Origin of the sequence: Bacillus mojavensis, from assembly GCF_012648005.1 — a bacterium.
Classification (GTDB): Bacteria; Bacillota; Bacilli; order Bacillales; family Bacillaceae; genus Bacillus; species Bacillus mojavensis.
Window position 1 is genome coordinate 2,949,023 of record NZ_CP051464.1, and the last position, 115,343, is coordinate 3,064,365.

Annotated in this window: 102 protein-coding genes, 22 tRNA genes, 3 rRNA genes, 2 pseudogenes and 2 riboswitches (1 of these 131 cut by a window edge); of the genes and pseudogenes, 36 read left to right on the forward strand and 93 right to left on the reverse strand. The window is 44.0% G+C overall.

The features are described 5' to 3' along the window. The first annotated feature begins 64 nt into the window (after nt 1-64). The gene (locus HC660_RS15440) at nt 65-532 is read left to right on the forward strand and encodes a TspO/MBR family protein (RefSeq protein WP_168748600.1); all 468 of its coding nucleotides are present in this window, start codon (nt 65-67) and stop codon (nt 530-532) included. Nucleotides 533-562: 30 nt separating this feature from the next. On the opposite strand, the gene glgP is transcribed toward HC660_RS15440, so the two are convergent. The 29 genes from glgP to HC660_RS15585 form a co-directional block, all read right to left on the reverse strand. Then, entirely contained in the window at nt 563-2,959 is a 2,397-nt protein-coding gene (gene glgP, locus HC660_RS15445) for a glycogen phosphorylase GlgP (protein ID WP_168748601.1), read from the reverse strand. After that, nucleotides 2,946-4,400 carry a glycogen synthase GlgA gene (gene glgA / locus HC660_RS15450; RefSeq protein WP_168748602.1) on the reverse strand — a complete coding sequence of 485 codons (1,455 nt, stop codon included), beginning with the start codon at nt 4,398-4,400 and terminating at the stop codon, nt 2,946-2,948. Before glgA ends, glgP begins: the two co-directional genes overlap by 14 nt. Next, entirely contained in the window at nt 4,397-5,428 is a 1,032-nt protein-coding gene (glgD, locus tag HC660_RS15455) for a glucose-1-phosphate adenylyltransferase subunit GlgD (protein WP_010331611.1), read from the reverse strand. The genes glgA and glgD overlap by 4 nt, the downstream gene beginning before the upstream one ends. 24 nt (nt 5,429-5,452) lie before the next feature. Continuing rightward, nucleotides 5,453-6,595 carry a glucose-1-phosphate adenylyltransferase gene (locus HC660_RS15460; protein WP_168748603.1) on the reverse strand — a complete coding sequence of 381 codons (1,143 nt, stop codon included), beginning with the start codon at nt 6,593-6,595 and terminating at the stop codon, nt 5,453-5,455. Further along, nucleotides 6,595-8,475 carry a 1,4-alpha-glucan branching enzyme gene (glgB, locus tag HC660_RS15465; RefSeq protein WP_168748604.1) on the reverse strand — a complete coding sequence of 627 codons (1,881 nt, stop codon included), beginning with the start codon at nt 8,473-8,475 and terminating at the stop codon, nt 6,595-6,597. The genes HC660_RS15460 and glgB overlap by 1 nt, the downstream gene beginning before the upstream one ends. Nucleotides 8,476-8,713: 238 nt before the next feature. Beyond that, nucleotides 8,714-8,785: transfer RNA gene (locus HC660_RS15470), tRNA-Glu, on the reverse strand. A 4-nt stretch (nt 8,786-8,789) separates the two neighbouring features. Then, nucleotides 8,790-8,880 (reverse strand) — tRNA-Ser (locus HC660_RS15475). A 3-nt stretch (nt 8,881-8,883) separates the two neighbouring features. Beyond that, nucleotides 8,884-8,958 (reverse strand) — tRNA-Asn (locus HC660_RS15480). Nucleotides 8,959-8,975: 17 nt separating this feature from the next. Further along, nucleotides 8,976-9,052: transfer RNA gene (locus tag HC660_RS15485), tRNA-Ile, on the reverse strand. Between the two features lie 15 nt (nt 9,053-9,067). Next, nucleotides 9,068-9,141 (reverse strand) — tRNA-Gly (locus tag HC660_RS15490). A gap of 9 nt (nt 9,142-9,150) precedes the next feature. Then, a tRNA-His gene (locus HC660_RS15495) sits at nt 9,151-9,226 on the reverse strand. 19 nt (nt 9,227-9,245) lie between these two features. Beyond that, a tRNA-Phe gene (locus tag HC660_RS15500) sits at nt 9,246-9,321 on the reverse strand. 12 nt (nt 9,322-9,333) lie between these two features. Then, nucleotides 9,334-9,410 (reverse strand) — tRNA-Asp (locus tag HC660_RS15505). Nucleotides 9,411-9,469: 59 nt separating this feature from the next. Beyond that, nucleotides 9,470-9,546: transfer RNA gene (locus HC660_RS15510), tRNA-Met, on the reverse strand. 23 nt (nt 9,547-9,569) lie between these two features. After that, nucleotides 9,570-9,662 (reverse strand) — tRNA-Ser (locus tag HC660_RS15515). A 6-nt stretch (nt 9,663-9,668) separates the two neighbouring features. Beyond that, nucleotides 9,669-9,745 (reverse strand) — tRNA-Ile (locus HC660_RS15520). A 2-nt stretch (nt 9,746-9,747) separates the two neighbouring features. After that, nucleotides 9,748-9,824: transfer RNA gene (locus HC660_RS15525), tRNA-Met, on the reverse strand. Nucleotides 9,825-9,845: 21 nt separating this feature from the next. Beyond that, a tRNA-Ala gene (locus HC660_RS15530) sits at nt 9,846-9,918 on the reverse strand. A gap of 5 nt (nt 9,919-9,923) precedes the next feature. After that, nucleotides 9,924-10,000: transfer RNA gene (locus HC660_RS15535), tRNA-Pro, on the reverse strand. 15 nt (nt 10,001-10,015) lie between these two features. Further along, nucleotides 10,016-10,092: transfer RNA gene (locus tag HC660_RS15540), tRNA-Arg, on the reverse strand. A 9-nt stretch (nt 10,093-10,101) separates the two neighbouring features. Further along, a tRNA-Leu gene (locus tag HC660_RS15545) sits at nt 10,102-10,187 on the reverse strand. Between the two features lie 14 nt (nt 10,188-10,201). Next, nucleotides 10,202-10,276, reverse strand: a tRNA-Gly gene (locus HC660_RS15550). A 5-nt stretch (nt 10,277-10,281) separates the two neighbouring features. Next, nucleotides 10,282-10,368, reverse strand: a tRNA-Leu gene (locus tag HC660_RS15555). A 10-nt stretch (nt 10,369-10,378) separates the two neighbouring features. Then, nucleotides 10,379-10,454: transfer RNA gene (locus tag HC660_RS15560), tRNA-Lys, on the reverse strand. Between the two features lie 37 nt (nt 10,455-10,491). Continuing rightward, nucleotides 10,492-10,567 (reverse strand) — tRNA-Thr (locus HC660_RS15565). A 31-nt stretch (nt 10,568-10,598) separates the two neighbouring features. After that, a tRNA-Val gene (locus HC660_RS15570) sits at nt 10,599-10,674 on the reverse strand. A gap of 22 nt (nt 10,675-10,696) precedes the next feature. Then, nucleotides 10,697-10,812: ribosomal RNA gene (rrf, locus tag HC660_RS15575) — 5S ribosomal RNA — on the reverse strand. A 53-nt stretch (nt 10,813-10,865) separates the two neighbouring features. Continuing rightward, nucleotides 10,866-13,793 (reverse strand): 23S ribosomal RNA (locus HC660_RS15580). A gap of 169 nt (nt 13,794-13,962) precedes the next feature. Beyond that, nucleotides 13,963-15,512: ribosomal RNA gene (locus HC660_RS15585) — 16S ribosomal RNA — on the reverse strand. The 16S, 23S and 5S rRNA genes sit together here with 21 tRNA genes alongside, the layout of an rRNA operon. Before the next feature lie 409 nt (nt 15,513-15,921). Beyond that, nucleotides 15,922-16,023, forward strand: a riboswitch (TPP riboswitch). Nucleotides 16,024-16,122: 99 nt separating this feature from the next. Here HC660_RS15585 and thiT point away from each other — a divergent pair. After that, a complete protein-coding gene (gene thiT / locus HC660_RS15590; protein ID WP_168748605.1) occupies nt 16,123-16,701 on the forward strand; it encodes an energy-coupled thiamine transporter ThiT in 579 nt (192 codons plus the stop codon). 40 nt (nt 16,702-16,741) lie between these two features. On the opposite strand, the gene HC660_RS15595 is transcribed toward thiT, so the two are convergent. Genes HC660_RS15595 through HC660_RS15605 form a run of 3 tightly spaced genes read right to left on the reverse strand, consistent with a single transcriptional unit; the run spans nt 16,742 to nt 19,365 of the window. Next, nucleotides 16,742-17,266 carry a GNAT family N-acetyltransferase gene (locus HC660_RS15595; protein ID WP_168748606.1) on the reverse strand — a complete coding sequence of 175 codons (525 nt, stop codon included), beginning with the start codon at nt 17,264-17,266 and terminating at the stop codon, nt 16,742-16,744. A 26-nt stretch (nt 17,267-17,292) separates the two neighbouring features. Further along, nucleotides 17,293-18,822 carry a flotillin lipid rafts scaffold protein FloT gene (gene floT / locus HC660_RS15600; protein WP_010331616.1) on the reverse strand — a complete coding sequence of 510 codons (1,530 nt, stop codon included), beginning with the start codon at nt 18,820-18,822 and terminating at the stop codon, nt 17,293-17,295. 18 nt (nt 18,823-18,840) lie between these two features. Further along, nucleotides 18,841-19,365, reverse strand: coding sequence for an NfeD family membrane protein (locus HC660_RS15605; RefSeq protein WP_168748607.1), 525 nt, complete (start codon nt 19,363-19,365; stop codon nt 18,841-18,843). Nucleotides 19,366-19,532: 167 nt separating this feature from the next. Here HC660_RS15605 and HC660_RS15610 point away from each other — a divergent pair, with 167 nt between their 5' ends. Beyond that, nucleotides 19,533-20,021: a DinB family protein gene (locus tag HC660_RS15610; RefSeq protein ID WP_168748608.1), complete on the forward strand. Its 489-nt coding sequence runs from the start codon at nt 19,533-19,535 to the stop codon at nt 20,019-20,021. A gap of 5 nt (nt 20,022-20,026) precedes the next feature. Here the strand turns inward: HC660_RS15610 and HC660_RS15615 are convergent, their stop codons facing one another. The 3 genes from HC660_RS15615 to betB form a co-directional block, all read right to left on the reverse strand. Next, nucleotides 20,027-20,605, reverse strand: coding sequence for an MOSC domain-containing protein (locus tag HC660_RS15615; protein WP_010331619.1), 579 nt, complete (start codon nt 20,603-20,605; stop codon nt 20,027-20,029). Between the two features lie 89 nt (nt 20,606-20,694). Continuing rightward, on the reverse strand, nt 20,695-21,903 hold the full coding sequence (gbsB, locus tag HC660_RS15620) for a choline dehydrogenase (RefSeq protein ID WP_010331620.1): 1,209 nt from the start codon (nt 21,901-21,903) through the stop codon (nt 20,695-20,697). A 16-nt stretch (nt 21,904-21,919) separates the two neighbouring features. Next, the gene (betB, locus tag HC660_RS15625; protein WP_168748609.1) at nt 21,920-23,392 is read right to left on the reverse strand and encodes a betaine-aldehyde dehydrogenase; all 1,473 of its coding nucleotides are present in this window, start codon (nt 23,390-23,392) and stop codon (nt 21,920-21,922) included. 200 nt (nt 23,393-23,592) lie between these two features. Between betB and cudC the strand changes: the two genes are divergently transcribed. The 4 genes from cudC (at nt 23,593) to ktrB (ending at nt 27,279) form a co-directional block, all read left to right on the forward strand. Then, a complete protein-coding gene (gene cudC, locus HC660_RS15630) occupies nt 23,593-24,135 on the forward strand; it encodes a transcriptional regulator GbsR (RefSeq protein ID WP_010331622.1) in 543 nt (180 codons plus the stop codon). Nucleotides 24,136-24,343: 208 nt separating this feature from the next. After that, nucleotides 24,344-24,889, forward strand: a complete 546-nt coding sequence (bslA, locus tag HC660_RS15635) for a biofilm surface layer hydrophobin BslA (protein WP_010331624.1) — start codon at nt 24,344-24,346, stop codon at nt 24,887-24,889. Nucleotides 24,890-25,045: 156 nt separating this feature from the next. Beyond that, a riboswitch (cyclic di-AMP (ydaO/yuaA leader) is annotated at nt 25,046-25,195 on the forward strand. 71 nt (nt 25,196-25,266) lie between these two features. After that, on the forward strand, nt 25,267-25,935 hold the full coding sequence (ktrA, locus tag HC660_RS15640; protein ID WP_010331625.1) for a potassium uptake protein KtrA: 669 nt from the start codon (nt 25,267-25,269) through the stop codon (nt 25,933-25,935). 6 nt (nt 25,936-25,941) lie between these two features. Continuing rightward, nucleotides 25,942-27,279, forward strand: coding sequence for a Ktr system potassium transporter KtrB (gene ktrB, locus HC660_RS15645; protein WP_168748610.1), 1,338 nt, complete (start codon nt 25,942-25,944; stop codon nt 27,277-27,279). 36 nt (nt 27,280-27,315) lie between these two features. Here ktrB and HC660_RS15650 read toward each other — a convergent pair whose 3' ends face one another. The 3 genes from HC660_RS15650 to HC660_RS15660 all read right to left on the reverse strand — a co-directional run bounded on the left by HC660_RS15650 (nt 27,316) and on the right by HC660_RS15660 (nt 30,247). After that, complete coding sequence (locus HC660_RS15650; RefSeq protein WP_010331626.1) at nt 27,316-27,579, reverse strand: YiaA/YiaB family inner membrane protein; 264 nt, start codon at nt 27,577-27,579, stop codon at nt 27,316-27,318. A 107-nt stretch (nt 27,580-27,686) separates the two neighbouring features. Beyond that, the gene (locus tag HC660_RS15655) at nt 27,687-28,535 is read right to left on the reverse strand and encodes an exo-glucosaminidase LytG (protein WP_010331627.1); all 849 of its coding nucleotides are present in this window, start codon (nt 28,533-28,535) and stop codon (nt 27,687-27,689) included. A gap of 149 nt (nt 28,536-28,684) precedes the next feature. Then, nucleotides 28,685-30,247, reverse strand: a complete 1,563-nt coding sequence (locus HC660_RS15660) for an MFS transporter (RefSeq protein WP_168748611.1) — start codon at nt 30,245-30,247, stop codon at nt 28,685-28,687. 530 nt (nt 30,248-30,777) lie between these two features. On the opposite strand from HC660_RS15660, the gene HC660_RS15665 reads away from it, so the two are divergent. Next, entirely contained in the window at nt 30,778-31,263 is a 486-nt protein-coding gene (locus tag HC660_RS15665) for a cysteine dioxygenase (protein WP_168748612.1), read from the forward strand. Between the two features lie 231 nt (nt 31,264-31,494). Here HC660_RS15665 and HC660_RS15670 read toward each other — a convergent pair. The 3 genes from HC660_RS15670 to HC660_RS15680 all read right to left on the reverse strand — a co-directional run bounded on the left by HC660_RS15670 (nt 31,495) and on the right by HC660_RS15680 (nt 33,763). After that, nucleotides 31,495-31,567: transfer RNA gene (locus HC660_RS15670), tRNA-Ala, on the reverse strand. 107 nt (nt 31,568-31,674) lie between these two features. Further along, nucleotides 31,675-32,505: an undecaprenyl-diphosphate phosphatase gene (locus HC660_RS15675; RefSeq protein ID WP_010331630.1), complete on the reverse strand. Its 831-nt coding sequence runs from the start codon at nt 32,503-32,505 to the stop codon at nt 31,675-31,677. A gap of 91 nt (nt 32,506-32,596) precedes the next feature. After that, complete coding sequence (locus tag HC660_RS15680; protein WP_010331631.1) at nt 32,597-33,763, reverse strand: AI-2E family transporter; 1,167 nt, start codon at nt 33,761-33,763, stop codon at nt 32,597-32,599. A 181-nt stretch (nt 33,764-33,944) separates the two neighbouring features. Here HC660_RS15680 and HC660_RS15685 point away from each other — a divergent pair, with 181 nt between their 5' ends. Then, nucleotides 33,945-34,931 (forward strand): scyllo-inositol 2-dehydrogenase, encoded by a 987-nt coding sequence (locus HC660_RS15685; protein ID WP_168748613.1) that lies wholly within the window; start codon nt 33,945-33,947, stop codon nt 34,929-34,931. 39 nt (nt 34,932-34,970) lie between these two features. On the opposite strand, the gene rhaA is transcribed toward HC660_RS15685, so the two are convergent. From rhaA to HC660_RS15730, 10 genes and pseudogenes are all read right to left on the reverse strand, one after another. Then, nucleotides 34,971-36,245, reverse strand: a complete 1,275-nt coding sequence (rhaA, locus tag HC660_RS15690) for an L-rhamnose isomerase (RefSeq protein WP_168748614.1) — start codon at nt 36,243-36,245, stop codon at nt 34,971-34,973. 15 nt (nt 36,246-36,260) lie between these two features. After that, a complete protein-coding gene (gene rhaM, locus HC660_RS15695) occupies nt 36,261-36,575 on the reverse strand; it encodes an L-rhamnose mutarotase (RefSeq protein WP_168748615.1) in 315 nt (104 codons plus the stop codon). Between the two features lie 15 nt (nt 36,576-36,590). Next, a complete protein-coding gene (gene rhaB / locus HC660_RS15700; RefSeq protein WP_168748616.1) occupies nt 36,591-38,048 on the reverse strand; it encodes a rhamnulokinase in 1,458 nt (485 codons plus the stop codon). After that, nucleotides 38,045-38,830: a DeoR/GlpR family DNA-binding transcription regulator gene (locus HC660_RS15705; RefSeq protein WP_168748617.1), complete on the reverse strand. Its 786-nt coding sequence runs from the start codon at nt 38,828-38,830 to the stop codon at nt 38,045-38,047. The genes rhaB and HC660_RS15705 overlap by 4 nt, the downstream gene beginning before the upstream one ends. 57 nt (nt 38,831-38,887) lie before the next feature. Then, a complete protein-coding gene (locus HC660_RS15710) occupies nt 38,888-40,957 on the reverse strand; it encodes a bifunctional aldolase/short-chain dehydrogenase (protein ID WP_168748618.1) in 2,070 nt (689 codons plus the stop codon). Nucleotides 40,958-41,099: 142 nt separating this feature from the next. Beyond that, a complete protein-coding gene (locus tag HC660_RS15715) occupies nt 41,100-43,088 on the reverse strand; it encodes a methyl-accepting chemotaxis protein (protein WP_168748619.1) in 1,989 nt (662 codons plus the stop codon). 112 nt (nt 43,089-43,200) lie between these two features. Continuing rightward, nucleotides 43,201-44,151: a methyl-accepting chemotaxis protein gene (locus HC660_RS21385; protein WP_369810968.1), complete on the reverse strand. Its 951-nt coding sequence runs from the start codon at nt 44,149-44,151 to the stop codon at nt 43,201-43,203. Further along, nucleotides 44,146-45,186: pseudogene (locus HC660_RS21390) on the reverse strand (cache domain-containing protein); the annotation flags it as partial. The pseudogene HC660_RS21390 and the gene HC660_RS21385, both read right to left, overlap by 6 nt. A gap of 126 nt (nt 45,187-45,312) precedes the next feature. Next, the gene (locus HC660_RS15725) at nt 45,313-47,301 is read right to left on the reverse strand and encodes a methyl-accepting chemotaxis protein (protein WP_168748620.1); all 1,989 of its coding nucleotides are present in this window, start codon (nt 47,299-47,301) and stop codon (nt 45,313-45,315) included. A 174-nt stretch (nt 47,302-47,475) separates the two neighbouring features. Further along, nucleotides 47,476-49,464, reverse strand: a complete 1,989-nt coding sequence (locus tag HC660_RS15730; protein ID WP_168748621.1) for a HAMP domain-containing methyl-accepting chemotaxis protein — start codon at nt 49,462-49,464, stop codon at nt 47,476-47,478. Between the two features lie 159 nt (nt 49,465-49,623). Here HC660_RS15730 and HC660_RS15735 point away from each other — a divergent pair, with 159 nt between their 5' ends. Continuing rightward, the gene (locus HC660_RS15735) at nt 49,624-50,361 is read left to right on the forward strand and encodes a protein-glutamine gamma-glutamyltransferase (RefSeq protein WP_010331642.1); all 738 of its coding nucleotides are present in this window, start codon (nt 49,624-49,626) and stop codon (nt 50,359-50,361) included. 12 nt (nt 50,362-50,373) lie between these two features. Here the strand turns inward: HC660_RS15735 and HC660_RS15740 are convergent, their stop codons facing one another. The 7 genes from HC660_RS15740 to HC660_RS15770 form a co-directional block, all read right to left on the reverse strand. Further along, the gene (locus HC660_RS15740) at nt 50,374-50,628 is read right to left on the reverse strand and encodes a protein YuzH (RefSeq protein WP_168748622.1); all 255 of its coding nucleotides are present in this window, start codon (nt 50,626-50,628) and stop codon (nt 50,374-50,376) included. A gap of 24 nt (nt 50,629-50,652) precedes the next feature. Continuing rightward, complete coding sequence (locus tag HC660_RS15745; protein WP_168748623.1) at nt 50,653-51,684, reverse strand: nitronate monooxygenase; 1,032 nt, start codon at nt 51,682-51,684, stop codon at nt 50,653-50,655. 14 nt (nt 51,685-51,698) lie between these two features. After that, nucleotides 51,699-52,097 (reverse strand): secondary thiamine-phosphate synthase enzyme YjbQ, encoded by a 399-nt coding sequence (locus HC660_RS15750; protein WP_168748624.1) that lies wholly within the window; start codon nt 52,095-52,097, stop codon nt 51,699-51,701. A gap of 117 nt (nt 52,098-52,214) precedes the next feature. Then, entirely contained in the window at nt 52,215-53,879 is a 1,665-nt protein-coding gene (locus HC660_RS15755; protein WP_168748625.1) for a glycoside hydrolase family 13 protein, read from the reverse strand. A gap of 179 nt (nt 53,880-54,058) precedes the next feature. After that, nucleotides 54,059-55,348 (reverse strand): hemolysin family protein, encoded by a 1,290-nt coding sequence (locus HC660_RS15760; protein WP_168748626.1) that lies wholly within the window; start codon nt 55,346-55,348, stop codon nt 54,059-54,061. Between the two features lie 43 nt (nt 55,349-55,391). Then, nucleotides 55,392-56,069 (reverse strand): zinc metallopeptidase, encoded by a 678-nt coding sequence (locus HC660_RS15765; RefSeq protein WP_010331648.1) that lies wholly within the window; start codon nt 56,067-56,069, stop codon nt 55,392-55,394. Between the two features lie 44 nt (nt 56,070-56,113). After that, nucleotides 56,114-56,377 carry a YuzI family membrane protein gene (locus HC660_RS15770; protein WP_123373899.1) on the reverse strand — a complete coding sequence of 88 codons (264 nt, stop codon included), beginning with the start codon at nt 56,375-56,377 and terminating at the stop codon, nt 56,114-56,116. A gap of 132 nt (nt 56,378-56,509) precedes the next feature. Here HC660_RS15770 and HC660_RS15775 point away from each other — a divergent pair, with 132 nt between their 5' ends. Then, nucleotides 56,510-56,764, forward strand: a complete 255-nt coding sequence (locus HC660_RS15775; RefSeq protein ID WP_168748627.1) for a protein mistic — start codon at nt 56,510-56,512, stop codon at nt 56,762-56,764. Then, nucleotides 56,761-57,747: a potassium channel protein KbfO gene (locus HC660_RS15780; RefSeq protein ID WP_168748628.1), complete on the forward strand. Its 987-nt coding sequence runs from the start codon at nt 56,761-56,763 to the stop codon at nt 57,745-57,747. Before HC660_RS15775 ends, HC660_RS15780 begins: the two co-directional genes overlap by 4 nt. Here the strand turns inward: HC660_RS15780 and HC660_RS15785 are convergent. The 5 genes from HC660_RS15785 to HC660_RS15805 form a co-directional block, all read right to left on the reverse strand. After that, entirely contained in the window at nt 57,744-58,148 is a 405-nt protein-coding gene (locus HC660_RS15785; protein WP_101864151.1) for a YugN-like family protein, read from the reverse strand. The two genes, HC660_RS15780 and HC660_RS15785, sit on opposite strands and share 4 nt — an antisense overlap. Before the next feature lie 60 nt (nt 58,149-58,208). Further along, a complete protein-coding gene (locus HC660_RS15790; protein WP_050549462.1) occupies nt 58,209-58,580 on the reverse strand; it encodes a hypothetical protein in 372 nt (123 codons plus the stop codon). Between the two features lie 58 nt (nt 58,581-58,638). Further along, nucleotides 58,639-59,991, reverse strand: coding sequence for a glucose-6-phosphate isomerase (locus HC660_RS15795; protein ID WP_010331654.1), 1,353 nt, complete (start codon nt 59,989-59,991; stop codon nt 58,639-58,641). 111 nt (nt 59,992-60,102) lie between these two features. Then, the gene (locus tag HC660_RS15800) at nt 60,103-61,275 is read right to left on the reverse strand and encodes an iron-containing alcohol dehydrogenase (protein ID WP_168748629.1); all 1,173 of its coding nucleotides are present in this window, start codon (nt 61,273-61,275) and stop codon (nt 60,103-60,105) included. A 101-nt stretch (nt 61,276-61,376) separates the two neighbouring features. After that, nucleotides 61,377-62,540 carry an iron-containing alcohol dehydrogenase gene (locus tag HC660_RS15805; RefSeq protein ID WP_168748630.1) on the reverse strand — a complete coding sequence of 388 codons (1,164 nt, stop codon included), beginning with the start codon at nt 62,538-62,540 and terminating at the stop codon, nt 61,377-61,379. A gap of 239 nt (nt 62,541-62,779) precedes the next feature. On the opposite strand from HC660_RS15805, the gene HC660_RS15810 reads away from it, so the two are divergent. Next, nucleotides 62,780-63,016 carry a DUF378 domain-containing protein gene (locus HC660_RS15810; protein WP_010331657.1) on the forward strand — a complete coding sequence of 79 codons (237 nt, stop codon included), beginning with the start codon at nt 62,780-62,782 and terminating at the stop codon, nt 63,014-63,016. Between the two features lie 45 nt (nt 63,017-63,061). On the opposite strand, the gene yugI is transcribed toward HC660_RS15810, so the two are convergent. From yugI to HC660_RS15825, 3 genes are all read right to left on the reverse strand, one after another. Beyond that, nucleotides 63,062-63,454, reverse strand: coding sequence for a S1 domain-containing post-transcriptional regulator GSP13 (gene yugI, locus HC660_RS15815; protein WP_010331658.1), 393 nt, complete (start codon nt 63,452-63,454; stop codon nt 63,062-63,064). 200 nt (nt 63,455-63,654) lie between these two features. Beyond that, nucleotides 63,655-64,815, reverse strand: a complete 1,161-nt coding sequence (locus HC660_RS15820; protein ID WP_168748631.1) for an aminotransferase — start codon at nt 64,813-64,815, stop codon at nt 63,655-63,657. Beyond that, a complete protein-coding gene (locus HC660_RS15825; RefSeq protein WP_010331660.1) occupies nt 64,816-65,316 on the reverse strand; it encodes an Lrp/AsnC family transcriptional regulator in 501 nt (166 codons plus the stop codon). It lies immediately after the preceding gene. A 150-nt stretch (nt 65,317-65,466) separates the two neighbouring features. Between HC660_RS15825 and HC660_RS15830 the strand changes: the two genes are divergently transcribed. Next, entirely contained in the window at nt 65,467-66,291 is an 825-nt protein-coding gene (locus HC660_RS15830) for an alpha/beta fold hydrolase (RefSeq protein WP_010331661.1), read from the forward strand. A 25-nt stretch (nt 66,292-66,316) separates the two neighbouring features. Here HC660_RS15830 and HC660_RS15835 read toward each other — a convergent pair whose 3' ends face one another. Next, a complete protein-coding gene (locus tag HC660_RS15835; RefSeq protein ID WP_010331662.1) occupies nt 66,317-66,577 on the reverse strand; it encodes a YugE family protein in 261 nt (86 codons plus the stop codon). An 88-nt stretch (nt 66,578-66,665) separates the two neighbouring features. Here HC660_RS15835 and HC660_RS15840 point away from each other — a divergent pair, with 88 nt between their 5' ends. The 3 genes from HC660_RS15840 to kapB all read left to right on the forward strand — a co-directional run bounded on the left by HC660_RS15840 (nt 66,666) and on the right by kapB (nt 69,673). Further along, nucleotides 66,666-67,829 (forward strand): MalY/PatB family protein, encoded by a 1,164-nt coding sequence (locus tag HC660_RS15840; protein ID WP_168748632.1) that lies wholly within the window; start codon nt 66,666-66,668, stop codon nt 67,827-67,829. A gap of 125 nt (nt 67,830-67,954) precedes the next feature. After that, nucleotides 67,955-69,241 (forward strand): ATP-binding protein, encoded by a 1,287-nt coding sequence (locus tag HC660_RS15845; protein WP_010331664.1) that lies wholly within the window; start codon nt 67,955-67,957, stop codon nt 69,239-69,241. Nucleotides 69,242-69,286: 45 nt separating this feature from the next. Then, nucleotides 69,287-69,673: a kinase-associated lipoprotein KapB gene (gene kapB, locus HC660_RS15850; protein WP_168748633.1), complete on the forward strand. Its 387-nt coding sequence runs from the start codon at nt 69,287-69,289 to the stop codon at nt 69,671-69,673. 26 nt (nt 69,674-69,699) lie between these two features. On the opposite strand, the gene kapD is transcribed toward kapB, so the two are convergent. Together kapD and HC660_RS15860 are read right to left on the reverse strand one after the other, a co-directional pair. Further along, the gene (gene kapD / locus HC660_RS15855) at nt 69,700-70,317 is read right to left on the reverse strand and encodes a 3'-5' exonuclease KapD (RefSeq protein ID WP_010331666.1); all 618 of its coding nucleotides are present in this window, start codon (nt 70,315-70,317) and stop codon (nt 69,700-69,702) included. Nucleotides 70,318-70,394: 77 nt separating this feature from the next. Further along, the gene (locus tag HC660_RS15860; protein ID WP_168749494.1) at nt 70,395-70,598 is read right to left on the reverse strand and encodes a hypothetical protein; all 204 of its coding nucleotides are present in this window, start codon (nt 70,596-70,598) and stop codon (nt 70,395-70,397) included. Between HC660_RS15860 and HC660_RS15865 the strand changes: the two genes are divergently transcribed. From HC660_RS15865 to HC660_RS15875, 3 genes are all read left to right on the forward strand, one after another. Then, the gene (locus HC660_RS15865; protein WP_425321668.1) at nt 70,501-71,709 is read left to right on the forward strand and encodes a multidrug efflux MFS transporter; all 1,209 of its coding nucleotides are present in this window, start codon (nt 70,501-70,503) and stop codon (nt 71,707-71,709) included. The genes HC660_RS15860 and HC660_RS15865 overlap by 98 nt on opposite strands. A 92-nt stretch (nt 71,710-71,801) precedes the next feature. Continuing rightward, on the forward strand, nt 71,802-73,676 hold the full coding sequence (locus HC660_RS15870; protein WP_168748634.1) for a transglycosylase domain-containing protein: 1,875 nt from the start codon (nt 71,802-71,804) through the stop codon (nt 73,674-73,676). 18 nt (nt 73,677-73,694) lie between these two features. Further along, nucleotides 73,695-74,108 (forward strand): thiol-disulfide oxidoreductase DCC family protein, encoded by a 414-nt coding sequence (locus tag HC660_RS15875; protein WP_010331671.1) that lies wholly within the window; start codon nt 73,695-73,697, stop codon nt 74,106-74,108. 17 nt (nt 74,109-74,125) lie between these two features. On the opposite strand, the gene HC660_RS15880 is transcribed toward HC660_RS15875, so the two are convergent. Continuing rightward, nucleotides 74,126-74,683 (reverse strand): YufK family protein, encoded by a 558-nt coding sequence (locus HC660_RS15880; protein WP_010331673.1) that lies wholly within the window; start codon nt 74,681-74,683, stop codon nt 74,126-74,128. 177 nt (nt 74,684-74,860) lie between these two features. Here HC660_RS15880 and maeL point away from each other — a divergent pair, with 177 nt between their 5' ends. The 7 genes from maeL to maeN all read left to right on the forward strand — a co-directional run bounded on the left by maeL (nt 74,861) and on the right by maeN (nt 83,871). After that, a complete protein-coding gene (gene maeL, locus HC660_RS15885) occupies nt 74,861-76,462 on the forward strand; it encodes a malate sensor histidine kinase MalK (RefSeq protein ID WP_029441167.1) in 1,602 nt (533 codons plus the stop codon). Beyond that, on the forward strand, nt 76,455-77,162 hold the full coding sequence (gene maeM / locus HC660_RS15890) for a two-component system response regulator MaeM (protein ID WP_168748635.1): 708 nt from the start codon (nt 76,455-76,457) through the stop codon (nt 77,160-77,162). The genes maeL and maeM overlap by 8 nt, the downstream gene beginning before the upstream one ends. Nucleotides 77,163-77,631: 469 nt before the next feature. Next, nucleotides 77,632-78,711: a guanosine ABC transporter substrate-binding protein NupN gene (nupN, locus tag HC660_RS15895; protein ID WP_168748636.1), complete on the forward strand. Its 1,080-nt coding sequence runs from the start codon at nt 77,632-77,634 to the stop codon at nt 78,709-78,711. 130 nt (nt 78,712-78,841) lie between these two features. Continuing rightward, nucleotides 78,842-80,374 (forward strand): ABC transporter ATP-binding protein, encoded by a 1,533-nt coding sequence (locus HC660_RS15900; protein ID WP_168748637.1) that lies wholly within the window; start codon nt 78,842-78,844, stop codon nt 80,372-80,374. Then, nucleotides 80,367-81,413: an ABC transporter permease gene (locus tag HC660_RS15905; RefSeq protein WP_168748638.1), complete on the forward strand. Its 1,047-nt coding sequence runs from the start codon at nt 80,367-80,369 to the stop codon at nt 81,411-81,413. The genes HC660_RS15900 and HC660_RS15905 overlap by 8 nt, the downstream gene beginning before the upstream one ends. Beyond that, a complete protein-coding gene (gene nupQ / locus HC660_RS15910; protein WP_168748639.1) occupies nt 81,414-82,373 on the forward strand; it encodes a guanosine ABC transporter permease NupQ in 960 nt (319 codons plus the stop codon). It abuts the gene before it with no gap. Between the two features lie 151 nt (nt 82,374-82,524). Then, on the forward strand, nt 82,525-83,871 hold the full coding sequence (maeN, locus tag HC660_RS15915) for a sodium/malate symporter MaeN (RefSeq protein ID WP_024122670.1): 1,347 nt from the start codon (nt 82,525-82,527) through the stop codon (nt 83,869-83,871). A gap of 36 nt (nt 83,872-83,907) precedes the next feature. Here the strand turns inward: maeN and HC660_RS15920 are convergent, their stop codons facing one another. Next, nucleotides 83,908-84,123 (reverse strand): hypothetical protein, encoded by a 216-nt coding sequence (locus tag HC660_RS15920; protein ID WP_010331681.1) that lies wholly within the window; start codon nt 84,121-84,123, stop codon nt 83,908-83,910. Between the two features lie 233 nt (nt 84,124-84,356). Here HC660_RS15920 and HC660_RS15925 point away from each other — a divergent pair, with 233 nt between their 5' ends. From HC660_RS15925 to mnhG, 7 genes are read left to right on the forward strand one after another with little or no spacing between them, the layout of a single operon-like run. Further along, entirely contained in the window at nt 84,357-86,762 is a 2,406-nt protein-coding gene (locus tag HC660_RS15925; protein ID WP_168748640.1) for a Na+/H+ antiporter subunit A, read from the forward strand. Then, nucleotides 86,755-87,186, forward strand: a complete 432-nt coding sequence (locus HC660_RS15930; RefSeq protein WP_024122673.1) for a Na(+)/H(+) antiporter subunit B — start codon at nt 86,755-86,757, stop codon at nt 87,184-87,186. The genes HC660_RS15925 and HC660_RS15930 overlap by 8 nt, the downstream gene beginning before the upstream one ends. Continuing rightward, nucleotides 87,186-87,527, forward strand: a complete 342-nt coding sequence (locus HC660_RS15935) for a Na(+)/H(+) antiporter subunit C (protein WP_010331684.1) — start codon at nt 87,186-87,188, stop codon at nt 87,525-87,527. Before HC660_RS15930 ends, HC660_RS15935 begins: the two co-directional genes overlap by 1 nt. Continuing rightward, complete coding sequence (locus HC660_RS15940; protein ID WP_168748641.1) at nt 87,520-89,001, forward strand: Na+/H+ antiporter subunit D; 1,482 nt, start codon at nt 87,520-87,522, stop codon at nt 88,999-89,001. Before HC660_RS15935 ends, HC660_RS15940 begins: the two co-directional genes overlap by 8 nt. A 5-nt stretch (nt 89,002-89,006) precedes the next feature. After that, nucleotides 89,007-89,483 (forward strand): Na+/H+ antiporter subunit E, encoded by a 477-nt coding sequence (locus HC660_RS15945; protein WP_010331686.1) that lies wholly within the window; start codon nt 89,007-89,009, stop codon nt 89,481-89,483. Further along, nucleotides 89,483-89,767: a Na(+)/H(+) antiporter subunit F1 gene (locus HC660_RS15950; RefSeq protein WP_024122677.1), complete on the forward strand. Its 285-nt coding sequence runs from the start codon at nt 89,483-89,485 to the stop codon at nt 89,765-89,767. The genes HC660_RS15945 and HC660_RS15950 overlap by 1 nt, the downstream gene beginning before the upstream one ends. Further along, a complete protein-coding gene (mnhG, locus tag HC660_RS15955) occupies nt 89,751-90,125 on the forward strand; it encodes a monovalent cation/H(+) antiporter subunit G (RefSeq protein WP_010331688.1) in 375 nt (124 codons plus the stop codon). The genes HC660_RS15950 and mnhG overlap by 17 nt, the downstream gene beginning before the upstream one ends. A 38-nt stretch (nt 90,126-90,163) precedes the next feature. On the opposite strand, the gene HC660_RS15960 is transcribed toward mnhG, so the two are convergent. The 6 genes and pseudogenes from HC660_RS15960 to degQ form a co-directional block, all read right to left on the reverse strand. Continuing rightward, nucleotides 90,164-90,544: a hotdog fold thioesterase gene (locus HC660_RS15960; RefSeq protein ID WP_106022011.1), complete on the reverse strand. Its 381-nt coding sequence runs from the start codon at nt 90,542-90,544 to the stop codon at nt 90,164-90,166. 17 nt (nt 90,545-90,561) lie between these two features. Beyond that, nucleotides 90,562-91,206 carry a two-component system response regulator ComA gene (gene comA / locus HC660_RS15965; RefSeq protein WP_168748642.1) on the reverse strand — a complete coding sequence of 215 codons (645 nt, stop codon included), beginning with the start codon at nt 91,204-91,206 and terminating at the stop codon, nt 90,562-90,564. 80 nt (nt 91,207-91,286) lie between these two features. Next, nucleotides 91,287-93,601, reverse strand: a pseudogene (gene comP / locus HC660_RS15970) (two-component system sensor histidine kinase ComP). A 15-nt stretch (nt 93,602-93,616) separates the two neighbouring features. Then, nucleotides 93,617-93,784: a competence pheromone ComX gene (locus HC660_RS15975; protein ID WP_044158946.1), complete on the reverse strand. Its 168-nt coding sequence runs from the start codon at nt 93,782-93,784 to the stop codon at nt 93,617-93,619. Continuing rightward, nucleotides 93,768-94,670, reverse strand: coding sequence for a ComX modifying tryptophan prenyltransferase ComQ (locus HC660_RS15980; protein ID WP_168749496.1), 903 nt, complete (start codon nt 94,668-94,670; stop codon nt 93,768-93,770). Before HC660_RS15980 ends, HC660_RS15975 begins: the two co-directional genes overlap by 17 nt. 184 nt (nt 94,671-94,854) lie before the next feature. Next, on the reverse strand, nt 94,855-94,995 hold the full coding sequence (degQ, locus tag HC660_RS15985) for a degradation enzyme regulation protein DegQ (protein WP_010331694.1): 141 nt from the start codon (nt 94,993-94,995) through the stop codon (nt 94,855-94,857). 460 nt (nt 94,996-95,455) lie between these two features. Here degQ and HC660_RS15990 point away from each other — a divergent pair, with 460 nt between their 5' ends. Next, nucleotides 95,456-95,824 carry a YuzC family spore coat inner layer protein gene (locus HC660_RS15990; RefSeq protein ID WP_010331695.1) on the forward strand — a complete coding sequence of 123 codons (369 nt, stop codon included), beginning with the start codon at nt 95,456-95,458 and terminating at the stop codon, nt 95,822-95,824. Here HC660_RS15990 and HC660_RS15995 read toward each other — a convergent pair. The 16 genes from HC660_RS15995 to HC660_RS16070 all read right to left on the reverse strand — a co-directional run bounded on the left by HC660_RS15995 (nt 95,800) and on the right by HC660_RS16070 (nt 113,921). Next, the gene (locus tag HC660_RS15995) at nt 95,800-97,029 is read right to left on the reverse strand and encodes a cyclic di-GMP phosphodiesterase (protein WP_168748643.1); all 1,230 of its coding nucleotides are present in this window, start codon (nt 97,027-97,029) and stop codon (nt 95,800-95,802) included. The genes HC660_RS15990 and HC660_RS15995 overlap by 25 nt on opposite strands. A 135-nt stretch (nt 97,030-97,164) precedes the next feature. After that, entirely contained in the window at nt 97,165-98,634 is a 1,470-nt protein-coding gene (locus HC660_RS16000; protein WP_010331697.1) for a nicotinate phosphoribosyltransferase, read from the reverse strand. Nucleotides 98,635-98,649: 15 nt separating this feature from the next. Next, nucleotides 98,650-99,201: a cysteine hydrolase family protein gene (locus HC660_RS16005; protein ID WP_168748644.1), complete on the reverse strand. Its 552-nt coding sequence runs from the start codon at nt 99,199-99,201 to the stop codon at nt 98,650-98,652. 96 nt (nt 99,202-99,297) lie between these two features. Then, complete coding sequence (locus HC660_RS16010) at nt 99,298-99,696, reverse strand: YueI family protein (RefSeq protein WP_168748645.1); 399 nt, start codon at nt 99,694-99,696, stop codon at nt 99,298-99,300. A gap of 70 nt (nt 99,697-99,766) precedes the next feature. Then, a complete protein-coding gene (locus tag HC660_RS16015) occupies nt 99,767-100,015 on the reverse strand; it encodes a YueH family protein (protein WP_010331700.1) in 249 nt (82 codons plus the stop codon). A 73-nt stretch (nt 100,016-100,088) separates the two neighbouring features. Beyond that, nucleotides 100,089-100,310, reverse strand: coding sequence for a spore germination protein (locus HC660_RS16020; RefSeq protein WP_010331701.1), 222 nt, complete (start codon nt 100,308-100,310; stop codon nt 100,089-100,091). A 59-nt stretch (nt 100,311-100,369) separates the two neighbouring features. Beyond that, nucleotides 100,370-101,479 (reverse strand): AI-2E family transporter, encoded by a 1,110-nt coding sequence (locus tag HC660_RS16025; RefSeq protein ID WP_010331702.1) that lies wholly within the window; start codon nt 101,477-101,479, stop codon nt 100,370-100,372. Nucleotides 101,480-101,738: 259 nt separating this feature from the next. Continuing rightward, complete coding sequence (locus HC660_RS16030; RefSeq protein WP_010331703.1) at nt 101,739-101,975, reverse strand: YuzF family protein; 237 nt, start codon at nt 101,973-101,975, stop codon at nt 101,739-101,741. 176 nt (nt 101,976-102,151) lie between these two features. Next, nucleotides 102,152-102,682 (reverse strand): HD domain-containing protein, encoded by a 531-nt coding sequence (locus HC660_RS16035; protein ID WP_010331704.1) that lies wholly within the window; start codon nt 102,680-102,682, stop codon nt 102,152-102,154. Between the two features lie 197 nt (nt 102,683-102,879). Next, nucleotides 102,880-103,611, reverse strand: a complete 732-nt coding sequence (locus HC660_RS16040; protein WP_010331705.1) for a (S)-benzoin forming benzil reductase — start codon at nt 103,609-103,611, stop codon at nt 102,880-102,882. Nucleotides 103,612-103,674: 63 nt separating this feature from the next. Then, nucleotides 103,675-104,127, reverse strand: a complete 453-nt coding sequence (gene essA / locus HC660_RS16045) for a type VII secretion protein EssA (protein WP_010331706.1) — start codon at nt 104,125-104,127, stop codon at nt 103,675-103,677. A 31-nt stretch (nt 104,128-104,158) separates the two neighbouring features. Continuing rightward, nucleotides 104,159-107,404, reverse strand: a complete 3,246-nt coding sequence (esaA, locus tag HC660_RS16050; RefSeq protein WP_168748646.1) for a type VII secretion protein EsaA — start codon at nt 107,402-107,404, stop codon at nt 104,159-104,161. Further along, the gene (gene essC, locus HC660_RS16055) at nt 107,401-111,888 is read right to left on the reverse strand and encodes a type VII secretion protein EssC (protein ID WP_168748647.1); all 4,488 of its coding nucleotides are present in this window, start codon (nt 111,886-111,888) and stop codon (nt 107,401-107,403) included. The genes esaA and essC overlap by 4 nt, the downstream gene beginning before the upstream one ends. 60 nt (nt 111,889-111,948) lie before the next feature. Beyond that, the gene (essB, locus tag HC660_RS16060) at nt 111,949-113,304 is read right to left on the reverse strand and encodes a type VII secretion protein EssB (protein ID WP_168748648.1); all 1,356 of its coding nucleotides are present in this window, start codon (nt 113,302-113,304) and stop codon (nt 111,949-111,951) included. 14 nt (nt 113,305-113,318) lie between these two features. After that, a complete protein-coding gene (yukD, locus tag HC660_RS16065) occupies nt 113,319-113,558 on the reverse strand; it encodes an ESX secretion system protein YukD (protein WP_010331710.1) in 240 nt (79 codons plus the stop codon). 69 nt (nt 113,559-113,627) lie between these two features. Further along, nucleotides 113,628-113,921, reverse strand: a complete 294-nt coding sequence (locus tag HC660_RS16070; protein ID WP_003220661.1) for a WXG100 family type VII secretion target — start codon at nt 113,919-113,921, stop codon at nt 113,628-113,630. Nucleotides 113,922-114,439: 518 nt separating this feature from the next. Here HC660_RS16070 and HC660_RS16075 point away from each other — a divergent pair. Beyond that, a protein-coding gene (locus HC660_RS16075; RefSeq protein ID WP_168749498.1) for a sporulation transcriptional activator AdeR crosses the window boundary here: on the forward strand, nt 114,440-115,343 show its 5' portion. Its footprint extends 320 nt past the window's final position; the window shows 904 of its 1,224 coding nt (coding positions 1-904); its start codon is at nt 114,440-114,442; the stop codon falls past the right edge of the window.

The following is a 115,343-nucleotide window of genomic DNA, read 5'->3' on the forward strand; positions in this document are numbered from 1 at the left end:
GGGGGTGATCTATCCAAGATAAAGGAAAAGTACATGTAAAATAAATACATACCGGAGGAAACACATGAAAAAGATGATCGGCGCAATCGTGGTTTTTATCCTTACATACGCGCTGTTTTCAGCCGCAGACTATCTATTTCCTATCGACCAAAATTGGTATCATTCACTGAAAAAGCCAGACTGGACGCCAAGCGGGCCAACGATCGGCATCATCTGGGCCATCCTGTTTGCACTGATTTCTCTTTCAGCTGCCATTGTTTATGCCAAAAGGTCATTTAGACAAGCGAAAAGCTTTTGGCTGGCGTTTTTGATCAATTATGTGCTGAATCAGGCATTCAGTTATTTTCAGTTTACGCAAAAGAATCTCCTTGCCGCATCCATTGACTGCCTGCTTGTCACGATAACAGCGCTGGTTGTGATCATCATTGCAAAAGTATACAGCAGGGCCGCAAGCTGGCTTCTTGTGCCTTATTTTTTATGGAGTGCCTTTGCAACAGTCTTATCCTTTACGATCTATTCAATGAATCTTTGAACAAAAAAAGCCGCTCAAATAGCGGCTTTTTTACACCATCGGCTTAATTTTCCAAATGTGTTTCGCATATTCATGAATCGTCCGGTCGCTTGAAAAATAGCCTGAATGGGCAATGTTTAAGATTGAACGCTCTGACCATTTTCGCCGATCTTGATAATCAGCTTGAACACGCTCCTGAGCATCCGCGTATGAGCTGAAATCCTTCAATACAAAATACTCGTCATTATGCGGCAGCAGCGAATCATAAATGGATTCAAATTCATCAGGTTCACCTTCAAAAAAGCCGTTGATCAGCTGATCGGCAACCTGCCTGATTCTGCGGTCATGCTGATAATATTCCCTTGATCTGTAGCCTCCGTTTTCCTGGTAGGAAAGAACGTCATCCGCCTTCAAACCAAATGTGTAAACACAATCAGCTCCGACGCGTTGCAGAATTTCAATATTCGCCCCGTCATGTGTGCCGATTGTCAGCGCGCCATTCATCATAAACTTCATATTTCCTGTACCGGACGCTTCCTTGCTTGCAGTCGAGATTTGTTCACTTACATCTGATGCCGGAAAAATCTGCTCCGCCATAGAAACCCTGTAATTTTCTAAAAAAACGACCTTGAGCAGCTGCCTCACCGCCGGATCATAATTTACCTTCTCCGCAACGGAATGAATCAGTTTAATGATTTTCTTCGCGTAATGATAGCTTGGTGAAGCCTTTGCTCCGAAAATAAAGGTTTGCGGATAAATTGAAAATCCCGAATCCTCCTTCAGGCGGTTATACAAATACATAATATGAAGAACATTCAGCAGCTGCCGTTTATACGCATGAAGCCGTTTTACCTGCACGTCAAATATGCTGTCCGGATTCACTGCCACTCCGGCCGTGCAAAAAATCAGATCAGCAAGCTCTTGCTTTTTTCTGCTTTTGTTATTTTGGAACTGCTCAATAAAAGCGGGGTCAGTAGCGTACGGTTCGAGCTGAATCAGGGATTCCGGATGTTTTATCCATTCATTGCCTATCGCATCTGTTATCATGGCGGACAAGCCGGGGTTGGCTTTTAACAGCCAGCGTCTATGGGCAATTCCATTTGTTTTATTGTTAAACCGATTCGGAAACATCAAATGAAAATTACGCATTTCCCGTTCCTTTAATATGTCGGAATGAATTTTGGCAACTCCGTTGACACTGTAGCTTCCCACTATTGCGAGGTGAGCCATTTTGACAACTCCGTGCGCCGTAATCGCCATATCCTCTATCCTTTTCCAATCACCGGGATACTTCTCCCAAACCGCTCTGCAAAACCTCTCATTAATCTCTTCAATAATCATATACATTCGCGGGAGCAACGGCTTAAATAAATGAATCGGCCATTTTTCAAGCGCTTCTGACAGTGTCGTATGATTCGTATAGGAAATTGTATGTACCGTGATATGCCAGGCATCTTCCCAATTCATGTTCTCTTCATCAAGCAAAATCCGCATCAGCTCTGGCACAGCAAGTGCAGGATGGGTGTCATTAATATGAATGCTTACTTTTTTATGCAGGCTATATAATGATTGATTCGTTTTGCGATAATTGTTCACTATGCTTTTTAAACTGGCACACACTAAAAAGTACTGCTGCTTCAGCCGTAATATCTTACCCTCGTCATGCGTGTCATCAGGGTACAAAAATTCAGATACAGCTTCTGTTTCCCGTTTATAAGACAAAATATTGCCGCCATGATAATGCGCATAAGGCTCGGCGTTCCAAAGTCTTAACGTGTTGACTGTGCCCGTATCATATCCGATGATCGGGATATCGTAAGGAACGGCGGTAATAATTGTTGCTTGTTCATGACGAAAATGCAGACGGCCGTTTTTTTCAGTCATATGCACCTCGCCCCAAAACGGCACGTCAACCGCCTGATCAGCATTTCTTACTTCCCATACATTTCCGTTTTTCAGCCATTGCTCAGGCAGCTCAACTTGATGCCCGTCAACAATCTTTTGTTCAAATAAGCCATGCTTATACCGAATACCCATCCCATGCCCAGGCAAATTTAACGAAGCCAGAGAATCTAAGAAGCAAGCAGCCAATCGCCCGAGACCGCCATTCCCCAACCCCGCGTCGCTCTCCATATAAAGGATCTCGTCTAGACTGATGCCGATCTCTTTCAGACCCGCTTCCACTACATCCCGAATACCGAGATTCATTAAATTCTGTTCAAGGAGCTGCCCGAGAAGAAATTCAATCGACAAATAATATGTCTGCTTTCCGGAATTGGACCTGCTTCTTTCATTTGTCTGAATCCAATCAGCGCTGATGTACTCTCTGATCATATTGCCTAAGGTTTTATATTGATCAAGCTTGGAAGATTCTTGAAAGCTTTTCCCGCACGTCATTTCCAGACGCTTTAAAAATAAGGCTGCAAAGCGTTCTTTACTCGAGAACATCCCGTCCACTCCTTGTCACATGCTCGAAAATGCGCTGATATTGTTTTGCTGATTGTTTCCAGCTGTAATCTGTATTCATTGCAGTTTTCATGATGCTCTTCCATACATCCTTTTGGCGATAAAACGACAGCGCCCTCTCGATCGTAAATTTCAGATCATGAGCATTAAAGGCTGAGAACGTAAAACCGTTGCCTGTTCCCTCTTCCTCCCGGTAGGAACGGACTGTATCATAAAGCCCGCCCGTTTCTCTGACAATCGGAATAGTGCCATATTGAAGCGCAATCATCTGCCCCAGACCGCACGGCTCAAATTTCGACGGCATCAAAAACAAATCTGAGCCCGCATAAATCTGATGGGCGAGCGGTTCATCAAACCCAATATACGCCCTGCATTTATCGTGAAATGCAAATTCAATGTACCGGAAGTAGTCCTCAAATTCCCGTTCCCCCGTACCTAGCACAATCAGCTGTATGTCTCTCTCCTCCAGCAGCTCGTGCATCATTCTCTTAACTAGATCAAGCCCCTTCTGTTTGGTCAGCCTTGTTACCATACTGATCAGCGGAATATCTTTTCGTACCGGAAGGCCCATCCGCTGCTGGAGCTTCGTTTTATTTTCTTCCTTTAAATCAAGATGTTCAGGATCGTAATGCACTTCAATATACGGATTGCTCTCTGTCTGATAGAAAGAGTCGTCAATACCGTTTAAGATCCCTGTTAAATCCTTTTCCCTATACTGCAAAACTGGCTCAAGCTGCTCGCCGTAATAAGGCGTTAAGATTTCATTTCTATAAGTCGGGCTCACCGTTGTTACATGATCAGCAGCAATAATCCCCGCTTTCATAAAATTAACAAATCCATTGCATTCTAATCTTTCATAATGAAAATGACTCATGTCCAGCCCGAGCAAGTCATGTGTCACCTCAGGCGGGAAAACACCTTGAAACTGCAAGTTATGGATCGTGAGCACACTTTTCATCTGCTCATAAAAGGGGTGCTTGCTGTATTCCTCTTTCAACAAGTAATTGACCATAGCTGTATGCCAGTCATGAGTATGAATGATATGAGCTTGAAAATTTACTGCTTCTGCCGCTTCCAGCACAGCTCTTGAAAAATAAGCAAACCGCTCCCCGTCGTCAAAATGCCCGTAAAGGGAGTCTCTTGAAAAATAATATTTATTGTCAATAAAATAATAATTCACACCATCTTCAGCCAAATGTTCAATTCCGCAATATTGCTGACGCCAGCCAACAGCAACTGTACATTCAGCTGTTTTCTTCATACGTTTTTGCCAGGCTTCAGGGATTTGACTGTATTTCGGCATGATCACCGCTACGTCGTTCCCAAGACGAGAAAGCACTTTGGGCAGCGCGCCGGCCACATCGGCCAAGCCTCCTGATTTTACAAACGGGGTACATTCTGAGACAGCAAATAACACTTTCAAGAATTCATCAGCTCTCCTTGCACCAATCCTTTTTTTAATACGAGCGGCTGCTCCTCCGTTCCCGAGACTTCAGTTGCATTGCCGATTTTGACATCCTTATCAGCAATCACCTGCTCCAGCAAACAATTCTCACCAATCTGCGTTTTTTGCATAATAATGCAATTTTTCAGCTTCGTGCCTTTCCCAACATGCACCGCCCTGAACAAGATGCAGTTTTCGACCTCTCCCTCAAGCACACAGCCGTTTGCCACTAAAGAATTTCTAACGGTATTGTACTTCCCGTATTTTGTTGGGGGCTCATCCTTCACTTTTGTATAAATCGGCTGCTGTGGCAAAAACACCTGCTGCCAAAAACGCGGCTGAATAAGCTCCATGCTATGGGTATAATACTTTTCTACAGAATCAATAACGGCCGCATACCCCGAATATTCGTATGGGCAAATGGTCAATGCGGAAGCTTCTTTTTCAACAACCTCCTGAATGGTTCTATATCCTTTTTCAACATGTCCATAGATCAATTCTTTCAAGAGTTTAGAAGACATGATATAGATTTGCAGCGACTGACCGTCCTGAAAGACCTCGGTAATGTCACAGCCCACCTCCTGATGTCTTTTTAACACATATTGAAATTGAATGTTGCATACAGTATGGCTGTTGGTGATGATGGCATATTGCTGTGTACTTCTATGAAAGTAATCGAGATGATCAGAAAACTGGCGGAATGAACCGAATTCATCATACTCATCATGCAAATGCGGTGACGGGAAAAAAAAGAGGCCGTCCTTTTTTCGGTGCAAATCCCATTCCTTCCCGGCTCCAAGATGATCCATAAGAGACCGGTAGCGATACTTCGGAAAAATCGCTACACTCCTAATATTCGCATTCACCATATTGGACAGCATAAAATCTATCAAACGGTACCTGCCAGCAAAAGGAATCGCACCAAGTGACCGCTGCGCGGTTAAATCCTGAAGAGAATGCTTATATGTGGTTTCATCTATAACACCTAACATTTGATTATTGATCAACTGATTCTGCCTCCTCTTCAGTCATTAAATCAATTCTTTCTCTACAAATTCCTCCGATACAAGCAGCACCTCCTGAATGTCTGTTTCAGATTTAATCATAGCGCCATCTGGAAGCACCAATCCCTTAGGCACGATGGCATTCTCAATCACGACATGCTCACCGATTGTCACATCCGGCATAATCACTGAACGCTTGACCGTTGCGTGCTTACCGACGGTGACCCCTTGAAAAAGAACGGAGTGAGACACATTCCCATAAACAACACACCCCTCATTCACAAGTGAGTCATGAACCTGCGCCTCAGGCGAAATAAATTGCGGAGGCTGATTCGGATTGACAGAGTAAATCTTCCAATTGCGTTCAAACAGCCCCAGTTCAGACTGGTCTTTCAGCAAATCCATATTGGCCTCCCATAAGCTCTGCACCGTTCCGACATCCTTCCAATATCCTTTAAACGGATAAGCGGAAAGCTTCTTTTTCTCCTCCAAAAGAAGAGGAATGATATCTTTGCCGAAGTCATGGCTTGAATACGGATTCCGGTCATCCATCTCAAGATATTGCTTCAAGAGGGGCCAATTGAAAATATAAATACCCATGGATGCCAAATTGCTCTTTGGGAATTTAGGCTTTTCATCAAAATGTGTGATGACCCCGTCTTCATTTGCTTTCATGATGCCGAATCGGCTTGCTTCTTCCCATCCCACTTCAATCACGGAGATGGTCACATCCGCTTTCTTTTCAATATGAAAATCAAGCATTTTGCCGTAGTCCATTTTATAAATGTGATCGCCTGATAAGATCAGCACATACTCGGGATCATATTGGTTCAGGTAATTAAGATTTTCATAAATTGCGCTTGCCGTCCCTTTATACCATTTCACTTCGGATGACTCAGCATAAGGAGGCAATACTGTAACGCCCCCATTGTGCCTGTCAAGGTCCCATGCACTGCCAATGCCAATATAGGAATTCAGCTCCAATGGCTGATATTGCGTTAAGATGCCTACTGTGTCTATGCCTGAATTCGAGCAGTTGCTGAGCGTAAAATCAATAATCCGGTATTTCCCCCCAAAAGATACGGCCGGTTTTGCCATATTTTTTGTTAATCCGCTGAGACGGCTGCCCTTCCCGCCGGCAAGGAGCATAGCCACACATTGTTTTTTCATTATTTTATCTCTCCTCTTTTTTTCACCGCCCGCATTATCGAAATGCCATAAGGGGGGATTGTCATCGTGATATAGTACGGTTTTTGATGAACAGCTCCAGATTTGGCTGCTAACGGCTTTTTATTCAATTGACCTGAGCCCCCATATTTTTCATTGTCACTGTTCAACACTTCGATATATTGGGTAAGAAAGGGAACGCCTACATCGTATTGATGATAGACCGAGGGGGTAAAATTACATAAGATGATAAGCGCCTCACCGTGCCGTCTGCCGTACCGAATAAAAGAGAAAATTGATTGCTCCTCATTGTGGACATCAATCCATTCAAATGATTGAGCACGATGGTCATTTTCATAAAGGATTTTGCTTTTTTGATAAAAGCGGAGAAGATCTTGAGTAAAAACACTTGCTTTCTGATGCATGGGGAAGGTGTTCAAAAACCAATCAAGCTGTTCTGTATCTTTCCATTCATCGAATTGAGCAAATTCCGAACCCATAAAAATGAGTTTTTTACCGGGATGAGCGGTCATATAACCGAGTAAAAGCCGATATTGGGCAAATTTCTGCCAATAGTCGCCAGGCATCTTATGAAGAAGCGATTTTTTCCCATACACGACTTCATCATGAGAAAATGGCAATACAAAATGTTCACTAAACGCATAAAGCAAGGAAAAAGACACAAGCTGATGGCAGTCCCGCCTTTGTTCAAAAGGCGTCTCCATGTATCTCAGCACATCATTCATCCAGCCCATGTTCCATTTAAAATGAAAGCCAAGCCCCCCTTCCTCAACAGAACCTGTTACTTGAGGCCATTCGGTGGAATCTTCCGCTATCATCATGACATGCGGATATGCCTCCCGCATTGTTTGATTCAGCTTCTTTAAAAATGCAACTGCATAGGGATTCATATGACGTTCAGCCTGATTTGGCCAATACAGCATATTGGCCACGGCATCGACCCTAAAACCATCTATATGATAGAATTCCGCCCAGTACAACGCATTAGAAATTAAAAAACTTTGAACTTCCGGTTTTCCTAAATCAAAGTTAGCGGTGCCCCACAGCCAGTTCTCCCGGTCACGCTCTTCTTGATATTCGTAAAGAGGCGCTCCATCAAACATATAAAGCCCATGCGAATCTTTACAAAAATGTCCGGGGACCCAATCAAGTATGACGCCGATGTTTGCCTGATGGCATTCATCCACAAACCTCATCAAATCATGAGGCGTGCCAAATCGGCTTGTCGGGCTGTAATACCCCGTTGCTTGATAACCCCAAGAGCGATCATAAGGATGTTCATAAACGGGCAGCAGCTCGATATGGGTAAACCCCTGCTCTTTGATATAAGGAATAAGAGACTGGCCTAATTCTTCATAGGAGTAAAGCGTGCCATCGGAATGCTTCTTCCATGAACCAAGGTGAAGCTCATAAATAAAAACCGGCTTTTCATATATCGTTTTATCTTTCTGCTTCTTTTGCCACTTTTGATCATGCCAGCTGTACCCTGCAAGATCGTAAGTAAGAGACGCCGTATTCGGTCTCACTTCTGAATAAAAAGCATACGGGTCTGCCTTCAGCATAGTCTTTCCGCTATTTGTCACGATTTCATACTTATATCGTTCCTTTTCTTTCAAACCTGGAACAAATAATGTCCAAATGCCGTTATCATTAACTTTTTGCATCACATGAAGCTCACCTGACCAACTGTTAAAATCCCCAGCCACTCGAACTTCTGACGCATGAGGCGCCCACACACAAAACTCATACCCGGTTTGGCCATTCAGCTCGCGATAATGCGAGCCAAACAGCTGATAGCTTTTAAACAGACTGCCTTCGTGAAAAAGATAAACATCATGTGCTGTTGGGCTGGCAGCGGCCATGTAATCATCCTTTCTGACATCATAGTTTTCATTTATATTATTTATTCGGAGAAATAAAAAAAGCCCTTTCTAGAAAGCGCTTATATTTATTGACATAAAACTTCATTTTCTGAAGAAAAACAAGAGATATGGAGTTTTTTGTTGTAAATCTGATATAAAAATAAAAAACAAAATCAGATGTATATTATATCGTTTTAGGAAAATAAAAAAACCTTGCAGGATATGCAAGGTTTCAGGATGACCCGTACGGGATTCGAACCCGTGTTACCGCCGTGAAAGGGCGGTGTCTTAACCGCTTGACCAACGGGCCGTCATGGCGGAGAAGGAGGGATTTGAACCCTCGCGCCGCTTACACGACCTACACCCTTAGCAGGGGCGCCTCTTCAGCCACTTGAGTACTTCTCCATATGGCTCCACAGGCAGGATTCGAACCTGCGACCGATCGGTTAACAGCCGATAGCTCTACCACTGAGCTACTGTGGAATGTAAATGTCATGGTATGGTGGGCCTGAATGGACTCGAACCATCGACCTCACGCTTATCAGGCGTGCGCTCTAACCAGCTGAGCTACAGGCCCATGACGATATAGAAATGGAGCGGGTGATGGGAATCGAACCCACGACATCAGCTTGGAAGGCTGAGGTTTTACCACTAAACTACACCCGCGATTTTATTTGGGGCGATTGATGGGAATCGAACCCACGAATGCCAGAGCCACAATCTGGTGCGTTAACCACTTCGCCACAACCGCCAAAATATATATTTGTAAATGGTGGCTCGGGACGGAATCGAACCGCCGACACACGGATTTTCAGTCCGTTGCTCTACCAACTGAGCTACCGAGCCTTATGATTTAAATGGCGGTCCGGACGGGACTCGAACCCGCGACCTCCTGCGTGACAGGCAGGCATTCTAACCAACTGAACTACCGGACCATTTTGATTTTAATTGGTTGCACCCTTCGGGCGCTCCTTATTTAAAAGGATATATTTTTTGGTTGCGGGGGCAGGATTTGAACCTGCGACCTTCGGGTTATGAGCCCGACGAGCTACCGAACTGCTCCACCCCGCGATGATAAAATGTAAGGATATATATGGCGGAGGAAGAGGGATTCGAACCCCCGCGGGCTTTGACACCCCTGTCGGTTTTCAAGACCGATCCCTTCAGCCAGACTTGGGTATTCCTCCGTATTGTGGTGGACCTTGTAGGACTCGAACCTACGACCGGACGGTTATGAGCCGTCTGCTCTAACCAACTGAGCTAAAGGTCCTTTGGTAGCGGCGGAGGGGATCGAACCCCCGACCTCACGGGTATGAACCGTACGCTCTAGCCAGCTGAGCTACACCGCCAAATCATATATTGAAACCAAGTGGAGCCTAGCGGGATCGAACCGCTGACCTCCTGCGTGCAAAGCAGGCGCTCTCCCAGCTGAGCTAAGGCCCCAAGAATGGTCGGGAAGACAGGATTCGAACCTGCGACCCCATGGTCCCAAACCATGTGCTCTACCAAGCTGAGCTACTTCCCGATTTCATGTAAATCATGGCGCGCCCGAGAGGAGTCGAACCCCTAACCTTTTGATCCGTAGTCAAACGCTCTATCCAATTGAGCTACGGGCGCAAATGATAATGCCGAGGGCCGGACTTGAACCGGCACGGTAGTCACCTACCGCAGGATTTTAAGTCCTGTGTGTCTGCCAATTCCACCACCCCGGCGTGGATGGTATAGTTGGAGCGGAAGACGGGATTCGAACCCGCGACCCCCACCTTGGCAAGGTGGTGTTCTACCACTGAACTACTTCCGCAGAAATGGTGCGGATGAAGGGACTTGAACCCCCACGTCTGTAAAGACACTAGAGCCTGATTCTAGCGCGTCTGCCAATTCCGCCACATCCGCAACATATAAATGGTGAGCCATGAAGGACTCGAACCTTCGACCCTCTGATTAAAAGTCAGATGCTCTACCAACTGAGCTAATGGCTCTTCTTACAAGAGACTTGAATATTATATCATATAAAAGTGGTGCCGGCAAGAGGACTTGAACCCCCAACCTACTGATTACAAGTCAGTTGCTCTACCAATTGAGCTACACCGGCTCATATGTAAACATATTATGTATAGTAAATATGGTGGAGGATGACGGGCTCGAACCGCCGACCCTCTGCTTGTAAGGCAGATGCTCTCCCAGCTGAGCTAATCCTCCATAATTGCACTAACGTGCAATTGCTTGGCGGCGTCCTACTCTCACAGGGGGAAACCCCCGACTACCATCGGCGCTGAAGAGCTTAACTTCCGTGTTCGGCATGGGAACGGGTGTGACCTCTTCGCTATCGCCACCAAACAATTGAGAGTGTTCTCTCAAAACTAGATAACAGGTGTGACATCATTAGAAATTGGGTTAAGTCCTCGATCGATTAGTATCTGTCAGCTCCATGTGTCGCCACACTTCCACCTCAGACCTATCAACCTGATCATCTTTCAGGGATCTTACTTCCTTGCGGAATGGGAAATCTCATCTTGAGGGGGGCTTCATGCTTAGATGCTTTCAGCACTTATCCCGTCCGCACATAGCTACCCAGCGATGCCCTTGGCAGAACAACTGGTACACCAGCGGTGCGTCCATCCCGGTCCTCTCGTACTAAGGACAGCTCCTCTCAAATTTCCTGCGCCCGCGACGGATAGGGACCGAACTGTCTCACGACGTTCTGAACCCAGCTCGCGTACCGCTTTAATGGGCGAACAGCCCAACCCTTGGGACCGACTACAGCCCCAGGATGCGATGAGCCGACATCGAGGTGCCAAACCTCCCCGTCGATGTGGACTCTTGGGGGAGATAAGCCTGTTATCCCCGGGGTAGCTTTTATCCGTTGAGCGATGGCCCTTCCATGCGGAACCACCGGATCACTAAGCCCGACTTTCGTCCCTGCTCGACTTGTAGGTCTCGCAGTCAAGCTCCCTTGTGCCTTTACACTCTGCGAATGATTTCCAACCATTCTGAGGGAACCTTTGGGCGCCTCCGTTACCTTTTAGGAGGCGACCGCCCCAGTCAAACTGCCCACCTGACACTGTCTCCCCGCCCGATAAGGGCGGCGGGTTAGAAGGTCAATACAGCCAGGGTAGTATCCCACCGATGCCTCCACCGAATCTGGCGCTCCGGTTTCCAAGGCTCCTACCTATCCTGTACAAGCTGTACCAACATTCAATATCAGGCTGCAGTAAAGCTCCACGGGGTCTTTCCGTCCTGTCGCGGGTAACCTGCATCTTCACAGGTACTATAATTTCACCGAGTCTCTCGTTGAGACAGTGCCCAGATCGTTGCGCCTTTCGTGCGGGTCGGAACTTACCCGACAAGGAATTTCGCTACCTTAGGACCGTTATAGTTACGGCCGCCGTTTACTGGGGCTTCAATTCGCACCTTCGCTTACGCTAAGCGCTCCTCTTAACCTTCCAGCACCGGGCAGGCGTCAGCCCCTATACTTCGCCTTACGGCTTCGCAGAGACCTGTGTTTTTGCTAAACAGTCGCCTGGGCCTATTCACTGCGGCTCTCTCGGGCTTGCACCCTAACAGAGCACCCCTTCTCCCGAAGTTACGGGGTCATTTTGCCGAGTTCCTTAACGAGAGTTCTCTCGATCACCTTAGGATTCTCTCCTCGCCTACCTGTGTCGGTTTGCGGTACGGGCACCTCTCACCTCGCTAGAGGCTTTTCTTGGCAGTGTGGAATCAGGAACTTCGCTACTAAATTTCGCTCGCCATCACAGCTCAGCCTTATGGGAAACGGATTTGCCTATTTCCCAGCCTAACTGCTTGGACGCGGATATCCAATACCGCGCTTACCCTATCCTCCTGCGTCCCCCCATTGCTCAAATGGTGAGGAGGTGGTACAGGAATATCAACCTGTTGTCCATCGCCTACGCCTTTCGGCCTCGGCTTAGGTCCCGACTAACCCTGAGCGGACGAGCCTTCCTCAGGAAACCTTAGGCATTCGGTGGAGGGGATTCTCACCCCTCTTTCGCTACTCATACCGGCATTCTCACTTCTAAGCGCTCCACCAGTCCTTCCGGTCTGGCTTCACAGCCCTTAGAACGCTCTCCTACCACTGTTCGAAGAACAGTCCGCAGCTTCGGTGATACGTTTAGCCCCGGTACATTTTCGGCGCAGAGTCACTCGACCAGTGAGCTATTACGCACTCTTTAAATGGTGGCTGCTTCTAAGCCAACATCCTGGTTGTCTAAGCAACTCCACATCCTTTTCCACTTAACGTATACTTTGGGACCTTAGCTGGCGGTCTGGGCTGTTTCCCTTTCGACTACGGATCTTATCACTCGCAGTCTGACTCCCAAGGATAAGTCATTGGCATTCGGAGTTTGACTGAATTCGGTAACCCGGTAGGGGCCCCTAGTCCAATCAGTGCTCTACCTCCAAGACTCTTACCTTGAGGCTAGCCCTAAAGCTATTTCGGAGAGAACCAGCTATCTCCAGGTTCGATTGGCATTTCACCCCTACCCACACCTCATCCCCGCACTTTTCAACGTGCGTGGGTTCGGGCCTCCATTCAGTGTTACCTGAACTTCACCCTGGACATGGGTAGATCACCTGGTTTCGGGTCTACGACCACGTACTCATGCGCCCTATTCAGACTCGCTTTCGCTGCGGCTCCGCATCTTCTGCTTAACCTTGCACGGGATCGTAACTCGCCGGTTCATTCTACAAAAGGCACGCCATCACCCGTTAACGGGCTCTGACTACTTGTAGGCACACGGTTTCAGGATCTCTTTCACTCCCCTTCCGGGGTGCTTTTCACCTTTCCCTCACGGTACTGGTTCACTATCGGTCACTAGGGAGTATTTAGCCTTGGGAGATGGTCCTCCCGGATTCCGACGGAATTTCACGTGTTCCGCCGTACTCAGGATCCACTCTGGAGAGAACGAAGTTTTGACTACAGGGCTGTTACCTTCTATGGCGGGCCTTTCCAGACCTCTTCATCTACCTCGTTCCTTTGTAACTCCGTATAGAGTGTCCTACAACCCCAAGAGGCAAGCCTCTTGGTTTGGGCTAATCCCGTTTCGCTCGCCGCTACTCAGGGAATCGCATTTGCTTTCTCTTCCTCCGGGTACTTAGATGTTTCAGTTCCCCGGGTCTGCCTTCTCATATCCTATGAATTCAGATATGGATACCACTCCATTACGAGTGGTGGGTTTCCCCATTCGGAAATCTCCGGATCAAAGCTTGCTTACAGCTCCCCGAAGCATATCGGTGTTCGTCCCGTCCTTCATCGGCTCCTAGTGCCAAGGCATCCACCGTGCGCCCTTTCTAACTTAACCGTTAAAAAGAATCACTATGTGATATCTTGTGTTACTAATTGAATGTGATGTCTACTGTTATCTAGTTTTCAAAGAACACGTTTCGAAGGAATGATCCTTCAAAACTAAACAAGACAGGGAACGTTCTGTTTATAAGACCCAAGGTCTTATCTTCCGTAAATATCCTTAGAAAGGAGGTGATCCAGCCGCACCTTCCGATACGGCTACCTTGTTACGACTTCACCCCAATCATCTGTCCCACCTTCGGCGGCTGGCTCCATAAAGGTTACCTCACCGACTTCGGGTGTTACAAACTCTCGTGGTGTGACGGGCGGTGTGTACAAGGCCCGGGAACGTATTCACCGCGGCATGCTGATCCGCGATTACTAGCGATTCCAGCTTCACGCAGTCGAGTTGCAGACTGCGATCCGAACTGAGAACAGATTTGTGGGATTGGCTTAACCTCGCGGTTTTGCTGCCCTTTGTTCTGTCCATTGTAGCACGTGTGTAGCCCAGGTCATAAGGGGCATGATGATTTGACGTCATCCCCACCTTCCTCCGGTTTGTCACCGGCAGTCACCTTAGAGTGCCCAACTGAATGCTGGCAACTAAGATCAAGGGTTGCGCTCGTTGCGGGACTTAACCCAACATCTCACGACACGAGCTGACGACAACCATGCACCACCTGTCACTCTGCCCCCGAAGGGGACGTCCTATCTCTAGGATTGTCAGAGGATGTCAAGACCTGGTAAGGTTCTTCGCGTTGCTTCGAATTAAACCACATGCTCCACCGCTTGTGCGGGCCCCCGTCAATTCCTTTGAGTTTCAGTCTTGCGACCGTACTCCCCAGGCGGAGTGCTTAATGCGTTAGCTGCAGCACTAAGGGGCGGAAACCCCCTAACACTTAGCACTCATCGTTTACGGCGTGGACTACCAGGGTATCTAATCCTGTTCGCTCCCCACGCTTTCGCTCCTCAGCGTCAGTTACAGACCAGAGAGTCGCCTTCGCCACTGGTGTTCCTCCACATCTCTACGCATTTCACCGCTACACGTGGAATTCCACTCTCCTCTTCTGCACTCAAGTTCCCCAGTTTCCAATGACCCTCCCCGGTTGAGCCGGGGGCTTTCACATCAGACTTAAGGAACCGCCTGCGAGCCCTTTACGCCCAATAATTCCGGACAACGCTTGCCACCTACGTATTACCGCGGCTGCTGGCACGTAGTTAGCCGTGGCTTTCTGGTTAGGTACCGTCAAGGTACCGCCCTATTTGAACGGTACTTGTTCTTCCCTAACAACAGAGCTTTACGATCCGAAAACCTTCATCACTCACGCGGCGTTGCTCCGTCAGACTTTCGTCCATTGCGGAAGATTCCCTACTGCTGCCTCCCGTAGGAGTCTGGGCCGTGTCTCAGTCCCAGTGTGGCCGATCACCCTCTCAGGTCGGCTACGCATCGTTGCCTTGGTGAGCCGTTACCTCACCAACTAGCTAATGCGCCGCGGGTCCATCTGTAAGTGGTAGCCGAAGCCACCTTTTATGTTTGAACCATGCGGTTCAAACAAGCATCCGGTATTAGCCCCGGTTTCCCGGAGTTATCCCAGTCTTACAGGCAGGTTACCCACGTGTTACTCACCCGTCCGCCGCTAACATCAGGGAGCAAGCTCCCATCTGTTCGCTCGACTTGCATGTATTAGGCACGCCGCCAGCGTTCGTCCTGAGCCAGGATCAAACTCTCCGATAAAGTAGTTTGACTGACTACGCACATCGTTGTGCGATTTATTTAAAACTTGAATTAACAGGTACGTTTTGTCTTGTTTAGTTTTCAAAGATCATCACCACTCTCGATGAAGCAGCTTTATTAATATAACATTCAGCTCTCTGATTGTCAACAACTTTTTTTCAAAGTGTTTTGAGGCTTCTTGTTTTGTCTGCTGTTCATCAGCGACGTTTAATAATATAACACCTATAATTATTTATTGCAATAGTTTTTTTAAAAAAATCTATAAAATAATAAAACTGTAATCTTTTTTAATTCTATCTAACTTGTAATGCTTTTTAAAACATATATCTATTAATGAATATTTGCCACAGGCAATATCATCTTGTTGTTTTAACCTTTTTCTTGTATAGTAGAAACGAACTAAATATCCGATAACCACAAGGGGAGCATAAAAGCTGAGAGTGAGCGGTTCCGTTCTGACCCTTTGAACCTGTTAGTTAACGCTGGCGTAGGGATGTGGCAAAGTCAAATGAATTGCAGATTGTAAAGCAGTGCGTGGAACTTTCCTATCCTTCCGCGTGCTGCTTTTTTGTTGTCCTTTTGGATTGTCTATCAATGGAAGGGGATTTTTATGGCTCAACCAAGACAACTGGTTCGTCTTATTGAAATTGCAATCATGACTGCTGCTGCTGTCATTTTAGACATCGTTTCCGGAATGTTCCTCCGTATGCCTCAAGGAGGATCGGTATCCATCATGATGATTCCGATTTTTTTGATTTCATTTCGCTGGGGAGTTAAAGCAGGTCTTACCACCGGTCTATTGACAGGTCTTGTTCAAATTGCGATTGGAAATCTATTTCTTCAGCACCCTGTTCAGCTATTGCTTGATTACATTGCAGCGTTCGCCGCTGTTGGAATAAGCGGCTTTTTCGCTTCCGCTGTCCGCAAATCAGCTTTATCAAAAGCAAAAGGAAAATTGATTGTATCAGTGATTTGCGCAGTTTTTATCGGCAGTTTTCTGCGTTATGCTGCACATGTGATTTCAGGGGCGGTATTTTTCGGCAGCTTTGCACCAAAAGGAACGCCGGTATGGATTTACTCATTAACTTATAATGCTACTTATATGGTTCCATCATTCATCATCTGTGCGATTGTCCTTTGTTTATTGTTCATGACAGCTCCGCGCTTGCTGAAAACTGAAAAAGCTTAATCTAACAACCCCCAGCGGCCGTTCCGCTGGGGGTTGTTTTCTATCTTCTGTTAAGCAGATTTTTTAATGAAGCAAGATCCGGCCAAGCGAATCCTATTTCTTTCAAACTTTCTCCTGCGATTTCAAACCTATCCTGGGCTGCTCTTTCAGGTGAAAACGACTGATAAAATGTAATCGAAGGATTCTCTTCTACGACCCAAACAAACATGCTCGTAAAGCCATGATCAAGCAAAAAATCTGCTCCCTTTGTCAAAAGTGCTCTGCCTGCACCTTGCCGCTGTTTTTCTTCTAAAAGGTAAATGGCATATAACTCACCGTCATAGCCTTTCTGCTCTGTACGAATAGGACCAAAAGATGCAAAGCCGAATACTGAACCTTTATCATCTTCTGCCACAAAAACCCCCTTTAATGAACGGGTTTTCCATTTGGCTTCAAAATCGTTGTAGTTTAAACCATTTAAGTATTCAGCCGAGACAATGCCGCTGTATGTTGTCATCCAGCTGTCAACGTGCACTTTTGCGATGGCCTTTATATCATCTATTCGTGCTTCTCTTATAGTCACCATTCATTCTCTATTCCTTTCCGCAATGGTTATTCAGATTTTTGAACAGGTTTTGTTTCTTTTAATTCATTTGTCAGTTCGTTGATGCTCTGTTTGATGTTGCCTTTTCCTGAAAAGTTCTCAATCATTTCCTTTACGTCGATTCCCGAAGACGCTTTTAAGCTTTCTTGTAAGCTGGACATTAAGTTTGTCGCATAGCTTGTGACTTTGTTGGCGCCGCTTGAATCACCGCTGCCTCCTGTATCAACGACGGTGATCTTATCAATATTTGAAAGCGGTGCTGATACCTGTTTCGCGTATTCCGGAAGCATTTTGACAATCATATCGAAAATTGCAGCCTGACCGTACTGCTCAAAGGCAGCAGCAATTTTTTCTTTCGCTTCCGCTTCAGCAAGACCTTTTAAGCGAATAACCTCGGCCTCTGTCTCACCTTTTGCTTTTTCCGCTTCTGCTTTTGCAAGACCGTCAATTCTGACCCTTTCAGCTTCAGCCTTCGCCATCGCTTCTATGCTGTATTTCTTGGCATCGGCTTGGGCTAGCTGTTTGGCTTTTTCAGCAGCGGCAGATTGCTCAACTGAATAGCGGTCTGCATCCGCTTTTTTCTTTACTTCAGAATCATACTGGCGTTCACGGCGAAGTATTTCTTTTTCTTCTAATTCAATTTGTTTTTGCCGCTCTATAATCTTGACCTGCATTTCCTGCTCTGTGACCTGCTGGCGTGCTTTAGCTGTTTCCAAATCGTATGCCTGGTCAGCGTTGGCTTTTGCTGTATCTTGATCTCGCCGGTATTCAGCCATTTTAAGCTGATTGATTTTTTCAGCTTCCGCAATTTCCGTCGCTCGTTCAAGCTCTGATTTTTTGGCTTCTTTATCGGCTTCCGCCCGCTTAATTCTTGTTTCTTTATCAGCCTCTGCGGTTGCAATGTCAGCATCACGTTTTACCTGCGCAATTCTAGGTTTACCTAGTGATTCAAGATAGCCGTTTTTATCACGGACATCTTTAATGGTAAAGGAGACAATCACAAGGCCCATCTTAGCGAGATCCTGTGAAGCGACACGCTGCACTTCTTGGGAGAATTTTTCGCGGTTTTTATAAATTTCTTCTACTGTCATAGACCCGAGAATGGAGCGAAGGTGGCCCTCCAGTACTTCACGCGCCTCCTGCTCTCGGTCTTCTTTTGACTTTCCTAAAAATTGTTCGGCTGCTGTGGCGATTTCTCCGATCGATCCGCCGATTTTAATAATTGCAGTTCCGTCCGCCATTACAGGCACACCTTGCTCTGTATAAACTTCAGGAGTCGATACATCGAGTTTGCTTGATAACAGACTTAACGGCTCAGCCTGCTGAAAAACCGGAAGAACAAAGGTTCCTCCTCCGCGAACAATCTTCAGGCGGTTGCCTCCCTCATCAACATGAACATTTTTATTTCCAAGATAGCTTCCTGTAACAATTAACGCTTCATCAGGCCCTGCCGTACGATATTTTGTAATAAATACCGCTATAAGTGCAATGAGTAAAAAGAATACAACTCCGATGACGATGATAATCGGCATTGTCATATGACATTCCTCCTTGTTTTATAAAGGTTCATGCGGAGTGACTGAAAGAACTCCGTTTTTGACATCCACAACTAAGACGACTGTTCCGTAACTGATCTGTTCATTTTCAAAGCTGATCGCCGATTTTGAGATCGTACCGCCTATCCCTTCAATCAGCACTTCTCCAAATCCATCAACAGGAATAGCGGTTATGACTTTTCCGAGTCTTCCTCTAAGATCATCTTCCCGATAAGTCAATGATTCTTCTGCCGATGATAAAGGGACAAGCACAAATAAATGGAGCAATATCACCAGCAGCACTGAAAGAAGACAGGATAATAGAGCAATAATCAGGCTGGAGAGGGGGATAACTGTTTCGCCTATATATCCAGATGCGGAGAAAAATGTGAAAAATGAGAGCACCAATGTCGGGTTTAAAAATGGAATACCTTCTAACAGCCCTTCAAACACATCTCCGAAAAATAAAAATAGCAGCGTAAGGCTTCCGGCTATGATAAGGGTGTAAAGGTAAATCGTTTGGACAGGAACACCGTATAACTCCAATTTTCTCATCCTTTCTAAGCTGCTACTTTAACCGACGGCCGTCGTTACCTTTTATACGAGACACACAAGGAAAGGTTTCAAAATGTTTCGATAAATGCTCCCGACACAGTGCTTTATACATGATAAATGCCCTTATATATGGTAATGTTTTTTCAGGAGGAGATATGATGAGTATCTTTAATGAAGCCAGATTAGAAACATGGAATGAAGTCAAAGGACTTTCCGATGAAAAGCTGAATCAAAAGCCTTCTTCTGATGAATGGAGTATACGGGAAGTTCTTGATCATTTGAAGAAAATTGATATGACCGCCCAAAACATGCTGAAAGAACGAGTAAAGGAAGCGCCTATTAAGGAAATTGGGGAAAAACCGCTTACGGCTGCACAGGATAGAAGCAATAAACGGAAAGCGCCCGCCCATCTTGAACCAGATCATGATTTTATTTCAGGCAGCCAAATGAAACGGGAGCTTGATGTTGTAAGGGAGCAGTTAACAGCTGTTATTGCATCTCTTAAAGAAGAAGATTTCGAAAGAGTATTGCCGCATCCCTTGTTTCAAGAGCTGACCGTCAGACAATGGATCGATTTTATCGGCCATCATGAAAAACGCCACCTTAGCCAGATCAAAGAAATTAAACAAAAAGCAGAAAGAGTCTGATTTAATCAGACTCTTTCTGCTTTTTGTTTAATGTTCCGCTGATAGGAATGAACGATTATTTCGTCACCTGCATACACGGCACCGGGTCTCTCGACAATACATACAATACCTCTTATCCCCAACGCATGGCGGACAAAAGCCGGTGCAAGCTTTGGCTTGTCCGGATAATAAGACTGGATGACTTCACCCGGCTGGATACACGGATCATTTTCTCCCTCACACAGTAAAGCGGCGCCGCTCGGAAATATAAGCCGGCTTCCTTCTTTTAATGTTGTGAAATCAGGTATACCGCTGATTGCAACATTTGCACCGAGCCATTCTGGAAAAATACTCGGGACACCCATTTTCAAAGCAATTTCGTCACATTCTTCTGTTGAAACAATTGAGATTTGCCTGCGATTAAAAATCTCTGTTCCTCTTGAAAACATCGGCTCTCGGGCCCCAGCTTTTTTTGTCAGGCCGAAATGCAAGTCGCCGGGAATGCCGCCATAATCAAAATCGAGCTTGTCCATTTGTTTTGTTACAAAGCTTTCTGTATCTGCAACATATAAGCCTTCCGTTTTTGCAGTCATGCGTTTCCACATAAGCTTGCACCGTCCTTTGTCTTTAGGATTGTCACTTATGTTCAATTATCCAAAAAAATCCCGCTCTGTAAAGGAGCGGGATTATCGCATTATACAGTTTTTGGCGTAAGATTAAAGCAGCGTTTGTAGATCCAGTTATATGCTTTCTCATTTAAATCTCTAGGATTTCCGAAGGTTTGCGGATCTTTCATTGCTTCTTTTGACAAGCGCTCGATCATGTCAGGTGATACCCCTTGTTCTTCTAAAGTCGGTACTTCTAACTCTTTCACAAGATCGTACATCCAGTTGACAGATGCTTTTGCAGCTTCTTCTGTTGTCATCTGGCTTGTATCAATACCGAACGCTTTTGCGATGCGGGCAAATTTCTCCGGATAGCCCTTCCAGTTGTATTCCATAACAGGGCCCATCATTGCCGCCACACATTGTCCGTGAGCGACCGGGATAATACCGCCGAGTGTTTGGCTCATGGCGTGGGCAGCACCCGCTGATTCACTGCCGTAAGAAAGACCGGCAAGCATAGCAGCCTGTGCCATTCCGTATCTAGCTTCGAGATCTTCTCCGTCAGCAAATGCTCTCTTAATGTAGTGAGCGGCATATTCAATCGCCATCAAAGCCACTGCGTCTGTAATCGGCTGCGCAAATTTCATTGTGTAGCACTCAATGGCGTGAGCGAGAGCATCAATCCCCGTCATCGCTGTTACGTGCGGCGGCATTGAGACGTGAAGCTCTGGGTCAATCACAGTCAAATGCGCGGCAATCAGCGGACCGCCTGTGTTAAATTTGAATTCTCTTTCTTCATCTGTAATAACCGCCCATTGCGTTACCTCTGAGCCTGTTCCAGCGGTTGTCGGAATTGTCGTAAGCGGAGGAATGCGGTTTTCCAGCGGTTTCTTTCCTTCAGCTGCTTCATAATCAAGTACGCTTCCCTCGTGAGTCGCTTCTACTCCAATGGCCTTCGCTGTGTCCATGGAGCTTCCGCCTCCGACTGCCACCAAGCCGTTGCAGTTCTCTTTTTTGTACAGCTCGGAACCTTCATTTACAAGCCGTACAGGAGGGTTTGGCTCAACTTTATTAAAGAGCACCACTTCAATGCCTGCCTCTTTTAATGACTCGATCACAGGATCTACAACGCCCGCTTTATAAATTCCCGGGTCTGTAACAAGCAATGCTTTTGAAACCCCCAGTCCAGCTACTTCTTTTCCTGCGTGATTGATGGCGCCAATTCCGTGCTTAATCACAGTCGGAATTTCAAATGTGTGAAATTTATGCATGCTTTCTACTTTCATATTTAATGTCATAATCAATCTCCCCCTTTTATGAATTGAACCAATTAACCGCTGCCGGTTTTGTGTTGCGATATACATGTTTGACTTCTGTATACTCTTCAAGCCCTATTTTTCCAAGTTCCCGTCCGAATCCGGATTGCTTATAGCCGCCCCATGGCGCCTGTGCAAAGTACGGATGGAAATCGTTAATCCAGACCGTCCCCATTCTCAAACGGGCTGCTACACGTTCGCACTTTTCAATATCTTTCGACCATACAGCTCCGGCCAATCCGTAAATCGTATCATTCGCCAGTGAGATTACTTCTTCTTCAGAACTGAATGTCTCGACTGTTAATACTGGCCCGAATACTTCTTCCTGAACAATTCTCATGTCAGATGTACAGTTTGAGAAAATGGTAGGTTCATAGAAAAAACCATTTTGAAGTGCTGGATCTTCCGGACGTTTGCCGCCAGTCTCCAATTTTGCACCTTCTTGCAGTCCGATCTCTACATATTTTTCAACCTTTGCTCTGTGCTCCGCGGAAATGAGCGGACCGCTTTCTGTCTCTTCGTGAAAACCGTTTCCGAGTTTAATGCGTTTCGCCCGTTTGACAAGCTCTGCTAAAAATTGATCATGAATGTCTTCTTCTACAAGCAATCGGGACCCGGCGGAGCATACTTGGCCGGCGTGGAAAAATACAGCGTTTAGCGCCTGATCAACCGCGACTTCCAGGTCTGCGTCTTTGAAAACGATATTTGGATTTTTCCCTCCAAGCTCAAGCGCGATTTTTTTGACGTTGCCGCTTGCCGCCCGCATGATTTTTTTGCCTGTTTCAATTCCGCCTGTAAACGAAATTAAGTCAACGTCTTTGTTTACAGCAAGCTCATCACCCACTGTGGCGCCCGGTCCCAACACAAGGTTTGCGACACCTTTTGGAACTCCGGCTTCCTCCATCAGCTTAAAGACTTTCATTGTCGTCAGCGGTGTGATCTCACTCGGCTTCATGACAATTGTATTGCCTGCCGCTAAAGCCGGGGCGATTTTCCAGCTTGCTTGCAGAAGCGGATAATTCCACGGCGTGATTTGTCCGCATACGCCAATTGGCTCCCTGATGATTTTGCTTTCTGAATCAGGGATTGGAGATGAGATGATCTCTCCTCCATCTTTATCTGCCAGACCAGCATAATACTGAAAAACATTGGCGATATCGTCCATATCGGCTTTGCTTTCCTCAAGTGTTTTTCCCGTATCAAGGGATTCGAGCTCGGCCAGCTCGTCTAGATCGCGTCTGATTAATTCCGCAATTTTCAGAACTATTTTTCCGCGTTCAAGCCCTGAAAGAGAAGGCCATTCTCCTGTGTCAAAAGCTTTTCGTGCGGCAGCAATTGCTTTAACGGCATCCTCACGTCCGCCCTCGCTAACTGTTGCAATTTCTTCTTGATTAAATGGATTAATAATACTGCGGACCTGCCCTTTTTCGGCACTGATCCATTCACCGTCAATGTATAATGTTTGACTCATCTAAGTCCTCCTTGACGAAAATAAAGTTTGTTAAATAAAAATTTAATGTTTTTAACAACCTTAATCTAACATATGGTTTTTAAACTGTCAAAGCCCTAATTGTGATTTTTCGTTTTGACTTTTCTCTAGGTTTCGTTAAGATAAAGAACATAAAGAAATGACTTAACGAATTTAATTTTCTAAAGGAAAAGAGGGTCAGTATGGATGAAAATCCAGAATTTGCAGCTATAGAACAGGCACGGGATCTTGTTATTGACTCCATTGCTGAAACAATGGATCTTTACGGAATTACCCGAAGTGTCGGGATATTATATGGAACGATGTACATGCGGGACGAGATGACGCTTGACGAAATGCGGGAGGAGCTGCAAATGAGCAAGCCCAGTATGAGTACAGGTGTCAAAAAGCTGCAGGATTTAAATGTCGTGAAAAAGACATTTCACCGAGGCATCCGCAAGCACACATTTGTAGCCGAAAAAGATTTCTTTAAATTTTTCACAAATTTCTTTCCGCCAAAATGGGAACGGGAAGTTCAGGTGAATGTATCAGCAATTGAGGAGGCTCAGGCTGATTTACAAGAGGTATTGCAAAAGGAAACGCTCAGTGAGGAAATGAAGAATGAAGCGCAGCGTTTATACGAGCAGCTGGAAAGTTCTAAAGCCTACTACGATTGGCTGAAACGTCTTGCTGAATCAGTGCAGAGCGGAGAGATTTTTAAATTTATACCAATTGAAACAAAATAATTAAGAAACGTCTGGAAAACCGGACGTTTTTTTGTTTTTTCACTTTAATTACTACAAATTTTAAAAATACAGGAAAAACACCCCATTTACTTCCATTTTATTTGATGGTAATTTTATGTAGGTAAAATTTGTATTTGGCCTTTAAGAGGAGGTGGAAAAGCAGAGGCAGGCCTTTAATCTTTATCACTTATTAGGGGGAATTTTTGTTATGAAACGCAAGTTATTATCTTCTTTAGCTATCAGTGTATTAAGTCTCGGTTTACTCGTTTCTGCACCTTCAGCTTCATTTGCAGCTGAATCTAAGTCATCTTCTGCTCATACTGAGTCTACGATGAGAACTCAATCATCAGCTTCATTGTTTGCAACAATTACAGGAACGAGCAAAACAGAATGGTCTTTCTCTGATATCGAATTGACATACCGTCCAAACACGCTTCTCAGCCTTGGCGTAATGGAATTTACATTGCCAAGCGGATTTACAGCAAATACAAAAGATACGATGAACGGAAATGCATTGCGCGAAACACAAATCCTCAATAACGGTAAAACAGTAAGAGTACCTCTGGCTCTTGATTTATTAGGCGCTGGTGAATTTAAGTTAAAACTGAATAACAAAACACTTCCTGCCGCTGGTACATATACTTTCCGTGCAGAAAACAAATCACTGAGCATCGGAAATAAATTTTACGCGGAAGCCAGCATCGATGTGGCTAAGCGCAGCACACCTCCGACTCAGCCATGCGGCTGTAAGTAATCCCAGAGGGCCGGCTTTGTGCCGGTCTTTTTTACGTTTATTGACTTCTTTCTCCCGCTTTTCCCTCTATTTCCAGCTATCTTTTCACTTGTTTTAAATTTAAATTGACAAACACTAGAAACAGGAGTAAATTCTTGAGTGTTCAATTTCATAAAGTCTCTTTTACCGCTTAATCAAAAACGAACGGGGAAACCAATGATTGGCTGTTTCACAAAACGGCCTTGGGGTGAATCTTACTTAGTAAGAAGGGGTACTCTGAATCCCTAATCCGACAGCTAACCTCGTAGGCGTATACAGAGAGGAGGTCTATTGTGACCATTCTTTGTAATGGTCTTTTTTACTTCAAAACGCTAATTTTATTAAGGGAGTCTTGAACATTGGGAAGAATAAAAAACAAGCAATTTGCCGTAATCGGGCTTGGACGGTTCGGGGGAAGCATTTGCAAAGAGCTTCACAGAATGGGCCATGAGGTCCTTGCCATTGATATTAATGAAGAAAAGGTCAATGCCTTCGCTTCCTACGCAACCCATGCGGTCATTGCCAATGCCACTGAAGAAAACGAATTGCTTTCACTGGGAATTCGTAATTTCGAATATGTCGTTGTTGCTATTGGGGCGAATATTCAAGCGAGCACACTGACCACTTTGCTATTGAAAGAGCTTCACATTCCAAATATTTGGGTGAAGGCTCAAAATTATTATCACCATAAGGTGCTGGAAAAAATCGGCGCCGACCGCATTATTCATCCGGAAAAGGATATGGGCGTTAAAATCGCACAAAGTCTCTCTGATGAAAATGTCTTGAATTATATCGACTTATCCGATGATTACAGTATTGTTGAGCTGCTGGCAACACGAAAACTGAATTCCAAATCCATTCATGATCTGAATGTTAGAGCGAAATACGGATGTACCATCCTGGCAATTAAACATAATGGAGATGTTCGCCTTTCTCCTGCACCGGAAGAGATGATTTACGAACAAGACTGCCTGGTGATGATGGGTCATAAAAAGGATATTAAACGCTTCGAAAACGAAGGGATGTAGACAAAGGTGAGACTTCATAAGGAAACTGTAATCAAGTGGGTTCGTTTTTCTCCCCCGCAAGTGCTTGCGATTGGTTTTTTTCTTACTATTATTATCGGCTCTCTTTTGTTAAAGCTCCCGATTTCTACTGCGAAGCCGTTGTCATGGATAGATGCTCTTTTTACAGCGGCTTCTGCCACAACTGTTACCGGGCTTGCAGTTGTTGACACGGGGACAGAATTTACGGTGTTCGGGCAAACTGTCATCATGGGTCTGATTCAAGTCGGCGGGCTTGGCTTTATGACATTTGCTGTTCTGATCGTCATGATTTTAGGAAAAAAAATCGGATTGAAAGAACGAATGCTGGTCCGGGAGGCCTTAAACCAGCCGACAATCGGCGGCGTGATAGGCCTTGTCAAAGTCCTGTTTCTGTTTTCAATCAGTATCGAATTGATCGCCGCACTGATCTTATCCATCCGGCTTGTGCCCCAGTATGGCTGGGCGTCGGGATTGTTTGCCAGTCTGTTTCACGCGATATCCGCTTTTAACAATGCCGGTTTTTCTTTGTGGCCGGATAATTTAATGAGCTACGTTGGTGATCCTACAGTCAACCTTGTCATTACTTTCTTATTTATCACAGGGGGAATCGGGTTTACGGTGCTTTTTGACATCCTGAAAAATCGGCGTTTCAAAGCCTTTTCATTACATACGAAACTGATGCTTGCGGGAACGTTCATTTTAAATATTGCTGCTACGCTGATCATCTTTATTTTAGAGTACAGCAACCCCGGCACGCTTGGTTCCTTGCATTTACCAGATAAACTGTGGGCTTCGTATTTTCAGGCAGTGACGCCGAGAACCGCGGGCTTCAACTCTGTGGACTTTGGCAGCATGAGAGAAGGCACCATTGTATTTGTCCTGTTGTTGATGTTTATTGGAGCAGGAAGCGCCTCAACGGCGAGCGGTATTAAGCTGACTACTTTCATTGTGATTTTAATGTCTGTCATCGCTTATTTAAGAGGGCAGAAAGAAACAGTTATTTTCCGCCGTACCATAAAATATCCGATCATCGTTAAGGCCTTAGCAGTCAGTGTTATCAGCTTGTTCATCGTCTTTATAGGCATTTTTGTCCTGACCATTACAGAACAAGCGCCGTTTATCCAGATTGTTTTTGAAACCTTTTCCGCCTTCGGAACGGTCGGACTGACAATGGGGCTGACTCCCGAACTGACAACAGCGGGGAAATGCATCATTATTGCGATTATGTTCATCGGAAGAATCGGTCCGTTGACGTTTGTTTTTTCATTTGCGAAAACAGAAAAATCAAATATTCGTTACCCTGACGGCGAGGTGTTTACTGGGTGATGTTAAAAAAATCCGGCATATTACATGCCGGATTTTTTATGATTCAATATGAGATTGATTTTGTCTTTTTTCCTGCTCCGCGATGATATCATTATCTTCCGCGTTATCACGCGTCACTTTTTGTGTAAGGATCGCGCCGACCGCAACAAGGATCATCACTGCAATGTAGTAGCCTTTTTCATTGAGTTCGAGATTATCAGCGTTATAGAGTCCAATACAAAACAAAAATACTCCCGCAAAAAAAGTGAAATAAGCTAATACAGTAAAGGCAACCGTGTTTCTCCGTCTATATTTCTGCACCTTTGTTCCCTCCTGAAGCATAGTTATTAAGTGATAACTTCCGTGGAATATTATACCTCAAATTCCCCTGAATGGAACAAAAAAATAAAAATACCAGGAAAAACGGCTCAGGTTGCTTCCTTTATTTCAACAGCTGAGTCATCAATCCAGCCGACCAGTTTATTATTGACTTGGAATTGGTACCATACGGACTGGCCTTTCTGTTTTTTAGATACAACTTTTATATCTTTACCAACGTAAGATTGCGCAGAGGTCAGCTTAATGGATTGTTCATCAGTAGAAGGCTTAGACCATACATCTTGAACGGCGCTGTCTTTGATGGCCCCTTTTAAATCCACAGCTTTCAGAGATGGATTCACCTCATCGTATTTATCTAAATCATACTTTTCCACAATGGCACTGATTTTGCCAGCATAGTCCGGGTCTGTGGCATAACCTGATGTTTGAAGAGCGCCTGCCGCTTCTTTATAATCCTCAGCTTCAAGCACCGGCTTATACTTCTTTTTATTCCACGATGTGCCTTGGACAAATAATTTGGCGTGATCATCCATTGATTCAAAAAACGTGCTGTATTTGCGGAATTTCGCGCGGATCGTTTTTCTTTCCCCTTTTTCAAATTCATCTGTTTCCATGGTGACGTGATGTCCTTTATAATTTCCTTTTACACCAAACAGGTTGTTGGCTTTAGAGGCAAGCTCGCTGTTTCCCCAGTCAGATTCGAGTATGGCCTGAGCAATCGTTATGCTGGGAAGAACATGATATTTTTCATATAAAATTTGAGCATGTCCGGAAAGGCTGTCAATAAATACTTGCTGTTCATCAATTTCTTCCGGTTCTTTGGCTGTTTCAATTGGCTTTGAAAGAGTTGTCGCTAAAACAAACAAGGCTAGCGGAATCGATACAACGAAAAATAGAGAGATCAAGAGTCTACGTTTTTTCAGTTTTTTACGGGCCATGAAAACCTTCCTTCGATTTAAAAGATTACGAGTGTAAAGTATCTACCTTTAAGAATTTTACTTGTACTTCTAATATTTTTCAATTCTTTAGGGATAAAGTTTGAGAGAGAGTACACAAAAAGCCTTTCCCATCAAGGGAAAGGCAGTGATCAAGTATCTATTTTTGAAAGACCGTGCTGTTTAAAATGTCTGAGCGCATCACGATATTCTTGATCATGTATGACTTTATGAGATTTTACGGCAGCCTTTGTCAATCCATGTGCGGAAACAGCTGGTTTTTCCGGAGCTGGTTTTCCTTTATCATGAGGCTTATGAGCCAGCTTGTGTCCCATACCTGTGGCGTTCATACAAAACGATAAACAAACGAGCAGCACGCTCAGGATAAAAGAAATCAAAAAGAGATCATGATAGGCAGTCATCATCGCATCCTGCATTGATCCATTTTGTCTGGCAGCATCCTTTTTCGTGAAATAGCCGATCAGGATAGGCACACCCATATAGATAAACAATCTTAAAAACTGAACAGCTGTCATTCTTTTGACCAAATCAGGAAGCGGGCCGCCCATAGCGGCTCCCATTAGTCCTGCTGCGACCGTCAGACCGGTTCCTGCTGCCAGCATAATGAACAGCGCCGCAAACACATAGAGAGATGATTGATACTGCATATGAAGCCATTGAACATTCACAAAAACGAGAATGAGAGAACCTATAATCCCCAGTATCCCTGGTCCGACTTTATCATATAACAGAGCACTCGCAATAGCCGCGATGGCCACTCCGATCAATAGAGTCATGTTTAAAAGAATGAGATGATCTCGGGAAATATCATACATTTGACGAAGCAAGCCTTGAAAAGCTGCCAGGCTGACAGCTACCGTAATCGTTCCTGCCGCTATGATAAATAAACCGAGCACAGGTTTAGGCAGCAGCATCTGTTTAATAGAGATGAAAGGGTTTTTTACCTTATATTCTACAAATAACAGTATGATGAGCAAACATAAAGCAACCCCAAAACCAGCCCGTACATAACCTGATGACAAGCCCCATTTTTGCAGAATAATAAATGTAAACGCTGAGGCTGCGGCCACACATACAGATAAAATGATTCCTGCTCTGTCGAGTGATGACTGTTCCTTTTCTACTACCCCATGATGCTCATCATAGAGAAAGAAATAACTCACTGCGATGCCGATCAAAGACAGTGTGCCAAAGGTAAAAAACAGCCATCTCCAGTGGCCGTAGCTCAACGCGATCGTTCCTAAAATCGAACCGATAATAACAGAGCCATAGAACCCGCCGATAAGCACCAGTAATGCGTAATTCCGGCGTTCAATCGGAAATGACAGAACAAGCATCGGAATCATAATCATCAGCATGACACCTGTAGCCGCTCCCTGTAAAAAGCGTCCTGCCGCCATCCATGCAATATCGCTTGAAAATGCGAAGAGCAGTGAGCCAAGTATAAAAACGGGTAATGAAGCCAGATAGATCGGACGGGCGCCGAATTTTTTCCTTAGCAGCGGCCCTGCCGGAACTAATAAAGCGAAGGCCATATTGCCGATCAATATTGGATTTACTGATGTGAAGGCACTTGTTCCAACCGTCTTCTGAACAAGGCCTTGAACTGACGACAATGCCGTGTTAGACATCAATCCCGGCCCGACCGCTAAAACAGCGAGCAAAGAAATCACCCAATAGTGTTTTGTCTTCATGTTGTCATTCCTTCCTGTATGAATACATAAGAACACTTCTTTTTTTGAATACAAAAGAAGCTAATAGATTTTGGAATGCCATTAGCTTTTATTCTGGTTCTCTCCCCATCACGGGAAATGATATGATTTTATGATAATATGTGAAAAAATGAGCATATACTCAAACATTATTCCAAATCGATTGTGTTTTGTCAATGGCGCATATTTCAAGCACAAAACAAAAGCCTGAACACCTTTTGCACGGTATCGTGACTTATGAGTCCCTGCTTGCTCCCTCAAGCGATTCAAAGTAGGCCGTTTTAAAAGTTCACCGGAAAATCCTTCCAGTCTTCGTCTTAGGTCATGACGGCACCTTTCAATTCACTGTTTTTATCAAAATTCCAACTAATAAACTCGAATAAGATGGACCGCACAATTTTCTTTGTTCACTAGGCGTTTGCCGCCTCTAAATTGCATATGGGTAAATACCATGAACTAATCTGCGAAATACCAATGCTAGTCAATTTAAATGATCCGGGAGGTAAAAACGAATGGAACTGTATGAGTATATCGAAGAAATGTTTAGCGGCTTAAAAAATCCGTCGGTTAAAGATTTGGCAGCTTCTTTAAAACAAATTCCAAACGCGTCAGAATTAAGTCAACGATATATAAAGGAGCCAGACCAGTACGCTTACGGCCGAAATGCCATTTATAGAAACAATCAATTAGAAATGATCTTGATTCACATTCCCCCAAACAAGGAGACAGCAGTCCACGATCATGGCCAATCCATTGGTTGTGCAATGGTGTTAGAAGGAAAACTTCTCAATTCTATTTATCGCTCAACCGGCGATCATGCAGAACTCTCCAATTCATATTTTGTCCACAAAGGAGAATGTCTTATTTCAACGAAAGGGTTAATTCACAAAATGTCCAATCCTACTTCCGAACGGATGGTGTCTCTTCATGTGTACTCACCCCCTTTGGAAGACATGACGGTCTTTAAAGAACAAAGTGGTGTATTGGAAAATTCATGATTTACAGGTGAACTGCTTTACTTGATTAGTTGTTATCAGTCATTTTTCAAAACAAACCCAGGAGCCTAACGAAGGAAATACCTGACTTTATCGTTAGAGATGTATACGCCCCTTATATACTAAAAATGAAATGCTTCTGGGGATATTTGAATTTGGATCAACAGAAGAGTTCAGAATGAAACCTTTCCATTAAAAACAAAAAAACCCTTATAGAATAAGGGTTTACAGGTATGGAGCCAAGGGGGCTCGAACCCCTGACCTCTACGCTGCCAGCGTAGCGCTCTCCCAGCTGAGCTATGGCCCCGTATGTAACGTCATGTTTATTATAGATGATTTTTTTTTGAAAAACAAGCTGTTCCTTTCTAATTGACAGAAAAAAATAAGGCCCTTTCCAGAGCCTTATTTTTCGATTCACATCATAAACAAAAGCAAAATGACGCCGAGAATGATTCGGTAGATTGCAAACGGAACAAGTTTGATTTTGTTAATCAGTCTTAGGAAGAAACGGACCACAAACAGCGCGACAACAAAGGCACAGATAAAGCCGACGATAAAAAATGGCATCAAATCTGAGCTTAAGCTGTCCCAATGCTTCACTAGGCTTAAGGTGCTGGCTCCCATCATAATCGGCATTGCCATAATAAATGTGAAATCGGCTGCCGCACGGTGATTCAATCCGAGAATAACGCCGCCGGAAATGGTTGAACCGGAGCGTGAGAAACCCGGCCAAAGGGCAAGACATTGGAATAAACCGACACCGATTGCCTGCTTATATGAAATACGGTCTAGGGTGTCTGTCGTTTCTTTCCGTTTATTAATCCAATCGGCCGCAAGCATTAAAACTGCCCCGGCAATGAGGCCGATGGCCACGGTGCGGACTGAAAATAAATATTCATCAATATAATCCTCAAACAAAAAGCCGAGAACCGCGGCCGGCACAAGCCCTACTGCGATTTGGGCAATGCTTAACTTGTGACCATGCTCTTGGTCACTCGTGATATTTTTTTTCAAGCCAAGCAAATTTAAAATCCTGTCTTTAAACACGATGGCAACCGCTAAAATAGAGCCAAGTTGAATGACAACTTTAAATGAGTTGGCAGCTTCCTCAGACATGAGACTGCCTGATTTAAGCCAGATATCGTCCACTATAATCATATGTCCTGTCGAAGAAACCGGCGCGTACTCTGTTAACCCTTCTACGATTCCTAAAATGGCAGCTACAAACAATTCCCATAGAGTCATGATTTTAATTCTCCCCATTAGACATTTATTTTTTACATAACGGGAGCCTTCCATAAATGGAAAGCCCGTCTTATATAACTATAAATGAAATTTATGCTTTATGACTCTTTGCATTTTCATTTTTTTCTTCATCGTATAGATGCGACTGCATTTTAAACCAGTCAAATAAATGTGTCGTAATGACTTTGGTAACCGCATAACCCGGAATGGCAAGAATAATTCCGATAACACCAAACAGCTTGCCTGCAGTTAACAGCAGAAAAATAATGGTGATTGGGTGGATATGAAGGTTTTTCCCCATAATTTGCGGGGAGATCAGTTTCCCTTCAATAAGCTGAACAATCGTCCAAACGATCACGAGCTTGAGCAGCATCAGAGGCGATGTCACAATAGCGATAATAATCGCAGGTGTAATGGCGATTGTCGGCCCTAAATACGGCACGATGCTTGTACAAGCCGCAATAACGGCAAGTAACGAAGCGTAATCCAGTCCGATGATCAAATAGCCGATAAACAGCAAAAATCCAATGCAGAAGCTGACAATGACCTGTCCTCTGATATAAGAACTCAGCCGATGATTCATTTCGCTTAATACCGTGTATGTTTGTTCTTTTAATTGTGTCGGTACAAACTTCAGTATGTAGATCGGCAATTTCTTTCCGTCCTTTAACAGATAGAAAAGAATAAATGGAACTGTCACGATCGAAATGATAATCTCAGTTAGGGCGCCGATAAAATTCCCAACGCCGGTAAAGGTGCTGTTTACAATCGTCGCTGCCTGATCTGACACCTTTGTCGCGAGATCAGATATATTAATGTTCATCGTTTGCTGCGCCTGATTCACAAAGTTACTTCCGATCAGCTCTTTTGTCTGATTCTCAACAACATCCACATATCTCGGGATGTTGTCAATCAAGCTCATAATTTGTTCTTTTAAAAAGGGGATGATGGATACAATCGTAATCGTGATCAGCCCGATAATCAACAGATATAACAGCACAATGGAATAGACTCTTCTGATTCTTCTTCTCTCAAGGAAATCAACGACAGGGTTTAACAGATAGAAAACAATGCCTGTTAAAATAATCGGAAGCGATATCGTTTTGAGCAGAACAATGATCGGGGTGAAAATAAATGATGTTTTTGTAAATACGAGAATATTTAAACCAATCAGCAGCAGCACAAGCAGAAATAGAACAAACTTGTTGTCCAAGAAAAAACGCTTGAATCTGCCGCTCCATGTTTGCAACGTCTCCACTATCGTTCCTCCGTCATACATAGTTTAAGTAAATTGTACACTATCGTACCTATAATGAAAAATAAAAACCGCTAATTGCTGGAAAAACTTCCTTATCTAAAAAAATATGATGTAATCTATCATGTGAGTTACTCCTTTTTAAGCTATAATTTAGCTATATCATACAAAAGGAGCGATATGAGTGATACGATTTGCAATAGTAGGAACCAACTGGATTACAGACCGCTTTCTAGAAGCAGCTTCAGAAATTGAAGATTTTCAGCTTACAGCCGTTTATTCAAGAACGCCTGAGCGCGCTGCTGAGTTTGCTGCTCGGCATGGGGCTGCACAAACCTTCTCAGATCTCCAGAAAATGGCGGCAAGCGATGACTTTGATGCTGTATATCTCGCCAGCCCGAATGCTCTTCACAAGGAGCAGGCGATCCTCTTTATGAATCATGGCAAACATGTGCTATGCGAGAAACCGCTTGCTTCAAATGCCAGAGAAACAGAAGAGATGATTTCAGCCGCTAAAGCGAATGGAGTTGTCCTCATGGAAGCAATGAAGACCACATTCCTGCCTAATTTTAAAGAGCTGAAAAAACACTTCCATAAAATCGGCTCAATCCGCAGATTTACCGCAAGCTACTGTCAGTACTCTTCAAGATATGATGCGTATAGAAACGGAACTGTTTTGAACGCGTTTCAGCCTGAGCTGTCTAACGGCTCATTGATGGATATCGGCATCTATTGTATTTACCCTGCCGTTGTGCTGTTTGGAGAGCCGAAAGCCGTGAAAGCGAACGGCTACACTTTATCTTCCGGCGTTGATGGAGAAGGCACCGTCATTCTCTCATATGACGGGTTTGAGGCCGTACTGATGCATTCTAAAATCTCAACTTCCTACGCGCCTGCTGAAATCCAAGGAGAGGACGGGACAATTGTGTTGGATACGATCCATCGTCCTGAACGAGTGGAAATTCGCTATCGCGACGGCCGTCTGGAAAACATTTCGCTCTCTGATCCTAAACCGGCAATGTTTTACGAAGCGGCTGAATTTGTTTCACTCGTGAAAGAGAAGAAGCAGGAATCTGAAGAAAATACATATGAACGCTCCTTGATCACTGCGAAAATCATGGAAGAAGCAAGAAAACAAATGGGGATTGTCTACCCTGCTGATCAAGCCTAAAAAAAACCGCCCGCGGCATGTTGCACGCGGGCGGTTTTTTTAAATAATCGGTGAGGATGCCTGCCTTTTGAAAAGCACGTTTTGTTCATATTCTTTGATATCATTGAGCCAAGCCTCTTTTACCGGCACTCCCATTTGCTCACAGTAATAATCCCAGATGGCACCGAAAGGATAGGTTTTAAATTCCTCCATCAGCGCCAGCCTTTCTGTAAAGCGCCCCTCTTCTTGCAATTGTTTTAAATGGTCATTCGGGAGAAGCAAAGCGTACATTAAAGCTTTTATCATATTTCTCGTTCCAATAGTCCAGGCGGCGACACGGTTAATGCTGGCATCGAAAAAGTCCAGACCGATGGCGACTTTCTCTAATGCCTGATTACGGACGATTTCAAGGGCGATTTCTCTCAATTCATCGTCTAACATCACGACATGGTCACTATCCCAACGAACGGGCCGGGATACGTGCAAGGCGAGTTTGTCTGTGTAAAGCAGCATCGCCGAGATCTTGTTTGATACCGTTTCTGTCGGGTGGAAATGTCCTGTATCGAGCAAGCATAACTTATGGTTCGTTAAAGCATAGGCCAAATAAAACTCATGAGACCCGACGACATATGACTCTGATCCAAGTCCGAACAGCTTGCTCTCGACCGAATCAACATTGTAGTTTTCACTGATTTCCTCTTGAAATATCCGATCTAATGATTCCTTTAATCTTTTGCGCGGCGTCAGCCTGTCACTCGGAATATCCTTATAGCCGTCCGGAATCCAAATATTCGTCAAGCAAGGCGTGCCTAATTCTTTGCCGAAATACGCTCCGATGCGGCGGCACGCGATGCAGTGATGAATCCAAAACTCCCGGATGGAGGGATCAGGGTGTGCGAGTGTAAGCCCGTCTGCCGCTTTCTCATGTGAAAACAGTGTCGGGTTGAAATCTAATCCGAGACCAAGCTCCTTCGCCCACTTCACCCAATTTTCAAAGTGATGCGGCTTTAGCTGATCACGTTCTACAACTTCTCCGTTTGTTTCTGCGTATATTGCGTGCAGATTGACCCGATGATTTCCAGGAATGAGAGATAGAGCTTTCTCCAGATCTCTTCTTAGTTCTTCCGGGGTTTGCGCTTTTCCGGGATAATTGCCTGTCACGTCAATTCCGCCGGAAAGCTCACCCTTATTAACTTCAAACCCTTCAATGTCATCACCCTGCCAGCAGTGGATTGAGATCGGAACTTGCTGTAATTGCCGGAACACAGCTTCAACATCAATTCCCCATTTTTCATATTCTAGTTTTGCGCTGTCATAATTCGCTTTTATCGTCATACGGCTCTCTCCCTTTTATTCGAAATAAAAGACTTCCTTCAGATCGATTGAAACGGGACTGTCATCGGCGTTTGTTTTCATTAATGGCGCCATTGATTTCCACCATCTGCGGCACACCTCTGTGTCCGCCATGTTCCTCCACTTTTCCTCATCCTCTATCTCTAAATAAGCAAATAACCGGCCTGTCTCTTCGTCTAAAAAAATAGAATAGTGATGCGCTCCATGGGCTTTAAGCGCGTCTGCCATTTCTGGCCAAATGTCATCATGCCGCTGTTTGTATTCCTTGAATTTATCTTTATGAACGAACATGATACTCGCTTTTCTTTTCAAGCTGATCACCTCTTTTCATTTAGATAGCGCTTTCAAAACAGTTTGATGATAGGACTGAATGATGGCGCTTCTGTCAGTATCTTTAGGCAGAAACACTTTAATGGGAAAGGAGTTTCTGACGGTCTTGCGGGCCTGGTTTACATCCTTTATTTCTTTGGCGGCAATCATTTGCATCAGCAGATTTCCGATGGCTGTCGCCTCAGCAGGTCCGGCGTATACCGTTTTTCCACTCATATCAGCGGTTAATTGATTTAAGAAGTCGTTTTGGGCGCCTCCTCCGATAATATGAAGCTGTTGAATGTTTTTCCCTGTAATGGTTTCTAGTTCTGAGATGGCTATCGCATAGATGATGGCTAAATTGCTGTAGATACAGCAGGCCAGTTCGCCTGCTGTGTGAGGAATCTGTTGGAAGGTTTCTCTGCAATAATGTTGTATTTCCTTTATCATGTCATCCGGATTCAGAAAACGATCATCATTTAAGTTGATAAACTGCTGAAACGGTTTTGTTTTTCCGGCTTCTTCTGCCAGTTCCTGAAAATTGTAATCTTCTCGTAATTGTCTTCGGATTTCTTGTATCACCCACATGCCAATGATGTTTTTCAGAAAACGAATGGTGTTGTTTGCGCCGCGTTCATTTGTATAATTGTTTTTTAATGCGAGTTTATTTATAATCGGTGTTTCGTTCTCCATTCCGATTAGCGACCATGTTCCGCTGCTGATATACGCCCAATCATTGTTTATACCTGGTGCGGAGAGGACAGCTGAAGCAGTATCATGCGTTGCGACGGTAATCACCCTGCAAGCCGGCAGATCATAGGCTGGAAACCATTCATTTCTTATCATGCCGAGCTCCTGTCCCGGTTCAGTCAGCGGCGGAAATTGCTGTGCCTTAACAGACACGGCTTTGAGCAATTCGGGATCAAACTTTCCTGTTGAGGGGTTTAAGAGCTGTGTCGTGGACACATTTGTGATTTCTGCTGCTGCTTTGCCGGTTAAGCAATAGCCTAAATAATCCGGCACCATTAAAATCTGCGCTGTTTTTCTCAGCAGCTCTTGGTCTTCTTCATATAATTGATAGATCGTGTTAAAAGGCAGAAATTGAATGCCTGTTTTTTGATAGATTGTTTCTTTTGATACCGTTTGCGTAAGCTTTTCCATTGTGTTCTCTGTTCTTTTATCCCGGTATGATATGACTTCTCGTAAGCGGCTGCCTTTCTCATCCAGCAAGACGTAATCAACAGCCCATGTATCAATGCCGACGGTGCAGCAGTCATAGCCAAGGGCTTTCACCTTTTGCAGCCCTTGCAGGATTTGCTCTAACAAGTGATCAATATCCCAATAGCAATGTCCGTTTCTTTGCATGAAGCCGTTTGCGAATCGGTGAATCTCTTGTACCGCAAGCTTTCCTTCCTGGAGTTCGCCTATGATGACTCTCCCGCTTGATGCCCCTATATCAATAGCAGCATATATCATTCTTTCACCCTTTCTTTAGGAAGGGGGACGGCTGTCACTTTCACATTCTTTTCTTCAAGGGCTTTTACCGATACCGGATCAAGTCCAGAATCAGTAATGATGCAGCTGACATCTCGCAAAGAGGCGATATGTGAAAACTCGCGGTTCCCCCATTTGCTTGAATCGGCCATCAGAATGGTCTGGTCAGACCTTTCAATCATCCGTATTTTGAGCAGTGCCTGCCACTCATTTGAGTCGCTCATTCCATGTTCCATATCAAACCCTTGGCAGGACAGAAAGGTTTTATTTACATGATAGGTTTCAAGTGAACGCTCAGCTAACGGTCCCGCAAATGATAATGACTTTGTCAGCAAGATACCGCCGGTTGAAATAACGGATATCTTTTGTTTTTTGCTCAGTTCAATGGCTGCCTTCATTGAGTTTGTAATGACGGTGAGCTCAATATCAGGGAGTATTTTCGCCATGTACCACGCAGTGGTGCTTGCATCGAGAATGATTCGGTCACCGCTTTTTACATATCTGGCCGCTTCATGAGCAATGGCTTTTTTCTCTATTACATTTGTAATTTCACGTTCAGAAAAATGAATTTCTGACTCCTGCTGCTGAATGCTGACCGCACCTCCGTGGCTGCGGCTCAGCTTATGCTCTTTCTCAAGCTTCTCAAGATCACGCCGAATCGTTTCTTCTGTGACAGAAAATATGTCACTCAGTTCGGATACGCGGATGCTTAAACGCTTATTCACTAGTTCAACTATTTTTTTCTGCCGTTCTGCTACTAACATCGGTAACGTCCTTCCTCAATAATATCCGTCTTGTGGTTCCCATATCATAGCATACTTCTAACGCGTAAAAGCTGCCGGGACGCCGCCGTCTACTGTAACCATACATCCTGTCGTCTTTTCGGCTTTAGAAGAAGCAAGGAACGCGATTGATTCAGCAATATCCTGCGGGTAAATATTAACCAAAAGCGTCGTGCGTTTCCGATAATGTTCCTCTAGTTGATCCTGCTCTATTCCATATGCCGCAGCCCGTTCCTCCCGCCAGCTTGATCCCCAAATGGCTGAGCCTTGGAGAACCGCGTCAGGCAAAACTGAGTTTACTCGAATGCCGTATTCTCCTCCTTCTGCCGCAATACATCGTGCCAGATGGGTTTCAAGCGCTTTTACCGAACTGTAGGCTGAAGCGTTTTTTCCCGCATAGACAGCGTTTTTTGATCCTACAAACACCATGCTTCCGCCTATGTTTTGCTGTTTCATTTGCTTAAACGCTTCGCGGGCCACGAGGAAATAGCCGGTTCCCAATACATTGATATTGAGATTCCATTCTTTTAGACTAGTTTCGTCAAAAGGGCTTGATGTTGCCAGCCCGGCATTATTAACGACAATGTCAATTCCGCCGTAGGTAAGCGCTGCTTGTTCAAAGGCAGACTGTACCTCTTCTTCGTTTGTCACATCCATTTTGACAGCCATTGCGCGTCCTTCTCCGTACGTTTCGTTTATTTCCTCGGCAATTTTTTGTGCGCCTTCTATATTCAAGTCAGCCGCAATTACGTGTCCGCCTTCAGCCGCAAAGCGTCGGCAGGCTGCACTTCCGATTCCGCCGGCTCCACCTGTTACCAATGCTACTTTTCGAGAAAATTCTGCTTCCGGCGGGGCCAGCGTGAGTTTATATAATTCCAGCGGCCAGTATTCAACATGATAGGATTCATTTTCGTTTAGTGAAACAAATTGTCCGAGTGAGGTAGAGCCTTTCATTACAGCAATAGCTCTCTGATATAAAGCACCGCTTACTTTTGACATGGCAAGGCTTTTTCCCGTATTGACCATTCCAATGCCAGGAATCAAGATGACACGCGGCGCTGATTCAAAGATTTGATCTCCTTCCTGCTGATTGCGTGCAAAGTAAGCTTGATACTCTGCTTTGAAGCGCTCGATCCCTGACTTCAGCAGATCCTCCAGCTCCTGTGCATCTTGCGTTTCCGGATTCCATTCAATGTACAGCGGGACACGCTTTGTATGAACGAGGTGATCCGGACACGCAGCGCCGATTTGAGAAAGCTCCGGCGCTTGCACGCTGTTTACAAATTCTAATACCTCTTCACGATCGTCATAGGAGAGGATCATTTGCTTTTCATCGCTTACAGCTCCTCGGATAACTGGCATGATACCCGCCAGAATTTGTTTCCGCTTATCTGCTGGCAGTGACTCGTATCGCCTTCCGCCGAATCGCTGTTTTTGGTTGATGCGTTCATGAATGTACTGCTCGGCTTCTTGAATAATGGAGATCGTTTTCTCATAACACTTTTCTGACGTATCTCCCCAAGTGACCAAGCCGTGTTTTTCCATTAAGACAAGCTCGGCATTTGGATTGTTTGCCACGCCGTCTGCGATCATTTTAGACAGAGTAAATCCCGGGCGAACGTATGGCACCCACACAAACCGGCTGCCGTAAATGTCTTCGGCAATTTGTTTTCCATTATCAGCGCAGCAAATGCTGATAATCGCATCCGGATGGGTATGGTCAACATGGTTGTATGGCAAAAATGCGTGTAAGAGTGTTTCAATGGAAGGGCGGGGATGTTTGCTGTCTATCATACAATGAGACAAGTAATCTACCATTTCTTCATCAGACATCTGATCTCTTTCGATCAGCGGACGGACGTCATCTAATCTCAGACCGGTAAAGTTATGCGCTTTCATTGTTGCCAAGTCTGAGCCGCTTCCTTTTACCCACATCACTTCTGTTTCGCGGCCTCTGAAATCCTTCTCCGTTGTTTTCATCGACGTATTGCCGCCGCCCCAGTTGCATACAGTGCGGTCTGCTCCGATTAAATTGGACCGATACACCAATTCTTCAACACCCTTTGACAGCTGGGCGGCATGTTCTGAATCCCATACATATTTCACCATTTTCATATTCCTCCGTCCCTTTTACTTGTATCCGCTTTCATTATATATCATGTTTGTTTGTTTTTGAATACCTTTTGTTTATTTTTGTTTTTATTAAGAAACAAAAAAGAAAGCAGCAAAGATATGCCGCTTTCTTTTTCTATTAAGATTCAATTTTAAATTTTTTCGTAATGTCTTGAAGTTCTTCCGCCATGTTCGCCAATGTTTCAGCTGAAGAGCTGATTTCCTCCATAGACGCAAGCTGTTCTTCCGCCGAAGCCGCGATATCTTGAATGCCCGCTGAGCTTTCTTTCGCTACTTCGGAAATTTCCTCAACCGCACTTGATACTTCCTGTGATCCGACTGACAGCTGTTCAACCGTTGCATTCAGATTTTGCAATTCACCGGATATTTGCGATGTCATCTCGTAGATTTGCTTAAAGCTTTCAGCTGTTTGGTCTGTAATTTGCAAGCCTTCTTTAACTTCATGATTCACGGATTGGAACATAGAGAGTGATGTGCTGATTTCTCTGACAATCTCTTGAATTAATCCTTCAATTTCCTTCGCAGAATGTGCTGATTGCACAGCAAGTTTTCTGACCTCTTCTGCTACAACAGAGAAACCTCTGCCGTATTCTCCGGCTCTGGCTGCCTCAATTGCTGCATTTAGAGCCAACAAGTTCGTTTGATCTGCAATGCCGTTAATGACATTTAAGATGCTGGTAATGTCCTGAGATTTTGTTTCAAGCCCTTTGACAACCGCTTCCGCTTTTTGAACGGATTCATCGATTGTCTTCATTTGGCCGACTGTGTGCTCTACCAGTTTTTCTCCGCTTCCGGCTGCCTCAGAGGACTGGATCGAAGACTTCGTAATGGTTGATGAAGCCTGAGCCACTTTTGATATGCCATGGTTCATTTGAGAAAGATGATCTGAGCTTGTTTCCAATTTCTCACTTTGCGCCTCGTTGCCATTTGAAAACTGTTCGATTGCCAGCGTAATGTGTTCAGTCGCCTTACTCGTTTGGGCTGCACTTGCCGTCAGTTCTTCGGAAGAGGATGCCACATTTTCTACAGACGTTTGAATAACACCGATGACAGAACGCAATGATTCAGACATTTCGTTAAAGCTTTCTCCTAGCTGGCCAAACTCATTTTTCGACTGAATATCAATCACTTCCGTTAAATCTCCGCTGCTGATTTTCGCAGAGGTTGAAACCAGTTTTCTTAACGGTTTGGTGATGGCGCGTATAATAAAGAGAATGAGTATGCCGCCGATAACAATGGACACACATAGAATGATAACGGCAGTGTTCAGTACCGGACTTGAAGCATCTTGCAATTCACTGACAAAGTACGTACCCGCAATTTTCCATCCCGTCAGTTTATTTGTCGTAAATGCCATTTTCTTTTCTTTGCCTTCGAAGGTATATTGAAATGAACCGTCTGCTTTTGAATATACCTCTTTTGTCCAGTCGCCGGATCCAGTTGTTCCAGGCTTAATCGTCGGATGGGCGATATATTTTTTGTTGCCTGTTGTAATAAATGCAAAGCCGTTTTTACCGATTTTTATTCTCTGTGAAGCTGCCAGCACTTCATCCAGATTTAAATCAAGCGCTATGACCCCTGAGCCATCTTTTAATTGTTTGGAAATTGTAATAACGATATCCCCTGTCGCTTCGTCAGTATATGGCTCTGAGAATACAGCCTGTCCTTTTTTCGCAACGGCTTGTTTGTACCAGTCACGTTCTGTCGGATCGAAACCTTTAGGAACGCCGCTTTCCGGATATTTGTAAAGCTTTTTATTTTCTGAAGCCGCATAGATTGCTCCTACATCGGCATTTAGTATTGTGTACTGCTTAAATTTTTCATTCAGTAAGGTTTTGTTTTTCCCTTGCAGTATGTCTTTATCAATCGTCTCACTGTAATAATCAATTGCTTTTACTTTATGATTCAATTTGTTTTCAAGTGTGCTGTTGAGTTCTTCAACGTTTCCTATTGCACTATTCGTAAGTTCCCTGTCCAGCGCGTTCCAAGCTGATTGATAACTGAAATATGCTAATACCCCAATCGGCAAAATAAGCACTGTCAGAAACGCAGCGATAAGCGGTTTGCTGATTGATGGCCGTTTGATCCAATGTATGAATTTTCCCATTCTCGATAATTCCTCCTTTAAGCTAAAAATAATATCGTCAAGCTAGGACAAAAGCTTTAATAAAAAAACTAAAAAAAACACCCAGGTGCAGAACCCTGGGTGTTTTGACCAATTATTCGATTTTGAATCGTTTTGTCATATCGCGAAGCTCTTCAGCCATGCTTGAAAGTGTTTCTGCTGATGAGCTGATTTCTTCCATAGAAGCAAGCTGCTCTTCGGCTGATGCCGCGATATCTTGAATGTGGGCTGAGCTCTCTTTTGAAATCGATGCAATATGCTCAGACGCTCCCGATACCTCTTCAGAGCTGGCAGAAAGCTGCTGCACCGTGGCACTCATGTTTTGCAGTTCTCCGGCTATCTGGTTTGTCATTTCAGAGATTCGTTTAAAGCTTGTCTCTGTTTGATCTGTGATGTCAAGGCCTGTTTGCACCTCTTGGTTTACAGACTGGAACATGCCGAGAGATGTGTTGATTTCTTTCACAATTTCAATGATGAGTGCTTCAATTTCTTTAGCTGAATCAGCGGACTGTACAGCCAGTTTTCTGACTTCTTCCGCTACGACGGAGAAGCCGCGCCCGTATTCGCCTGCGCGCGCCGCTTCAATGGCAGCGTTTAATGCAAGCAGGTTCGTCTGGTCAGCAATACCGTTAATCACGCGCAGAATGTTTGTGATGTCTTTTGATTTGGTTTCCAATCCGCGAACAACTTGTTCCGCCTCTTTTACGGACTTGTCTATCACGTTCATTTGGCCGACAGTCTGATGAACAAGCTGTCCGCCCGCACTCGCGATTTCTGTCGATTGAACAGATGAATCTGTAATGACTTCAGAGGCTTGAGCCATATTCGTCAATCCGTCATTCATCTGATAAATATGCTCTGCCGCTGTTTCGATGTTTTCATTTTGTTTTTCATTGCCATTTGAAAATTGTTCAATCGCCAATGTGATATGCTCGGTCGCCTTGCTTGTTTGCGCGGCTGATGCCGTCAATTCCTCAGAGGAAGCGGCAACATTGTCTACCGAATCCTGAATGGCGTGTATGAGAGAGCGAAGTGAAGACGCCATATTGTTAAAGCTTTTGCCCAGTTCGCCCAGTTCATCTTTTGAACGGATATCAATCGTTTCTGTTAAATCTCCTTCACTGATCCGTTTTGAAGATCCAACAAGCTGTTTCAGCGGCGTCGTGATCGATCGAATAACTAATGTCATTACGATGATACCGACGAGAATGGCTGCAATCAGGACAATTGTTGCGAGGTGAAGTACAGGCTTAGCCGCATCATGAATCTCGTCCAGATACATCGTTCCGCCTATCTTCCATCCCGTTAGCTTGTTCGTATCAAAGGCCATTTTTTTCTTATCGCCGTTCATGCTGTATTGAAAATCGCCTTTATCGGCAGACAGCATCTGTTCAAGCCAGTCGCCTTTCAATTCGGTTCCTGAAGTCTCATTAGGATGCGCAACGACCTTTTTGTCTTTCGTCATAATAAAAGCATAGCCTTCTTTGCCGATGTTCACTTGTTTCGTCGTTTTCAGCAGGTTATCAATCGTCATGTTGATTGCGATAACGCCTGATCCGTCTTTTGTCTGCTGGGCAATTGTCACAACCATTGTGTTCGTAGATGCTGTTTTGTATGGATCTGTTATGACGACTTTGCCATTATTGGCAACCGCTTTTTTGTACCAGTCCCGTTCAACGGGATTATAATCGCTTGGCATCGGCAGATCTGGGTAACGGGTAAAGCGCCCGTCTTTGTCACTTGTATAAATAGATTCTACGTCTTTATTAATTTTAATATATTGTGAGAATTTCTCTTCAATGCTGGCATTGCTCTTTGCTTTATATTTCTTTTGTGTCAGCCATTCGCTGAAGTATTCGGCGCTGTTTTCTTTTTCTCCGATGCTGGTGTTAATGATTTCGTTTAGTTGCTGTACATTTTCTAATGCGCTTCCCATCATCTGTCTGTCGAGCGAGCTGCTGGCAGATCCATAAGCAATCGCCGCTAATATGGCAACCGGTATGATGAGAATCGATAGAAAGGAAACAAGAAGCTTCCGTGTAATTGATCTCTGTTTGATAAGTTGGAGTATTTTTTTCATCAGTTCATTTCTCCTTTTTTATGCTACCCTTCATATCGGCTGAAAATGGGTAAATATATACATTAAAAAAGAAGAAATTCAAGAAAAATAACTAAATCCCTATTAAAAATTAGTGATTTAGACCTATTAATCATCCAATTTAAATCGTTTTGTCAAATCTCGCAGCTCTTCAGACATTTTTTCAAGCGTCTGTGCCGATGAGCTGATTTCTTCCATGGAGGCAAGTTGCTCCTCGGCTGAAGCGGCGATATCTTGAATGCCGTCCGAACTTGCTTTAGAGATAGCGGCGATATCTATAGAAGCAGCGGATATTTCCTGAGAACCCGCCGACAGCTGTTCAACCGTCGCATTCATGTTTTGCAGTTCTGCGGCAATTTGATTCGTCATTTTTGATATATGGTTAAAGCTTTGTTTTGTTTCATCTGTCATGACCAGGCCTGTTTCCACTTCTTTATTCACAGATTGAAGCACGTTTAATGATGTATGAATCTCTTTTACGATTTCGCTGATCAGCGATTCAATTTCCTTAGCTGAATCTGCCGACTGTACCGCAAGTTTTCTCACTTCTTCAGCGACCACAGAAAAGCCTCGTCCGTACTCGCCTGCTCTTGCCGCTTCAATGGCGGCATTTAATGCTAAAAGATTGGTTTGATCTGCGATGCCGTTGATAACACGTAAAATATTTGTGATATCCTTTGATTTGATTTCCAGGCCTTTGACCACTTGCTCCGCTTCTTTCACAGAATGATCAATCGTATTCATTTGGCCGGCTGTTCTCTGAACGAGTGTTTCCCCTGCGCTTGACACTTCGGTGGAATCTGCAGAGGTTTCTGTAATGACTGCCGCCGCCCGAGCCAGCTCTGCCAGTCCGTCGTTCATTTCGTTAATTTGTTCTGTTGTTGTCTCGATTCTGTCGCTCTGGTTTTCGCTTCCGTTTGAAAATTGTTCGATTGCCTTTGTAATGTGTTCAGTGGCCTTGCTTGTCTGATCTGCGGAAGCTGTCAGCTCTTCTGACGATGAGGCGACATGTTCTACAGAATCTTTGATGCCGTAGATCAGCGAACGGAGAGAGTGCGCCATATTGTTGAAGCTTTGGCTCAGAACCCCGAGTTCGTCTTTTGATGTGATTTCTATCGTTTCTGTTAAATCGCCTTTACTGATTTTTTCAGCTGACGCAACGATGCGTTTCAAAGGCCTTGTAATCGACCGAATGACAAAATAGGTCGCCGTGATTCCGGCTGCAATGGCAATGGCCAGAACAACTGATGCCATAACAAGCACCTTGCTTGCGGCATCATGGATCTCGTCAGCATACATCGTGCCGCTAATTTTCCAGCCTGTTGTTTCGCTTGTGGCGAACGCCATTTTCTTCTTCTTTCCTTTGTGCGTATATTCAAAGTCACCACTTTTGTCTTTGTAAAGTTTGTCTATCCACTCCCCTTCTAACTGCGTTCCCGCTTTTTCACCGGAGTAGGCGATGACTTCTTTATTTTGGCTGAGGATAAAGGCATAGCCTTCTTTGCCAATACTGATTTCTTTTGCGGTTTCCACAAGGTCATCGATTTTCATATCCATGGCGACAACGCCTGATCCGTCCTTTGTCTGGCGTGCAATGGTGACAACCATTTTTCCTGATGAAATGGATTTGTAAGGTTCGGTCACAATTGTCTTTCCTTTATTAGCCATGGCTTCTGTGTACCAGTCACGTTCTAAAGCATTAAAGTCGCTCGGCATGTCTGCGTGCGGATAGCGTGTGAATGTCCCGTCTTTACTGCTTGAAAACACCGCAGCGACATTGTCATTCATTTGAATAAATTGTTTAAATTCTTGTTTGAGTTCCGTTTTTTTCTTGTCTTTCAACTTGTCTGCTGTCGCCCAGTCGCTGAAAAACGCGAGGCTTTTTTCAGTCGTTTTGATCTTACCGTCAATAATGTTATCTAATATTTGAACGTTTTCCTTTGCGCTTTGCGTCATCTGTATGTCAAGAGATGCAACGGCTGATTGATAAGCGCTTACCGATAGTGCCGCAATGGGGACAATTAAGATCAGCAGGAAAGAAATAATGAGTCTCCTGGCAATTGATGATCTGCGAATGGTGGTGAGTGTTTTTTTCATTTCTCTTGAACCTTCTTTCAATAATTTACAAATTATATCGGCTGATATTCCTTTATCTTACATTGAAAATGAAGGAAAAAATGAAAAATAGTTCTAAACTCACCGTTTTAGACAGGTCTTTTTTATTATTTGTTATACAAAAAAACAGCGCTTCATACGCGCTGTTTTTTGCTCTTATTCAATTTTAAATTTTTTCGTCAGATCACGAAGCTCTTCTGCCATCTGCGCCAGGGTCGTGGCTGATGAACTGATTTCTTCCATAGAAGCAAGCTGCTCCTCGGCCGATGCGGCAATGTCTTGAATGCTTGCCGAGCTTTCTCTTGAAACATCGGCAATTCCGCTCACCGCTGCCGATACATGCTCTGATCGGCCTGACAGCTGTTCTACGGTTGTATTCATCGTCTGCAATTTGTCTGCAATCTCATTTGTCATGGTGAAAATACTTTGGAAGCTTTCCTTTGTATTGTCTGTGACAACCAGTCCCGATTGCACTTCTTGATTAACGGCTTTAAACATGTGAAGAGAAGTTTCGATTTCTGCTACGATCTCCTGGATTAGTTTCTCGATTTCTTTAGATGAGTCTGCAGATTGAACGGCCAGTTTACGCACTTCCTCCGCTACAACAGAGAAGCCTCTCCCTGATTCCCCGGCCCGCGCCGCTTCAATGGCTGCATTTAATGCCAGCAGGTTTGTTTGGTCAGCAATCCCGTTGATGACTCGTAAAATACTCGTGATATCTTTTGATTTTCCTTCTAAGCCTTTCACCACTGCTTCAGCCTGCTGAACAGACTCATTAATTGAATTCATCTGCCCGACTGTCTGCTGGACAAACTTCTCGCCTGTACCCGCGATTTCCGTTGATTGAATAGACGCCTTCGTAATGTCTGATGATGTTTGTGAGACTTGCTGGAGCCCTTCATTCATCATGTTCAGCTGATGAGAGCTGGATTCTACTTTTTCGCTTTGCTCTTCGTTTCCGTTTGAGAACTGCTCAATTGCCATTGTGATATGTTCCGTCGCCTTGCTCGTTTGTCCGGCGGATGCAGTCAGCTGTTCGGATGATGCGGCAACATTATTAACCGAGTCTTGAATGGCGCTAATAAGCGAACGCAAGGATTGTCCCATTTCGTTAAAGCTTTCGCCAAGCTCTCCCAGTTCATCTTTCGACCGGATTTCGATGGTTTCTGTCAGATCCCCGCTGCTGATCATTTTTGATGACTGAACCAGACGTTTTAACGGTTTTGTGATCGAACCAACGATAAACAGGATTAATATTCCGCCTATAAGTATCGAAGCAATCAGCACAATCATGCCTGTTGTGAGAACAGATTTTGAGGCATCTTTGATTTCACTCATATACATGGTGCCGGCAATTTTCCAGCCAGTCAGTTGATTTGTCGTATATGTCATCTTTTTATCTTCATGATTCAGGGTATACTGCAGCTCGCCGCTGTCCTTGTCATACATTTTGGCAACCCAGTCGCCTGACAGCTTTTCACCAGCCTTATGGTTTTGATGGGCGACATATGTTTTGTTTTTCGTGGCGATGAAAACATAGCCCTCTTTTCCGACTTTAATCTGTTTCATCTGTTCCAACAGCTTATCAATTGTGATATCCATGGCAACGACACCTGAACCATCCTTCAATTCCTGAGCAATCGTTATGACCATGCTTCCGTCATTGGCTGCCACATAAGGATCGGTCACTATGATGTCACCGCCGGCTTTCATAGCATCCTGGTACCAAGCTCGTTTTCTCGGATCGTAGCCATCCGGCAATTTTTCTTTCGGTGCCTGTACATATGTGCCGTTTTCTGCCCCAGCGTAGATTCTGGCTACGTCTTGGTTAATAGAAACATATTGCGAAAACTTGGCTTTAAGCTCTTCCTGTTTGGATTTTCCTTTAAACGCAGAGCTTCTCAGTGATTCACTGAAAAAGCTGATGCCTTTCGCTTTTGCTCCTAAATCATTTGTAACTGTTGTATTAAATGAATCGACACTATTTTTCGCATTTCCCATGATTTCCTGATCCAGTTTTCCGCTTGCTGAGCGGTAAGAACTGAATTCCAATATAAGAATCGGAATAATTAAAATCACAACAAATGAAATCATTAGCTTTCTAGAAATTGACGGTTTTGTCAGCCAATTGATAAAAGTCTTCATATCCAGTTTCTCCTTCAGGTTTGATACACTATATATCGGCTGCTTTAAAAAGTTTTTAAAATCAGACGCAAGAAATTTCCTTTCCGGCTTTTTCTCTGTTTTTTAACTTTCATTGCCCGAGCCTTGTGCATAGTTTATAAAAAACAAGGGGGGCTTCAGATGATTATTATATCCGGACAATGGCTCCGTCCCCAAGACATTGAAAACTGGCAAATTGACAAGAACCTGAACCCGCTGCTAAAAGAATTGATTGAAACACCCGTTCAATTTGATTATCATTCGATCGCTGAACTGATGTTTGAGCTTCATTTGCGCATGAATATCGTTGAATCGGCAAAAGCGCTGCATAAAAGCGGAGCGAAGTTCGCCACCTTTGTAAAAACATACGGGAATACAGCGTATTGGCGGGTTTCACCAGAAGGGGCTCTGGAGCTTAAGTATAAAATGCCGCCTTCAAAGGCGATTCGGGATATTGTAGAGAACGGCCCGTTTTACGCGTTTGAATGCGCGACGGCAATTGTTGTGATTTATTACTTGGCTTTGCTTAAAACCATCGGAGAAGAAAAATTCGACGCAGCCTTTGACAGAATTATTTTGTATGACTGGCATTATGAGAAATTGCCGATATATACAGAAACGGGACATCACTTTTTTCTTGGAGACTGTTTGTATTTTAAAAATCCTGAATTTGATCCGCAGAAAGCGCAGTGGAGAGGCGAAAATGTGATTTTATTAGAAAAAGACAAATATTTCGCTCACGGCTTGGGGATTTTAAACGCTCAGCAAATTATTGATAAGCTGAATTCCTTCAGAAGAAAAGGAGCCGTACAGTCCGCTTATCTCCTTTCACAAGCGACCAGGCTTGATATTCCGTCTCTCTATCCCATCACCCGCTAAAAACCCCACCGTCTATTTTGGGGACGATGGGGTTTCAAATGCTTTTCGTTTTCGATAGAAAGGGGCTGTGCCGACATACTGGTTCGCAGCCCATTCCATTTTTTCAAGGTCAGTTCTCGTCACGATGGGATCTTGGCTGCTCCACTTGATACATCGGACAAAATAATACCCTTGGATGGGAGCCATTGTAACTTTTGAATGAGGCCAGTCTTCAAATACAAACTCAATTTTCCCTTTCTTTTTATAAGAATATTGAAGAATGTTCATCGTCTGTCACCTCTGTTGGTTACGTTACGATTGGCAAAGCTCAGCTATCAGCGTTCTCACGTCAGCGGATCTATTGAGCATTCCGACTGATTGCCCCGCCCACAGAGACATGTGATCGGAATCTTTGGCTGCGGCGGCATGTTTTCTCATTGGTTTTGTTAACGTGTTTTGCAATGGATAAGGAAGTGTATTTGCCTCTTCAGCTTGTTGCTCTTTCATCCATTGGTTGACTATACCCCTTGCAGGCTTTCCCGAAAACAATGCGGTAAGGCGTGTGTCTGTTCCATGTGCTTCTTTTAATTCCTGTCTGTACGTTTCAGAGGCTTCGCTTTCCTCACACATAAGAAATGGAGTTCCGACCTGTACACCTTGGGCTCCAAGACAGTGAGCTGCTTGGACGCCGCGGCGGTCTGCAATTCCGCCTGCCGCAATCACGGGTACTGAAACAGCGTCTGCAGCTTGGGGAACCAGTGACATTAAGCCAATAGAAGACTCTCCGCTGACCGGCAGAAAAGAACCGCGGTGGCCGCCTGCTTCACTGCCTTGCAGCACGATGATATCCATTCCGCGCTCTTCCAGCAGGACGGCTTCTTGCGGCGAAGTAGCCGTTCCGATAAGACAGCACCCATTTTCCTTTAATACATGAATGCTTTCATCAGGCGGGATGCCGAACGTAAATGAACAGGCTCTTACATTGTATGTAAGAATCAGATTTATTTTTTGATGAAAATCCTCCCACTCTGCCTCTTCTGAAGGAAAAGCAGCCGCCTGTTCGGCAAACGGAATGTTCTTTTTCCATGTGTGAACCGTTTTATCGTCCGGTGCCTTCCTTTTTTCCGGCACGAACACATTTACCTGAAAAGCGCTGCTGGTCAATTCCTGCATCTCGATGATTTGTTTTTCGAGCGTACCCGGACTGAGATATCCGGAAGCGAGACTTCCGAGTGCGCCTTCATTCGACACAGCGGCTGCCAGCCGGGGTGTGACCAGGCCGCCTGCCATCGGCGCCTGAATGACAGGCTTTGATAATGATAATGCTTTCATCCATTGAGTCATAGAAGCACCTCCTGTTAATCCATCATTTTGATATGGCATGTTCGGTGACGCGGGCCGTCAAATTCGCAGAAATAAATACCTTGCCACGTCCCGAGAATGAGCCGCCCATTTTCAATTATGACATGCTGTGAGGCGCCTACCGTACTGGACTTCATATGTGCAGCTGTATTGCCTTCTATATGGCGGTCCAGCTCATGGTCCCATGGATAAATCTCATCAAATCTTCGGAGCATATCTCTTTTCACATCGGGATCGGCATTTTCATTAATTGTAATGCCTGCCGTCGTATGCGGACAGTAAATCAGCGCTGCCCCGTTTGCCACTCCTGTTTCTTGGAGAAACGCTTCCACCTCGTGAGTGATTTCAATCATTTCATCTCTTTTGTTTGTTTTGATTTGCAGTGTTTTCAGCATATCGTTTCTCCTTTCAATTCCCCTTCTCTTTGCATATTCGTTCTGTGTTCTTTTTTTCCTGTTACATCAGGCTCATAAACCTGAAGAAAACAAAAACTCTAGCTTTTTGCCGGAGTTTTATTGCCATAGGTATACTCTGGCTTCATAAGGTTTTAACAGCAGTGATGTCGTATGCTTGTGCGGTTCTGTTTCCATATTTGACAGGAGGAGTTTGTCAGTGGATAACGGCAATGCGGGATATCTGCAGAACGCCGGCGAACCCGTCAGATTTGCCGCAATCAGTGCCGTTTGGCTCTCGTTTTTGCGAAGGTATGCAAAGATTTGCTGATCTTCCGGCAGAATCAGCTCGTATTGGCCATAAATAAATACATCATATGTTTGGCGGAGTTTGATCAAGCTTTTGTAAAAGTGATAGACAGATGTGTTATCGTTTAGTTGCGCCTCGGCGTTCAGCCATGTGTAATTGTCATTTACCCCAAGCCATGGCTTGGCATCAGAAAACCCAGCGTGAGGAGAAGCATTCCATTGCATGGGGGTTCGTGAATTATCTCTTCCCTTTTTCCAGACAATCTTCATTACTTCCTCATGAGAAGCACCTTTTGCAGTCTCAATGTCATACAGCCGCTTCATCGCGACATCATCATAATCCTCAATGGAAGGAAACGCCACATTGGTCATGCCGATTTCCTGTCCCTGATAAATAAACGGCGTGCCTTTCATCAGAAAATAAACAGCGGCGAGCGCTTTTGCACTTTCCTTTAAGAAATTCCCGTCGTCTCCCCATACAGAAACAGAACGAGGCTGATCATGGTTTTCCATGAACAAAGCGTTCCACCCGATTCCCTCCAAACTGTCCTGCCACTCTGTTAAAATTCGTTTGAAAGCAACGATATCGATGGTTTCATTTATCTCAATATCCCACAGACCGAGATGTTCAAATTGAAAAATCATGCTGAAAATGCCGGATTCCTCTCCCACCCACTCAGCCGCCTCCTTTGCCGCGACACCGTTTGCCTCTCCGACCGTCATGATCGGATAGCGGGAAAATGTGTTTTCCTTCAGCTCTGTTAAAAAATCTAAAATACCCTCAGCATTCATATGATAAGGAAAGGATGGAACATAGGACAGCCCTTTCGGATTCGGCAGATCAGGCAGCCCTTCTTTTTTCTTAATATGAGAAATGGCATCCACCCGAAATCCGTCTATGCCTTTATCAAGCCACCAATTGATCATGTCATAAACGGTGTTTCTTACCTCTACATTTTCCCAGTTCAGATCAGGCTGCTTTTTATCAAAAAGATGGAGATAGTACTGGCTTGTCTGTTGATCATACTCCCAAGCCGATCCGCCGAAAATGCTTCCCCAATTGTTCGGCTCTTTTCCGTCTTTCCCATCCTTCCAAATATACCAGTCGCGTTTTTGGGATTGTAAAGAGGCACGTGATTCAATGAACCATGGATGTTCATCACTTGTATGATTCACGACAAGATCCATAATGAGCTTCATGCCAAGCTCATGAGTATCATGAAGCAGCTGATCAAAATCTGCCATTGTGCCGAAATCGCTCAATATGTTTTTGTAATCTCTAATATCATACCCGTTATCCGCATTGGGTGAGTCGTACAAGGGGCAAATCCAAATCACATTGGCGCCTAGTTGTTTTATGTACGGAAGCTTGGACCTGATTCCTTGTATATCCCCGATTCCATCGCTGTTTGAATCTTTGAAGCTTCGGGGATAAATTTGGTAGACCACCGCTTCCTTCCACCAAGCCTTTTTCATACAGCCACTCCTTCCTGTGTGTTTTATATCTTATGTAGAAAAAGGCCATTGAAGCATTCATTTTTTCAGAAAAAAACCTCTTGCCGATGACAAAAGACTGATCAATGTTTCAGAAGCCTTTGGTCCGGTTTTTCTTTGAATGCTCAAAAAAACAGCCGCGTCTAGCCGGCTGTTTTTGATTAAAACTCTGTTTTTTTGATTTCGACAAATCGAATATGATGGTCTTCAGCATCGAGGATTTTAAACTCGCAGCCCTCCGCCTGTATCACATCTCCTGCTTTCAGCTCCATTTTTTGCGTCAGAAGCCAGCCTGCAATCGTATCAATTTCTTCATTCTCAATGGCAATGTCGAGCAGGTCATTCACTTCATCTATTAGCGCTTTTCCATCCATCACATAATGGTGCTCGCCTTTTTTCAAAATATGCGGCGTTTCATCCTGGTCATATTCATCACGGATTTCCCCGACGATTTCTTCGATAATATCCTCGACAGTGACAAGCCCCGCCGTACCCCCGTATTCATCTACGAGAATGGCCATATGAATCCGTTCCTTCTGCATGCGGATTAAAAGCTCCTGAACAGGAATGCTTTCAATGACCCTGATGACAGGTCTCATAATTTGCTTCAGTTTAATCGGCTGGCCAAGAAAATACGCTTTAAACATATCTTTGCTGTTGATAATCCCTAAAATATGATCCTTATCTTCTTTGATGACAGGATACCGTGTATACCGTTCGTTAATGATGAGATGAATCGCCTCTTCAAGCGACTGCTCCAGAGAAATGACAGCGATTTCTGTTCGCGGAATCATAATTTCTCTCGCCACGCGGTTGTCGAATTCAAAAATCTTATTCACATAGCGAAATTCGGACTGGTTGATTTCCCCTTTTTCATAGCTTTCTGACAGGATCAGCCTCAGTTCTTCCTCACTGATGACAACCTCATGCTCCTTTACTGAATGAAACCCAAACAGCTTCACAAGAAAACTCGCAGAGCCGTTCAAGGCTTTGATAAACGGATACATGATTTTATAAAACCAGATCAGCGGCTTAGCGATCCATAAACTGACGGCCTCCGCCTTTTGAATCGAAACCGTCTTTGGCGCAAGCTCTCCCATCACCACATGCAAAAAAGTGACGATGATAAATGCAACAATAAAGGTGACGATGTGATTGATGGGTTCCGGCATACCCGTCATTGTAAATAAGGGATGAAGAATGTGCTCCAATGTTGGTTCACCGAGCCACCCGAGGCCCAGCGCCGTGATCGTAATCCCGAGCTGGCAGGCTGATAAATACTCGTCTAGATTAGAAATGATTTTGTGTACGGCAAGCGCACGGCTGTCACCGCTTTCCATGAGCTGATTGATTTTCGAACCCCGAATCTTAACAATCGCAAATTCCGCTGCAACAAAAACAGCCGTAATGCCAATCAAAACAAAAATGGCTACCAATTGTAGAATAAGCAAAAAAAGCCCTTACCGTAAATGGTAAGGGGCCACCTCCTTAACGTTAATTCTCATTACGACCGTTTAAGAAGATCATCACAAACCGAAGAAGTTCAAACAGGGAAACCAGCGCGGCGGCCACATACGTCAATGCAGCGGCACTCAGCACTTTATTTACACCGTGTTCTTCGTTGTTTCGAATGAATCCTTCAGACACAATAATTTGCTTCGCGCGTGAACTTGCATTGAATTCAACAGGCAGTGTGATCAGCTGGAAAAAGACAGCGGCTGAAAACAGAATGATGCCGAGTCCGATGAGGTTGAGACTGCCAAGAAGCATGCCCCCCAAAAAAAGCAAAGGAGCCACTCCGGATGCAAAATTCACAACGGGGAACATTTTATGTCTCAGCACAAGCGCACCATATGATTCCTGATGCTGCAAGGCATGTCCGACTTCATGGGAAGCAACGGATATGGCGGAAATTGAGCGGCCGTAATAAACCGGCTCAGATAAACGCACCACCCGTCTTGTCGGGTCGTAATGGTCTGTTAAAGCGCCTCTTACCGGTTCAACCGGCACGTCGTAAAGACCGTTTATATCTAAAATCCGTCTTGCGGTTTCTGCCCCTGTTCGACCGCTTGAGGCTTCCACTTTTGAATATTTTTCAAAGTTGCTCTTTACTTTAAATTGTGCCCAAAACGACAATCCCAATGCGGCTATTGTTAAAAATATAAACAGCATGTTCCATCATCCTTTTTTAAAGATCGTATGTTTCTTTATTACGATTATTTTAATGAGTTTTCTTTCTCGTGTACAGAAATGCGCTTTTTCTTCCGTCTCGGTGCACACATTCCGATAAGCAAAAGGAACAAGCCGGCCGAAAACAAATAAAAAGAAAAGCCTCCAATCAGCTTATTCAAAAAATGATGCCATGAGAAGCTATCGGAAAAGTGATTATAAGAATTCAAGTCGAAAATAAACAAAATCACTGCGGATGCCGCAAGCTGCGTACCGATCAAAACCACAACGGTTCTCTGAATGATCGTCATCTGTTCCACCTTTTTTCGCCGATTTGTTTTAGTTTATGGAGAAAACCGGTTTTATATGTTTTAGTTCATTTTTTGAAAAACAACGCCGGAAGTAGGACATACTGTTATAAAAAGAGCACGGGTGTGATGAACATGAAAGTGACGAGTGAGGAAAAGGAACAGCTGAGTACAGCGATTGACCGAATGAATGAAGGACTGGACGTATTTATCCAGTTTTATAATGAATCTGAAATCGATCAACCCCTTATTCAGCTGGAAGACGATACAGCTGATCTCATGAAGCAGGCCCGCGACCTGTACGGCCAGGAAAAGCTAAATGAAAAGCTGAACACAATTATCAAACAGATTTTATCTATTTCATTATCTGAAGAAGGAGAAAAAGAATGAAGTCAAATCGGATCTTTATCTCATGGCTGAGGTGGCCGTTATTTATCCGAATCGGGCTGATCATTCTTTTTCTAGTTCTTTTGTTCGGGCAAATCATTTACTTACTTGAGCCCAAGCAGTTTACTTCTGTCTTCGAAGGTATTTGGTGGGCCGTGGTTACCGTCTCAACAGTAGGCTACGGGGATTATGTGCCGCACACGCCGCTTGGTCAAGTAGCCGGAATGCTACTGATATTAATCGGAGCAAGCTTTGTCACTGCTTACTTTGCCACCTTATCCGCTGCCGCTTTCAGTAAACAGCACCGCTACATAGAGGGGAAGGTCGCTTACAAAGGACGGAGCCATGTCATTATTATCGGCTGGAATGAAAAATCAAATCGCCTTTTGAGAGAGCTTCAGCTGGCGGCGCCCTCCAAGACAGTTGTTCTGATTGATGAAACGTTAAAAGAAGGGCCGCTCATTGAAAATGTCCATTTCATACGCGGACACGCCGCAGATGATGAAACGCTGAAACGAGCCAATATTACTGAGGCGGACACAGTTATGGTCACCGCCGACCAATATAAAAGTGAAGCAGAAGCGGACATGCTGTCGGTGCTGATTCTTTTATCAGTCAAAGGATTGAATCCGCTGGCTTACTGTATTGTCGAAATTCTGACTGACCGCTTTGTCACCAATGCAGAACGGGCAGGCGCTAATAAAATTATCGGGACATCTCAGCTCTTAAGCCGCGTGATGCTGGAACATTACCGAGTCAAATTGCAGCTGTCTAAACCGCAAAGCTTAATTGAGCTGACACTCGATAAAAAAGTGCGGCTGATTTCGGTTCCTTCTGAGCTGCAGGGCGCCGCTTATAAAACATGCGTCCTCTATTTTCTAGATCACAACACCACCATTATCGGCATACAAAAAGAGGAAGGGCCTATGATTACCCCTCCTCTTTCATATAAAGTGCTTGAAACAGATCAGTTTCTTGCGCTTTAACCCAGCAGAACATCCTCCAGCTCTTTGACAAGGGAGGCGCCGATATCCAAATACGCTGGATCAATTTCCGCGTCCCGTCTTTCGGGTTCAGAAAATTGATTAAACAGCGATTGAAACGGCCCTCCTTCAGCATGATCATCAAGGCCTGTCTGGAACACCTGCCTCAGCATAAACGGAGTTCCGATACGGACAGCTGCCCCGCGTTCATCGAGACTGCCTTGTATGGCATTGACGGGAATTCTTAAAAACAAATATCCGTCTTTATCATCAATTTTATAATCAAAATAGCCGTGATCGTACTCCCAGCCGCCGTTTATCACATAACCGAGCGGCTTCATGACTTGTTCCAGCTCCTGAAGCAAAAAAGGCTGCCCATCTATCGCGGAAGGTATTGTAATCATCAAACTGCCCCTTTTTTCATTTATCCTGTCCTGCCGAACAAGACTTCATTCAGAGGCTGATTACATGGAAATTGTTTTTTCCTTTGCCCGGCCAACCGAAAAGAAAGCGCATTCAATTAAGAAGTAAACAGTTATCGCTGCAGCAATCCCCGCCGCAGATTCCCATGAAACATATACAACAGCCGCATAGAGTCCTAACTTTGTTAAAAGGGTGTGAGAACGCTTCAATTGCAAAATCTGATGTACTGCATCAGTAAAAATGGCAAGCGGAAGCCCGATCAGAAGAAAGGTGTGGATAAAAAAGTGTGAGAGTGTGCCGCCAAGGTGGGAAGAAAACTCTGTATTCACGGCATCAAAGGATATGAGAATAACGAAAACTGCTGCCGATAAGCCCGCAATGATGAGATGTTTGACCATTTGTTTCATGAACATCAGCACCTTTCTGATTTGATAAAAAGCCGACCGGCTAATGCCAGTCAGCTTTCTTACATTAATCTTCGAGACGTTTTTCAAGCTCAGCTTTTTTCTCTTCAAAGCCAGGTTTGCCAAGCAATGCAAACATATTGACTTTATATGCTTCTACTCCAGGCTGGTCAAAAGGATTGACGCCGAGGAGATATCCGCTCATCGCGCAGGCTTTTTCGAAGAAATAAACAAGATATCCAAAAGTATATGCATTCAGCTCAGGAATGTTGACGATTAAGTTCGGAACATTTCCGTCTGTATGAGCCAGCATTGTACCTTGGAATGCTTTTTTGTTAACGAAATCTACCGTTTTTCCGGCTAAATAGTTTAAGCCGTCAAGATCGCTATCCGCTTCCTCGATTGTCAGCTCGTGTTTAGGTTTTTCGACATTCAGCACCGTTTCGAACAAATCTCTGCGGCCTTCCTGTACGTACTGTCCTAATGAGTGAAGGTCTGTTGAATAGTTGGCAGAAGAAGGATAAATGCCCTTCTCGTCTTTGCCTTCACTTTCGCCGAACAGCTGCTTCCACCACTCCGCAAAATATTGAAGCGCCGGCTCATAGTTGATAAGCATTTCAATCGTTTTGCCTTTATTGTAAAGCACATTGCGAACGACCGCATACTGGTATGCAGGGTTTTCTTCCAATTCTGATGTGGCAAAATCCTTGCTCGCATCAAATGCGCCTTTCATCATGTCGTCAATGTTGACGCCGCTGACAGCAATCGGAAGGAGACCAACAGCTGTTAAGACAGAATATCGTCCGCCGACATCATCAGGAATGACAAATGATTCGAAGCCTTCTTCGTTAGAAAGTGTTTTTAACGCGCCGCGCTCTTTATCAGTTGTCGCGTAAATCCGCGCTTTCGCTTCTTCCTTGCCGTATTTTTCTTCCAGAAGCTTGCGGAAAATACGGAAAGCGATTGCAGGCTCAGTTGTTGTACCTGATTTAGAGATGACGTTAATGGAGAAGTCAACATCTTCGAGAAGATCCATGACATCTCTCATATATGATGAACTGATGTTGTTTCCGATGAAAATGACTTGCGGATTGCCTCGTTTTGCTTTTGGCAGTGTATTGTAAAACGCGTGATTAAGCGCTTCAATCGCTGCCCGCGCGCCGAGGTAAGAACCGCCGATACCGACAACAAGCAATACATCAGAGTCAGATTTGATTTTTTCCGCGCTTTTTTTAATACGCGCAAATTCTTCTTTATCATAATGTTCAGGGAGGTCCACCCAGCCTAGAAAATCGCTGCCCGCGCCTGTTTTTTCATGAATATTATGGTGTGCTGTTTTTACAAAGTCGCGCAAATATGTAAGTTCATGTTCGTTGAAGAAAGTCAACGCTTTTGAGTAGTCAAAGCGTACATGCGTCATTGCTTGTCCCTCCATAACGGTATAATGTTTTCATCTTTCACTTTATATGAACTTATCTGTGAAATCAAGTCAAGAAGAAAGGACGGAATGACTGCATTCCGTCCTTTGACATTAGAGTGACGCGCGAAGGATGGCAAGCACGTCATCTTTGTTCAGTTTTTGGAAGTTGCCGAAGCCGCCGTGCTCCATTTCTTTGGCTGCGATATCAGCAATCAGTTCCAGTTTTTCTTCTCCGATCTCATAGTCGGATAGACGGGAAGGCGCACCCAGACTTGTCCAGAACGCAGACAGCTTGTCGATACCTTCAAGCGCAATTTCTTTATCCGTTTTGCCCTCTGTATCAATGTCAAACATATTGAGCATGAGGTTTTTAAAGCGGCCGACATTCGTATCAAGCGTGTATCTCATCCAGTTCGGGAACAGGATCGCAAGTCCGCCGGCATGCGGAATATCATATACAGCTGATACGGCATGCTCCATTGTGTGAGAAGCCCAGTCGCCGAAGTAGCCCATTTGAAGCGTGCCATTCAGAGCGATAGTGCCTGCATATAAAATCGTCTCACGATGTTTATAATTTTCCAGATCCTCCAATAGTCTTGGAGCTGTTTCAATTACCGTCTGCAGAACGGCAAAGCACATTCTGTCTTGCAGCGGTGTGTTTTCGACATTATGGAAGTATTGTTCAAACACGTGGCTCATCATGTCGACCATGCCGTAAACCGTTTGATTTTCAGGCACTGTGAACGTATTTTCAGGGTCTAAAATCGAGAACCGCGGATGAGTTACATTGCTTCCCCATACAAATTTCTCATTTGTTTCCCAGTTTGTAATCACAGAGTCAGGGTTCATTTCAGAACCTGTGGCAGCAAGGGTTAGAACTGTACCAAACGGCAGTGCATCCTCGGCTGTTACTTTCTTGCTGAAAATGTCCCAAGCGTCTCCGTCGTATTTCACTCCCGCAGCGATCGCTTTTGTGCAGTCAATGACACTTCCGCCACCCACAGCAAGCAGAAAATCAATATCATGCTGTCTGCATAGGTCAATGCCTTTTTCCACAGTCGCAAGACGCGGGTTCGGCTCGACCCCTGACAGTTCATGGACAGCCGCGCCTTCTTCTTTTAATATGTCTGTTACTTGGTCATAAAGACCATTACGTTTAATGCTTCCGCCTCCGTAGACAAGCAGAACATTTTTACCGTATTGCTTTAATTCTTTTCTTAATTGTTCAAGCTGACCTTTTCCGAAGATCAGTTTCGTCGGGTTATAATAAGTGAAATTTTCCATTGTAAAACCTCCATATAGTGCTGTATCAAAAAACAGGTTAACAATTGTAACATAAGTTCAAAGAAAAAGGGAAGCAGCCTGATCGGCTGTTTCCCCTTTTGTTATAGAGATGCTTTTAAGATAGCAAGTACATCTTCTTTGTGTAGTGATTTAAACTGGCCGAACGTACCGTTGGCCATTGCCTTGTCGGCAATTGTGTCGAGCTGTTCGTCATTGATATCGTAATCAGCCAGTCGATTTGGAGCGCCTAGGCTTGTCCAGAAAGCAGACAGCTTGTCGATACCTTCCAGCGCGATTTCCTCATCTGATTTTCCAGCTTCCTCCACACCAAACACACGAACCGCCAGCTGCTTCATGCGAGCCGGGTTTTCTGACAATGTATGTCTCATCCAGTTCGGGAAGAGTATGGCGAGTCCGCCGGCATGCGGAATATCGTAAACGGCTGAAACCGCATGTTCTATATTATGAGTGGCCCAATCCCCTCTTGCACCCATTGACAGCATGCCGTTTAAAGCAATTGTCCCTGTGTAAAGAATCGTTTCACGCAGTTCATAATTTTCAAGATCATTGATCAGCTTAGGCGCTGTTTCGATGACTGTGCGTAAGAGCGATTCGCACATGCGATCCTGGTAAGGAGTGTTTGATACATGGTGGAAGTATTGCTCAAACACGTGGCTCATCATATCAACCATTCCGTAGATCGTGTGATTTTTAGGAACAGTAAACGTGTTCACTGGATCCAAAATGGAGAACTTAGGGAACACGAGCGGGCTTCCCCAGCCATATTTCTCTTTTGTTTCCCAGTTTGTGATAACTGAACCTGAGTTCATTTCAGAGCCAGTTGCGGCGAGAGTCAAAACAGTTCCAAACGGTAAAGCTTCCTTCGGCTGGTGTTTTTTCGTTACGATATCCCACGCGTCACCATCATACTTTGCCCCCGCAGCAATCGCCTTTGCACAGTCGATGACACTGCCGCCGCCGACAGCCAATAAGAAATCAATGTTGTTTTCTTTGCAGATCGCAATACCTTTATTAACAGTCGACACACGCGGGTTCGGCTCTACGCCTGCTAATTCATGTACCGTGACACCGGCTTTATTCAGCTGTTCCATCACTTGGTCATAAAGGCCGCTGCGTTTAATGCTTCCGCCTCCGTAGACTAACAATACATTTTTTCCGTAAGGTTTCAGTTCCTCCGGGAGTTTTTCAACTTCGCCGCGGCCGAAAATTAATTTTGTCGGGTTCCAATATGTAAAGTTTTGCATGACATCTCCTCCTTAGATTTTTATTATGCAGAATGCCTGCGCTCCATGTAAAGCAATCAGCTCGTTCTGTTTTCAGCGTATCAGACAGTTTTCATTTGCAAGATGCTGGGAATGGAACAGATACAGCTGAGTTTGAGCCGTTTCGTCCGGCTTCTCACAATATGGAGAATGCATGTATAGATTCTCCAATATGTCACAATCTATAACTGTTTTAATAATTCATGGAGGAGGTTGTAAACATGAGTACTATTCAGAGAATTTGTCTTGTATTAACGATCATTGGCGCTATTAACTGGGGACTGATCGGATTTTTCCAATTTGATTTAGTAGCAGCCATCTTTGGCGGCCAAGGGTCAGCCCTTTCCCGTATCATTTACGGACTCGTCGGAATCGCCGGCTTAATCAACCTCGGTCTGCTGTTTAAGCCAAACGAAGAAGCTTCACGAGAAGAAGCAGCGAAGCCTGAAATGCGATAGGATAAAAAAAAGCACCGAACATTCCTGTCCGGTGCTTTTTCATGCTTACTTTTTGATAAGATCTTTGCGGTTGGACATTTCAATCCACTCTTCAAGCTTATCTTTTAATGTGTTGAAACCTTGTGGTGCAGAAGCTTCTTCGCTCACTTGTGCTGATTTAGGTTTTCTTGGTTTGCTTTCTTTTTTCTCAGGCGCAGCTTGTGTCGCACGAATAGAAAGGCTGATTTTTCCTTTTTCTTCGTCAACAGCTAGTACTTTTACTTGTACTTCGTCACCAACAGAAAGGTGCTCGTTGATGTCTTTTACGAAACCATGAGTTACTTCAGAAATGTGTACCAGACCTTGAGTCTCTTCATCTAATGCAACAAACGCACCATACGCTTGTAATCCTGTAACTTTGCCAGTGTAAACACTGCCCACTTCAAATTTTGCTGCCATTCATAACAACTCCTAAGTTAAATTAAATATCAGTTTATACGCAATTTAAAATTATATCATACATGTCTCATTTCCGCAAAGAAAACTTTTTTATATGATATCAGGTTTAAGCATATCAAAAAGAGGGTATACTGCAAATACCAAAGGCTTTCTAGTATTCCCCCTTTTATTGGATGCGAACAAAAAGTTCGTATCTTTTTTTATGTTGTTTTGTGTAAGAAGCGTTTCATTCTAACCAATGCTTCTTGCAGCTGTTCAATTGATGTCGCATATGAACAGCGGATATATCCTTCTCCGCTCGGCCCAAATACATTACCCGGAACAACGGCTACTTTTTCCTGCAGCAAGAGCTCCTCGGCAAACTGTTCTGAGCTCATCCCAGTGCTTTTGATGGATGGGAAAGCATAAAAAGCACCGCTCGGATGGTGGCAGCTGAGACCGATTTCATTAAGCGTTTCGACAAACAAATTACGTCTTCTTCGGTAGCTCTTTTTCATCTTTTCTACATCTTCTATTCCGTTTTTTAACCCTTCAAGCGCTGCGTATTGCGCCATTGCAGGCGCGCACATCATCGCATACTGATGGATTTTAAGCATCGCGTTGCGAATTTCTGAAGGCGCCGCGGCAAAACCGAGTCTCCAGCCTGTCATGGCAAACGCCTTTGAAAATCCTGAAATGACAACCGTCCGCTCTTTCATCCCCGGTAATGCTGCTATGCTCGTGAATTCCTCATCGTATGTCAGTTCCGCATAAATCTCGTCGGCCAGTACGATTAAATCATGTTTTTTGGCAAACTCAGCAATTTCATGCAACTCTTTCTTTGAGTAAACCGAGCCGGTCGGATTCGAAGGCGAACAAATGAGAATAGCCTTTGTCTTTTCGGTCACTGCCGCTTCAAAATCCTCAGCCGTCGCTTTAAATCCTTTATCAGCCGTCGTATGGACATGAACCGGAACGCCGCCTGTCAAAGAGACAAGCGATTCATACGCCACAAAACACGGTTCTGGAATAATCACTTCCTCACTCGGATTTACAATGGCGCGGATTGCAATATCCAAAGCCTGGCTCGCCCCTACCGTCACAATCAATTCATCGTCAGGTGAGTATGTAAGACCAAACCGGCTGCTTACATAACGGCTGATTTCCTCTCGCAATGAGTATAAACCGGCATTAGCGGTATATGACGTATACCCTTGTTCAAGGGAAAGAATGCTTGCTTCCCGGACATTCCAAGCCGTTACAAAGTCAGGTTCTCCGACTCCTAAAGAAATAACCCCTTCCATCGTTGCCGCCAAATCAAAGAATCTGCGGATGCCGGATGGTTTTATTTGTTGTACATAATCGGATAAATAAGAAGTCATTTACGGTGACACCACGATTCTTTTGTCGTCGTCTCCCGTTTCAAATACTTTGCCGTCGTGCTTGTATTTTTTCAGGATAAAATGTGTTGTCGTAGACACAACTGAATCAAGAGTTGACAGTTTATCAGATACAAAACGCGCAACGTCAGACATTGAATTGCCGCGGATCACGACAGACAGGTCGTATACGCCTGACATCAGGTAGACTGATTCTACCTCTTGGAATCGGTAAATCCGCTCCGCCACTTCGTCAAAACCGACTCCGCGCTTTGGAGTGACTTTAACATCAATCATGGCAGTCACGCCTTCATGGCCGTCCACTTTCCGCCAGTCGATCATAGCGGAATAATCAATAATAACCTTTTCTTTTTCCAATTTGTCAATGATCGCTTTTACTTCATTTACAGGGATACCGGCCATTTTTGCGATTGTTTCCAGGTCGGCGCGGCTGTTTTCGTCTAAAATTTCTAATATTTCTGTTTCTTTATCGGTCAATTTCATTCATTTCACACCTTTACAATGTCAAGAAATCTTCATGACATTATATCACGTTTTTTGACGAATGCTAAGAAAAAACGAGGAGAAACTTCCGCTAGAACTGACAATTTCAGGGCATAATACAGTACATCCTATGAAGGGAGTGACGGCAAAATGGAGGCGGTTACACCAATAAGACGTATTAAAGTCGGAGGCGTAAATGTATATTATGAGCACTATCAAAACCCGGGCAAACAAACAATTGTCTGCGTACACGGTTTTTTATCTTCTGCTTTCAGCTTCAGAAAATTAATCCCCTTGCTTCGGGACCGGTATGACATCATCGCGCTCGATTTGCCTCCTTTCGGCCAATCAGAAAAATCAAGGACATTTAGATATACCTATCAAAACCTCGCTATGCTTATCATCGGACTCCTGGAGCACTTGCAAGTCAAACAGGCGGCGCTTGTCGGGCATTCGATGGGAGGGCAAATATCGCTGTCGGCTGCTCTATTAAAGCCTGAGCTCTTCTCGAAGATTGTGCTTCTTTGCAGTTCAGGTTATTTAAAACGCTCACACCCGACGATTATCTTCGGGACTCACCTCCCATATTTTCATCTTTATATCAAACGCTGGCTTTCCAAAGAAGGCGTGATGAAAAACTTATTAAATGTCGTCCACAACAAATCGCTGATTGACGAGGAGATGATTGACGGCTACGGCAAACCTTTTCAAGATGAACAGATTTTCAAAGCTATGACAAAGTTCATCCGGCACAGGGAAGGAGATTTACAGTCTGAGGAATTGAAAAAAATGAACAAACCCGCCTTATTGATTTGGGGCGAAGAAGACAAGGTGGTTCCGGTGAAAATCGGCGAACGTCTGCACCATGACCTGCCGGATTCCAAACTGTATTCATTGCGGGAAACAGGCCATTTGGTGCCGGAGGAACGCCCAGAATTCGTTTCCGAACGAATTGCAGAGTTTATCACAGAATAAAAAAACCGGTTTGTATACCGGTTTTTCAAGGCGTGCAAGAGCTGCTGTCTTTAATGAACAGCAGCTGTCCAGCCACATTCAGGCAGCTGTCGATCGGAAGTGTTTGTTCAAAAGAAGCTTCGAAAATATGCTGTATGCTTTTCGCTAACACTTTAGGATCGTCTTCATCATAGACGGCCTGAACGACATCAACAGCCTCCGTTTCATAAAAATCTTCACCATATTTAAACGGGTCCCATTTGGCAATGACATTGATCATTTCCCTGACCGCTTGACTTTCTTCCATTTTCATCACCGCTTATAATAAAATTTGCAGATTTATTTTATCATAGTTACGCTAAGAAAAATAAACATACATAAGAGGTGGAAACAGAATGAACTTTGATAAACAAGAACAGCGCCTCGGCACCCAATCCCTCAAATGGGACAAGACAGGCGAATTATTCGGCGTGACAGACGCCCTCCCGATGTGGGTGGCGGATATGGATTTTCGTGCGCCGGAAGCCATAACAGAAGCATTAAAACAGCGCCTAGAACAAGGGATTTTCGGATATACAGCGCCAGATCAGAGAACAAAAGATGCAGTGTGTGCATGGATGCATAACCGGCACAGCTGGAAGGTGAACCCGGAAAGCATTACATTCAGTCCCGGGGTGGTCACAGCTTTAAGCATGGCGGTTCAGGCTTTTACAGAACCAAAGGATCAAGTGATTGTCCAATCCCCTGTTTACACGCCTTTTTACCATATGATTGAGAAAAACGGCCGGCGTATTTTACATAATCCGCTTAAAGAAAAAGACGGAACTTATGTAATGGATTTTGAAGATTTGAAAACAAAAATCAGTGATCCGAGCGTAAAATTGTTTATTTTATGCAATCCGCATAATCCTTCAGGGCGGGCATGGGGCCGGGAAGATTTATTGAAGCTCGGCGAATTATGCCTTGAACACGGCGTTACAGTCGTGTCAGATGAAATTCATTCCGATTTGATGCTGTACGGTAATGACCATACGCCGTTTGCCTCTCTTTCTGACGATTTCGCTGAGATTTCTGTGACTTGCGCGGCACCTAGCAAAACGTTTAATATCGCGGGTTTGCAGGCGTCTGCAATCATTATTCCAGACCGGCTGAAGCGCGCCAAATTTTCAGCCAGCCTGCAGCGGAACGGTTTAGGCGGATTAAACGCGTTTGCCGTGAGCGCAATCGAAGCCGCTTACTCAAAAGGCGGGCCGTGGCTCGATGAACTGATTTCTTATCTTGAGAAAAACATGGACGAGGCTGCTGCCTTTTTGACCAGCGAGCTCCCAAATGTCAAGATGATGAAGCCTGATGCGTCTTACCTGATCTGGCTCGATTTCCGCGCATATGGCTTGTCTGATGCAGAGCTGCAGCAAAAGATGCTGCACAAAGGGAAAATTATTTTGGAGCCCGGCACGAAATACGGCCCTGGCGGAGAAGGATTTATGCGTTTGAATGCAGGATGCCCTCTGGCAACCTTGCAGGACGGACTGCGCCGAATAAAAACAGCGTTAGAGTAAATATTCGTCACAAACGCCTTTACGTATCAATCGTAAAGGCGTTCTTTATTAAGAAATTTTGTATTTTACTTCTAATGATAAGTGTTATAATAGATTCATATTTTATACGAAAGGATTTCACTCGAATGGAAATTCTAAAAGACTATCTCCTACATATCTGCTTTATTTTGTTTCCTATTCTTCTTTATCAAGTGTTTTGGCTTGGAAAACCGTCGATCATTGTACCAAAAATCAACAACGTATTGGTCACAATATTTGCATGCGGCGCCTCAGTTTTATGCATTATATTCCCTATACAGGAAATGGACTACATCCAATATGGCCTTCAAATCATTCCTGTCATCATTTGTTTATTATACATAAACACTGCTTCCGGGCTAACAGTCGCCGCATCCGTCTTATGTTTTGAACTGCTGTTTTTTGAGCCTTCCGCCATTTTTGTATACGCTTTGCTGCCTTTTCATATCATCATTCCAACTCTACTTCAAAAAAAGTGGCCATTCATGTCCAAAGCGAGAAAACTGCTGCTGTCTTTATTCATCGGTTGCTTGGAGATCTTCTTATTTTTCGCCTCCATCTTGGTTTTTTCTGCCGTGAATATTTTAAATTTTCAAAATTCAGAAATGATATATTATGAGGCAGCTGTCTCAGGTCTGTTCCGCTGCACCGTTCTTCTTTTAAGCATTTATCTGATAGAAAGCATCGCAGAAAATATCGCCCTGCGTTCCCAGCTTATCCATTCGGAAAAAATGGAAATTGTGAGTGAACTTGCGGCAAGTGTGGCTCATGAAGTAAGAAATCCGCTGACAGTTGTCCGGGGATTTGTCCAGCTGCTTTTTAATGATGAATCCCTTCAAAACAAATCCAGTGCGGATTATCAAAAGCTTGTGCTGTCAGAGCTTGACCGGGCTCAGGGCATTATTACAAATTATCTTGATATCGCCAAACAGCAATTGTACGAAAAAGAGATTTTTGATCTATCTTCTCTTATCAAAGAGACGAGCTCCCTTATGATTTCGTATGCCAATTATAAATCTGTGACAGTAGAGGCGGACGCCGAGCCGGACCTTTTGGTATACGGGGATGCAACAAAGCTGAAGCAGGCTGTGATCAACCTTATGAAAAACAGCATTGAAGCCGTTCCTACGGGTAAAGGGGTCATCCAAGTTTCAGCGAAAAAAATCGGCCATATAATTGTAATCAAAATCTCAGATAACGGTGTTGGCATGACGGATCACCAAATGCAGAAGCTGGGTGAACCTTATTATTCTTTAAAAACGAATGGAACGGGACTTGGCCTGACTGTGACGTTTTCCATCATTGAACATCACCACGGAACCATTTCGTTCAGCAGCAGCTTTCAAAGGGGAACCATTGTGACGATCAAGCTCCCCGCCGACCTTCCTCACTAGCAAATCAATTGGAACTTTTATAGAATGAATGCGAGGTGATAACAGATGAGTACATTTGAGAAAGGCTCTATCGTAAAAGGATTTTACAAAACAGGTGTATACATAGGAGAAATTACAGATTGCAGACCGCAGCATTATTTAGTCAAAATTAAGGCGGTTCTCACCCATCCCGCTCAAGGAGACCTTCACCATCCAAAACAGGCAGATGTGCCGTTTTTCCATGAAAGAAGAGCGCTTGCTTTCGGCGAACAGACTAATATCCCCCATCATATGGTGAAGGCCTATGACTGTGAAGTGCCGGATTATAACGAGTCTTTGCGGGAAGCGGTTGCACAGCTGAGAGCCAAACTGGCCGGAGATGATTCACAATGGGCAAAGCGATCCCTGAACAATCTGGACGTTTTAGAAAAAGAATACTTTACCCGGCCATAACCCAGTCTGACGAAAGATTGGGTTTTTTATGTTGCGCGCCGGAATAGTTCAGATAAATCAATCCTCTCGCCGATTGTCGGCGGTTTTGGTTTTTCGAGGTACTGCTTATCCTGCTCGACAAGCTTAAAAAGCTTATAGGCTGTAAGAGCATCGTCAAGCGCCTTATGATGGGTGCCCGTTCCCTTATCTCCGTACTCTTCCGCTGCCTTCCACAAGCCGGTCAGTGTCCGGTCTCCAAAAAAGTTTTTATATTCAAGCGATAAATCTCTCATCTCCCCTTTAAACGGGAAAGGAATATGGTTAAACATACAATTTTGCTTCAGCACTTTCATATCCATGTTTCCCCACGTGATGATCGTGCAATTTTTTTCAGGGTCAAGCTCATTTAGTTTACGGATAAAGTCCTCGAACCTCATCCCCTCATCTACTTGGTTTTGCGTAATGTTTAAAAATGATTTACAGCGCTTCGTCAGCTTGGGGAATTTTTTCGGCCTAATATAACTCGAAAACGTCTCAACTACTTCACCATTAACCGACTTTACAATTCCTGCTTCTATGATTTCCGGAAAAAAATTTTGCGGACTGTATTTTCCTTCGGGCATCGTAAACTCGAAATCAATAATGAGTAAGTTGCCTGCCTCCACTATTTTTACACCTACCTTTCCTCCGATCAGAAGAATGCTATCTTTATAGTATATCGATTCTCCTTCTCTTCATTTCTTCATTTTCTAAAAATAATGAAATTTCCCAGCCGCATTGTTTCTTTTAAATGGTGCACTGTTTCTTTATAATTAGTAAGGAACCCGAAATAATAAGAAGGTGATGTTATATCTATCCGCAAGAAAAACTTTGTCATTGTGTGGCTGGCGAATTTCTTTGTATCAGCCAGCACAACAATGATCATTCCTTTTCTCTCCTTGTATATTGAGACGCTCAGCACCTTTTCCAACGGCTTTGTGCAAAGGTGGAGCGGTTATGTGTTCGGCATTACATTTTTAATGGCTTTTTTGGTATCCCCGTTCTGGGGGCGGTTCGGAGACAAACGCGGTTACAAGAAAATCCTTTTGACAACCGGAATCGGCATAGCCGTCAGCATTTTATTAATGGGCTTTGTCACATCGGTTTATCAATTGTTTTTTCTTCGTATGGCTATGGGGCTTGTAACCGGATTTATTCCGACATCCCTTGCAATGATTTCCGCGCAGACGCCTAAAAGCTCAGCCGGCAAAACGCTTGGCACGCTCCAAATGGGGCAAGTGTCCGGAAGCTTGTTCGGCCCGCTTTTGGGAGGCGTGCTTGCTGACCACTTCGGCTTTACGTATACCTTTTTTATCACATCATTTGTGATTTTCTTGGCCGTTCTTCTCGTGTTATTCGGGGTCAAAGAACAGCCGCTCACAGAGAAGATGAATAAACGTCAGTCTTATACGAGAAAAGAAGTGCTCTCCTATATTTTTCACCAGCCCGCGCTTTGGGTCATGATGCTGTTAACCATGCTGATTCAAACAGGAAATTTCAGTATCCAGCCGTTGCTCGCTTTATATGTAAACGAGCTGCACGGACCTGCCAATCTGGCCTTTTTCTCCGGCATGGCATTTTCGGCAACCGGACTCGGCAGTTTGCTGCTGGCAAGAAAATGGGGAGATTTAGGAGACCGCTACGGCCACCGCCGCATCTTAATCGGGCTTTTAATCGCCGCCTCTTTATTTTTTATTCCGCAGGCACTCGCGTCTTCATTCAGTGTGCTTCTTGTTTTCAGGTTTTTATTCGGGATGGCGATGGGCGGCCTTCTTCCATGCATCACAGCGGCAATCCGCGTTCAGGCTCCCGGCTCCATCCAAGGAGAAGTCCTCGGCTACAATGTCAGCTTTCGCTTTTTAGGAAACGTTCTCGGACCTCTTCTCGGCGGTATTATATCGAGTCACTTCAATATCTCTGCAGCCTTTTATGTCACAGCATTTCTCTTTTTCTCAGGTGCCTGCCTGCTTTGGATCATGAAGAAATTCCAAAAAGAATCGTGTGCCAAAGCAAGCTGATTTTCAGCAAAAATTGAAGAGTCTTCTAAATTTAACCTTCTCGTAAACTCAAAAGAATGGTACGATATGGCTAGAATTTAGGAGAAAAGAGAGTGACCATGTTACGAAAAATTATCGGATGGATTTTGCTCCTTTGCATAATCCCATTGTTTGCATTTACAGTTATCGCTTCCGGAAAAGAAGTAAAACAAATGAAGTCCCTGGATCAGGTGCTTGATAAGAATATTGATTTGAAAGAGATCAGCCTTGTTCAAAACAGCTACATGTACGACAGGGACGGGTCGCTGGTCTCGGAAATCGTCAGCGATGATGAGAACCGAGTGCTGGTTCCCTTCAACAAGATTCCCGAAGAAGTCAAACAGATATTTTTAACTTCCGAGGACCGCCATTTTTACGAACATAAAGGGTTTGACTTTATGGGGATGGTGCGGGCGGCCGCTTCCAACGTGAAGGACAAAAAGATTGACCAAGGGGCCAGCACCATCACACAGCAGCTTACAAGAAACTTGTATTTGAGCCACGAGCGCTCTTTCAGCCGTAAACTGACTGAGCTCGCGTACTCCTATCAGCTTGAGAAAAAGTATACAAAAAATGAGATTCTTGAAGCCTACTTAAATACGATTTATTTTAATAACGGCGTTTATGGCGTCGGATCAGCTGCTGAATTTTATTTCAGCAAACCGCTGAAATCTCTCACACTGGGAGAAATGGCTTTTATTTGCGCTATACCTAATAACCCTACATTATATGATCCTCTCAAGCATTTTGACTACACGAAAAGCCGTCAAGAACGCTTGCTTAAAGGGTTAAAAAATGCCGGGGTTATAACGGACAAAGAGCTGAAGAAAGCCGTAAAACAAAAAATCAAACTGGATGTCGAGGAGAAAGAAGACAAATTTCCAGACTACGTTTCCTACGTAAATGATGAATTCACTCAACTCGTGTCTGAATCTGAAGGTTATGATAAGCGTCTTCAAAAAGCATCAGGAAAACAAAAAGACAAAATAGAAAACGAGCTGTCCGCTAGAGTCAGCACACTTCTGAAAGACGGCGTAAAAATTTATACCGCACTTGACCCGTACATGCAAAATCAAGTCGTAGCACAGATGAATTCGAAGCTGCCGTATGCGGGCGTACAGGGCGGAGCGGCTGTTATTAATCACCAGACGCATCAAGTTGTCGCTCTATCCGGCGGAAAAAACTATCATAAGTATGATTTTAACCGTGCCTACCAAGCATACAGACAGCCGGGGTCATCCATTAAGCCGCTTCTCGATTACGGACCTTATATTGAACAGACAGGTGCGACAGCAAGCAGCACAATTGATGCCGGCAAATTTTGCAGCAGGGATTACTGTCCGCAAAACTACAATAACCGCACATACGGCACAGTCACGCTTGATACAGCGTTTAAAAACTCGTATAATACACCGGCCATCAGAATGCTGGACCGTGTAGGCATCCAAAAAGCTTTCAGCTATATTGAACCGTATCATTTTTCAAAGCTTGTCAACAGCGACTATCTGCTGCCGGCGGCGCTTGGCGGATTTACACACGGCATGACGCCTCTCGAGATGACAAAGGCGTATACAACATTCGGCAACAGCGGCAGCTACACGCCGAGCCACGCGATTACAAAAGTGACGGATTTAAAAGGAAAAACGATTTATAAATGGAATGACAAAGCGACACAAATATTCAGCGTCCGCACAAACATGCAGCTGAAAAAACTGATGTCTTCCGTTGTCAAAAGCGGGACAGGGAAAAAAGCATATTTTAATGCGCCTTATATCGGCGGAAAAACGGGAACCTCAAATGATTATCATGATATGTGGTTCGTCGGCCTGACAGATACGTACACAATGGGTGTCTGGGTTGGAAAAGATACACCGAGCAGCGTTGAATACCTTCACAGTATCAGCCCTCAGCTTTCCATCTGGAAAGGAACGCTGCAAGCGGCTTATTAAAATCGGAGGGGATCTGCAGTGACATCAGAACAAATTCCAAATCGCGTATTACTGTTTGACGGTGTGTGCAATTTATGCAACGGGGCCGTTCAATTTATCATAAAACGTGATCCAAACGGTTTAATTTCATTTGCATCGCTTCAATCGGAAACAGGACAGAGCCTGCTGAAAAAAAGCGGGCTTCCGACTGAGCATTTTGACAGCTTTGTCTTTATTGAAGACGGTCAGGTTTACACTAAGTCAACTGCAGCCATAAAGGTTTTCAGGCATCTGCGGGGCCCATGGCGGCTCTTTGTCCTGTTTTTTGCAGTGCCGAAACCTGTCAGAGATATGCTCTATTCCGTTATCGCCAAAAACCGCTATAAGTGGTTCGGCAAAAAAAATGAATGTATGCTCCCCTCCCCTTCTATAAAAAATAGATTTTTACCATAAACGAAAAAATGGCTAGCTTACACAGGTAAGCTAGCCATTATGCTATTATAAAGCTTGATAAATATGAACAGAATACCGATAACAAAGGTAAACCAAAACAGCAGTTCCATTAGAATGAATCCGACCAATGACATGATAGAAAGTGTTGAATAAATCCTGTAAACAACGAACACAAAGTAAGCAAGTGTAACAACTGCAAACCAGATCACAATCCAGAAGACATTTTGCAATAGCACAAAGGATACGATCCCGCCGCCTAAATAAATGATAGAGCCCATTCTGATTGTTTTCAGGTTGTTTCCTTCAGGATCATTTGCGAAAAACAGCAGTGACAGCTCAGTCACAGTATTCGCAATTAATTTCAGAGCGGACAGAACCATAAAATATAAAAGCGCAAAAGCCGCAAATAACGCTAGTCTGATTCCTTTCTCTGAGAAGTAATCGAGCATTCCATCGTACATTCCAAATGAAGAAAGCATCTTCAATGCATAGAGTGAGGTTGAAATGGATAAAGACGAACTAAAAAGCAGGATCGCAATCAGCGGAAAGTATCCTGTCAAATAAGTATTTTTCATATAAAAAAGTCCCTTTCTATAATCTACCTCATTTATTATGGAGGACTTAAAACACATTGACAAGATAAATTATTCCATTTTTTCTCCTTTTTACGAATTACGGTCCCAAATCTTCACAAAGCACCATTTTGAGAGTAAAGTAGTACGCAGGAATCATAAAACGTAAGGAAGTTTTATATGAAAAAAACATTAAAACTGCAAACCAGACTCACCATATTTGTCTGTATCGTTGTGTTAATCGCACTGCTCATCACCTTTTTTACCGTTGGTGCCCAAACCTCCAAAAGGATACGTGATCAGGAAAGAGACACAGCGCTGCAAACTGCTGAAATGGTTGCCGACGCACCGATCACTGCTTCCGCTTTGGAGAGCGGAAAAAAACAGAAGGAACTGCTCAGCTATACGCTGGACGTCCAGAAAATTACCGGCACAGAATTTGTCGTCGTTATGGATATGAACGGCATTCGCAGAACCCATCCGGACCGCAGCAAAATCGGAAAAAAATTCAGCGGCGGGGATGAAGCCGAAGTATTAAAAGGACATGTCCATATCAGCACCGCCTCAGGCACGCTTGGGAAATCGCAGAGAGCGTTTGTGCCTGTCTACGCCAAGAACGGAAAACAAGTCGGAGCCGTTGCGGTCGGCATCACAGTGAATGAAATTGACGAAGTCATCAGCCACAGCTTACGGCCGCTCTATTTTATTATTTGCGTCAGTATATTCGTCGGCGTCATCGGGGCTGTTATCGTCGCACGTACGGTGAAAAATATCATGTACGGACTTGAACCATATGAAATCGCGACACTTCTTCAAGAACGGAGCGCCATGCTTGAATCAACGAAAGAAGGCATACTCGCTGTCGATGAGCACGGCAAAATCAAGCTTGCCAATGCGGAAGCGAAGCGTCTTTTCATTAAAATGGGCATAGAAACAAATCCCGTCGATCAGGATGTCAATGACATCCTGCCAAAAAGCCGTCTGAAAAATGTCATTGAGACCAGAAAACCTCTTCAAGACAGAGATGTGCGCATTAACGGATTAGAGCTTGTATTTAATGAAGTGCCTATCCAGCTGAAAGGACAAACCGTCGGAGCGATTGCGACATTCCGGGACAAAACCGAGGTAAAACATTTAGCTGAACAGCTTTCCGGTGTTAAAATGTATGCAAACGCACTGAGAGCGCAGTCTCATGAATTTATGAACAAACTGCATGTGATATTAGGTCTCGTCCAGCTGAAAGAGTATGACGATCTTGGAGATTATATTAAAGATATTGCCATTCAGCAAAAATCAGAAACGAGTGAAATCATAAATGATGTCAAAAGCTCCGTACTGGCCGGTTTTCTGTTGGGAAAACAGAGTTACATACGAGAGCAGGGCGCAAATCTCGATATTGAATGCAGCGGGGTTATTCCAAATGCAGCAGATCCTTCAGTCATTCATGAACTGATTACGATTATCGGAAATCTGATCAACAATGCCTTAGATGCTGTTGCCAATATGCCGAAAAAACAAATCACGATGTCCATGCGTTTTCATGACAAAATATTGGACATCGAAATTACCGATACAGGAGCCGGCATGTCTGAAGAAGACCAAGTCAAGGTATTCGAACAAGGCTATTCAACAAAGGGCAAAAACCGGGGATTCGGCCTTTATTTCACCCAGCAAAGCATGGAGAATTTGAAGGGTCAAATGATTATCACCAGCGAAAAAAATGAAGGAACCACATTCAGTCTTCGAATCCCGTACGAACCGAAGGAGGAAAACCATGATTAATGTACTAATAGTTGAAGATGACCCCATGGTGGGTGAATTAAATAAACGATATTTGAGCCAAATAGAAGGCTTTCAGCTGAAAGGAATCGCCTCTTCCTTTCAAAGCGCTCTGCATATTTTAGGCGAGCATCACATCGACCTCATTTTGCTTGATATTTACATGCCGGGTAAAAACGGGCTTGAGCTGCTGACGGAATTAAGAGCTCAAAATGAAGCGGTTGACGTGATTGTCATCTCTGCGGCAAGCGAGCTGGACGTCATCAAAAAAACACTTCGTTACGGAGCTGTGGATTACTTAATCAAACCGTTTGAATTTGAACGTTTTCAGACTGCCCTTTCTGATTACAGACGAAAACAAAAAGTCTATTCCACCCACCGAAACATGAGCCAAAAAGAATTGGACGCGGAACTGTTTCATAAGAAGGACGCGACAGAAAAAGTGCATCTGCCAAAAGGGCTGACAAAAAGCACGCTGAAGCTGATTTGGTCCAGCATACAATCCTTTGAAAACGAATCCTTTACGACAGAAGACCTGGCGAATCATACTGAAATATCTCAAGTATCCATCCGAAAATACTTAAAATTTCTTGAGGATATACAGGTTCTGAATGTCGAAATGGCGTACGGAACGATCGGGAGACCGGTGTTTCAGTACAATGTCAATACAGGCAACCTTAACGGAATTAAGCAATATTTATAAAAAAACGCACTGTTCATATCGAGCAGTGCGTTTTTCTCTGTCACATCTCTTACCAAGATGCTTGAACCTTTCGCCAATAAGCTATACAAAAATAATAAAGGACTTTTCGGCATATTTGAAATACAATTCTAAAAATACATATTTTTTAAAAAATTATGCGTAATTCTATTTATTTCTTGTAAGTAAAATGATAAATTATGATTGGTTAGTTGATCCCTAGACTAAGTCATAAGTCACACTTCAGAAAGAGATGTCACGGTTTTCCGCCCGGAACACCTTCCGCATCCTTCTCTTCCCCGCCTTTCGAAGGACACACCCACATCACACTTACTAAGGGAAGATCAGAACTGTCTCAGCTCATTCTAATTGTTATTATCTGAAAATTTTATCGATTCTAAGAATTGATTGAGGCATCCATCCCATGACTGACCGGATCAGCTCAGGCCAAATTTTTCTGGGGGGTTATATCTTGAAGAAACGCAAAATCGGATTGGCGATGTCACTTGTCATCGCAGCGGGCACCATTTTAGGAGCGTGCGGAAACAGCGAAAAAAGCAGCGGTAACAGTGAAGGCAAAAACAAATTCAGTGTGGCGATGGTTACCGACATTGGCGGGGTGGATGACAAATCTTTTAACCAATCAGCATGGGAAGGCATCCAAGCCTTCGGTAAAGATAATGGTCTGGAAAAAGGGAAAAACGGATACGACTACCTGCAATCTAAATCAGATGCAGATTATACAACAAACTTAAATAAATTAGCGCGTGAGCATTTTGACTTGATCTATGGCGTCGGCTATTTGATGGAAGATTCAATCAGTGAAATCGCCGATCAGCGCAAAAATACAAACTTTGCGATTATTGACGCAGTCGTCGATAAAGACAACGTCGCAAGCATTACGTTTAAAGAGCAGGAAGGGTCATTTCTTGTCGGAGTAGCCGCAGCCTTAACAAGCAAATCAGGAAAAATCGGATTTGTGGGCGGCATGGAATCCGAGTTAATCAAAAAATTCGAAGTCGGCTTCCGTGCAGGGGTTCAGGCCGTAAAACCTGACGCAACTGTCCAGGTGAAGTATGCGGGCGGATTCGATAAAGCGGACGTTGGAAAAGCAACCGCCGAGAGCATGTATAAGTCAGGCGTTGATGTGATTTACCACTCCGCAGGCGCCACCGGCACAGGTGTCTTTACAGAAGCCAAGAACCTGAAAAAAGAAGACCCGAAGCGTGATGTTTGGGTGATCGGAGTCGATAAAGATCAATACGCAGAAGGCCAAGTAGAAGGAACAGACGATAACGTCACCCTTACTTCCATGGTCAAAAAGGTTGATACAGCAGTTGAAGATTTAACGAAGAAAGCAAGCGAAGGCAAATTCCCCGGCGGAGAAACGCTTACATACGGGCTTGATCAAGACGGAGTCGGCATTTCTTCCTCTAAACAAAACCTATCGGATGATGTAATCAAAGCGGTTGATGATTGGAAGAAAAAAATTATCGACGGACTAGAAGTGCCGGGAACAGAGAAAGAGCTGAAAAATTTCAAAGCTGAATAAGAATCGCGGGGATAAGGAGAAGAGCCCTTATCCCTTGTTTTTCTTTCAGAGCAAAGCTGCACATTTCCTTGCGGCTTTTCTATTGCCAGTCTCTAATTTAAAAGCATGAAAAAAAGGAGCGGTCAATTCTGTGGAATATGTCATTGAAATGCTCAATATACGCAAGGAGTTTCCCGGTATCGTCGCAAATGACAACATTAATCTTCAGGTCAAAAAAGGCGAAATCCACGCGCTGCTCGGTGAAAACGGAGCGGGCAAATCAACTTTGATGAACGTCCTGTTCGGGCTGTATCAGCCAGAAAAGGGAGAAATTCGGGTCCGCGGTGAGAAGGTGCACATCAACAGCCCGAACAAAGCGAATGATCTCGGAATCGGCATGGTGCATCAGCATTTTATGCTTGTCGATACATTTACAGTTGCTGAAAATATTATTCTCGGGAAGGAGCCGAAAAAGCTCGGGCGGATTGACCGAAAACGGGCTGTCCGAGAGGTTCAGGACATTTCCGACCGATACGGACTTCAAATTAATCCCGAGGCAAAGGTAGCAGACATATCCGTCGGCATGCAGCAGCGTGCAGAAATATTAAAAACCCTCTACCGCGGGGCTGACATCCTGATTTTTGATGAACCGACAGCTGTGTTGACGCCTCATGAAATCAAAGAGCTCATTCAAATTATGAAGAACCTCGTCAATGAGGGAAAATCAATTATCTTAATCACCCATAAACTGAAAGAAATCATGGAGGTTTGTGACCGCGTTACCATTATCCGCAAAGGAAAAGGCATCAAAACACTGGATGTCCGGGATACACATCAAGACGAGCTCGCCAGTCTGATGGTCGGCCGCGAGGTATTGTTCAAAACAGAAAAAAAAGCGGCTCAGCCGGGAGCAGCAGTGCTGGCGATTGACAGAATTACCGTAAAAGATACTCGCGGAGTAGAAGCTGTAAAGGATTTGTCGCTCTCTGTCAATGCCGGAGAAATTGTCGGCATAGCTGGCGTTGACGGAAACGGACAGTCAGAGCTGATTGAAGCGATTACAGGACTCCGAAAAACGGAGTCTGGAACCATTTCCCTAAACGGAAAACAGATACAAAACCTGACGCCGAGAAACGTAACGGAGTCAGGAATCGGGCATATTCCGCAGGACCGCCACAAACACGGTCTCGTCCTGGATTTTCCAATCGGTGAAAATATCGTGCTCCAAAGCTATTACAAAAAGCCTTATTCAGCATTCGGTGTTTTACATAAAGGCGAAATGTATAAGAAAGCCCGCAGCGTGATCAGCGAGTACGATGTCAGAACCCCCGATGAATATACTCACGCGCGGGCATTGTCAGGCGGAAACCAGCAAAAAGCAATTATCGGAAGGGAAATTGACCGAAATCCTGACTTGTTAATCGCAGCCCAGCCGACTCGCGGCCTTGATGTTGGAGCGATTGAATTTGTCCATAAAAAACTCATTGAACAGCGTGATGCCGGAAAAGCCGTTCTTCTTTTATCGTTTGAGCTTGATGAAATCATGAATCTCAGTGACAGAATCGCCGTCATTTTTGAAGGCAGCATTATATCCAGCGTTAATCCGCTGGATACCACTGAGCAAGAGCTCGGCCTCTTGATGGCGGGAAGCACGCAAAGGGAAGCGGGGAAAGCAAATGGTTAAACGACTCTCTCATTTACTCGTGCCGCTCATTGCGATCATGCTCGGCTTGCTGGCCGGCGCACTTATTATGCTTGCGAGCGGATACAGTGTGATCAGCGGCTATTCCGCTTTATGGAATGGGATATTTGGAGAAACCTATTACATCGGGGAAACCGTCCGGCAGATTACACCTTATATTTTATCCGGATTAGCTGTTGCTTTCGCATTCCGAACCGGACTTTTCAATATCGGGGTAGAGGGACAGCTGCTAGTGGGCTGGACAGCGGCCGTTTGGGTCGGAACGGCGTTTGACGGACCGGCTTATATTCACATGCCGCTTGCACTGCTCACAGCGGCTGCAGCAGGCGGTTTATGGGGATTTATTCCCGGCTTTTTAAAAGCACGGTTCTATGTTCACGAGGTCATTGTCACCATTATGATGAATTATATCGCACTGCATATGACCAATTATTTGATTTCAAAAGTCATGACAGACAATCAGGATAAGACGGGAAAAATTCACGAATCCGCCTCACTTCGGTCGCCGTTTCTTGAGCAGATTATGGACTATTCAAGGCTTCACTGGGGGATCGTCATCGCCCTTCTCGCAGCTGTTGTTATGTGGTTTATGATTACCAAAACAACGAAAGGCTTTGAGCTTCGGGCAGTCGGATTCAATCAGCACGCGTCTCAGTACGCCGGTATGAGCGTGCGGAAGAATATTATGACCTCCATGCTCATTTCAGGAGCTTTTGCAGGCCTTGCAGGTGCCATGGAAGGTCTGGGAACATTTGAATACGCAGCTGTCAAAGGCGCATTTACCGGCGTCGGCTTTGACGGTATTGCCGTCGCTCTCCTGGGTGGGAACACTGCAGCCGGTGTTGTGCTTGCGGCAGCTTTGCTTGGCGGCCTCAAAATCGGAGCGTTAAATATGCCAATTGAATCAGGCGTACCTTCTGAGGTTGTCGATATTGTGATTGCCATTATCATTCTGTTTGTTGCTTCAAGCTATGCCATTCGTTTTGTCGCGGATAAGTTGAAGAAAAAGGGGGCGAACTAAGTGGACGTTCTGCAGATTTTATCAATCATTGTCCCGGCCACACTCGTATACGCAGCCCCGCTTATTTTAACTGCTCTCGGCGGCGTATTTTCCGAGAGATCAGGCGTTGTCAATATCGGTCTCGAAGGCCTCATGATTATCGGAGCATTCACCAGTGTTTTATTCAATTTATTTTTAGGCCCTGCATTGGGAGCCGCGGCGCCATGGCTCTCACTCGTTGCCGCCATGGCAGCCGGCGCGCTGTTTTCACTAATTCACGCGGCAGCGGCGATATCGTTTCGCGCAGATCAGACAGTCAGCGGCGTCGCCATTAATATGCTGGCGCTTGGGGCTACTTTATTTATCGTAAAGCTGATTTACGGAAAAGCGCAAACAGACAAAATTCCCGAGCCTTTTTATAAAACGAGTATTCCCGGCTTGAGCGACATCCCTGTATTGGGAAAAATCTTCTTTTCAGATGTCTATTATACGTCTATTCTCGCAATTGTCCTGGCCTTTATTTCGTGGTTTATCTTGTTTAAAACGCCGTTCGGCCTCCGTATTCGTTCCGTCGGAGAACATCCGATGGCGGCCGATACTATGGGGATCAATGTCTACAAAATGCGCTATATCGGCGTGATGATCAGCGGATTGTTCGGCGGACTCGGGGGCGGCGTATATGCGTCAACCATTGCGCTCGACTTTACGCATTCTACCATTTCCGGGCAAGGGTTTATCGCCCTCGCGGCTCTTGTATTCGGAAAATGGCATCCGATCGGCGCACTCGGCGCCGCCCTGTTTTTCGGATTCGCCCAAAGCTTAAGCATCATCGGCTCTCTGCTCCCTCTTTTTAAGGACATACCGAATGTATATATGCTGATTGCCCCTTACGTATTAACCATTCTGGCCTTAACCGGCTTTATCGGACGCGCAGATGCGCCAAAAGCAAACGGTGTGCCTTACATCAAAGGAAAACGGTAGCACATCTCCCTGGGAAGCGGCTTCTCAGGGATTTTTCTGATCCAAAATACCCTCTTAATTTAGTTGTTTATTAATTATTTAACTTAAAAAAATATCCTTTGTTAGCGCTTTCTTGTAGACTGTAACAAACAATACATGGGGGTGTACGACAATGGGAGCAATTCACAAAACAGAGGAAGTTTTACCTGAGCACAAAGACACACAGGAGAAAAGCCTGTTTAAAAAAATATGGACCTGGGAAATCGGCGTGATTCCTCTCCCATTATATACAGCATTAGCTGTCATTATTATTCTTGCGGCTTATTACAACGAGCTGCCCGCAAACATGCTCGGCGGGTTTGCCATCATTATGATTTTAGGTGTCTTTCTTGGCGATATCGGCCAGCGGATTCCGATTTTGAAGGATATTGGCGGTCCTGCTATTCTATCTTTGTTTGTGCCATCTTTTTTAGTTTTTTATAATGTGTTGAATCCATCATCATTAGATGCTGTTACCAATTTAATGAAAACATCTAACTTTCTTTATTTCTATATCGCTTGTCTTGTTGTAGGAAGTATTCTTGGAATGAACAGAACTGTTTTAATACAGGGATTCATCAGAATGTTCGTTCCTTTAGTAGCGGGCACAATTGCGGCGGTTGCAGCTGGCGTGCTCGTCGGATTCATCTTCGGCTACAGTGCCTATGATTCCTTTTTCTTTGTTGTTGTGCCGATTATTGCCGGGGGAATAGGTGAAGGAATTTTGCCTCTCTCGATTGCTTATTCGCAAATATTGGGGTCTTCCGCTGATGTGTATGTGTCGCAGCTGGTTCCTGCCGCTATCATTGGAAACGTTTTCGCTATTATCTGTGCCGCTTTAATGAAAAAACTGGGCGAAAAACGTCCTGATCTAAACGGCAATGGGCGTCTCGTTAAATCTAAGAAAGCAAACGATATTTTCAATCAAAAAGAGGCTGAAGCTAAAATTGACTTTAAACTGATGGGAGCCGGAGTACTGCTCGCCTGTACGTTCTTTATTTTCGGCGGTTTACTGGAGAAATTTATCTTCATCCCAGGCGCTATTTTAATGATTATTTCAGCAGCCGCAATCAAATATGCAAATATCCTTCCGAAAAAAATGGAGGATGGCGCGTATCAGCTTTATAAGTTTATTTCATCAAGCTTTACATGGCCGCTTATGGTAGGCCTCGGGATTCTCTTTATCCCTTTAGATGACGTGGCATCTGTGATTTCTATACCGTTTGTCATCATTTGTATTTCAGTTGTCGTTGCCATGATTTCTTCCGGATATTTTGTAGGCAAACTGATGAACATGTACCCTGTTGAATCCGCAATCGTGACCTGCTGTCACAGCGGTCTCGGCGGAACGGGAGATGTCGCCATTTTGTCCGCTTCAGGAAGAATGGGCCTTATGCCATTCGCCCAAATTTCTACCCGCCTCGGCGGAGCAGGAACTGTCATTTGCGCGACGATTTTACTTCGCTTTTTCACTTCATAATCAGAAAAAGAGTTCCGTTTTAGACGGAACTCTTTTTTATTTGTTCACAATCCGCATATACTCCCTGGACCCAAACGGCCTATCCTTAGATTCCGCCTCACTCATGTTAGTTGACAGGTGGTGCTCCAATAAATACAGTTCCCAATCATCATTGTCTGCCACACGGGCACGGCCGTCATACTGATTCAGCATGAATGCCCCTGCAAATATCGAGCAGAATAAACCTGAGCACATAAGGACCTTTCTCTTCACATGATCAGCTCCTTACATACAGCTTGATCAGGAGCGATTTTAAATATACAAATGATCTGATTTTTGTTAAACTTATTTTGAGGTCAAAAGAACTCGTAAAATTCAATCGCGGAAGGTTGAAGCATGGCGGCTTCCAAAAAAGTGCGATATAATTTGGACTGGGTCGTTTGACCGTATATTCTAATTATTTATACATAGAACAGGTTTCAACTAGAGAAAAGGAGGTCTTGTCATTGCAGCTCTTACATTTTGCTATTTTATCGCCTTTTGTATTTGCTTTTATCATTCCCTTTCTGGCAAAATACGCAAAAAGAGTGCATACGGGCTGGTTTGTTCTAATCCTGCCCGTCTTGCTGTTTATATACTTTCTTCCAATGATCAGAATGACTCAATCGGGAGAAACATTACGATCGGTATTGGAGTGGATTCCTTCATTAGGCATTAACTTTACCGTTTATGTAGACGGTCTCGGACTGCTATTCGCCTTATTGATAACAGGGATCGGCTCGTTGGTCACTCTTTACAGTATCTTTTATTTATCGAAAGAAAAAGAACAGCTTGGGCCTTTTTATGTCTATTTATTAATGTTCATGGGCGCCATGCTCGGTGTTGTTCTTGTTGACAACGTCATGGTTCTCTACATGTTTTGGGAGCTTACCAGCCTTTCGTCCTTTTTGCTGATTGGATATTGGTACAAGCGTGAAAAATCTCGCTACGGCGCAGCAAAATCGCTCTTGATTACGGTAAGCGGCGGACTGTGTATGCTGGGAGGATTCATTCTCCTTTATCTGATCACAGATTCATTCAGTATCAGAGAAATGATCAATCAGGTTCAGTTGATTGCCGGCCATGATTTATTTATTCCGGCGATGATTTTGATTTTACTAGGCGCATTTACAAAGTCCGCCCAGTTTCCTTTTTACATTTGGCTGCCTGATGCCATGGAAGCGCCGACGCCTGTCAGCGCGTATCTCCATTCAGCCACGATGGTCAAAGCGGGAATTTATGTGATTGCACGATTCAGTCCGATTTTCGCCTTTTCAGCTCAGTGGTTTTGGATTGTTTCTCTCGTCGGGATTTTTACCATGGTTTGGGGTTCATTCCATGCCGTCAAACAAACCGACTTAAAATCCATTTTGGCGTTTTCAACGGTCAGCCAGCTCGGCATGATCATCTCGATGCTTGGTGTCAGCGCTGCAGCCCTGCATTACGGCCATACAGAGTATTACACAGTTGCCGCCATGGCTGCCATTTTCCATCTCATCAATCATGCTACCTTTAAAGGAAGCTTGTTTATGGCAGTCGGCATCATTGATCATGAAACAGGTACGCGGGATGTCAGAAAGCTCGGCGGACTGATGGCGATTATGCCGATTACATTTGCGATTTCCTTGATCGGCACATTTTCAATGGCTGGTCTCCCGCCGTTTAACGGATTTCTGAGTAAAGAAATGTTTTTCACCAGCATGCTTCGTGTGACACATGTCGATTTGTTCAACGTCCAGACGTGGGGAGCGCTGTTCCCTGTCCTCGCTTGGGCAGGAAGTGTGTTTACATTTATCTACAGCATGAAACTGCTGTTTAAAACATTTAAAGGCAATTACCAGCCTGAAAAACTCGAAAAACAGGCTCATGAAGCGCCGATTGGAATGCTCGTATCACCTGTCATTCTTGTTGCGCTCGCTGTCAGTCTCTTCTTTTTCCCGAATATATTGTCCTACAGCTTGATAGAGCCTGCGATGAATTCGATCTATCCGACACTGCTGGACAGCCATGAGAAGTTTCATGTTCATATTTCGCAGTGGCATGGGTTTACAGCCGAAGTCCTGATGACACTGGGCATTATCGTTGTCGGTACGATCGGATACTTGACGATGAATAGGTGGAAAGCGATCTATAAGCTGTTTCCATCGAAACTCACGCTCAATCGGTTATATGAGAAGCTCCTGACCATCATGGAAAAAGGCTCTTATCGAGTGACAAAACAATATATGACCGGATTTTTACGGGATTATCTTCTGTATATCTTCGCTGGATTTATCATTCTGATGAGCGGGGCTCTCGTTTTGAAAGGCGGATTTTCCTTTACAACTGAGGGTATGGCGAAAATCGGCATATTCGAAATGATTCTGACACTTGTCATGATCAGCGCGACAGCGGCGACTGTATTTGCCAGATCCAGACTGACGGCGATTATTTCACTTGGTGTTGTCGGTTATACGCTTGCATTGTTTTTTGTTATTTTCAGAGCGCCCGATTTGGCTTTGACCCAGCTGGTCATTGAGACAATTTCCGTCGCCCTGTTTCTGCTTTGTTTCTATCATTTGCCGAAACTGCGGCTGAAAAAGAAAACGAGAACGTTCCGAATGACAAACTTTATCATCGCTTTAGGAGTCGGCATGATTGTCACCCTGCTCGGTATCGCATCCTCAAGCCAGCGGACAAAAGACAGTATCGCCTCCTACTTTACAAAGCACAGCCATGATCTAGGCGGAGGAGATAATGTCGTCAATGTCATTCTCGTTGATTTCAGGGGTTTTGATACAATGTTTGAAATTACGGTATTAACGATTGCCGCTCTCGGCATCTTCAGCATGATTAAAACAAAAGTAAAAGAGGAGGGGAAAAGCGGTGAATGAACAAAAAACAAATGACCTTATTTTGCAGACCGTTACAAAGCTTGTATCCTTTATCATTTTGCTTTTCTCTTTCTATTTATTTTTATCAGGCCATAACGCGCCTGGAGGAGGATTTGTCGGCGGGCTGATCACATCCTCTTCCATTGTTTTGCTGCTGCTGGCTTATGATTTAAAAACCGTGCGTTCCATTTTGCCGGTTAATTTCATTTACGTCGCGGGAGCCGGTCTTCTGCTCGCTGTCTTAACAGGAGTTGGCTCCTTTGTCTTCGGGGCGCCCTTCTTAACCCACACATTCGGCTACTTTCATCTGCCGATTTTAGGGAAAACGGAGCTTGCCACGGCGACGCTTTTTGATTTAGGCGTTTATCTAGTAGTCGTAGGCATTACGATGACCATTATTCAAACGATTGGAGAGGAAGAATAATGGAAATCTTAATGGCTGTTACGGCCGGTATTATATTTATGGCCGCTACCTATTTGCTGCTGTCTAAAAGCCTGCTTCGGGTCATTATCGGTACAGCGCTTTTAAGCCACGGCGTTCATTTAATGCTTTTAACTATGGGAGGATTAAAAAAAGGCGCCGCTCCGATTTTGAGCGAGCATGCCAAGTCATTTGTCGATCCGCTTCCGCAAGCCCTGATTTTGACCGCTATTGTCATTTCTTTTGGGGTTACATCCTTCATCCTCGTCATGGCGTTTCGGGCCTATCAGGAATTGAAATCGGACAATATGGATCAAATGAGGGGAAATGATCAACATGAATAATTTTGTTATATTGCCAATCCTGATCCCGCTCTTGTCGGCCATTCTGCTGATTTTCATGAACAAACACATCATGCTCATGCGGATCTTCAGCACTGCTGCATCCGCACTCGGGATTGTGATCAGCGTTTTACTCGTACAGACCGTTTTTACAAACGGCATTCAGACACTGAATTTGGGCGGCTGGAAAGCCCCCTACGGAATTGTGCTTGTTGCAGATCAATTTGCCAGCCTGCTCGTTCTCACAACGGCAGTTATCGGCTTATTGGTTGTGCTTTATTCCTTCCGTTCTATCGGTGAGAAACGGGAAAAAGCCTTTTATTACTCCGGCGTGCAGTTTTTGCTGGCCGGGGTAAGCGGAGCGTTTTTAACAGGCGATTTATTTAATATGTACGTATTTTTCGAGCTTCTGCTGATCGCTTCTTATATGCTGATTGTATTAGGCGGCACAAAAATTCAGCTGCGGGAATCGATTAAATACATTGTGTTTAATATCGTGTCATCAGCATTGTTTGTCATCGGCGTAGGCTTTTTATACGCTGTGACCGGTACCTTAAACATGGCGGATTTAAGTGTGAGAATCAGCGAATCCGGCCAAACTGGGCTGATTACTGTAATCGGCGTCCTGTTACTCATCGTGTTTGGTATGAAGGGCGGAATCTTCCCTCTTTACTTTTGGCTTCCCGGCTCTTATTACGCTCCTCCGGCTGCCATCTCCGCATTGTTCGGCGCATTGCTGACAAAGGTCGGATTATATGCGATCACAAGAGTGTTCACACTGATTTTCATACACGATACAGCGTTTACCCACCAGCTGATGATATGGCTCGCGGCTCTCACTGTCATCTTCGGTGTCATCGGTTCACTTGCCTATCAGAATGTCATGAAAATCGTGATCTATAACATTATTACCGCTGTCGGCGTTATTTTGTTCGGTGTTGCAGTTCATACGCCAGCATCCATTCAAGGTGCGATTTACTATCTGATTCACGACATGCTGATTAAAGGCGCATTATTTATGCTGGCAGGCACGCTGATTGCTTTGACTGGAACAGCAAGCCTTCAACGAATGGGCGGGCTGATCAAGCGATACCCCATTCTTGGATGGATGTTCTTCATTTCGGCTATATCTCTTGCCGGCATCCCGCCTTTCAGCGGATTTGTAGGCAAATTTAAAATTGCGGAAGGCGGCTTCGCTGAGGGTGAATTTACGATTTCCATGCTGATCCTGCTTTCAAGCCTGCTCGTCCTGTATTCCGTGTTGAGGATCTTTATTCATGCGTTTTGGGGCGAAGAAAAAGAAACACCAAAGCAAAATCTTAGAACAGCTAAAGGACTTCTATATCCGGCAGCTATTTTTCTCTTCCTGTCTCTTCTCTTCGGATTGGGTACAGAATGGGTGTCACCGTACGTTGATCAAGCGGCCGAGACATTGCTGAATCCGGAAAAATATATTGAAGCTGTTTTGAAGGAGTAGATCGCATGGCATTTCAAATTTTATTAAATGTGTTTCTTGCTTTTTGCTGGATGTTCCTGAGCAATGATGGAAGCGCCGCCGGATTCATTACAGGCTTTATCCTGGGAATGATCTCCCTCTTTTTCTTCCGGCGCTTCCTTGCTCATCCGTTTTATCTCTGGAAAATGTTTTCGATTATCAAACTTTTTTTGATCTTTATAAGGGAATTATACCTTGCCAACGTCAGTGTGCTGAAAACAGTCCTATCGCCAAAACTGGATATCAAACCAGGCATATTCGCATTTAAAACGGAACTGACAACGGATTGGGAAATTACCCTGCTTTCACTGCTTATTACATTAACACCGGGAACATTGGTAATGGATATTTCCGATGACCGGACCATTCTCTATATTCACGCGATGGATATTGAGGATGCCGAAAAAGCGATTTTTGATATTCGTGAGTCATTTGAAAAAGCCATACAGGAGGTGAGCCGCTGATGTTTACGTTAATCCTTCAAATCGCGCTCGGCATTATGGCGGTGTCCACCCTGTTGTATGTCGTTCGCGTCATCAAAGGGCCGACTGTTCCTGACCGCGTTGTGGCTCTGGATGCAATCGGCATTAATCTGATAGCGATGACAGCGCTTGTCTCCATCCTGCTGAATACGAGTATTTTTCTTGATATCATATTATTGCTGGGTATTTTGTCTTTTATCGGAACCATTGCATTTTCTAAATTCTTAGAGAAAGGAGAGATTATCGAAAATGATCGTGATCGCTAAAATAGCAGTGGCAATATTGATCCTAATGGGGGCGCTAATTTGTCTTGTGGCTTCCTTCGGGACGCTTCGCCTTCCCGATATGTACACACGCTCTCACGCTGCTTCTAAAGGCTCAACGTTAGGCGTCAATATGATTCTGCTCGGTGTCTTCTTCTTTTTGTGGTTTATAACAGGAGAGATATCGGCAAAAATTCTGCTCGGAATTTTCTTTATCTTTATCACGTCGCCGGTCGGGGGACACTTGATCTGCCGAGCTGCGTACAACTCTGGCGTCAAGCTGGATGAAAGAAGTGTACAGGATGACTATAACGGAATCAGAAACTTTGTGATTAAACGAAAAGAGGATTCTTACCTATAAAAATGAGCAGCCGGACAGGCAGAGTTCCGGCTGTTTTTTTATTTTGTGATGACAGCCAGCGTGCATCTGGATATACAGATCAGCCTTTCTTGCTCGTCATAAATGTGAATCTGATACACAATGGTCGTTCTGCCTTTATGAACGGGCTCGGCTACGGCCTTTACCGTTCCTTCCTTAACAGATTTCAGATGATTGGCGTTGATCTCCAAACCGACACATACTTGTGTACTAGAATCGATTAGATGCTGCGCACCCACGCTCGCCGCAGTTTCCGCAAGAGCCACTGAAGCGCCTCCATGCAAATAACCAAAGGGCTGGACTGTTCGGTGATCCACCGGCATCACTGCCACGCAGCGTTCCGCTGTGCTTTCTACAATTTCAATTCCCAGCGCGCCAAGCAATGTATGTTTCATATCCATAGTTTACACTCCCTTATTTAAAGCACACCGTCTGATTTTGCAATCAACACCGCTTCCGTCCGGGAACCGACATTAAGCTTGTTGAAAATCGACGTCAGGCTGTATTCAATGGACCGCTTGCTTAAATGAAGCGCATCTGCAATTTCTTGGTTGGTAAAACCTTTTTCAACTTCTTGAAGAATCAGGCATTCTCTTGGTGTGAGCACATCTTGTTCTTTTTGAGAGGAAGGGGCCGGCTTTGTTTTTTGCTGAGTCATCAGCTGTTTAAAGTAAGTGAAATCGACTAAAATTTCTCCGTTGAGCACGTGATATATGTATTGGGTGATCTTTTCCTTTGATTCGGTTTTGCTGATGGCGCCGTGCAGACCCGCACGAATCGCTTCCTCAAAATAATCCTCGACCTCATAACCGGTATATACGATAATTTTACAATGAGGATTCTCTTGTAAAATCTGTTTAGAAAGCTCCATCCCATTGACATCGCCGCCTAAGTTCAAATCCATTAAAATGAGATCATATGATGAGAAATCATGCTGGCGTATGAACTGTTCGCTGGGTTCAGGACTGAGACAATCAACAGACAAATTCGAATCCGTTTCCAAAATTGTCTTGGTGCCTTCCATGACAGCCGGATGGTCATCAATCACTAGTATCTTTTTCATGTTTTCCTCCCTTTTACTCACTCATTTCCATTTTATAAAAAAGACTTGGCTTATGCCAAGTCGTTTCCGTTATAAAACCATTACAATTCCATTTCAATATCGGCCTTAAAGCCCTTTCCTTCACTTGTTTCGATTCGGAGGCGTCCATCTAAAGCCCTGACTCGCTCCTTAATGCCAGAAAGACCCATACTCATGGAATGTTCGTTGGTTTTCTCTTGATCAAATCCCACACCATCGTCCTCATAATGAAGAACAATTTTGTTTTGAATGCTGATCAGCATAATAAGCACTTCCGTCGCCTGAGAGTGTTTCACTGCATTCGATAAAAACTCTTGAATGATCCGGTACAAATTCAGCTGCGAATCCAAATCAAGCGACGCCGTAAATCTGCCGGTATTTAAGCGAATATGAAACGGAACCCGCTCCTGCTGCTGCGCCACCAGCTTGGACAACGCCTTCACCAGTCCCAAATCATACAAAAGCTGCGGCCGCAATTCATGACACGTCTCTCTCGTCATCGAAATCACATCAGACATCTGCTCATTCATCTGCACGAGCTTGTCCTGCACCTCTTCACGGCATGGATCATCATCCTTCTTAAAATCAGCCAAAAACAGCTCACACTGCCGCTTTAATGAAATCAAATCCTGAAGAACTGAATCGTGGAGATCGCGGGCGAGATCAGAGCGTTGTTTTTCTTCGATCGCAAACATTAGCTTTTTCAGCCATATCGGGTTTGTTCCCTCTTGTTTTAAGTCCTTCAAATGTTCCATGAGTTCTTCAATCTGCATGACATTTTCCATTGACACGCTCGTGTAAAAAGAAAGTGTCTTCAGCCATGATATTTCATCACGTGTTAGCCGAGGAGTGTTAATATTAGATAAACAAAGCAAAACATAAGAACTTCCGCCTCGTTCACCAACTTTCATGAGAAAACCCTGATTAACTTCGATAATTTTCCCGATTTCTGAAGTTACGTTTTCAAATTCCTTTTCATATAGTTGCCAATCCGGCTCCTTGACTTGCTTATCTAGATATATCACTTTGTGATCAGGAGCAATTTCGAAGGTATATGCCTTGCTTACAAGCAGGACATCCAAAATAGTATTTTTCAATTCTTTAAAGACTTGTTGAAGAGAAGTTACGCTTCTCATAAGCTGAGTGTATTTAAAAATACTGTCCTGATAGTTGAATTTTTCAGAAAACCGTTTTAATCGAAATTTAAAATCTATGACCTCTTTGAAATAGAAGACAGAGAACATGACAACAAAAATAAATACAGTTTGGCGTGCAGGATTCATTTGTATTCCCACTAGATCAAACCAAACTAATGCTCCAACTGTAAGTAGAGTTGGTATGATAGCAAGGAGAGTATAATATCTCATCCTTCCTAAAATAAATTCTATATCAAACATTTTATTAGCCACAAACTGATACACTAAACCGAAAGGAATAAGTACAAGCAATGACGCTGAAATTAACGTAACGCCGGGAAAATATAGTTACCTGTAAGTATAATCGGAAGAACATAAAATATTAAAAATGGCGCAAATGAAAGTGTATTTGTTAAAATTAATAATTTAATAATAAACGAATGCTCAGCATATTTATGTTTATTTAGATGGAAGTATATCGATACAAAAGCAAATAAAGTTAAAGCCGCAAAAGAAACCAAATTAACAGTCGCCAAAAAGTCAATATCAACTTGAAGATAGGCGCGATAAAACTCAATCACAATGTTAAATATTGGGATTACATAAAGAGCCGAGATTCTTTTCAAAAAAGTTTTTCCTATCTCTTTAAGATATCCTTGTATAAACTGAAGATAAAGAATAGGAGAGGATATAAAAGTAAACAAGTTTATATACCTATTAATTCTATGTCCTCTAAATGGTCCACCTGCACTTATATAAGCTATTGAAATGTCTAATAACAGCAAAACAAGAATATAACCAGCAAATGACTTTCTTACTTTACTTACCTTAAGTATATAAAAAATACATATTATGCTTAAAAAATAAAAAACCAAGGGAAGTACGAACAAAAAGAAACTATAAGTTCTATTTAAAGTAACTAAATCAAAATCTTCGAGATGAATCTTTTTTCCATACCTTAAAATATCCAAACTGTTAATATGGCTCAAATATCCCCATTTCAAATGCTTTGTTGATGGTTTTTCTTCATTAATTTTTAATATGATATCTCCCGTTCTGAGACCAACAAATTGTCCATACGAAGACTCTGATATTTCTTCTATTACAAATTGATTTTTATGATTTTTTTGAACCTTAGTACCAATAATAATACCATTCATACTGATATATGTTATGTAGCATATATAGAGAACACTCAAAGCAATTATGGTTAATGTGAATTTTTTTATTAAGTTCTTCAATTTAAAATTCACCTATTAACCATCCCATTCACGGGTTGTTGGGCTAGACAGATGATAATCATTGTAAGCTTTAATTATTGTTTCAGTTTCGTCTGAACTAAAACCTATAAGACAAGCTTCTCTATTTTTCAATTTTTTTAAAACCTCAGGATAACTTAAAAAGTAGTTAATTAGGTCTTGCATTTTCATCACCCTTTTTATAATTTAATAAGTGTTTCTTTATCAAATCTTTTTTCTCTTTATATAAATTTAATTGTTCTATAGCAGAAATACATTTTTGCTTATATAGCTGCAATAATACTGAAACGTATTGGGTAACTCCTGCCTTAATTAACTTTTCTGCGAATTTATCCTTATTTAATAACGCCTTATGATACAAATCCTTATTTGAAAATAAGTACAATAATTCTTTCGAAGCTTCATTAAATACACGTTTAAGATATAAATAAATCAATGTTTGTTTATTTTTTTCAATATCACTGCGATTTCCAGAAAAAAGAACATGATAGTCTCCAGAAATTTGGGCTACAATTCCCTTATAATAGGAGTATCTTTCGACTATTTCATTATATTCATCTGTAGCTAATATAACACCTGTTACATTAGCTAATGCTATCAAGCTCCCACATTTTAATCTAATTACCTCTAAACACTCATCCTCTGTTTTGGATTTATTAGTGATATCGTCATGTTGACCTTGCATGGCCTCTTTCACATATTTTAAAACATATTTAAAAATCAAAGGATTGATATCCATGGAATGAATACTTGTTAATCCTATTGTATATAAGAAAAGCGCAGCATTTAAGGATTCTGATCGATTAATTTTCATCCATAAAGCCTGATGATTATCTTCATCTTCAAGATCATCCATGATATCTGATGAAAGAATAAGAATTTCTATTCCTGCACCGAGCTTTGTTGCAACCTCTAAATTCTTCCCTCCAAAAACCACATAATGTAAAATTGCAGATTCAGCAAAGGAGAATATTTCTTTAGAATCGATAAATGAGTAAAGAAGTTGTGTCAAATCTTCGTTAAAACTGTATTGCTTTATAATTTCTTTCATTTCCCGTTTGATATCAACCGGATCTAAACACATCTGCTCAATAACGACTTCCCCCCTCCCCTTCCATTTTACTAAATGGGCTATCCAAAGGACAGCAGGTTTTTCGTTTTTTAACAATCATATAATACTTTATCCATTTATTGTACGGGAAGAACGAAAAAAAAGACTTGTTTCCAAGTCTTTTTTACGAAATTTTCATTGCGTATGTGAATTTATCGAGCTGATCAATGCTTTTGTTAATGTTTCGTAATGAATCTGTCGTTTCTTTAATATCAAGTTCGAGTCGGAATAACAATTGTTTTACTTCTTCAAGTTTCTTTTCCATCGTTTCCACACTCCTTTTTTTGAAAGATCAATGAATTGTGTATGGTGAACGAGTCCTAGGTATTTGATCTGTTACTAATAGTGTATCTGGTTTCGAGTTATTTTTCACCGAAAAGTATACAAAAAGATCCTGCGTGACACCGCAAATATCAATAGGTCTTTGTGCTTAAAGGAATCACAATGAGAACAGGACTATTTTTCTACGTGTGAAAACGGTGATTTCGGATGGAATTGAGAAAGATTCTTAATTCCTTTGATTTTATTGTATTTAACTGTTTCACCAAGTAAGACTATAGTCCCCCTTGCTGCTTTTTCAAAGTTTAATACGCGATTCTTGGCGTATCGTGACCGACAAACACCGAAAAGACCGCAACGCAAAGTTGTGGCCTTTTTGCTTTGTCATATTCGGCACCTGAGTGATCTATACATATAGACATATCCCCTTTTTGCGAGGTGCTTCCATGAGATATCCTTATCCTTGGCTCTACGTCTATCCGTACGACATACGCCGTCCGCCCGCTCCTGCCGCCAATACAGCGACCTTTATCCGTTCCGCACAGGATGCCGCCGGGCTGCTTGCTGATGCTCAGCTTGTACTTAGGCGCATTGCGGGGTCACAGGAGCTTTCGCGCCGCATCATGACCGCAGCGGAGCAGTCAGATAAACAGACAGTAAAACGTCTGATCAAACAGACAGGCGTCCGGCATGATGTGGATTCGGTCTTTAATCCCGATGGCATATACATCAGCCTAATCAGCACGCAAAGCCGAATCATCGTGGCGTTGCGGTGGTCAGAAGACCGCAATTACTTTTCGCCCATGAGCTTATGACACCACTCCAAGGCTTCCAAATAACAGTCGTACGCTTCTTCCTTGTCCAATTCTTTTGCTAATTCTCCGCAAGTGTCCCAATTGTTGGTTTCGATTAACTTCACAAGTTCAAGCATTTGGTAATAGTCATTTTGATGACCTAATAACGCTTGACCTACTTCATCTATTAAAGGCAATTCTTGAATAATCTCTTCTATTTCTCTGTGCAAAAGGGTGTCTATGAGAGAAAACATCCCGATCAGCATATACGAGGCCGGCTGCGGGCGCGCTGTTTTTCTTGCCAACAGTTCACATAGTTTTGCTCTCATTAAAGAAATTTTTATGATTTCGTGTTTGCTGGAATTCCCTTTTCTGCTTAAATCCTTAAAGGATAGGATGTATATCCACCGTTTGATTTCGTTAAACCCAAGAAGCATGATAGCCTGCTTAATGCTGTCGATCTTTTGGGTTAAGCGGTTATGAGAAGAGTTTAAGAATTTTAAAATTTGATATGACAGTGATAAATCACGTTCTATGTACTCAGTTACACGCTGGATGTTAGGCTGCTCTTTGCTTAATTCGTTGAGCAATTCATAGTAAGAATAAAAATGGGTCGACAGATCATGGCCGCTGATGATACGCGGTTCGCTGAAAAAGTAGCCTTGAAATAACTGAAAGCCATCTTGCACCGCCTGTTCATATTCTTTGCGTGTTTCTACTTTCTCAGCTAAAAAAATCAGGCCGCAGCTGTTGTAGGTTTGCAAAATTTTTCGGCGTTCCATTCGGGTGGTTTTAAGAAAATCAATTTTCAATATATCAATATAGCTCATGAGCTTTTCCAATAATTTTTCATTTTTCGGGTTTATCGCGTAAAAATCATCGAGTGCCAGCGTATACCCCATTTTTTTCAGCTCTCTGCACCTTGAGACGAGAGCCGGAGTGATCGGTATATCTTCAAGGATTTCAATCACAAGCTGTTTTGGATTGAAGGAGGTGGGGAGATCCGAAAACATCAGGCTTTCAGTGAAATTGACAAAACAGCGTTTTCCTTCCGTCAGCTTCTCGATTCCGATGTTTAAAAAGCTGTTAATCACCAAATCTGTTGTAGCCTGATCGCCGTCTGCAGCGGAATACACATTCTCTTCGCTCTCTCTATATAAAAGTTCATAAGCGACAACCTGTTCTTTTCGATTAAATATAGGCTGTCTTGCAACAAACACCCTCATTGATTTATCCTCCTTACAAAACACGCGGCTTTCCACCCTAAGTATATCAAATAATTTGACGAAATTTGTCTAAACATGAAAAATATTATTCCCACAAAAAAACTGGCCTCTTCGCGAACGAAAGGCCAGTTTGCTTTATTCTTCGAGCTCTTCTTCAAGTCTGCTTTTCACTTCATGGATCCGCTGCATTTTGTTGCTCCAGCAGTCCTCGCTTAAATCAACCGGGTATTCTTCAGGTTTGCTGATTCTCTTATATTCCTCCCACAGAAGGCTGAGGTTGTCTTGTACGTATTGCTGAATGTCAGAAATCTCAGGGTTCTGGTAGCATAGGATGCCTTTTTCAAAAATCAGCTCGTGAAGATCCTTCGCATAGAAATTCGTGACGAATTTGCTGATGAAGGTATGAACCGGGTGGAACATTCTCAGCCGCTTCTGGTCATTCACCTGCTCGTCATAAAGCGCAATGTAATCACCTTCAGAATGATGATTTAACTGATTAATAATTCGGTACACTTTCTTTCTGCCAGGTGTCGTCACTTTGTCAGGGTTGGATGAAATTTTGATCGTGTCGACCATTTCTCCGTCTTCTTCGATGGCGACGAGCTTATAAACTGCACCGAGAGCAGGCTGGTCATAGGCTGTAATCAACTTCGTGCCGACACCCCAGACATCTATGCGCGCTCCCTGAGCCTTTAAATTCATAATGGTATGCTCATCCAAGTCACTCGATGCAATGACTTTCGCGTCTGTAAACCCTGCTTCATCAAGCATTTTCCGGGCTTTTTTTGACAGGTACGCCAAATCGCCGCTATCCAGGCGGATGCCAATGAAGTTGATGCGGTCTCCGAATTCCTTGGCCACTTTAATCGCATTCGGCATGCCTGAACGGAGCGTATCATACGTGTCGACTAAGAAGACGCAATCCTTATGCGTTTCCGCATATTTTTTGAACGCTGTATATTCATCGCGGTAGGCCTGCACAAGCGCATGTGCATGTGTGCCTGATACCGGGATATTAAAGCGCTTTCCGGCTCTTACATTGCTTGTCGCGCTGAAGCCGCCGATTAAGGCTGCTCTCGCTCCCCACATAGCCGCATCCATTTCATGCGCCCGTCTTGTTCCGAATTCAAGTGCAATTTCGTCGCCAATGACGCCCTTGATGCGCGCCGCTTTTGTCGCGATTAATGTTTGGTAATTCACAATGTTAAGCAAAGCTGTTTCAATAAGCTGCGCTTCTACAAGGGGAGCTTCCACCCTCATAATCGGCTCATTGTTAAAAACCAGCTCTCCTTCTTTCATGGAATAAAGAGAACCTGTAAAAGATAAACCGCTCAAATAATCAATAAAATCTTCATGATAACCAAGCTCATCTCGTAAATAAGTCAGGTCACTATCGGTAAACTTGAAGTTTTCCAGATATTCAATGGCTTTTTCCAAGCCCGCAAAAACCGCATAGCCATTCTCAAACGGAAGCTTTCTGAAAAAAAGCTCAAAAATCGCTTTCTTTTCATGAATGCCGTCTCTCCAGTAAGTTTCCGCCATATTGATTTGATAAAGGTCTGTATGTAATGACAGGCTGTCATCTTTAAAACCGTACTCTAACACTGTTTTTCCCCTTCCTTACTCTGCCACTTGCGCTCCGATGCTGTTTGCAAAATGGGAAAGAGCCCACGTATGCCCCTCCTGATTAAAGCTGGCAACAGCCTGTTTATGCACAACAATCCGGAAACCTTTGTTGTATGCATCAACCGCTGTATGCAAGACACAGATATCTGTGCAGACGCCGGCTAAATGCAGCTCGTCAATCTGCCGCTCTCTGAGTTTCAGCTCTAAATCAGTACCCGCAAAAGCAGAATATCTCGTTTTTTCCATGTAATATACATTATGATCATGTGCATGTTTCTGATATAGAGGCAAAAGCTTTCCGTGCAGGTCTTTTCCTTCCGTACCCTTGATATTATGCGGTGGAAACAGACGGGTTTCAGGGTGATATTGATCCCCTTCATTGTGAGAATCTACTGCAAATACGACGTAATCACCGTTTGTGATAAAGTGTTCTGTCAAATTGACGATCGCCTCTTCAATCATTCTGCCGGGCTCCCCGCAGGTCAATTTTCCGTCACTCGCCACAAAATCATTCGTATAATCAATACAAATAAGTGCTTTTTTCATAGCCGGCCTCCCCGCCATCAGTATGAGAACATTATATCTTATCTCCCGTTGTAAGGGAATTGCCATGAATAAAAAGACAAACGGTCCGTTTGTCTCTTAAGATTTCAGCACCGACCGATTAAAAATGTCGTCCTGAATATATATAGATTCATGATTTACCGCACTGTCCGCCGCAATGACAAGGCCTAAAGGCGTCTGAAACTGAAGATCAGATACGACCTTAAAAGGCACCCCGTTTCGGTTCGCCATTTTTACATAAGGGGAATAAGACTGATACTGAAGCTCTCCATTGATAAGAAGAGATATATGTTTATTACGTTTAAACGCCTGCTCCGCTTCGTCATATGGTTTGCTTCTGAGCACCTGCCCTTTTGTCAGTGCCAAAAGCACTCTTTCCCGCAATGAGCCTAAAAACAAGTGGCGCTCGTCAGGTTTTGTTTCCAGCGGCCCGTACATTCCTTGCTGTAAATAGAGATCCAGCGTTTCATCACTCAAAAGCTCGTCCTCCCGTCTTGTTTGTCTTCATTATCGCCTGATCCTGCGGGGGCTAAACTTTCAACGGCTGTTACATTTCCGTTACCCAGTGAATGATTTTTTTTGCCAGCTCACCAGCAGGCTCTTCCTCTGTATGCCGGCGCAAAGAAGCCTCCAGCCGTTCTGGCAGCGATGATTTTTCTTCCTCGTATGAAATTATCGTGCTCCACTCCAGTTGCGGAACGGCTACAAGCGTATGCAGCTCTTTTCTGTTTTCATGCAGATATACATCAGTGATCATTCCTGTTTGTGTGCTGATATTTGCTTTTCTGATTTTCATAACATGACCTCGCTATTTAAAAGACTATCCATATTATACAATAAAAAAGCAACAGCCTCTCTAGAAAAGGCTGTTACCCGTTAAACGAAACGGTATCATCAATGATATCGGCATCGTTAAAATTTGTTTTACTATATTCGTTATTGATCTTCACAAAATCCCCAAGCTGAAATGTGCCAGACCCAGCACCTGTGTGATCAACGCTTTTCGGCGCAATCGCAAACACATCTCCAAAGCTGGCTGCAGCATCACCTGATATAGACATAATATATATTGGCCCTACAATCGCAGGCATTTCCCCACCTCCGCACTGATTTACAGCATCATATGCGGAAAGGAGCCAATGGTGCCCGCCTATTCAGCGGGACGTTCGTTTTCTTCAAGGCGTGACCGCTGGCGCAGCTTGATCAGCCGTACGATATTCAAGAAAAACGCCTTGACTACCGCATACACCGGCACAGCTAAAATCATGCCGAGAATGCCGCCGAAGCTTCCGGCTCCGATCAACAGCAAAATGATGGTAAGCGGGTGCGTATTCAAACGTTTTCCGATAACGAGCGGAGAAAGCAGATTTCCGTCGAGCTGCTGAACGATCACAACCACGATGATCGCAAAAAGCGCTTTGGCCGGTGAATCCATAAAGCCGATAATGACAGCCGGCGCAGCGCCAAGAAAAGGTCCGACATATGGAATGATATTTGTAATGGCCATGACAATTCCAAGAATCAGCGCATATGGCAGCCCTGTTATCAAGTATCCAATAAAGCACGCTGTCCCTACAAAAAGACAGATTAACAGCTGTCCCTGAAAATATGCAGCGAGTGTGTCGGATAAATCTTTAAAGATTTTTAGACCTTCTGTCCGGTAAGAAGCCGGAAGTATTTTGACTGCCAGGTGCGGAAAGCGGTGTCCATCCTTCAGCATATAAAAGAGGATAAACGGAACAGTGATAATGACAAGTGTGATATTAGTCACGACACCAAACACCGCGGATAAACTGGATGTAATATTTTGCGGCAGGTTTTGGAGAAAGCTTGTCAGAGACTGTTCAATTTTTGATATGGATACATAATCCTGTGTCATCATCCAGGTAAACCATTGAGAGTGAGATAAATCCTTTGTCAATGCCTGAATCTGTTTTATATATTCAGGAAGATTGTTAAACAGCCCGGTCACCTGCGATGTAATGACAGGCCCGACTGCCGCAGAAACAAAGGCAAGCAAACCGATAAATACTAAATAGATGAGCAGAATCGATAATGTCCGCGGCATTTTTTTCTCAAGCAGGCGGACAACCGGATTAAAAATAAAATACAGAATTCCTGCGATCAGCATCGGGAAAAACAATGTCGTGATAAACACGATAAACGGCTGAAACACAAATGAAACTTTTGTTGCTACGAAAATAATCAGCAAAACAAATAAAATTTGCAATGTCCAAAAATGGACTTTTGATTTCAACAAGCTTGTTCCTCCTAGTTTTTCTTTGTCTTACAGATAAAAGAACTTGCACCCCATTATTGTAACAAAAATGAACTGATATCAGAACTTTTAATCAGTGAATGGACTGTTGATTATGCAGACTGTGACATACGGCAGGGACGCCGGACTGACTTATGTACATAAGGTGTCTCTGTTTTCAACGATGACGGGGCGTTTTTACAGCGCTTAACTGAAAAATAGGACGTCCCGGTGTACGCCTATTTTTCAAACGCAAGCACTGTTACACCCGTTCACTGTAATCTGGCGTGACGGAAACCATGTGCTGGATACTGATTAAAAAAACAGAATTTCGGGCTGCTTCAATGATGATATGGTCTGGTTTTACATCAATCAGTCTGCCTCTGACCGTGTCTCGTACTGTTTGAATAATGAATTTTGAGCCGATGAGCTTTTTAATGGTCTGATAGACATAAGGATCGACTAATGAGACCAGTTGCGGACTACCTTGGTTGGCCATACTTCAATCCCCTTTATATGTTTTATCTCAGCTTATGCCACGGGTAAGGATAATGACACAGGCTTACCGGATAACACCAGGGGATGCGGAGACGATTGGGGAGTGTGGGTGTAAGGAAATGGTGATGAAACGGAGACAGCGAAGAAAACAGACGCTGTTCCGAATACAGGCGGGATCTATACAGGCTTTTTGATAGAAGACTGGGCTTGATCGATTAAGCGGTCCAGCTTTTCTATTTTTTTCAGTGCGATTGCTTCGTCAATTTGTCGGTAATGATGATGGCCGCCAGGTTCTTCATCAAGTTCGTCCGCTTTTTTGACAATCTGCTGCAGCGTATTTTTATCGAGTTCACCTTCAGGCAGATAAGAATCGGTATGAAGCAAAATGGCAAGGGCAATCTCTTTTGCTGCTTTCGGTTCTTCACCAAGACGAATCAAGAGCTTATGCGCCCGTTCCGCCCCTTTAATGGCATGGATGTCATTTCTTCTGTATTTTTCATAATCCCACTTTCCGTCTGTATACCATTCATAATGGCCGATGTCATGCAGCAATGCCGCTTTTGTGGCTAAATCAGGGCTGATATCAGCCTTTACAGACAGCCTGTATGCATGATAGGCGCAGGCAATCGCATGAGCCACGCCTGAACGCTGTAAATATTTTTGTGCAATTGGATGGGTGAAGACATCCATTAATGTAACCTTTCTCATGGAAACCCCTCCTTTAGATATTTTTAGAATCCTAACATAATTTGAGGAGAAACTCAATTCTTATGTCATATCATTTTCGTTTACTTTTCATGTTTGTTATACCCTAAAAGCAGAGTTTCAGTCAGTATATGCAGCCGGACTCCAGAACGCTTAAGCTATCGCCTTTCTATATAAAAAAAGAGCAGATTCACTCTGCTCTATAAAAACTCTTTTATATCATATATGCGCCCGTTTTCCGCGCCTGTCTCTAATAAAGAAAGCAGCGTGCCGGCAATAAAGGCCGGACTGCGAAGGCTTCCTGTTTCATTCAATTTCCGGAACCGCTCGATGTCGTGAAAATCCTTTTTCGATGATGCACGGATGACGGCCTGCATGTCAGTGTCCATGACACCCGGTGAGAAAGAAATCATGTTCATCGGCCGTTCTTCGTCCTCCTGTTCAAATCCGAACGTTCTCGTAAACATATCAAGTCCGGCTTTTGAGCTGCAATACGCGCTCCACCCCTTGTATGGGTTTTTGGCCGCGCCAGAGGTAATATTGACGATTGTTTTTCTGCCGCTGTACAGAGCAAACTGTTTTGTAAACAGCTGGCTTAGGAGCACGGGAGCGGTCAGATTAAGCTGATAATGGTGCTGCAGCTCTTCTAGAGACGCTTCTCCGGCGCGTTTGATCGGCGTTACCATTCCGGCGTTATTGATCAGTGTGATGGCTGAATAATTAGCTGGATTGATGGATGAAAGCAATGTTTTAAATTGCTGTTCAGCCTCTGTCAGATTAATTAGGTCAATCTGATACTGTGTCAGTTTCTCATGTGAAACATCTGTTGTTGTTCTGGACAGGGCATGGACTTCATGGCCTTTTTCTAAAGCCTGTAATGCAATGGCTTTCCCCAGTCCTTTTGACGCCCCGGTGATGATATAAAGTTCCATTGGAAACCTCCTCCTTCCGTTCTTATTGTACGGACCGCTTTTAAGCAAAACAAGCGCGGGCGCTTACGCCTTTTTATTATCCTGCACGATAACCTTTGGTATGAGAAAAACAATGCCTGCGATCCCGAGCAGAATCAGCACAATATAGATGATCGGGAGCAGGAGTGAAGATGATTCTTTTTCTTCCATTTCCGTTGATGACGCTTTTGTGATCGGTTTCTCGGAAAATGTAATCCCCAGCTGTTTAGATTGAGCCGCGATGGTGTTGGAGCCCTCGGCATCTGTTGTTGTAAACAAATCCTTTATCAGCTCGGCATCCCGATCCTTCGGTTTTTCAAAGGTGATGTCCTTTTGTTCCTCAGGCAGTTCTGTTTTCTCCTCATAGGAAGAATCTTCATGCAAATAATTCGTATCGATTTCAATGTCTTTCTTCTCATATTGGTTTGGCGCGACATCCGTATTTTTTTCGGTTTCGGCAGCAGCGGCAGAGGGTATGAAAAGGGAAAAGGAGAGCATACATATCATGATCCCCTTTTCCAAGCTGCGATTACGCTTCATACGTTTCATCGCTTTCAGCTGTTTTTTCTGCTATCAAGCGAATGACAAGCGGCAGAGCCGCTGCAATCAACGTAATGATCAGCAGAACCGATATTCCCATTGTAAACAAATGCCCTGTTCCGTACTGGATGTCGATATATACCTTCGACACCGGATCTTCAAATGTGAAGTTCGGCATAATCAAGTCAATAAGCGGCGCAACATAGAATAAAATCATTGCCGCTGAAGCAACCCATCCAGGAATTGATCCGAATCGGAATGCCGCCCGAATAAAGGCAGAGCTCGCGACCAGCAATAATATCGTAAACACAGACCACTTAATCGTCTGATCGTCCGGCAGTGAATAAATATTCAAACCGAACAAGCTGATCATCAATCCGACAAGGATATTCAGAATTCCGAAAAGCGCTCCTTTGACGAGCAGCGGCGCATTCTGGTAATACGAGCTGAAATATCCGATTAACAGACTGCTGATTAAAATAATAACCAGGATGACAACCGGCGGCACCGTCTGAATTTTTTCTTCCGGAACCTGACCGCTGATTTTAAGCGGGTTTGCCAAGTAATCATATACATAGCCGTTGTTTTGGCCATCTACTAATGTATTGCCCAGAATGCCGTATACGTCACTGCGTACAAGCTTCGTGGAGGCAACATTTTTACCCCAGTTGTTATTTAATGTGTCAGCTTTCGTCTGTACATCATTTACGCTTTGCTGCATGTTTGTTGTGTAATCAATAATGCCTGACTGGCGTTCCGATAATGAGCCCATCACGTCTGACATTTGCAGCACTTCCTGGCCGACCGTATCTTGCACGCTCAATGCCATTGTGCCTGACAGACCATCATTATTGAACGTTGCAGATTCCTGCGCTGCACCGGTTACAAGCTGTTCTGACGCTTTAGACGCACTCTCAGAGATTTTCGTCAGTTCATCGAGAACACCGGCTTGAGAATCACGGATATAGCTGCCGTAGTTGTCTGCAAACTCGGTCATGCCATTGATGAAATTGTCGATGTCTTCATCGGTTTGCATCGTGTTGTTTTTGAGATCTTCCCAGCTTGCTGATTCTTCCGGTTTGATGGCTAGGACTGATTTGACGTTGCCCTGCTGGCCGTCAATGGCATAGTTTTTTGCAGTGCTGTCTATCGTTCCGGATAATACAGAGTCATACACAGATAAATATTTATAGTATCTCATTAAAGCGGAGATGCTTTCTGTGTTGATTTCCCCCGGGAATTGAAGCTGATCTTTATTCTCCAGCTCGCGAATCGCTCTGTAAATCCCTTCGAACTCCCTCTTCCGTTTCGCTTCAAGATTTTCAAGTTTATCTTCTAGCTTTTTTACTTGGTCTTTCAAGTCATCAATTTCATCATTAAGACCATCCATTTGCTCTTTTAGTTCTTCTAATTTCTTTTTCAGCTCTTCATTATGGGCAGTTTCTTTTTCTTTGAGCTCTTCTTCAATTTGCTTGATTCGCTCAGACGCTTTGCTGAGCTGTTCTTTTGCTTTTGCGATATCAGAAATATCATCGTTTCCTGTTTGATCTTCGTCCTCAGGTTTAGTCGAGCCACCGTCGCCTCCGGTATCTCCTGAATCGCCGGTTCCGTCTTCATTTGCCAGCTGGATAAATTGAAGGGCTGAGTCAGATGAAGCAGTCTGTTCGGCAGATGTGCCCGTTTCGGTTTGTCCGCTGTCTGACTTACCATTGGAGGCATCTCCGTTCTGCTCCTGACCGTCTGTTCCCTGCTGCTGGTCTTGATCCTGAGTATTGCCGTCCGTTTGCCCGTCATTCCCGGTATCACTGCTGTTATCATCGTTTCCGGTGTCTCCCTGTGTATCATCGGGAATGGTGCTGCCTCCGTCATCTGGATGATCCGGCTTGTCAGTGGACGGCTCGTCTGTTCCCGGTTTTTCAGTTCCCGGGTCCTCCGGTGTCGGATCCTCTTTTTCAGGCTCCTTCAGATTGTCTGAAATATCTTGAATGTCAGCGGCAATGTTTTTCAATTCTTCACGCTGTTTTTCAAGATCGATTTTCAGTTCTTCAGGATTTTCTTCGTTCGGGTCTTTATCTTCATCATCTGAACCATCATCTCCATCAGGCTGCGGGTCAGCTTTCGCAACAGTGAGCGCCTCGCGCGCTTCAACAAGCAGTCCGTATACTTGGTTTAAAGCTGCCTGTCTTGATGCGGTCTGGTATTGGTTAATTAAATCGCTTTGTATCTTCGCCATACCAAGTTCCTGCTGAGGCACTTGGCCTTCCCTGATTTGCTGGGCGGCTGCCAGAACTGTGCTGGTTTGTCCAAGCTGTGTTTTCACTTGGCTGATACCTGTTGACAGGCCGCTCATCTGCTCGCTGAACTGATTGGCCTTTTGCTGTGCTGAAATGGCATCCAATCCTGTCTGGATTTGCTGCTGAGTTGAATCCTGGGCTGCCAATAGCAGCTTCTTTTGATTTTCTTGATATTCTTTGTATCGTTCCACAGTATCAACGAAGTCTTTCAGGGTGTTTTTGGCTTCCTCCGCTGTCGAAGCTTTTTCTTTTGTCGTGCCTTGGGCTTCATTCATTGATTTCTTCAGCTCATCGATTAGGTCTTTCTGGCGTTTGATTTCACCTGCTAAATCGTTAGAGCTTGGTTTGTAGAAATTGTACATGACGTTTTGGAATTCAGATTCTTTATTGACGATTTTGTCAAACTCTCCTCTGATATTGTCCACTTTTTGTGAGACAAAGTTCCAATATAAGGCCGACATTTTTTTGTTCATTGTTTTTTGGGCATCTTCAAGCTCACGCTGCACTTTTTCTTTGTTGACCGCATTCAGGTTATCTTGAATGCTGAACTCAAGCGTGGCTTTTTGAGGACGCTCTTTGTCGTAGCTCAAAATATTTTTTGAGAAATCTGAGGGAATGTAGACGATCGCATCGTATTTTTTCGATTTCAGGCCTGTTTCCGCTGCACTTCGGTTCACGACCGTCCAAGAATAATCAGGACGTTCCCCCAGAACGGCAGCTACTTCCTTACCGAACTGGGCGGATTGATCATCTTCATCGTCCGCTTTCACCTCATCACTCAATACGCCTGTGTCTTCATTCACCACTGCGATTTGCCGCGTGGAATTGGCTGCTTTTTTCGTCGGATCTTCCCCGATAAATTGGAAAAACAAAACCGGCAGCAGCAAAATAATGATGACGGCGGATATTAACTTGATTAAGTTTTTTCGTTGTTCTGTCATCTAGCACTCTCCCTTTCAGCAGAACATAAAGGAATTTGAACTTTTTGCTCCTTCCCGTTTTCCACAACATATCCGAAGCCCGGCTGAATCTCCGGCTCCTGTCTTTGGTACGGAAGAGGAATGACATTTTGTTCAGATTTTTTCATCAGCAGGATAGCGTGTCTGATTTGCTTCATCTCAGTCGTCAGGGAATCATAGCCTTTGGAGAACTCACTGTGATTGCCTGCCGGAATAAAGCTGAAGCCAAGATGCGCGTAAGATTTCATAAAGTTCGCCAAACGGTCTTGAATTCTCGTATCAATCGTCTGCTGGAATCTCGTAATTCCGTCAATCATTAGAACCACTTGAGAGAATCGCAAGCTTTGTGCGTCTCCCTGGCGAACGGCTTCTACATACATTGCTTCTCTTGTTTTAAAAATGTCTTCTGCTGTTTCAATCCACTGCTCAATATCATCTTTTGTTTCCAGATATGCGACATCTGTTTCTTTTGCATATTTGGATAAACCGCGGTCGATCGAGTCAAACAAACCGATCATTTCCGTTTCATCATCAAGCAGATGCTCGAGCATCACTTTTAAGACGTTTGTTTTTCCTCGCTGTGTCTGCCCTAATATCAGGCAATGCTTGTGCTTAGCCAAGTCAAAGTACACCGGGCTGACGGTTTCTTCATGAAGCCCGATCGGCACAGATAAAGGCTTGCGTTCCAGCTTGAAGCGGAGAGAAAACTCTCTCGTCGACAGGCTTTCCGGCAGCATCGGAATCGGAGCCGGCTGCTGAAGTGAAGCGTAGCGATCCTGAAGAACCTGCACTTCTGCTTTCAGCTCGTTGAACATGCCGATATCATCCTCTGCTTCAACAGGCAGGAACATTTGGGCGAAATAAAGCTCTTCTTTTTGAATGATCACGCGCCCCGGGATCGGCTCAAGGCTGAACTTCGGCCGTCCGTAAATGGAATATCCCTCGGATTGATCCATCAGGTAATGGACAACCTTTGTTTTCAGGTTGTTCAAGAGCGACTGGCGGACAGCATTTACGCGCGTCGCCGTCAGCATGAAGTAAATCCCCAAGCTTTGTCCGTCTCTGGAAAGCTGGACAAATTCCGATTCAAGCTCATGCATCTCATCCTTGACGATATCAAAGTTGTCGATTGTGATGAAAATGAATGGAAGCTCTTCTTCGCTCAGCGCATTGTACATTTTGATATGGCTGATTTCTTTTTCACGGAACAGACGTTTTCGGCGGTCAATTTCCTCTTTGATCCGGATCATGAACTTTTCAATTTTTCTCGACTGATCCATCAGGAAGTAATCCGCCGTGTGCGGCAGCTTCGCTAATGGCAGAAGCGTTCCGTTCCCGAAATCAAAGATATAGACATGAAGCTCTTCAGGCGTGTAGACGTCTGCAAAACTCATCAGGAATGTTGCCGCTGCAATCGATTTCCCATAGCCTGAGGAGCCGAAAATGCCGATATTTCCGTCTTCCATCATTTTATAAGCAATCGGTGCCTGTCTTTGCAGATCAGGTTCATCAACATAAGCAAAGTGGAAATGGTCCTTTTCTTCTGATGGGAAAAGGGTGCGCGGGATACGTTCCGCAAGCGGCGGCAGCCAAGGACTCGGCAGCTTCTCGATTCCCATTTCCTCTTGAATGCGTTCGATTTCGTCAACCACTGCTTCGATTTCTGATAGAACTTCTTTTTTCGCCATTTCTTCGGTGTCGACCTCAGAAAGCGGGATCAGGCCGGTATCGGTGACAATTGCGATTTCATCCTCTGTTCCGTAAACTTCCTCTAAGTAAGGGGCCCCGCTCCAAGCGGATTGGAACAGCTCGTACACTTCATTGTTTCCGACCTGCAAATAACCGCGTCCGGTAACAGTGATGTTCGCGGCATCGCTGTTTTTCAAAATCTCTTTACTATCGGTGGCATCCTGAACTTTAAGCGCTACTTTAAAGCGCGAGTTACTCCAAATTTGGTCGTCGATGATACCGCCCGGCTTCTGTGTCGCCAAAATCAAATGTACACCGAGGCTTCGGCCGATACGTGCGGCACTGACAAGCTCTCTGATAAAATCAGGCTCTTCGCTTTTCAGCTCTGCAAACTCATCTGAAATTAAGAATAAGTGCGGCATAGCTACTTCTGCTTTCCCCTGCTTGTACAGCTTAGTATAGTCATTGATGTGATTGACTTGATATTGATCAAACAGACGCTGCCTTTTTTTCAGCTCGCTTTTAATCGAAGCAAGCGCACGCATACTGAAGTTTTGGCTGCCTTCAATATTGGTGATTGTGCCGAGCAGGTGGGGAATATTGCGGAACGGCTGCGCCATTCCTCCGCCTTTATAGTCAATTAATAAGAAAGCCGCCTCATGCGGGTGAAAGTGCACAGCAAGTGACAAGATATAGGTCTGGAGAAATTCACTTTTCCCCGAACCTGTTGTCCCCGCGAGCAAACCGTGCGGCCCGTGGGCTTTTTCGTGAAGGTTCAGATGTACAATGTCATCCTTCCCTTTATAGCCGATCGGCACCGACAGCGACTTCGACGATTCACTCGTCAGCCATCTTTGCTGGATTCCGATTTCTTTTACTTCCTTCGCATGGAAAAGCTCTAGGAACGAGACCATTTCCGGAATGGAGTTCGTAATGCCCACCTGGTGGTTCAGCGTGCGAAGCGTGCGTGAAAACCGTTCGTTGTCCTCGCGCTGATGTTGATCGAGCCTGAACGGGATTCTTACCGCTTTTTTCTTTTGTATTAAAATGTCGCCTTCATTTTCGTTGATATAGCGGACAAGGGTCGTAATGTTTTCTGATAAACTTTCCTTTGTGTCCGCAGCGACAATGGTAGAGATACCCAGATGCTCATGCTGTCCTTCCAGATATTCAAGAATGACGTGCTCTGAAATCAGCTGCTGATTTGTAATGACAAAAACAAAATGCGGTTTAAACTGCACTTTTTCTTTGTCCTCTTCCAAGTCACGCTCTCTTATCAATTCGTAAAGAGAAGACAGGAGCTGGTCACGGGTCTGTTCATTATAAATAAAGCCTTTTGCATAAATATGGGGCATTTGAAATTGCGGAAGCCACTTCATCCACTCCCAGTCTTTATACTCTTCTTCATGAAAAATAAAAACGAAACGCAAATCGTGATAGCTGTTAAAGAACGACAGCTGGCCGATCAGCTGGTGAATCTCATTCTTAACAATCTGAGATTTCCCGACAAGGCCCATCGGCCCCTCCGCCAAATCCACCGTAACCGGCGCATTGCGGATGTCCTTATAGACACGCTGCATGTGCTGCGATTTCTCCATAAGGTCATCAATATCACGGTTCGCCAGGTCTCCGCCGCTCATATTGATTTCATAGCTTGCAGGAACTGTTCCGGTCCCGAGCCGAATCTGGAGATAATCCTTGCTTTCGAGTGATTTTTCCCAAATTCGGTCACTGATTTCACTTGTTAAGTATTTCATTTGTTCAAAAGAAGGAAAATGAAAGTCAAGAACCTGCTTTTGCTTTTCAGCAAGTGCCTGAAGCTCTTTTCTCTTATTATCTAAGTAAAGCTTATACACGCGCTCCCGCTTTTCCTCGCGTTTTTTCCGCTGGTTTTTATCCCGGAAATATTGAACGGTCGAGGTAATAAGGGTCATCATAAACATCGCCAAAGAAACGAGTATAAATATGCCGCGCGGCTGGATGATGGCGACAACGCCCATCACAATCAGCATCACAAGCGGAGGCAGGATGACGAGCCACAGCCCTCTATTGGTTTGATCGCTCTCCTGAGAGGGAAAACTGAAGGACACACGGTCATCTGGCAAATCGTACACCATCCGCGGCGTTCTTCTGTACTGCGGATATTTCTTCTGCATTTCTGTGCTTGGTTTGACCGTTTTGGTTAACACTGTTTCAAGCGGTGTGTAATGAACGATTTCTAAGAGGTCTTGTTCAGTTACTCTCATTAGCGTAAAATTCCAGAATATTTCATCTCCCGGTTTGAGCGGTGCAGCACTTATTACCTTCTCGCCGTTCAAGAACACATTCCCGCTTTCTGGGAGAATCGACCATTTCTTGCCGATATGCAGTAATGAAAATGTGCTTTGCTCCGCAAAAGCAAAATCATTCGCGTTCAAGTAGATATCTGCTTCTGTCTTTTCTGAGGAACATGTCATCTCGTCTCTGTTTCCTGTAAAATAAACGGATTTTTCAGGCTTGCCGGCAATTAAAAACAGACGGATATCCTGCTGGTCCGTTTGAAGAGAAAATGATGCATCAGTTTCAAGACTGCCCAGGCAATCATTTCCCAGGAAAACATCGTACTGGCTGCCGGAATCCTTCCTCTGAAGAGAAATTACTCCGCTCTCAAACGGAATGGTGCCGATGGTAATGGAATCCTTCACATCTGGCCCTATGGTCACCGGCTGGGACGCAGGGAGGTCAGACAGTTTTAGTTTTTGGACGTTTTGCTGGTAGAAAACCCATAATAGACTCAAATGGCGAACCCCCTAACGGCCGAAATACGGCGTGCGATGACCTGAACTTCATGTTTCACTTTATTTGTCATCTTTTTTCTCATCTTTCTTTTCTTTCTCTTTTTTCTCTTGTTCTTCTTTTTTCGCTTTTTCCTCGGCTGCAGCCTTTTCTTCTGCCGCTTTCTCTTCAGCTTGCTGCTTTTCTTTGTCTGATTGTTCTTCAGTGGCTTGGCTGGCTGTATCAGTTTCTGCCGTGTCTGTTATCGCTTCTTCTTTTTGTTCTTTCATTTGTTTGGTAATTTGATCGATCTCGCTTTGTACCGTATCCAGTTCTTTTTGCTTTTCATCATCTTTCATACTGTCATCTGCTAATATTTCAGCCTTATATCGAATCAGCCCCAGCCCTATGTACGGGTTATACTCCAGCTTTCTTCCGATACTAACGGCTTCTTTATTCTCGCCTCTCCCTATATCTATCCAATAAAGAAAGTGCTGTGGGTCTGATTGGAGCGTGACCAAATTATTTTCAATTTGTTTCTTTTGAGTGTCGCCTAATTTTTCAACCTCAACATAAGACATTGCAAGCTGATACTGCACTGAATCAGGCAGGCTTTCCGCATCATATTTAGCCAGTGTGCTGATAACCTCACTGTACTGCTTGTTTAAGAAAGCACGGTTGCTTTCCACAATCGCCTGATGCTTTGGCTGCGCGAAAAATAAAGCATACATCGAATAAATCAGAGCCGGCACAAGCAACACAATGAGTCCCAGGCCGATATATCTTTGGATGTTCCATTTCTTTTTCGGGATATGTATGTATGTTTTGGCTTTGGCTTCGAGCTCATCGATATGTGTCTGAATCAGCTCGAGCAGTTCATCATAGGACTTCGCATCCAATATCGCTTTTGTCTCCGGAGAGAAAGTCAGCGTTTCATTGAATTTCAAGTAGTCCTCAAATGCAAAAGCGCCGTCAACTGCCAAAGCCGCTGCAGCTTTTAGCTCCTGCCAGACTCTCTCCTCATCATGCTCGTAAGGAGGAATGCTTTCTTTTACGCCGTAATGAAGAAAATATGGGGTCAGCCCTTTATCGAATACAATGTTTTCCGGGGCCACAATCAAATGCAGCCTTGATAACTTGTGCTGCTGTACAGCCTGAACAAGCTGATAGGCAAACTGCCATTTGCTTTTTTTATCTTTAGCTTTTATCAAGCGAAATTCTTTATAGGAGGGAGGAGGTTGGATTGTGATGATCACTTCGTCTTCCGTCACATCGATCTCTTTATGAAAAAATGGATTTACATCCTTGATCACGTTCGCTTCGAGACCGTCCAGAAGCTTTATTTTTTCCCGTTGAAAGGTAAATGTAAAGCCGTCTTCCGTTTTCTTAGCAGCAGCTTCTAATTGGTTTTCTAAATATGATGTTTGTTCACCTGACATTCAACCAGATCCTTTCATAATATTTCAAGCCGGTCTCCGCTTGTAATGCCGCAATCAGATAGCTTGCATTCTCCGGAAAACACCGTATCCTTATTGACCACTCTGATCCAGTGCCCTTCGCGCGGAGGTATGGAAACGCTTTGGGCCTGCCAAGCGATGTCAATGACTTTTTTCACCGGGTGGTAATCTGACAATCTGAGATCGAAGACACTTCCGTTATAATGTTTCAAATCTATCGTAATATCAATATACATGTTTATTCACCCTTACATAGAAAGAGCGCCGTCTTCTGGTGAATCAGGCGCTCCTTCCCTTTCATACTGTTATCCGCGGATTTGATTTGCGATGTCTTGGTCAGTAGACTCAAGAGTATTTGCTGTTTGATCAAGCTGCTGGTTAACATCTTGAAGCAAATCTGACATTTTGATAAATGAAGGTTTGAGCTGCTCGTATTGATCTGCGAACGCTTCGCTAGAAGCACCTTCCCACATGCTTTTTAAATCAGAGATCATTCGGTTTAAACGATCAACCTGATTTAATACTTCTTGGCTTTCAACGCCATATTGCTTCGCCATCGCTCTTAGCTCTTCGGGTGTGACACGAATTAATCCTGCCATATTCCTCATTACCTCCTGTGCCATCAGCCTAAATATGGGCTAATTCACTTATTTTTAGAACGTAATTATTATAAAAACAGTTTTTCGGTACAGTCAAACAAATATGTTTTAATTTTACAAAATGAGTCCAATGGTTTACCTCTCGCCTCTTAAAAATTACATATTTTGTTAAACAAATAGGTTTATTTTCTCAATCCACGTCGCCTTCTTGGAATAATCCAAAAGACCCAAATGATTCTCTAACTCCCAAAAAAAACCTTTCAGAAAATTTGATGCTACAGCACCATCTCTGAAAAGGTTCAGTTTTTCTGAAACACTCATCAGCCTGTTTCTCGCCCAAGACAGAACATGTATCTCATTATATTTAAAAAGTGTTTTTTTGACTTTGTTCACTTCTATTAAACTGTATTCTTTGTTGTTGATTTTCACAAACAAGAACAATCATAATAAAAGCAAGACGATATGATGTCAAAGAGAACAAAGAATACAAGGATGGAAAAGTAGGGATAATGATGACCATGCCAAAGGATCCGTTTAAATACAGTTTTGACAGACTGGAAGATGTGGCTGATCATATCAGTGAAGTGCTGCAATGTCCGATCACCATTGAAGATGTGAACCACAAACTGCTAGCCTACAGCACCCACAGCGATTGTACTGACCCTGCCCGGACGTCTACGATCATTGGCAGAAGAGTGCCGGAGAAGGTTATTAATAAATTGTGGAAAGACGGGACGATTCCCGCGCTGCTAAAAACAGACCAGCCGATCAGAGTGAAGGAAATTGACGAAGTCGGACTAAGCAACCGCGTCGCGATTTCGATTTGGAAGAACAACCAGGTGCTGGGGTTTATTTGGGCGCTTGAAATTCAAAAAACATTGTCGGATGATGATCTGCTGACATTAAAAATGGCGGCTAATGCAGTAAGAAATAAGCTGCTTAAGCTCCAAATCAGAAAAACGAAAAATGAGGAACGCAGCCAAGAGTTTTTCTGGAAAATGCTGACTGGACACATCTATCAAGAACAGGACATGACGGATGGGTTTAACAAGCTTGGAATGGTCGTTCCCTCTGAATTTTCCGTGATGATCATCCGGGTAAACGGCGAGCTGACCGAAAAAACAGAACAGCAACTTCATTATCTGCAGGAAACGACCCAGCAGGTTCATGCTCTGCTGACGACCGTTGATTCCAATGAACTTATCATTTTAACCGCGCCAAAAACGGATCGTCCTTTTCAAGATTTAAAACAGTTCGCTTTCAGCACGCAAAGACAGCTGAGGGAACGTTATAAAATAGAAGATGCTTCTATTGCATTTGGCGGAATATACAACTCGATTTCGTTTGTCTGCCGTTCATATCAGGAAGCACTGTCCGTATTGAAAGCAAAGGAACGGTTTGCTGAAGAAACCAAGCATCTTT

Excerpts from the sequence above, each read along its gene's own strand:
- HC660_RS15440 (WP_168748600.1), top strand. The coding sequence starts at position 65 with ATGAAAAAGATGATCGGCGCAATCGTGGTTTTTATCCTTACATACGCG.
- glgP (WP_168748601.1), bottom strand. The coding sequence starts at position 2,959 with ATGTTCTCGAGTAAAGAACGCTTTGCAGCCTTATTTTTAAAGCGTCTG.
- HC660_RS15460 (WP_168748603.1), bottom strand. The coding sequence starts at position 6,595 with ATGAAAAAACAATGTGTGGCTATGCTCCTTGCCGGCGGGAAGGGCAGC.
- glgB (WP_168748604.1), bottom strand. The coding sequence starts at position 8,475 with ATGGCCGCTGCCAGCCCAACAGCACATGATGTTTATCTTTTTCACGAA.
- thiT (WP_168748605.1), top strand. The coding sequence starts at position 16,123 with ATGGCTCAACCAAGACAACTGGTTCGTCTTATTGAAATTGCAATCATG.
- HC660_RS15595 (WP_168748606.1), bottom strand. The coding sequence starts at position 17,266 with ATGGTGACTATAAGAGAAGCACGAATAGATGATATAAAGGCCATCGCA.
- floT (WP_010331616.1), bottom strand. The coding sequence starts at position 18,822 with ATGACAATGCCGATTATCATCGTCATCGGAGTTGTATTCTTTTTACTC.
- HC660_RS15610 (WP_168748608.1), top strand. The coding sequence starts at position 19,533 with ATGAGTATCTTTAATGAAGCCAGATTAGAAACATGGAATGAAGTCAAA.
- HC660_RS15615 (WP_010331619.1), bottom strand. The coding sequence starts at position 20,605 with ATGTGGAAACGCATGACTGCAAAAACGGAAGGCTTATATGTTGCAGAT.
- gbsB (WP_010331620.1), bottom strand. The coding sequence starts at position 21,903 with ATGACATTAAATATGAAAGTAGAAAGCATGCATAAATTTCACACATTT.
- betB (WP_168748609.1), bottom strand. The coding sequence starts at position 23,392 with ATGAGTCAAACATTATACATTGACGGTGAATGGATCAGTGCCGAAAAA.
- cudC (WP_010331622.1), top strand. The coding sequence starts at position 23,593 with ATGGATGAAAATCCAGAATTTGCAGCTATAGAACAGGCACGGGATCTT.
- bslA (WP_010331624.1), top strand. The coding sequence starts at position 24,344 with ATGAAACGCAAGTTATTATCTTCTTTAGCTATCAGTGTATTAAGTCTC.
- HC660_RS15655 (WP_010331627.1), bottom strand. The coding sequence starts at position 28,535 with ATGGCCCGTAAAAAACTGAAAAAACGTAGACTCTTGATCTCTCTATTT.
- HC660_RS15660 (WP_168748611.1), bottom strand. The coding sequence starts at position 30,247 with ATGAAGACAAAACACTATTGGGTGATTTCTTTGCTCGCTGTTTTAGCG.
- HC660_RS15665 (WP_168748612.1), top strand. The coding sequence starts at position 30,778 with ATGGAACTGTATGAGTATATCGAAGAAATGTTTAGCGGCTTAAAAAAT.
- HC660_RS15675 (WP_010331630.1), bottom strand. The coding sequence starts at position 32,505 with ATGACTCTATGGGAATTGTTTGTAGCTGCCATTTTAGGAATCGTAGAA.
- rhaA (WP_168748614.1), bottom strand. The coding sequence starts at position 36,245 with ATGACGATAAAAGCGAATTATGACAGCGCAAAACTAGAATATGAAAAA.
- rhaB (WP_168748616.1), bottom strand. The coding sequence starts at position 38,048 with ATGATATATGCTGCTATTGATATAGGGGCATCAAGCGGGAGAGTCATC.
- HC660_RS15705 (WP_168748617.1), bottom strand. The coding sequence starts at position 38,830 with ATGTTAGTAGCAGAACGGCAGAAAAAAATAGTTGAACTAGTGAATAAG.
- HC660_RS15710 (WP_168748618.1), bottom strand. The coding sequence starts at position 40,957 with ATGGTGAAATATGTATGGGATTCAGAACATGCCGCCCAGCTGTCAAAG.
- HC660_RS15715 (WP_168748619.1), bottom strand. The coding sequence starts at position 43,088 with ATGGGAAAATTCATACATTGGATCAAACGGCCATCAATCAGCAAACCG.
- HC660_RS21385 (WP_369810968.1), bottom strand. The coding sequence starts at position 44,151 with ATGGCGTCTTCACTTCGCTCTCTCATACACGCCATTCAGGATTCGGTA.
- HC660_RS15725 (WP_168748620.1), bottom strand. The coding sequence starts at position 47,301 with ATGAAAAAAACACTCACCACCATTCGCAGATCATCAATTGCCAGGAGA.
- HC660_RS15730 (WP_168748621.1), bottom strand. The coding sequence starts at position 49,464 with ATGAAGACTTTTATCAATTGGCTGACAAAACCGTCAATTTCTAGAAAG.
- HC660_RS15735 (WP_010331642.1), top strand. The coding sequence starts at position 49,624 with ATGATTATTATATCCGGACAATGGCTCCGTCCCCAAGACATTGAAAAC.
- HC660_RS15740 (WP_168748622.1), bottom strand. The coding sequence starts at position 50,628 with ATGAACATTCTTCAATATTCTTATAAAAAGAAAGGGAAAATTGAGTTT.
- HC660_RS15745 (WP_168748623.1), bottom strand. The coding sequence starts at position 51,684 with ATGACTCAATGGATGAAAGCATTATCATTATCAAAGCCTGTCATTCAG.
- HC660_RS15750 (WP_168748624.1), bottom strand. The coding sequence starts at position 52,097 with ATGCTGAAAACACTGCAAATCAAAACAAACAAAAGAGATGAAATGATT.
- HC660_RS15755 (WP_168748625.1), bottom strand. The coding sequence starts at position 53,879 with ATGAAAAAGGCTTGGTGGAAGGAAGCGGTGGTCTACCAAATTTATCCC.
- HC660_RS15765 (WP_010331648.1), bottom strand. The coding sequence starts at position 56,069 with ATGCTGTTTATATTTTTAACAATAGCCGCATTGGGATTGTCGTTTTGG.
- HC660_RS15770 (WP_123373899.1), bottom strand. The coding sequence starts at position 56,377 with ATGACGATCATTCAGAGAACCGTTGTGGTTTTGATCGGTACGCAGCTT.
- HC660_RS15775 (WP_168748627.1), top strand. The coding sequence starts at position 56,510 with ATGAAAGTGACGAGTGAGGAAAAGGAACAGCTGAGTACAGCGATTGAC.
- HC660_RS15780 (WP_168748628.1), top strand. The coding sequence starts at position 56,761 with ATGAAGTCAAATCGGATCTTTATCTCATGGCTGAGGTGGCCGTTATTT.
- HC660_RS15785 (WP_101864151.1), bottom strand. The coding sequence starts at position 58,148 with ATGATTACAATACCTTCCGCGATAGATGGGCAGCCTTTTTTGCTTCAG.
- HC660_RS15790 (WP_050549462.1), bottom strand. The coding sequence starts at position 58,580 with ATGTTCATGAAACAAATGGTCAAACATCTCATCATTGCGGGCTTATCG.
- HC660_RS15795 (WP_010331654.1), bottom strand. The coding sequence starts at position 59,991 with ATGACGCATGTACGCTTTGACTACTCAAAAGCGTTGACTTTCTTCAAC.
- HC660_RS15800 (WP_168748629.1), bottom strand. The coding sequence starts at position 61,275 with ATGGAAAATTTCACTTATTATAACCCGACGAAACTGATCTTCGGAAAA.
- HC660_RS15805 (WP_168748630.1), bottom strand. The coding sequence starts at position 62,540 with ATGCAAAACTTTACATATTGGAACCCGACAAAATTAATTTTCGGCCGC.
- HC660_RS15810 (WP_010331657.1), top strand. The coding sequence starts at position 62,780 with ATGAGTACTATTCAGAGAATTTGTCTTGTATTAACGATCATTGGCGCT.
- yugI (WP_010331658.1), bottom strand. The coding sequence starts at position 63,454 with ATGGCAGCAAAATTTGAAGTGGGCAGTGTTTACACTGGCAAAGTTACA.
- HC660_RS15820 (WP_168748631.1), bottom strand. The coding sequence starts at position 64,815 with ATGACTTCTTATTTATCCGATTATGTACAACAAATAAAACCATCCGGC.
- HC660_RS15825 (WP_010331660.1), bottom strand. The coding sequence starts at position 65,316 with ATGAAATTGACCGATAAAGAAACAGAAATATTAGAAATTTTAGACGAA.
- HC660_RS15830 (WP_010331661.1), top strand. The coding sequence starts at position 65,467 with ATGGAGGCGGTTACACCAATAAGACGTATTAAAGTCGGAGGCGTAAAT.
- HC660_RS15835 (WP_010331662.1), bottom strand. The coding sequence starts at position 66,577 with ATGGAAGAAAGTCAAGCGGTCAGGGAAATGATCAATGTCATTGCCAAA.
- HC660_RS15840 (WP_168748632.1), top strand. The coding sequence starts at position 66,666 with ATGAACTTTGATAAACAAGAACAGCGCCTCGGCACCCAATCCCTCAAA.
- HC660_RS15845 (WP_010331664.1), top strand. The coding sequence starts at position 67,955 with ATGGAAATTCTAAAAGACTATCTCCTACATATCTGCTTTATTTTGTTT.
- kapB (WP_168748633.1), top strand. The coding sequence starts at position 69,287 with ATGAGTACATTTGAGAAAGGCTCTATCGTAAAAGGATTTTACAAAACA.
- HC660_RS15880 (WP_010331673.1), bottom strand. The coding sequence starts at position 74,683 with ATGAAAAATACTTATTTGACAGGATACTTTCCGCTGATTGCGATCCTG.
- maeL (WP_029441167.1), top strand. The coding sequence starts at position 74,861 with ATGAAAAAAACATTAAAACTGCAAACCAGACTCACCATATTTGTCTGT.
- maeM (WP_168748635.1), top strand. The coding sequence starts at position 76,455 with ATGATTAATGTACTAATAGTTGAAGATGACCCCATGGTGGGTGAATTA.
- HC660_RS15905 (WP_168748638.1), top strand. The coding sequence starts at position 80,367 with ATGGTTAAACGACTCTCTCATTTACTCGTGCCGCTCATTGCGATCATG.
- maeN (WP_024122670.1), top strand. The coding sequence starts at position 82,525 with ATGGGAGCAATTCACAAAACAGAGGAAGTTTTACCTGAGCACAAAGAC.
- HC660_RS15935 (WP_010331684.1), top strand. The coding sequence starts at position 87,186 with ATGGAAATCTTAATGGCTGTTACGGCCGGTATTATATTTATGGCCGCT.
- HC660_RS15940 (WP_168748641.1), top strand. The coding sequence starts at position 87,520 with ATGAATAATTTTGTTATATTGCCAATCCTGATCCCGCTCTTGTCGGCC.
- HC660_RS15945 (WP_010331686.1), top strand. The coding sequence starts at position 89,007 with ATGGCATTTCAAATTTTATTAAATGTGTTTCTTGCTTTTTGCTGGATG.
- HC660_RS15950 (WP_024122677.1), top strand. The coding sequence starts at position 89,483 with ATGTTTACGTTAATCCTTCAAATCGCGCTCGGCATTATGGCGGTGTCC.
- mnhG (WP_010331688.1), top strand. The coding sequence starts at position 89,751 with ATGATCGTGATCGCTAAAATAGCAGTGGCAATATTGATCCTAATGGGG.
- HC660_RS15960 (WP_106022011.1), bottom strand. The coding sequence starts at position 90,544 with ATGGATATGAAACATACATTGCTTGGCGCGCTGGGAATTGAAATTGTA.
- comA (WP_168748642.1), bottom strand. The coding sequence starts at position 91,206 with ATGAAAAAGATACTAGTGATTGATGACCATCCGGCTGTCATGGAAGGC.
- HC660_RS15975 (WP_044158946.1), bottom strand. The coding sequence starts at position 93,784 with ATGCAAGACCTAATTAACTACTTTTTAAGTTATCCTGAGGTTTTAAAA.
- HC660_RS15980 (WP_168749496.1), bottom strand. The coding sequence starts at position 94,670 with ATGAAAGAAATTATAAAGCAATACAGTTTTAACGAAGATTTGACACAA.
- degQ (WP_010331694.1), bottom strand. The coding sequence starts at position 94,995 with ATGGAAAAGAAACTTGAAGAAGTAAAACAATTGTTATTCCGACTCGAA.
- HC660_RS15990 (WP_010331695.1), top strand. The coding sequence starts at position 95,456 with ATGAGATATCCTTATCCTTGGCTCTACGTCTATCCGTACGACATACGC.
- HC660_RS15995 (WP_168748643.1), bottom strand. The coding sequence starts at position 97,029 with ATGAGGGTGTTTGTTGCAAGACAGCCTATATTTAATCGAAAAGAACAG.
- HC660_RS16005 (WP_168748644.1), bottom strand. The coding sequence starts at position 99,201 with ATGAAAAAAGCACTTATTTGTATTGATTATACGAATGATTTTGTGGCG.
- HC660_RS16015 (WP_010331700.1), bottom strand. The coding sequence starts at position 100,015 with ATGAAAATCAGAAAAGCAAATATCAGCACACAAACAGGAATGATCACT.
- HC660_RS16020 (WP_010331701.1), bottom strand. The coding sequence starts at position 100,310 with ATGCCTGCGATTGTAGGGCCAATATATATTATGTCTATATCAGGTGAT.
- HC660_RS16030 (WP_010331703.1), bottom strand. The coding sequence starts at position 101,975 with ATGGCCAACCAAGGTAGTCCGCAACTGGTCTCATTAGTCGATCCTTAT.
- HC660_RS16035 (WP_010331704.1), bottom strand. The coding sequence starts at position 102,682 with ATGAGAAAGGTTACATTAATGGATGTCTTCACCCATCCAATTGCACAA.
- HC660_RS16040 (WP_010331705.1), bottom strand. The coding sequence starts at position 103,611 with ATGGAACTTTATATCATCACCGGGGCGTCAAAAGGACTGGGGAAAGCC.
- essA (WP_010331706.1), bottom strand. The coding sequence starts at position 104,127 with ATGCTCTCCTTTTCCCTTTTCATACCCTCTGCCGCTGCTGCCGAAACC.
- esaA (WP_168748646.1), bottom strand. The coding sequence starts at position 107,404 with ATGACAGAACAACGAAAAAACTTAATCAAGTTAATATCCGCCGTCATC.
- essB (WP_168748648.1), bottom strand. The coding sequence starts at position 113,304 with ATGTCAGGTGAACAAACATCATATTTAGAAAACCAATTAGAAGCTGCT.
- yukD (WP_010331710.1), bottom strand. The coding sequence starts at position 113,558 with ATGTATATTGATATTACGATAGATTTGAAACATTATAACGGAAGTGTC.
- HC660_RS16070 (WP_003220661.1), bottom strand. The coding sequence starts at position 113,921 with ATGGCAGGATTAATTCGTGTCACACCCGAAGAGCTAAGAGCGATGGCG.